The 111,191-nt window shown below is 57.6% G+C and carries 119 protein-coding genes (2 of these 119 only partly in view); 37 read left to right on the top strand and 82 right to left on the bottom strand.

The genetic code is table 11. The features are described from left to right. The 5 genes from miaB to lnt all read left to right on the top strand — a co-directional run. A protein-coding gene (gene miaB, locus N7D90_RS03030; protein WP_261740815.1) for a tRNA (N6-isopentenyl adenosine(37)-C2)-methylthiotransferase MiaB crosses the window boundary here: on the top strand, positions 1 to 939 show its 3' portion. The gene continues 390 nt to the left of window position 1, outside the view; the window shows 939 of its 1,329 coding nt (coding positions 391-1,329); the start codon falls outside the window, past its left edge; its stop codon occupies positions 937 to 939. Between the two features lie 190 nt (positions 940 to 1,129). After that, positions 1,130 to 2,149 (top strand): PhoH family protein, encoded by a 1,020-nt coding sequence (locus tag N7D90_RS03025; protein ID WP_261740814.1) that lies wholly within the window; start codon positions 1,130 to 1,132, stop codon positions 2,147 to 2,149. Beyond that, on the top strand, positions 2,142 to 2,600 hold the full coding sequence (gene ybeY / locus N7D90_RS03020; protein WP_261740813.1) for an rRNA maturation RNase YbeY: 459 nt from the start codon (positions 2,142 to 2,144) through the stop codon (positions 2,598 to 2,600). The genes N7D90_RS03025 and ybeY overlap by 8 nt, the downstream gene beginning before the upstream one ends. A 40-nt stretch (positions 2,601 to 2,640) precedes the next feature. Further along, entirely contained in the window at positions 2,641 to 3,480 is an 840-nt protein-coding gene (locus N7D90_RS03015; protein ID WP_169873169.1) for an HlyC/CorC family transporter, read from the top strand. Between the two features lie 21 nt (positions 3,481 to 3,501). Continuing rightward, the gene (lnt, locus tag N7D90_RS03010; protein ID WP_261740812.1) at positions 3,502 to 5,025 is read left to right on the top strand and encodes an apolipoprotein N-acyltransferase; all 1,524 of its coding nucleotides are present in this window, start codon (positions 3,502 to 3,504) and stop codon (positions 5,023 to 5,025) included. A gap of 126 nt (positions 5,026 to 5,151) precedes the next feature. On the opposite strand, the gene N7D90_RS03005 is transcribed toward lnt, so the two are convergent. After that, positions 5,152 to 5,913: a YdcF family protein gene (locus N7D90_RS03005; RefSeq protein ID WP_261740811.1), complete on the bottom strand. Its 762-nt coding sequence runs from the start codon at positions 5,911 to 5,913 to the stop codon at positions 5,152 to 5,154. A 146-nt stretch (positions 5,914 to 6,059) separates the two neighbouring features. Then, entirely contained in the window at positions 6,060 to 6,359 is a 300-nt protein-coding gene (locus tag N7D90_RS03000; RefSeq protein ID WP_261740810.1) for a hypothetical protein, read from the bottom strand. A 233-nt stretch (positions 6,360 to 6,592) separates the two neighbouring features. Between N7D90_RS03000 and leuS the strand changes: the two genes are divergently transcribed. The 5 genes from leuS (at position 6,593) to N7D90_RS02975 (ending at position 12,666) form a co-directional block, all read left to right on the top strand. After that, positions 6,593 to 9,199: a leucine--tRNA ligase gene (gene leuS / locus N7D90_RS02995; protein WP_261740809.1), complete on the top strand. Its 2,607-nt coding sequence runs from the start codon at positions 6,593 to 6,595 to the stop codon at positions 9,197 to 9,199. 89 nt (positions 9,200 to 9,288) lie between these two features. After that, positions 9,289 to 9,894: an LPS assembly lipoprotein LptE gene (lptE, locus tag N7D90_RS02990; protein ID WP_261740808.1), complete on the top strand. Its 606-nt coding sequence runs from the start codon at positions 9,289 to 9,291 to the stop codon at positions 9,892 to 9,894. A 42-nt stretch (positions 9,895 to 9,936) separates the two neighbouring features. Beyond that, positions 9,937 to 10,974, top strand: a complete 1,038-nt coding sequence (holA, locus tag N7D90_RS02985; RefSeq protein WP_261740807.1) for a DNA polymerase III subunit delta — start codon at positions 9,937 to 9,939, stop codon at positions 10,972 to 10,974. A gap of 187 nt (positions 10,975 to 11,161) precedes the next feature. Then, entirely contained in the window at positions 11,162 to 11,311 is a 150-nt protein-coding gene (gene arfA, locus N7D90_RS02980; RefSeq protein ID WP_003444166.1) for an alternative ribosome rescue factor ArfA, read from the top strand. Between the two features lie 50 nt (positions 11,312 to 11,361). Then, on the top strand, positions 11,362 to 12,666 hold the full coding sequence (locus N7D90_RS02975) for a lytic murein transglycosylase (protein ID WP_261740806.1): 1,305 nt from the start codon (positions 11,362 to 11,364) through the stop codon (positions 12,664 to 12,666). Between the two features lie 75 nt (positions 12,667 to 12,741). Here the strand turns inward: N7D90_RS02975 and N7D90_RS02970 are convergent, their stop codons facing one another. From N7D90_RS02970 to N7D90_RS02910, 13 genes are all read right to left on the bottom strand, one after another. Beyond that, complete coding sequence (locus N7D90_RS02970) at positions 12,742 to 13,695, bottom strand: LD-carboxypeptidase (RefSeq protein WP_261740805.1); 954 nt, start codon at positions 13,693 to 13,695, stop codon at positions 12,742 to 12,744. A 4-nt stretch (positions 13,696 to 13,699) separates the two neighbouring features. Beyond that, the gene (gene lipA, locus N7D90_RS02965; protein WP_261740804.1) at positions 13,700 to 14,740 is read right to left on the bottom strand and encodes a lipoyl synthase; all 1,041 of its coding nucleotides are present in this window, start codon (positions 14,738 to 14,740) and stop codon (positions 13,700 to 13,702) included. A gap of 1 nt (position 14,741) precedes the next feature. After that, positions 14,742 to 15,395, bottom strand: a complete 654-nt coding sequence (gene lipB, locus N7D90_RS02960) for a lipoyl(octanoyl) transferase LipB (protein ID WP_261740803.1) — start codon at positions 15,393 to 15,395, stop codon at positions 14,742 to 14,744. Then, positions 15,395 to 15,670 (bottom strand): DUF493 domain-containing protein, encoded by a 276-nt coding sequence (locus tag N7D90_RS02955; protein ID WP_261740802.1) that lies wholly within the window; start codon positions 15,668 to 15,670, stop codon positions 15,395 to 15,397. Before N7D90_RS02955 ends, lipB begins: the two co-directional genes overlap by 1 nt. A 78-nt stretch (positions 15,671 to 15,748) precedes the next feature. Further along, positions 15,749 to 16,906: a D-alanyl-D-alanine carboxypeptidase family protein gene (locus tag N7D90_RS02950; RefSeq protein WP_261740801.1), complete on the bottom strand. Its 1,158-nt coding sequence runs from the start codon at positions 16,904 to 16,906 to the stop codon at positions 15,749 to 15,751. Positions 16,907 to 17,082: 176 nt separating this feature from the next. Then, positions 17,083 to 18,072 carry a septal ring lytic transglycosylase RlpA family protein gene (locus N7D90_RS02945; RefSeq protein WP_261740800.1) on the bottom strand — a complete coding sequence of 330 codons (990 nt, stop codon included), beginning with the start codon at positions 18,070 to 18,072 and terminating at the stop codon, positions 17,083 to 17,085. Beyond that, positions 18,072 to 19,082 (bottom strand): lytic murein transglycosylase B, encoded by a 1,011-nt coding sequence (gene mltB / locus N7D90_RS02940; protein WP_261740799.1) that lies wholly within the window; start codon positions 19,080 to 19,082, stop codon positions 18,072 to 18,074. Before mltB ends, N7D90_RS02945 begins: the two co-directional genes overlap by 1 nt. Before the next feature lie 17 nt (positions 19,083 to 19,099). Next, a complete protein-coding gene (gene rodA / locus N7D90_RS02935; protein ID WP_261742363.1) occupies positions 19,100 to 20,203 on the bottom strand; it encodes a rod shape-determining protein RodA in 1,104 nt (367 codons plus the stop codon). A 31-nt stretch (positions 20,204 to 20,234) separates the two neighbouring features. Then, positions 20,235 to 22,130, bottom strand: a complete 1,896-nt coding sequence (gene mrdA / locus N7D90_RS02930) for a penicillin-binding protein 2 (protein WP_261740798.1) — start codon at positions 22,128 to 22,130, stop codon at positions 20,235 to 20,237. 12 nt (positions 22,131 to 22,142) lie between these two features. Beyond that, positions 22,143 to 22,610, bottom strand: coding sequence for a 23S rRNA (pseudouridine(1915)-N(3))-methyltransferase RlmH (gene rlmH, locus N7D90_RS02925; RefSeq protein WP_003444191.1), 468 nt, complete (start codon positions 22,608 to 22,610; stop codon positions 22,143 to 22,145). 9 nt (positions 22,611 to 22,619) lie between these two features. Continuing rightward, positions 22,620 to 23,114: a ribosome silencing factor gene (gene rsfS / locus N7D90_RS02920; RefSeq protein WP_261740797.1), complete on the bottom strand. Its 495-nt coding sequence runs from the start codon at positions 23,112 to 23,114 to the stop codon at positions 22,620 to 22,622. Positions 23,115 to 23,185: 71 nt separating this feature from the next. Further along, positions 23,186 to 23,908, bottom strand: a complete 723-nt coding sequence (gene nadD / locus N7D90_RS02915; protein ID WP_261740796.1) for a nicotinate-nucleotide adenylyltransferase — start codon at positions 23,906 to 23,908, stop codon at positions 23,186 to 23,188. Then, complete coding sequence (locus tag N7D90_RS02910) at positions 23,877 to 25,148, bottom strand: glutamate-5-semialdehyde dehydrogenase (protein ID WP_261740795.1); 1,272 nt, start codon at positions 25,146 to 25,148, stop codon at positions 23,877 to 23,879. The genes nadD and N7D90_RS02910 overlap by 32 nt, the downstream gene beginning before the upstream one ends. A gap of 176 nt (positions 25,149 to 25,324) precedes the next feature. Here N7D90_RS02910 and N7D90_RS02905 point away from each other — a divergent pair, with 176 nt between their 5' ends. Together N7D90_RS02905 and N7D90_RS02900 are read left to right on the top strand one after the other, a co-directional pair. Next, on the top strand, positions 25,325 to 25,993 hold the full coding sequence (locus N7D90_RS02905; protein ID WP_261742362.1) for a DNA-3-methyladenine glycosylase: 669 nt from the start codon (positions 25,325 to 25,327) through the stop codon (positions 25,991 to 25,993). A 162-nt stretch (positions 25,994 to 26,155) separates the two neighbouring features. Further along, positions 26,156 to 27,472, top strand: a complete 1,317-nt coding sequence (locus tag N7D90_RS02900) for a bifunctional DedA family/phosphatase PAP2 family protein (protein ID WP_261740794.1) — start codon at positions 26,156 to 26,158, stop codon at positions 27,470 to 27,472. Between the two features lie 12 nt (positions 27,473 to 27,484). Here the strand turns inward: N7D90_RS02900 and N7D90_RS02895 are convergent, their stop codons facing one another. Genes N7D90_RS02895 through N7D90_RS02885 form a run of 3 tightly spaced genes read right to left on the bottom strand, consistent with a single transcriptional unit; the run spans position 27,485 to position 29,161 of the window. Then, positions 27,485 to 28,075: an LON peptidase substrate-binding domain-containing protein gene (locus N7D90_RS02895; protein ID WP_261740793.1), complete on the bottom strand. Its 591-nt coding sequence runs from the start codon at positions 28,073 to 28,075 to the stop codon at positions 27,485 to 27,487. Positions 28,076 to 28,085: 10 nt separating this feature from the next. Continuing rightward, positions 28,086 to 28,802, bottom strand: a complete 717-nt coding sequence (locus N7D90_RS02890) for an LrgB family protein (RefSeq protein ID WP_261740792.1) — start codon at positions 28,800 to 28,802, stop codon at positions 28,086 to 28,088. Further along, positions 28,799 to 29,161 (bottom strand): CidA/LrgA family protein, encoded by a 363-nt coding sequence (locus N7D90_RS02885; RefSeq protein ID WP_261740791.1) that lies wholly within the window; start codon positions 29,159 to 29,161, stop codon positions 28,799 to 28,801. Before N7D90_RS02885 ends, N7D90_RS02890 begins: the two co-directional genes overlap by 4 nt. Positions 29,162 to 29,347: 186 nt before the next feature. Between N7D90_RS02885 and N7D90_RS02880 the strand changes: the two genes are divergently transcribed. After that, a complete protein-coding gene (locus N7D90_RS02880) occupies positions 29,348 to 31,030 on the top strand; it encodes a C13 family peptidase (RefSeq protein ID WP_261740790.1) in 1,683 nt (560 codons plus the stop codon). A 50-nt stretch (positions 31,031 to 31,080) separates the two neighbouring features. Then, positions 31,081 to 31,722: an oxidoreductase gene (locus tag N7D90_RS02875; protein WP_261740789.1), complete on the top strand. Its 642-nt coding sequence runs from the start codon at positions 31,081 to 31,083 to the stop codon at positions 31,720 to 31,722. Positions 31,723 to 31,736: 14 nt separating this feature from the next. Here the strand turns inward: N7D90_RS02875 and N7D90_RS02870 are convergent, their stop codons facing one another. The 4 genes from N7D90_RS02870 to N7D90_RS02855 all read right to left on the bottom strand — a co-directional run bounded on the left by N7D90_RS02870 (position 31,737) and on the right by N7D90_RS02855 (position 36,070). Further along, positions 31,737 to 32,024 carry a YceK/YidQ family lipoprotein gene (locus tag N7D90_RS02870; protein ID WP_261740788.1) on the bottom strand — a complete coding sequence of 96 codons (288 nt, stop codon included), beginning with the start codon at positions 32,022 to 32,024 and terminating at the stop codon, positions 31,737 to 31,739. Next, the gene (gene ubiX / locus N7D90_RS02865) at positions 32,017 to 32,646 is read right to left on the bottom strand and encodes a flavin prenyltransferase UbiX (protein ID WP_019824244.1); all 630 of its coding nucleotides are present in this window, start codon (positions 32,644 to 32,646) and stop codon (positions 32,017 to 32,019) included. The genes N7D90_RS02870 and ubiX overlap by 8 nt, the downstream gene beginning before the upstream one ends. Continuing rightward, positions 32,643 to 33,992: a UDP-N-acetylmuramate:L-alanyl-gamma-D-glutamyl-meso-diaminopimelate ligase gene (gene mpl / locus N7D90_RS02860; protein WP_261740787.1), complete on the bottom strand. Its 1,350-nt coding sequence runs from the start codon at positions 33,990 to 33,992 to the stop codon at positions 32,643 to 32,645. Before mpl ends, ubiX begins: the two co-directional genes overlap by 4 nt. A 155-nt stretch (positions 33,993 to 34,147) precedes the next feature. Then, positions 34,148 to 36,070 (bottom strand): sigma-54-dependent Fis family transcriptional regulator, encoded by a 1,923-nt coding sequence (locus tag N7D90_RS02855; RefSeq protein WP_261740786.1) that lies wholly within the window; start codon positions 36,068 to 36,070, stop codon positions 34,148 to 34,150. 345 nt (positions 36,071 to 36,415) lie between these two features. On the opposite strand from N7D90_RS02855, the gene N7D90_RS02850 reads away from it, so the two are divergent. The 8 genes from N7D90_RS02850 (at position 36,416) to N7D90_RS02815 (ending at position 45,155) form a co-directional block, all read left to right on the top strand. Continuing rightward, on the top strand, positions 36,416 to 37,936 hold the full coding sequence (locus N7D90_RS02850; protein ID WP_019824248.1) for an aldehyde dehydrogenase family protein: 1,521 nt from the start codon (positions 36,416 to 36,418) through the stop codon (positions 37,934 to 37,936). 201 nt (positions 37,937 to 38,137) lie between these two features. After that, positions 38,138 to 39,583, top strand: a complete 1,446-nt coding sequence (gene eat, locus N7D90_RS02845) for an ethanolamine permease (protein WP_261740785.1) — start codon at positions 38,138 to 38,140, stop codon at positions 39,581 to 39,583. Between the two features lie 52 nt (positions 39,584 to 39,635). Next, positions 39,636 to 41,036, top strand: coding sequence for an ethanolamine ammonia-lyase subunit EutB (locus N7D90_RS02840; RefSeq protein ID WP_261740784.1), 1,401 nt, complete (start codon positions 39,636 to 39,638; stop codon positions 41,034 to 41,036). Between the two features lie 2 nt (positions 41,037 to 41,038). Then, on the top strand, positions 41,039 to 41,848 hold the full coding sequence (gene eutC, locus N7D90_RS02835; RefSeq protein WP_261740783.1) for an ethanolamine ammonia-lyase subunit EutC: 810 nt from the start codon (positions 41,039 to 41,041) through the stop codon (positions 41,846 to 41,848). A gap of 281 nt (positions 41,849 to 42,129) precedes the next feature. Then, positions 42,130 to 42,783: a DedA family protein gene (locus N7D90_RS02830; protein ID WP_261740782.1), complete on the top strand. Its 654-nt coding sequence runs from the start codon at positions 42,130 to 42,132 to the stop codon at positions 42,781 to 42,783. A gap of 17 nt (positions 42,784 to 42,800) precedes the next feature. Continuing rightward, positions 42,801 to 43,613, top strand: a complete 813-nt coding sequence (locus N7D90_RS02825) for a zinc-dependent peptidase (RefSeq protein ID WP_261740781.1) — start codon at positions 42,801 to 42,803, stop codon at positions 43,611 to 43,613. Positions 43,614 to 43,714: 101 nt separating this feature from the next. After that, positions 43,715 to 44,242 (top strand): inorganic diphosphatase, encoded by a 528-nt coding sequence (ppa, locus tag N7D90_RS02820; RefSeq protein WP_261740780.1) that lies wholly within the window; start codon positions 43,715 to 43,717, stop codon positions 44,240 to 44,242. A 193-nt stretch (positions 44,243 to 44,435) separates the two neighbouring features. Continuing rightward, the gene (locus N7D90_RS02815; RefSeq protein ID WP_261740779.1) at positions 44,436 to 45,155 is read left to right on the top strand and encodes a helix-turn-helix transcriptional regulator; all 720 of its coding nucleotides are present in this window, start codon (positions 44,436 to 44,438) and stop codon (positions 45,153 to 45,155) included. Positions 45,156 to 45,448: 293 nt separating this feature from the next. On the opposite strand, the gene N7D90_RS02810 is transcribed toward N7D90_RS02815, so the two are convergent. The 4 genes from N7D90_RS02810 to N7D90_RS02795 all read right to left on the bottom strand — a co-directional run bounded on the left by N7D90_RS02810 (position 45,449) and on the right by N7D90_RS02795 (position 48,543). After that, a complete protein-coding gene (locus tag N7D90_RS02810; protein ID WP_261740778.1) occupies positions 45,449 to 46,114 on the bottom strand; it encodes a DUF799 domain-containing protein in 666 nt (221 codons plus the stop codon). Then, positions 46,111 to 46,470 (bottom strand): DUF4810 domain-containing protein, encoded by a 360-nt coding sequence (locus tag N7D90_RS02805; RefSeq protein ID WP_261740777.1) that lies wholly within the window; start codon positions 46,468 to 46,470, stop codon positions 46,111 to 46,113. Before N7D90_RS02805 ends, N7D90_RS02810 begins: the two co-directional genes overlap by 4 nt. Before the next feature lie 29 nt (positions 46,471 to 46,499). Continuing rightward, on the bottom strand, positions 46,500 to 47,180 hold the full coding sequence (locus N7D90_RS02800) for a CsgG/HfaB family protein (RefSeq protein ID WP_261740776.1): 681 nt from the start codon (positions 47,178 to 47,180) through the stop codon (positions 46,500 to 46,502). A 280-nt stretch (positions 47,181 to 47,460) separates the two neighbouring features. Then, positions 47,461 to 48,543 carry a YhcG family protein gene (locus tag N7D90_RS02795; protein ID WP_261740775.1) on the bottom strand — a complete coding sequence of 361 codons (1,083 nt, stop codon included), beginning with the start codon at positions 48,541 to 48,543 and terminating at the stop codon, positions 47,461 to 47,463. A 412-nt stretch (positions 48,544 to 48,955) separates the two neighbouring features. Here N7D90_RS02795 and N7D90_RS02790 point away from each other — a divergent pair, with 412 nt between their 5' ends. Continuing rightward, a complete protein-coding gene (locus tag N7D90_RS02790) occupies positions 48,956 to 49,306 on the top strand; it encodes a DUF6124 family protein (RefSeq protein ID WP_261740774.1) in 351 nt (116 codons plus the stop codon). 51 nt (positions 49,307 to 49,357) lie between these two features. Here N7D90_RS02790 and N7D90_RS02785 read toward each other — a convergent pair whose 3' ends face one another. The 5 genes from N7D90_RS02785 to N7D90_RS02765 form a co-directional block, all read right to left on the bottom strand. Continuing rightward, positions 49,358 to 50,137, bottom strand: a complete 780-nt coding sequence (locus N7D90_RS02785) for an acetoin reductase (protein ID WP_261740773.1) — start codon at positions 50,135 to 50,137, stop codon at positions 49,358 to 49,360. Positions 50,138 to 50,206: 69 nt separating this feature from the next. Next, positions 50,207 to 51,604: a dihydrolipoyl dehydrogenase gene (lpdA, locus tag N7D90_RS02780; protein ID WP_261740772.1), complete on the bottom strand. Its 1,398-nt coding sequence runs from the start codon at positions 51,602 to 51,604 to the stop codon at positions 50,207 to 50,209. 8 nt (positions 51,605 to 51,612) lie between these two features. Further along, the gene (locus tag N7D90_RS02775) at positions 51,613 to 53,097 is read right to left on the bottom strand and encodes a 2-oxo acid dehydrogenase subunit E2 (RefSeq protein ID WP_261740771.1); all 1,485 of its coding nucleotides are present in this window, start codon (positions 53,095 to 53,097) and stop codon (positions 51,613 to 51,615) included. A 2-nt stretch (positions 53,098 to 53,099) separates the two neighbouring features. Further along, positions 53,100 to 54,119 carry an alpha-ketoacid dehydrogenase subunit beta gene (locus tag N7D90_RS02770; protein WP_261740770.1) on the bottom strand — a complete coding sequence of 340 codons (1,020 nt, stop codon included), beginning with the start codon at positions 54,117 to 54,119 and terminating at the stop codon, positions 53,100 to 53,102. Positions 54,120 to 54,130: 11 nt separating this feature from the next. Beyond that, entirely contained in the window at positions 54,131 to 55,093 is a 963-nt protein-coding gene (locus tag N7D90_RS02765) for a thiamine pyrophosphate-dependent dehydrogenase E1 component subunit alpha (protein WP_261740769.1), read from the bottom strand. 200 nt (positions 55,094 to 55,293) lie between these two features. Here N7D90_RS02765 and N7D90_RS02760 point away from each other — a divergent pair, with 200 nt between their 5' ends. The 5 genes from N7D90_RS02760 (at position 55,294) to N7D90_RS02740 (ending at position 63,281) form a co-directional block, all read left to right on the top strand. Further along, a complete protein-coding gene (locus tag N7D90_RS02760) occupies positions 55,294 to 58,002 on the top strand; it encodes a LuxR C-terminal-related transcriptional regulator (protein WP_261740768.1) in 2,709 nt (902 codons plus the stop codon). Positions 58,003 to 58,136: 134 nt separating this feature from the next. Continuing rightward, positions 58,137 to 58,379 carry an exodeoxyribonuclease VII small subunit gene (locus tag N7D90_RS02755; protein ID WP_016779237.1) on the top strand — a complete coding sequence of 81 codons (243 nt, stop codon included), beginning with the start codon at positions 58,137 to 58,139 and terminating at the stop codon, positions 58,377 to 58,379. Further along, positions 58,376 to 59,263, top strand: a complete 888-nt coding sequence (gene ispA, locus N7D90_RS02750; RefSeq protein WP_261740767.1) for a (2E,6E)-farnesyl diphosphate synthase — start codon at positions 58,376 to 58,378, stop codon at positions 59,261 to 59,263. Before N7D90_RS02755 ends, ispA begins: the two co-directional genes overlap by 4 nt. 131 nt (positions 59,264 to 59,394) lie before the next feature. Beyond that, on the top strand, positions 59,395 to 61,293 hold the full coding sequence (gene dxs / locus N7D90_RS02745) for a 1-deoxy-D-xylulose-5-phosphate synthase (protein WP_261740766.1): 1,899 nt from the start codon (positions 59,395 to 59,397) through the stop codon (positions 61,291 to 61,293). Between the two features lie 116 nt (positions 61,294 to 61,409). Beyond that, complete coding sequence (locus N7D90_RS02740; RefSeq protein WP_261740765.1) at positions 61,410 to 63,281, top strand: TonB-dependent receptor domain-containing protein; 1,872 nt, start codon at positions 61,410 to 61,412, stop codon at positions 63,279 to 63,281. Between the two features lie 52 nt (positions 63,282 to 63,333). On the opposite strand, the gene N7D90_RS02735 is transcribed toward N7D90_RS02740, so the two are convergent. From N7D90_RS02735 to nrdR, 10 genes are all read right to left on the bottom strand, one after another. Next, positions 63,334 to 64,128, bottom strand: a complete 795-nt coding sequence (locus N7D90_RS02735; RefSeq protein WP_261740764.1) for a cobalamin-binding protein — start codon at positions 64,126 to 64,128, stop codon at positions 63,334 to 63,336. Further along, positions 64,128 to 64,547, bottom strand: coding sequence for an MFS transporter (locus N7D90_RS02730; RefSeq protein ID WP_261740763.1), 420 nt, complete (start codon positions 64,545 to 64,547; stop codon positions 64,128 to 64,130). Before N7D90_RS02730 ends, N7D90_RS02735 begins: the two co-directional genes overlap by 1 nt. Beyond that, positions 64,544 to 65,161, bottom strand: a complete 618-nt coding sequence (gene ribA / locus N7D90_RS02725) for a GTP cyclohydrolase II (protein WP_261740762.1) — start codon at positions 65,159 to 65,161, stop codon at positions 64,544 to 64,546. Before ribA ends, N7D90_RS02730 begins: the two co-directional genes overlap by 4 nt. Before the next feature lie 280 nt (positions 65,162 to 65,441). Beyond that, a complete protein-coding gene (gene thiL, locus N7D90_RS02720) occupies positions 65,442 to 66,401 on the bottom strand; it encodes a thiamine-phosphate kinase (RefSeq protein WP_261740761.1) in 960 nt (319 codons plus the stop codon). 15 nt (positions 66,402 to 66,416) lie between these two features. Further along, positions 66,417 to 66,917: a transcription antitermination factor NusB gene (nusB, locus tag N7D90_RS02715; protein WP_133077063.1), complete on the bottom strand. Its 501-nt coding sequence runs from the start codon at positions 66,915 to 66,917 to the stop codon at positions 66,417 to 66,419. Further along, positions 66,914 to 67,390 (bottom strand): 6,7-dimethyl-8-ribityllumazine synthase, encoded by a 477-nt coding sequence (gene ribE, locus N7D90_RS02710; RefSeq protein ID WP_003444275.1) that lies wholly within the window; start codon positions 67,388 to 67,390, stop codon positions 66,914 to 66,916. The genes nusB and ribE overlap by 4 nt, the downstream gene beginning before the upstream one ends. Positions 67,391 to 67,481: 91 nt before the next feature. Then, a complete protein-coding gene (gene ribBA, locus N7D90_RS02705) occupies positions 67,482 to 68,573 on the bottom strand; it encodes a bifunctional 3,4-dihydroxy-2-butanone-4-phosphate synthase/GTP cyclohydrolase II (RefSeq protein WP_261740760.1) in 1,092 nt (363 codons plus the stop codon). 16 nt (positions 68,574 to 68,589) lie between these two features. Then, entirely contained in the window at positions 68,590 to 69,252 is a 663-nt protein-coding gene (locus tag N7D90_RS02700; RefSeq protein ID WP_261740759.1) for a riboflavin synthase, read from the bottom strand. 46 nt (positions 69,253 to 69,298) lie between these two features. Then, complete coding sequence (ribD, locus tag N7D90_RS02695) at positions 69,299 to 70,432, bottom strand: bifunctional diaminohydroxyphosphoribosylaminopyrimidine deaminase/5-amino-6-(5-phosphoribosylamino)uracil reductase RibD (protein ID WP_261740758.1); 1,134 nt, start codon at positions 70,430 to 70,432, stop codon at positions 69,299 to 69,301. Then, entirely contained in the window at positions 70,429 to 70,893 is a 465-nt protein-coding gene (gene nrdR, locus N7D90_RS02690; protein WP_029611200.1) for a transcriptional regulator NrdR, read from the bottom strand. The genes ribD and nrdR overlap by 4 nt, the downstream gene beginning before the upstream one ends. Before the next feature lie 139 nt (positions 70,894 to 71,032). On the opposite strand from nrdR, the gene N7D90_RS02685 reads away from it, so the two are divergent. Genes N7D90_RS02685 through trxA form a run of 3 tightly spaced genes read left to right on the top strand, consistent with a single transcriptional unit; the run spans position 71,033 to position 73,075 of the window. Next, positions 71,033 to 71,482, top strand: a complete 450-nt coding sequence (locus tag N7D90_RS02685) for a hypothetical protein (protein ID WP_261740757.1) — start codon at positions 71,033 to 71,035, stop codon at positions 71,480 to 71,482. Then, positions 71,479 to 72,168, top strand: coding sequence for a class I SAM-dependent methyltransferase (locus N7D90_RS02680; RefSeq protein ID WP_261740756.1), 690 nt, complete (start codon positions 71,479 to 71,481; stop codon positions 72,166 to 72,168). Before N7D90_RS02685 ends, N7D90_RS02680 begins: the two co-directional genes overlap by 4 nt. 31 nt (positions 72,169 to 72,199) lie before the next feature. Continuing rightward, the gene (gene trxA / locus N7D90_RS02675) at positions 72,200 to 73,075 is read left to right on the top strand and encodes a thioredoxin (RefSeq protein WP_261740755.1); all 876 of its coding nucleotides are present in this window, start codon (positions 72,200 to 72,202) and stop codon (positions 73,073 to 73,075) included. Between the two features lie 173 nt (positions 73,076 to 73,248). Here the strand turns inward: trxA and N7D90_RS02670 are convergent, their stop codons facing one another. Beyond that, a complete protein-coding gene (locus tag N7D90_RS02670; RefSeq protein ID WP_261740754.1) occupies positions 73,249 to 73,596 on the bottom strand; it encodes a hypothetical protein in 348 nt (115 codons plus the stop codon). 135 nt (positions 73,597 to 73,731) lie between these two features. Between N7D90_RS02670 and N7D90_RS02665 the strand changes: the two genes are divergently transcribed. The 5 genes from N7D90_RS02665 (at position 73,732) to N7D90_RS02645 (ending at position 77,934) form a co-directional block, all read left to right on the top strand. Then, entirely contained in the window at positions 73,732 to 74,289 is a 558-nt protein-coding gene (locus tag N7D90_RS02665; protein ID WP_261740753.1) for a DUF2796 domain-containing protein, read from the top strand. A 114-nt stretch (positions 74,290 to 74,403) separates the two neighbouring features. Next, on the top strand, positions 74,404 to 75,114 hold the full coding sequence (locus N7D90_RS02660) for an ABC transporter ATP-binding protein (protein WP_261740752.1): 711 nt from the start codon (positions 74,404 to 74,406) through the stop codon (positions 75,112 to 75,114). A gap of 1 nt (position 75,115) precedes the next feature. Continuing rightward, the gene (locus N7D90_RS02655) at positions 75,116 to 76,381 is read left to right on the top strand and encodes an ABC transporter permease (RefSeq protein ID WP_261740751.1); all 1,266 of its coding nucleotides are present in this window, start codon (positions 75,116 to 75,118) and stop codon (positions 76,379 to 76,381) included. 25 nt (positions 76,382 to 76,406) lie between these two features. Next, the gene (locus tag N7D90_RS02650) at positions 76,407 to 76,916 is read left to right on the top strand and encodes a DUF3299 domain-containing protein (protein WP_395247180.1); all 510 of its coding nucleotides are present in this window, start codon (positions 76,407 to 76,409) and stop codon (positions 76,914 to 76,916) included. A 319-nt stretch (positions 76,917 to 77,235) separates the two neighbouring features. Further along, on the top strand, positions 77,236 to 77,934 hold the full coding sequence (locus N7D90_RS02645; RefSeq protein WP_261740749.1) for an OmpW/AlkL family protein: 699 nt from the start codon (positions 77,236 to 77,238) through the stop codon (positions 77,932 to 77,934). 57 nt (positions 77,935 to 77,991) lie between these two features. Here the strand turns inward: N7D90_RS02645 and N7D90_RS02640 are convergent, their stop codons facing one another. The 5 genes from N7D90_RS02640 to N7D90_RS02620 all read right to left on the bottom strand — a co-directional run bounded on the left by N7D90_RS02640 (position 77,992) and on the right by N7D90_RS02620 (position 84,192). Further along, on the bottom strand, positions 77,992 to 78,921 hold the full coding sequence (locus N7D90_RS02640) for an NAD-dependent epimerase/dehydratase family protein (protein ID WP_261740748.1): 930 nt from the start codon (positions 78,919 to 78,921) through the stop codon (positions 77,992 to 77,994). Continuing rightward, positions 78,914 to 79,798, bottom strand: coding sequence for an NAD(P)-dependent oxidoreductase (locus N7D90_RS02635; protein ID WP_261740747.1), 885 nt, complete (start codon positions 79,796 to 79,798; stop codon positions 78,914 to 78,916). Before N7D90_RS02635 ends, N7D90_RS02640 begins: the two co-directional genes overlap by 8 nt. 143 nt (positions 79,799 to 79,941) lie before the next feature. Then, positions 79,942 to 82,056: a mechanosensitive ion channel family protein gene (locus N7D90_RS02630; RefSeq protein WP_261740746.1), complete on the bottom strand. Its 2,115-nt coding sequence runs from the start codon at positions 82,054 to 82,056 to the stop codon at positions 79,942 to 79,944. A gap of 207 nt (positions 82,057 to 82,263) precedes the next feature. Next, the gene (locus N7D90_RS02625) at positions 82,264 to 82,791 is read right to left on the bottom strand and encodes a single-stranded DNA-binding protein (protein ID WP_261740745.1); all 528 of its coding nucleotides are present in this window, start codon (positions 82,789 to 82,791) and stop codon (positions 82,264 to 82,266) included. Between the two features lie 9 nt (positions 82,792 to 82,800). Next, a complete protein-coding gene (locus N7D90_RS02620; RefSeq protein WP_261740744.1) occupies positions 82,801 to 84,192 on the bottom strand; it encodes an MFS transporter in 1,392 nt (463 codons plus the stop codon). Positions 84,193 to 84,389: 197 nt separating this feature from the next. Here N7D90_RS02620 and uvrA point away from each other — a divergent pair, with 197 nt between their 5' ends. Continuing rightward, positions 84,390 to 87,224: an excinuclease ABC subunit UvrA gene (gene uvrA / locus N7D90_RS02615; protein WP_261740743.1), complete on the top strand. Its 2,835-nt coding sequence runs from the start codon at positions 84,390 to 84,392 to the stop codon at positions 87,222 to 87,224. A gap of 181 nt (positions 87,225 to 87,405) precedes the next feature. On the opposite strand, the gene bfr is transcribed toward uvrA, so the two are convergent. The 35 genes from bfr to rpoC form a co-directional block, all read right to left on the bottom strand. Then, a complete protein-coding gene (bfr, locus tag N7D90_RS02610) occupies positions 87,406 to 87,870 on the bottom strand; it encodes a bacterioferritin (protein WP_261740742.1) in 465 nt (154 codons plus the stop codon). A gap of 155 nt (positions 87,871 to 88,025) precedes the next feature. Then, complete coding sequence (locus N7D90_RS02605) at positions 88,026 to 89,474, bottom strand: catalase (RefSeq protein WP_261740741.1); 1,449 nt, start codon at positions 89,472 to 89,474, stop codon at positions 88,026 to 88,028. Positions 89,475 to 89,647: 173 nt separating this feature from the next. Beyond that, positions 89,648 to 90,034, bottom strand: a complete 387-nt coding sequence (rplQ, locus tag N7D90_RS02600; protein ID WP_003444357.1) for a 50S ribosomal protein L17 — start codon at positions 90,032 to 90,034, stop codon at positions 89,648 to 89,650. A gap of 42 nt (positions 90,035 to 90,076) precedes the next feature. Beyond that, positions 90,077 to 91,078, bottom strand: a complete 1,002-nt coding sequence (locus N7D90_RS02595; RefSeq protein ID WP_003176403.1) for a DNA-directed RNA polymerase subunit alpha — start codon at positions 91,076 to 91,078, stop codon at positions 90,077 to 90,079. A 22-nt stretch (positions 91,079 to 91,100) separates the two neighbouring features. Next, a complete protein-coding gene (gene rpsD, locus N7D90_RS02590) occupies positions 91,101 to 91,721 on the bottom strand; it encodes a 30S ribosomal protein S4 (protein ID WP_003444359.1) in 621 nt (206 codons plus the stop codon). A gap of 18 nt (positions 91,722 to 91,739) precedes the next feature. Beyond that, positions 91,740 to 92,129: a 30S ribosomal protein S11 gene (gene rpsK / locus N7D90_RS02585; RefSeq protein ID WP_002555466.1), complete on the bottom strand. Its 390-nt coding sequence runs from the start codon at positions 92,127 to 92,129 to the stop codon at positions 91,740 to 91,742. A gap of 30 nt (positions 92,130 to 92,159) precedes the next feature. Further along, positions 92,160 to 92,516, bottom strand: a complete 357-nt coding sequence (rpsM, locus tag N7D90_RS02580) for a 30S ribosomal protein S13 (protein WP_016779184.1) — start codon at positions 92,514 to 92,516, stop codon at positions 92,160 to 92,162. A 129-nt stretch (positions 92,517 to 92,645) separates the two neighbouring features. Further along, on the bottom strand, positions 92,646 to 92,762 hold the full coding sequence (gene rpmJ / locus N7D90_RS02575) for a 50S ribosomal protein L36 (RefSeq protein WP_002555468.1): 117 nt from the start codon (positions 92,760 to 92,762) through the stop codon (positions 92,646 to 92,648). Between the two features lie 32 nt (positions 92,763 to 92,794). Continuing rightward, positions 92,795 to 94,123 carry a preprotein translocase subunit SecY gene (gene secY, locus N7D90_RS02570; protein WP_003444361.1) on the bottom strand — a complete coding sequence of 443 codons (1,329 nt, stop codon included), beginning with the start codon at positions 94,121 to 94,123 and terminating at the stop codon, positions 92,795 to 92,797. Continuing rightward, positions 94,124 to 94,561 (bottom strand): 50S ribosomal protein L15, encoded by a 438-nt coding sequence (rplO, locus tag N7D90_RS02565; RefSeq protein WP_003444362.1) that lies wholly within the window; start codon positions 94,559 to 94,561, stop codon positions 94,124 to 94,126. A gap of 3 nt (positions 94,562 to 94,564) precedes the next feature. Beyond that, complete coding sequence (gene rpmD, locus N7D90_RS02560; protein ID WP_003444363.1) at positions 94,565 to 94,741, bottom strand: 50S ribosomal protein L30; 177 nt, start codon at positions 94,739 to 94,741, stop codon at positions 94,565 to 94,567. 2 nt (positions 94,742 to 94,743) lie between these two features. Continuing rightward, a complete protein-coding gene (gene rpsE, locus N7D90_RS02555; protein WP_003186035.1) occupies positions 94,744 to 95,244 on the bottom strand; it encodes a 30S ribosomal protein S5 in 501 nt (166 codons plus the stop codon). A 3-nt stretch (positions 95,245 to 95,247) separates the two neighbouring features. Continuing rightward, positions 95,248 to 95,598 (bottom strand): 50S ribosomal protein L18, encoded by a 351-nt coding sequence (gene rplR / locus N7D90_RS02550; RefSeq protein ID WP_016779181.1) that lies wholly within the window; start codon positions 95,596 to 95,598, stop codon positions 95,248 to 95,250. Between the two features lie 10 nt (positions 95,599 to 95,608). Beyond that, the gene (gene rplF, locus N7D90_RS02545; RefSeq protein WP_261740740.1) at positions 95,609 to 96,142 is read right to left on the bottom strand and encodes a 50S ribosomal protein L6; all 534 of its coding nucleotides are present in this window, start codon (positions 96,140 to 96,142) and stop codon (positions 95,609 to 95,611) included. A 12-nt stretch (positions 96,143 to 96,154) separates the two neighbouring features. Continuing rightward, positions 96,155 to 96,547 (bottom strand): 30S ribosomal protein S8, encoded by a 393-nt coding sequence (gene rpsH, locus N7D90_RS02540; protein WP_003444366.1) that lies wholly within the window; start codon positions 96,545 to 96,547, stop codon positions 96,155 to 96,157. Between the two features lie 212 nt (positions 96,548 to 96,759). After that, complete coding sequence (gene rpsN, locus N7D90_RS02535) at positions 96,760 to 97,065, bottom strand: 30S ribosomal protein S14 (RefSeq protein ID WP_019409906.1); 306 nt, start codon at positions 97,063 to 97,065, stop codon at positions 96,760 to 96,762. Positions 97,066 to 97,078: 13 nt separating this feature from the next. Continuing rightward, the gene (rplE, locus tag N7D90_RS02530; RefSeq protein ID WP_003444368.1) at positions 97,079 to 97,618 is read right to left on the bottom strand and encodes a 50S ribosomal protein L5; all 540 of its coding nucleotides are present in this window, start codon (positions 97,616 to 97,618) and stop codon (positions 97,079 to 97,081) included. Positions 97,619 to 97,640: 22 nt separating this feature from the next. Continuing rightward, a complete protein-coding gene (gene rplX, locus N7D90_RS02525) occupies positions 97,641 to 97,955 on the bottom strand; it encodes a 50S ribosomal protein L24 (RefSeq protein ID WP_003444369.1) in 315 nt (104 codons plus the stop codon). Between the two features lie 11 nt (positions 97,956 to 97,966). Next, a complete protein-coding gene (rplN, locus tag N7D90_RS02520) occupies positions 97,967 to 98,335 on the bottom strand; it encodes a 50S ribosomal protein L14 (protein WP_002555479.1) in 369 nt (122 codons plus the stop codon). A gap of 23 nt (positions 98,336 to 98,358) precedes the next feature. Beyond that, entirely contained in the window at positions 98,359 to 98,625 is a 267-nt protein-coding gene (gene rpsQ, locus N7D90_RS02515) for a 30S ribosomal protein S17 (RefSeq protein ID WP_003194644.1), read from the bottom strand. A gap of 2 nt (positions 98,626 to 98,627) precedes the next feature. After that, positions 98,628 to 98,819 carry a 50S ribosomal protein L29 gene (rpmC, locus tag N7D90_RS02510; protein WP_003444371.1) on the bottom strand — a complete coding sequence of 64 codons (192 nt, stop codon included), beginning with the start codon at positions 98,817 to 98,819 and terminating at the stop codon, positions 98,628 to 98,630. Continuing rightward, positions 98,819 to 99,232 (bottom strand): 50S ribosomal protein L16, encoded by a 414-nt coding sequence (gene rplP, locus N7D90_RS02505; protein WP_261740739.1) that lies wholly within the window; start codon positions 99,230 to 99,232, stop codon positions 98,819 to 98,821. Before rplP ends, rpmC begins: the two co-directional genes overlap by 1 nt. Positions 99,233 to 99,244: 12 nt before the next feature. Next, positions 99,245 to 99,931, bottom strand: a complete 687-nt coding sequence (rpsC, locus tag N7D90_RS02500) for a 30S ribosomal protein S3 (RefSeq protein ID WP_003176422.1) — start codon at positions 99,929 to 99,931, stop codon at positions 99,245 to 99,247. A 13-nt stretch (positions 99,932 to 99,944) separates the two neighbouring features. Continuing rightward, positions 99,945 to 100,277: a 50S ribosomal protein L22 gene (gene rplV / locus N7D90_RS02495; protein ID WP_261742361.1), complete on the bottom strand. Its 333-nt coding sequence runs from the start codon at positions 100,275 to 100,277 to the stop codon at positions 99,945 to 99,947. A gap of 13 nt (positions 100,278 to 100,290) precedes the next feature. Then, positions 100,291 to 100,566, bottom strand: coding sequence for a 30S ribosomal protein S19 (rpsS, locus tag N7D90_RS02490; protein WP_003232420.1), 276 nt, complete (start codon positions 100,564 to 100,566; stop codon positions 100,291 to 100,293). A 16-nt stretch (positions 100,567 to 100,582) separates the two neighbouring features. Next, positions 100,583 to 101,407: a 50S ribosomal protein L2 gene (rplB, locus tag N7D90_RS02485; RefSeq protein ID WP_019824364.1), complete on the bottom strand. Its 825-nt coding sequence runs from the start codon at positions 101,405 to 101,407 to the stop codon at positions 100,583 to 100,585. 14 nt (positions 101,408 to 101,421) lie between these two features. Next, entirely contained in the window at positions 101,422 to 101,721 is a 300-nt protein-coding gene (gene rplW / locus N7D90_RS02480) for a 50S ribosomal protein L23 (protein ID WP_003444375.1), read from the bottom strand. Beyond that, positions 101,718 to 102,320, bottom strand: coding sequence for a 50S ribosomal protein L4 (gene rplD, locus N7D90_RS02475; RefSeq protein ID WP_003444376.1), 603 nt, complete (start codon positions 102,318 to 102,320; stop codon positions 101,718 to 101,720). The genes rplW and rplD overlap by 4 nt, the downstream gene beginning before the upstream one ends. A 12-nt stretch (positions 102,321 to 102,332) precedes the next feature. Further along, entirely contained in the window at positions 102,333 to 102,968 is a 636-nt protein-coding gene (gene rplC, locus N7D90_RS02470; RefSeq protein ID WP_003444377.1) for a 50S ribosomal protein L3, read from the bottom strand. Between the two features lie 81 nt (positions 102,969 to 103,049). Beyond that, positions 103,050 to 103,361 carry a 30S ribosomal protein S10 gene (gene rpsJ / locus N7D90_RS02465; RefSeq protein ID WP_003186070.1) on the bottom strand — a complete coding sequence of 104 codons (312 nt, stop codon included), beginning with the start codon at positions 103,359 to 103,361 and terminating at the stop codon, positions 103,050 to 103,052. 142 nt (positions 103,362 to 103,503) lie between these two features. After that, positions 103,504 to 104,697, bottom strand: a complete 1,194-nt coding sequence (tuf, locus tag N7D90_RS02460) for an elongation factor Tu (protein WP_003444379.1) — start codon at positions 104,695 to 104,697, stop codon at positions 103,504 to 103,506. 35 nt (positions 104,698 to 104,732) lie between these two features. After that, positions 104,733 to 106,838, bottom strand: coding sequence for an elongation factor G (gene fusA, locus N7D90_RS02455; protein ID WP_261740738.1), 2,106 nt, complete (start codon positions 106,836 to 106,838; stop codon positions 104,733 to 104,735). A gap of 30 nt (positions 106,839 to 106,868) precedes the next feature. Continuing rightward, positions 106,869 to 107,339 (bottom strand): 30S ribosomal protein S7, encoded by a 471-nt coding sequence (gene rpsG, locus N7D90_RS02450; RefSeq protein ID WP_019824369.1) that lies wholly within the window; start codon positions 107,337 to 107,339, stop codon positions 106,869 to 106,871. Positions 107,340 to 107,462: 123 nt separating this feature from the next. After that, positions 107,463 to 107,834, bottom strand: coding sequence for a 30S ribosomal protein S12 (gene rpsL, locus N7D90_RS02445; RefSeq protein WP_002555494.1), 372 nt, complete (start codon positions 107,832 to 107,834; stop codon positions 107,463 to 107,465). Positions 107,835 to 108,050: 216 nt separating this feature from the next. Continuing rightward, positions 108,051 to 111,191 carry the 3' portion of a DNA-directed RNA polymerase subunit beta' gene (gene rpoC / locus N7D90_RS02440; protein ID WP_261740737.1) on the bottom strand. Its footprint extends 1,059 nt past the window's final position, so 3,141 of the gene's 4,200 nt are visible here — the last part of the coding sequence; the start codon falls outside the window, past its right edge; the stop codon is at positions 108,051 to 108,053.

Genomic DNA, 111,191 nt, shown 5'->3' with positions numbered 1-111,191 from the left:
CCTGAAATCGAAAAGTTCGACCATCTGCCAGAACCGCGTATCGATGGCCCAAGTGCCTATGTCTCGGTGATGGAAGGTTGCAGCAAGTACTGCACGTTCTGCGTGGTGCCTTACACCCGCGGCGAAGAAGTCAGCCGCCCGTTTGATGACGTATTGGCCGAGGTGATTCACCTGGCTGAAAACGGCGTGCGCGAAGTCACCCTGCTGGGCCAGAACGTAAACGGCTATCGCGGTCTGACCGAAGGCGGCCGTCTGGCGGATCTGGCCGAGCTGATTCGGGTAGTGGCCGCAATCGACGGCATCGAGCGCATCCGTTACACCACCTCTCACCCGCTGGAGTTCTCCGACAGCCTGATCCAGGCTCACGCTGAGGTTCCGGAGCTGGTCAAGCACCTGCACTTGCCGGTGCAATCGGGCTCGGACCGCATCCTGTCGGCGATGAAGCGCAACCACACGGCTCTGGAATACAAATCCAAGCTACGTAAACTGCGCGCGGCCGTACCGGGCATCTGCATCAGTTCCGACTTCATTGTCGGTTTCCCTGGCGAGACCGAAAAAGACTTCGAACAGACCATGAAGCTGATCGAAGACGTGGGCTTCGACTTTTCCTACTCGTTTGTCTACAGCCAGCGCCCGGGCACCCCAGCAGCAGATTTGGCTGACGACACGCCAGAAGAGCGCAAAAAAGAGCGTTTGAACGCGCTGCAACATCGCCTCAACCAGCAGGGTTTTGAGATCAGTCGCCAAATGGTCGGCTCCATCCAGCGGATTCTGGTGACGGACTACTCGAAGAAAGACCCTGGCGAACTGCAGGGCCGCACCGAGAACAACCGCATCGTTAACTTCCGCTGCGACAACCCGCAGCTGATCGGGCAATTCGCCGACGTACACATTGATGCAGCCCAACCGCACTCGTTACGTGGATCGTTGCTGAACTGACAGACAACCTGTAGCCGCTGCCGAAGGCTGCGATGGGATAGCCTTCAAGGCCTTGGCCCACTTCGTGGGCTATCGCAACCTACGGCAGCGGCTACAGGTTTTATGTCGCATCAGTAAGTCCTTTCACCCATGACCTGCTAGCGTTATCCTTGATTTCATCTCAATTGCCTAAGGGCGGCTAAATACGACCTTGAACGCACCCATCGAACCACATCGTTTTCTTCTCGAGCCATTTGAGGCTCGCCGTTTCGCCAATCTGTGCGGACAATTCGACGAGCATTTGCGCTTGATCGAACAACGCCTGACGATCGAAATCCGCAATCGCGGTAACCAGTTCGAACTGATCGGCGACCCAAAAACCACCTCTTCAGCAGAACACCTGCTGCGCCGCCTGTACCGCGAAGCCAAGGCTTCCGAGCTTTCGCCGGACATGGTGCATCTATTCCTGCAGGAATCTGCCGTAGAAGATCTCGCCAGTAACCCGGTGGCTGAAGCCAGCGTTTCGCTGCGTACCAAAAAGGGCATGATTCGCCCTCGCGGTATCAACCAGCAACGCTACGTCAAAGAGATTTTGGGCAACGACATCAATTTCGGGATTGGCCCAGCGGGTACGGGTAAAACCTATCTGGCCGTGGCCTGCGCCGTTGATGCACTGGAACGCGAGCAAATCCGCCGCATCCTGCTGGTACGCCCGGCGGTAGAAGCTGGCGAAAAGCTCGGTTTCCTGCCCGGCGATCTGTCGCAAAAAATCGACCCATACCTGCGCCCGCTCTACGACGCGCTGTATGAAATGCTGGGCTTCGAGTACGTGGCCAAGCTGATCGAGCGCCAAGTGATCGAAGTTGCGCCGCTGGCTTATATGCGCGGTCGCACGCTGAACAACAGCTTTATTATTCTCGACGAAAGCCAGAACACCACCGTCGAGCAAATGAAGATGTTCCTGACCCGTATCGGCTTTGGCTCCACCGCCGTGATCACCGGTGACATCACCCAGATTGACCTGCCAAAAGGCACCAAGTCCGGCCTGAACCATGTCATCGAAGTGCTCAAGGATGTACCGGGCATCAGCTTTACCCACTTCCAGTCCAAAGACGTCGTGCGCCACCCGCTGGTGCAGCGCATCGTAGAAGCCTATGGCCGCTACGAACAGGAAGCCGCAGACAAGCTGGCCGCACTGCCCGCTGCAAAGGATTACCGTCACGATGCTTGAGCTTGACCTGCAACTGGCCACCGAGGCCAAAGCCCCCAGCGAAGACCAGTTCCGCCAATGGTGCGAACTGGCTCTGCGCCAGCGCACCGCCGATTCGGAAATGACCATTCGTCTGGTAGACGAGGCCGAAGGTCGTGAGTTGAATCACACCTGGCGCCAGAAAGACTACGCCACCAACGTGCTGTCCTTCCCGGCTGATGTGCCCGACGAATTTCTGGATATCCCGTTGCTGGGCGATCTGGTTATTTGCGTAGCAGTGGTTGAACGCGAAGCCGCTGAACAAGGCAAAAGCCTTGAGGCCCACTGGGCCCATCTGGTGATTCACGGCTGCTTGCATCTTCTGGGTTACGACCATATAGAAGATGAAGAAGCCGAAGAAATGGAAGCACTGGAACGAACGTTGCTTGCAGAACTGGGTCATCCTGATCCGTATGCAGACGACGAAACTTGATACACCCACTGAAACTACCAAGGGATACGAGTAAATCGCTATGAGCGAAGACCGATCGAGCAACGGGCAAAAGTCATGGTTAGGTAAGCTGACCCAGGCCTTTGCCCATGAGCCGAAAAACCGCCAGGAGCTACTTGAGCTGCTGCGCGAAGCACACCAGAACAAACTATTGGACAGTGAAGCGCTGGCCATCGTCGAAGGCGCCATTCAAGTGGCTGACCTGCAAGTACGGGACATCATGGTTCCGCGCTCGCAGATGATCAGCATCAAGGCGACCCAGACCCCCCGTGAATTTCTCCCGGCGATCATTGATGCCGCGCACTCGCGCTACCCGGTGATCGGCGAAAGCCACGACGACGTCCTGGGCGTCCTGCTGGCCAAAGACCTGCTGCCGCTGATCCTTCAAGAGAACGGCGACAAGTACAACATCAAGGATTTGCTGCGTCCGGCGACTTTTGTCCCTGAGTCCAAGCGCCTTAACGTGTTGTTGCGTGAGTTCCGCGCCAACCACAACCACATGGCCATCGTGATTGACGAATACGGCGGCGTGGCAGGTCTGGTGACGATTGAAGACGTTCTGGAACAGATCGTCGGCGATATCGAAGACGAGCACGATGTCGAAGAAGACAGCTACATCAAGCCGCTGCCCAGCGGTGATTTCCTGATCAAGGCTCTGACCCCGATCGAAAATTTCAACGAGTTCTTCGATACTGAATTCTCCGACGATGAATTCGACACCGTTGGCGGCTTGGTCATGAGCGCGTTCGGGCACTTGCCAAAACGCAACGAAATCACTGAAATCGGCCCATACCGCTTCCGCATTCTGAATGCTGACAGTCGCCGGATTCACTTGATCCGCCTGACGCCTATTGCCCGCTAAACCTCAACACCAAGGATTGAAATGCGCTGGATAACCTCCCCCGGCTGGCCCGGTAACTTGCTGGCTGTGGTGGCCGGCGCACTGACAACCCTGGCGTTGGCACCTTTCGACATCTGGCCAATAGCACTCGTTGCCTTGGCCGTGTTCTACCTCGGCTTGCGCGACCTGACTCCCAAACAGGCATTGGGTCGTGGCTGGTGTTTCGGCTTCGGCCTGTTTGGCGCTGGCACCAGCTGGATCTACTACAGCATTCACCATTTCGGCGGCGCGTCCGTGATGCTGGCCGGACTGCTGATGCTCGTGTTCACGGCAGCGATTGCCTGGTTCTTTGCCCTGCCCGCCTGGTTGTGGGCGCGCTGGATCCGCCGTAACGAAGCCCCGCTGGCCGACGCACTGGCGTTTGCTGCCCTATGGGTCGCCCAGGAAGCCTTCCGCGGCTGGTTCCTCACCGGTTTCCCGTGGCTGTACTCCGGCTACAGCCAGCTCGACGGCCCACTGGCCGGGCTCGCACCATTGGGTGGCATGTGGCTGATCTCGTTTACTCTGGCCCTGACCGTAGCCCTTCTGTGCAACCTGCCACGCTTGATCAAGACCCGACGTAAAGCCTTTGTCGTGGCTGGCGTAGTGTTGCTGCTCGGTCCTTGGTGCATTGGCTTGGCGCTCAAGCACCATGCCTGGACCAGCCCTTCGGGTGACCCACTAAGCGTGGCTGCGATCCAAGGCAATATCGAACAAAGCATGAAATGGGATCCGGCGCAGCTCAATGCGCAGTTGGCCCTGTACCGCGACATGACCTTCAGTTCCAAACGTGCCGATCTGATCGTTTGGCCCGAAACGGCTATCCCGGTGCTCAAAGAAAATGCCGAAGGGTTTTTGACCATGATGGGCCGGTTTGCCGCTGATCGAAATTCAGCGTTGATTACCGGTGTACCGATCCGCCAGGAAGTGCGTCACGAGTCGCGATTCTTCAACGGTATTACAGCCGTCGGTGAAGGCGATGGCATTTACCTGAAGCAGAAACTGGTGCCATTTGGCGAATACGTACCGCTTCAGGATGTTCTGCGCGGCGTGATCGCATTCTTTGATCTGCCGATGTCCGACTTTGCCCGCGGCCCGGCCGAGCAAGCCATGCTGCAAGCCAAGGGTTATCAGATCGCACCACTTATTTGCTATGAAGTGGTGTACCCGGACTTTGTGGCCAGCCTTGCTGCCCAGAGCGACATTTTGCTGACCATTAGCAACGACACCTGGTTCGGCACCTCGATTGGCCCGTTGCAGCACTTGCAGATGGCGCAAATGCGCGCCCTGGAAGCCGGGCGCTGGATGATCCGGGCGACCAACAACGGCGTGACTGCACTGATCAACCCGTTCGGGCAAATCACCACGCAAATCCCGCAGTTCGAGCAAGGCATCATGTATGGCGAAGTAGTGCCCATGCACAACCTCACGCCTTACCTGCAATGGCGCTCGTGGCCGCTGATCATCCTGTGCAGCCTGCTCATTGGCTGGGCACTGATCACCAGCCGGATTGCCAAGACGGTTTAGTGCTCACATAACCCGCTGCTCACAAGCCATTGTGGGGGGGCGGGCCTGCTCGCGAACGCATCACTGACCGCAGCGTTTGCATCGCGAGCAGGCCCACTCCCACAGCAGGCAGGTTACTCCCCTCAATTACCGATAAAACAACGGGTAGGAAATCTGCCCCACTGCCTCGTTGATCAGTAACCCGGACTGCCAGAACGACTTGTATTCGGGCATCCAGCCCCCCAGCGGGCGCGCATTGTCGGCACTCAAGAACCCGACAGGTGCGGGCACCACCTCAAAACCGGCCTTTTCGAAGCACCAAACTGAACGCGACATATGCCAGCCGTGAGTTACCACGACCACGCGCTTGATACCCAACGGCAACAGAATGTCGGCTGTCATTTTGGCGTTTTCCCACGTGGTCCTGCTTTTCTCTTCTTTCCAGCGCACTTGCACATCAAAGTCATCACGCAGCGAATCCGCCATCAACTGCGCTTCGCTAGGTGGCGTACCGTAATGCAACCCACCTGTGGTCAATACCGGCAGGCCTGATGCCTTGGCCAGGCGGGCTGCATAGCGCTGGCGCTCCAGGCCGATGCCTGTCGGCTGATCACTGCCCCAAGCCGGATCACCCCGCTCACGCCCTGAGCCCAGCACCACGATCGCGTCAGCGCGCCCGGCCAGCGTCGACCACTCGCTCTGAGCCAGCGCGGGCTCTCGCTCGAGCAAGCGGGCGCTCCACTCCACCATGATCGGCAAACTCATCAACCAAAGCCCGCCCACCCCTAGGGCAAACAGTACGCCCGCCAAACGCGGGCGTGAACGCCGCAGCCACCAGGCGAGTACCAGGAGCAGCAAAAGAATTCCGGGAGGTAAAAGAAGTTGTTTCAAAAAATATCGAATAGGCATCGGGCATCTCCAAAGATGCCCGAAGCCTAAGTGGGTTGAGTGACCGCATCAACAGCGCTGGTTAGAAACTCAAACACAATCGCCTTATGCATCAACCCGGGGTGTACCTCTGATTAATACGATTTTCACTGAAGGGCCGGTTTGAATCACCGGGTGACCCTTCCCCCCTGCACCCTGTCCTTGAGCCAGATGACCTTGGCTTTATAAGGGGCATCCTGTTGGTTCATGCTGCCTTGCGAGCGTTCTACAGCCTCACGCCCGATCCGGTTCAAATAGATGTTGATCAACTCCAGTTCGGCACGACTCAAGCCTCGCAACTCCAACTCGACAGGACGTTCATCACGTAATTGGACAGCCGTCTTTGCTGAATCAAGAGCCACACTCAAACGATCGATCAGCCGCTCATACACTTGCGATGTTGCTACGCTGCGTTGCAACTCTGCCATCCGTTCACCTCATTTAAGGAAATCAATCTCCCCCAGACAGAGCTTAGCCGCGCTTGTAAAACCAGAGTGCTGCCGCGACCAACGGAGTGATGTGGCAATCAGGGTTTCCCTCGATAGAGCGGGGTCATGTATGCTACGGGACTTCCTGTAACCCCTGCTCCAACCTGATCGGCAACACTGTCGCCGGTCTATGTTGAAGAGGATTAGGCCACCCTTTATTAGTACAAGTAGCCATGCACGAACAATATCAGCCCCGTGAAATAGAAGCCGCCGCCCAATCATTCTGGGACAACCAAAAGTCCTTCGAAGTCAGCGAAGATCTAGGCAAAGAGACGTTCTACTGCCTATCGATGTTCCCGTACCCAAGCGGCAAGCTACACATGGGGCACGTGCGCAACTACACCATCGGTGACGTGATCTCCCGCTACCAGCGCATGCTTGGCAAGAATGTCCTGCAACCTATGGGCTGGGACGCCTTCGGCATGCCGGCTGAAAACGCCGCGATGAAAAACAAGGTCGCGCCGGCCAAGTGGACCTACGAAAACATCGCCTACATGAAAACCCAGCTGCGTAGCCTGGGTCTGGCTGTTGACTGGTCCCGCGAAATCACTACCTGCCAGCCGGATTACTACCGCTGGGAACAATGGCTGTTCACTCGCCTGTTCGAAAAAGGTGTGATCTACCGTAAAAACGGCACCGTGAACTGGGACCCGGTGGACCAGACCGTTCTGGCCAACGAACAAGTGATCGACGGCCGCGGCTGGCGTTCGGGCGCGGTGATCGAAAAACGCGAAATCCCGATGTATTACTTCAAGATCACCGCCTACGCGGATGAACTGCTCGAAGGCCTCGACGATATGCCAGGCTGGCCTGAGCAGGTCAAAACCATGCAGCGCAACTGGATTGGCAAATCCCGCGGCATGGAAGTGCAGTTCCCTTACAACGTCGAGTCCATCGGCGAAGCGGGCGCACTCAAAGTCTTCACCACCCGTCCGGATACCCTGATGGGCGCAACCTACGTGGCCGTAGCTGCCGAGCACCCGCTCGCCACCCTGGCTGCGCAAAACAGCCCTGAGCTGCAAGCGTTTATCGCTGAATGCAAAGGCGGCAGCGTTGCCGAAGCCGACATGGCGACCCAAGAGAAAAAGGGCCTGCCAACGTCGTTGTTCGTCGAACACCCGCTGACCGGCGAAAAGCTCCCGGTATGGGTCGCCAACTATGTATTGATGCATTACGGCGACGGCGCAGTCATGGCCGTGCCTGCACACGACGAGCGTGATTTCGAATTCGCCACCAAGTACCACCTGCCGATCACCGCGGTAGTGCGCACCAGTGCTGGCGACGAATCCCCTGCTCCATGGCAGGACGCCTATAACGAGCACGGCATTCTGATCAACTCAGGCGAGTTTGACGGCCTGAACTTTGATGAGGCATTCGCAGCCATCGAAGCCGCCTTGACCGCCAAAGGCCTGGGCCAGTCACGCACCCAGTTCCGCCTGCGTGACTGGGGCATCAGCCGTCAGCGCTACTGGGGCTGCCCGATCCCGATCGTGCATTGCGACACCTGTGGCGACGTTCCGGTACCTGAAGACCAGTTGCCTGTGATCCTGCCAGAAGACGTCGTACCCGATGGCGCAGGTTCGCCACTGGCGCGTATGCCCGAATTCTATGAGTGCAGCTGCCCTAAATGCGGCGCACCGGCCAAGCGCGAAACCGACACGATGGACACTTTCGTCGAGTCGTCGTGGTACTACGCCCGCTACGCCTCGCCGCACTATGAAGGCGGTCTGGTCGAGAAGTCGGCAGCAGACCACTGGTTGCCGGTTGATCAGTATATCGGCGGCATCGAACACGCAATCTTGCACCTGCTGTATGCGCGCTTCTTCCACAAGCTGATGCGTGACGAAGGCCTGGTCAGCTCCAACGAGCCGTTCAAGAACCTGCTGACTCAGGGCATGGTGATCGCCGAGACTTACTTCCGTACGCTGGACAACGGCGGCAAGGACTACTTCAACCCGGACGACGTGGAAATCGAACGTGATGCCAAGGCCAAGATCATCGGCGCCAAGCTGAAGACTGATGGCCTGCCAGTAGAAATCGGCGGCACGCAGAAAATGTCCAAGTCGCTGAACAACGGCGTCGATCCGCAATACATGATCGAGCAATACGGCGCAGACACCTGCCGCCTGTTCATGATGTTTGCTTCGCCGCCTGACGCAAGTCTGGAATGGTCCGACTCGGGTGTTGAAGGCTCGCACCGCTTCCTCAAGCGTGTATGGCGCCTGGCCCATGCCCACGTAGGCCAAGGCCTGCCGGGCGCGTTGGATATCGCCAGCCTGAACGATGAGCAAAAAGTCGTTCGCCGCGCCATCCACCATGCTATCAAGCAAGCAAGCCAGGACGTTGGCCAGCATCATAAATTCAACACTGCCGTCGCCCAGGTGATGACCGTGATGAACGTGCTCGAAAAAGCACCGCAAGTGACCGAGCAAGACCGCTCCCTGTTGCAGGAAGGTCTTGAGACTGTTGCACTGGTACTGGCACCCATCACTCCGCACATCAGCCATGAGTTGTGGAACCAGCTAGGCCACGCCGGCGCCATCATCGACGCAGCATGGCCCACCCTGGACGAAAGCGCGCTGGTACAAGACACCCTGCAACTGGTTATCCAGGTCAACGGCAAGCTGCGCGGGCATATCGAAATGCCAGCCAGCGCCAGCCGTGAAGATGTTGAAGCCGCTGCCCGTACCAACGAAAACGTACTGCGGTTTACCGAAGGCCTGACGATTCGTAAAGTCATCGTGGTGCCCGGCAAACTGGTCAATATCGTCGCCAGCTAACTGGAACAGGCGCCCATGCCATGCACGGGCGCCCAACAAGACCTTCAGGGCCGCTTAGTCGGCCTATCTGGTTTCAAGGGGAGCAACACATGATCAAACGCAACTTGCTGGTGATGGGTCTCGCAATTTTGTTGAGCGCCTGCGGCTTCCAGCTGCGCGGCACCGGCACCAACCAGCTGACGATCACCGAACTCAACGTCAGCGCTCGCAACGCCTATGGCGATACCGTGCGCCAGCTGCGTCAGGTACTGGAAAACAGCGGTGTAAAACTCACCGCCAATGCGCCATACAAACTGATCTTGACCAACGAGAAAGAAACTCAGCGCGCTGCCACCTACTCCGGCAACGGTGGCACCGTCGAGTATCAACTGACCAACGTAGTGAGCTATGAAGTACGTGGCCAGAACAACTTGCCGCTACTGAACGACCGAGTTGAGGCGCAAAAAGTTGTCATGGAGGACGGCAGCAACATTGCTGGCGCCAACCAGGAAAGCCTGCTGATCCGCAAAGAGATGCGTCGCGACCTCATTCAGCAACTGGTCATGCGCCTGGAGCAACTGACCCCGGCCAAGCTGGAAAAACTGCAAGAGCTCGCAGATGCGAAGGCCAAGGCTGAAGCCGATGCCATTGAAGCTGCACGCAAGGCTCAAGAGGAAACTCCTCAACAGTCGCCACTTGAACTGCAAAACCAGTAAGGCATACGGGGCGCTCAAGCGCCCCGCTATCGTTATAGCCCTATGAAACTCGCCCCCGCTCAACTCGCCAAGCATCTGCAAGGCAATCTTTCGCCTGTCTACATCATCAGCGGCGATGACCCGTTGCTGTGCCAGGAAGCTGCCGACGCCATTCGCAGTACTGCACGCCAGCAAGGTTTCGACGAACGCCAGGTCTTCAGCGCCGATGCCAGTTTTGACTGGGGCACGTTGCTGCAAGCGGGCGCCAGCATGTCGCTGTTTGCCGAAAAGCGCCTGCTGGAACTGCGCTTGCCATCGGGCAAGCCCGGCGACAAGGGCGCGGCAGCACTGATCGAATACTGCTCACGCCCGGCCGAAGACACCTTGCTGCTGATCAGCCTGCCCAAGCTTGATGGCAGCGCGCAGAAGACCAAATGGGGCAAGGCGCTTATCGAAGGGCCACAGACCCAGTTCGTGCAGATCTGGCCAGTGGACGCCAACCAGTTGCCACAATGGATTCGCCAGCGCTTGTCTCAAGCTGGCTTGTCAGCCAGCCAAGACGCCGTTGAACTGATTGCCGCAAGGGTCGAAGGCAACCTGCTGGCCGCTGCGCAAGAAATCGAAAAGCTCAAGTTAATGGCCGAAGAGGGCCAAATCACGGTTGAAACAGTGCAAGCGGCGGTAGCCGATAGTGCGCGTTTTGACGTGTTTGGCCTGGTGGATGCCGTGCTCAACGGCGAAGCTGCCCACGCCTTGCGCATACTTGAAGGCCTGCGCGGCGAAGGCGTTGAGCCTCCGGTAATCTTGTGGGCACTGGCACGCGAGCTGCGGGTGCTGGCCAATATTGCATTGCAATACAGCCAAGGCATTCCGCTGGACAAGGCTTTCAGCCAGGCACGCCCACCGGTGTGGGACAAGCGCAAGCCACTGATGAGCAAAGCCTTGCAGCGTTACTCGGCACAACGCTGGGCACAATTGCTTCTGGATGCGCAACATGTCGATGCGCAAATCAAGGGTCAGGCAGCGGGTTCGGCCTGGAGCAGCCTGGGCCGTCTCGCCCTGTTGATGTGTGGGCAACGGCTGAATTTGCCTGCGCAATAAAGGCAAAACCTTGTAGATACTCTGTTCCAGGTCAAGCCCCAGTGGGAGCGAGCCTGCTTATTGATGGGCCAGCGGCCCATATCGCAGCCTTCGGCAGCGGCAACAGAGGGTTATGCCGTCGGGCTGGACAATGCAAAAAATCTGGCCGATGATTTGTGCTTGTTTAAACCCAGTGAGAGCAAATGCCATGAGCAAGCGCCCCAACAAGGCCAAATCCATTGTTGCCCAACCCCTGTTCCGCAGCCGCCAGGAACGCCCCGCCAAAGGCAAAGGCAGCTACCGCCGCGAAGCCTTCCAGTCGAGAGACCGGGAGGCTTTTTACTTTCTGGCTGCCTGACAGCGGGGATGATAAGGTCTGCATCTGATTTGCATTACCTGGACCTGCGCATGCCCTTAAGTCATAAACGTGGTTGGCCGATGCGCCAACTGATCGCTGCTTCCAGCGTCATCCTTCTAGTCGCCTGCGCAGAGAAACCTACCGCAGCCGATGCTCAGCCCCTGCCTGTGACGCCTCCCGCCCCTGCGGTGACCACTATCGCGCCAGGTACCGATATCCCCTTTGTTCAGCCCGCACAGAGTTTCAGCGAGTGGCAGGCCAACTTCCGCGCGCAGGCACTTGCCGCCGGAATCAGCCCGCTGGTATTCGATAACGCCTTTGCTGACATCACGCCCGATATGAGTGTGATCAAGGCAGATCGCAGCCAACCTGAATTCAGCCGCCCTGTCTGGGAGTATCTCGACGGCGCGCTGTCGCCTTTGCGTGTGCGTAACGGTCAGCGTTTGCTGGAGCAAAATGCCGAGCTGCTAAGCCGCATCGAGCAGCGTTACGGCGTCGATCGCCAGGCCCTGGTTTCGGTATGGGGCATGGAGAGCAACTTCGGTACGTTCCAGGGCAACAAGTCCGTCATTCGTTCGCTGGCCACCCTGGCCTACGAAGGGCGGCGCCCTGAGTTTGCCCAGAGCCAATTGATCGCAGCGCTGAAGATCATTCAGCAAGGCGATATAAGCCCCGAGAAAATGCTCGGTTCCTGGGCGGGCGCAATGGGCCAGACCCAGTTCATCCCCACCACCTATGAAACCCACGCCGTGGATTTCGATGGCGATGGTCGTCGGGATATCTGGAACAGCTCGGCCGACGCCTTGGCCTCGACTGCGCATTACTTGCAAAGCTCGGGCTGGAAACAAGGTCAGCCGTGGGGCTTCGAAGTCACACTGCCTGCCGGTTTTGACTACGCGCTGGCCGATGGTGCGGTGAAAAAAAGCGTAAGTGAATGGCAAAAACTGGGGGTCACCCTACCTGCCAGCTCAGCCGGCTCGGATCAATTGAGCGCTACCCTGCTCCTGCCTGCGGGTTATCGTGGCCCGGCGTTCCTGGTACTGGATAACTTCCGCGCCATCCTTCGCTACAACAACTCATCGTCCTACGCTCTGGCCGTAGGTTTGCTGTCGCAACGCTTCAACGGTGGCGGAACCATTCTGGCCGACTGGCCAAAAGATGACCGACCATTGAGCCGCTCCGAACGCGTTGAACTGCAAACACTGCTCAGCCAACGCAATTACGATGCGGGCAATGCTGACGGCATCATCGGCGCCAACACCCGCAAAGCGATCCGCAGCGCGCAGCAAGCCATGGGTTGGCCTGCAGATGGCTACCCGAGTCATAAGTTGCTGGAAAGTTTGCGTAGCAACTAGCTAGCAGATGTGGGAGCGAGCCTGCTCGCGAACGGATTACGACGGCTGTTCGCGAGCAGGCTCGCTCCCACAGGATTAGCCCACAGCTGTTAATACCGCCTGCTCAAGCACCAACTGCTGCTTGTCCGCATCGAGGCGCACCTGAGCGCCCATCGGCAATGTCAGGTTCGGGTCGCAATGCCCGCTGCGCCATCCCGCCAACACAGGAATGCCAAGCGTGCCCAGCTCCCGTGCAAGCAACCGCTCAAGCGCCTGAACATCAACGCCTGCCACATCCCCCACCAAAACCCCGCGCAACCTGTTGAGCTTGCCTGCCAACCGCAAATGCGTGAGCAGGCGGTCAACCCGGTACAGCGGCTCGTTGACGTCTTCGATAAAGAGAACGATGTCCTCGCCATCCAGCTCGAACGCGGTCCCCATAGCGGCGCAGATCATCGACAGGTTACCGCCCAGCAAACGCCCGCTGGCGCAGCCCGGGGCAATGGTCGTTAACGGGTAGGCAGCTGGATGCTCCAGGACGGGCGATTGCTGCCCACTGAGCATACGTAGCAGTGAAGACTCGGTCGGCGGCTGTTTATTGCCCAACAGATCAGCGTTAAGCATCGGCCCGTGAAAGGTCACAAAGCCCGCGTAACGGGTGATCGCCAGATGCAACGCGGTGATATCGCTGTAACCCACAAATGGCTTGGGATGACGGCGCAGAAGCTCAAAATCGATACCATCCAGCAGACGCGGGGAGCCATAGCCGCCGCGCAAACAGAAAATCGCATCAATATTGTCATCAGCAAAGGCAGCGTGCAGGTCGCGTAAACGCACCGCATCGGAGCCTGCGAGATAGCCATCTTTTTCCCACACGCCTGGAAAAACCCGTAGCTGATAGCCACGAGCCTGCACCCATTGGGTAGCGAGGTTCAGATCAAGTTCGGCGGGACCTGCCGGGGCGATCAGTGCGATCACCCCGCCAGCGGGCAACGCGGGCACCGCGCTGTGAGCCTTGAAAGACACGTGCGCGGTGAGCCGGCTGTTCATGGAATCAAGCACTCACCAGCATGGATTTGACCAGCTTGGCTTGCTCATCGGCGTGGTACGAAGAACGTACCAGCGGGCCCGATGCCACGTTTTTGAAGCCCATTTTGTAGCCTTCCTCGGCGAACCAGGCAAACACGTCCGGGTGTACGAAACGCTGTACCGGCAAGTGGCTACGCGACGGCTGCAAGTACTGGCCCAGGGTCAGCATATCGATGTCGTGCTCACGCATGCGCTTCATTACTTCGATCACTTCTTCGTCCGTCTCGCCCAGACCCAGCATCAGGCCGGATTTGGTCGGGATGTGCGGCATCATCTGCTTGAAGCGCTGCAGCAAGGTCAGCGACCACTGATAGTCGGAACCAGGACGCGCAGCCTTGTACAGGCGCGGCACGGTTTCGAGGTTATGGTTGAACACGTCCGGTGGCTCGGCTGCGGTGATTTCCAGCGCAACGTCCATGCGACCACGGTAGTCCGGAACCAGGGTTTCGAGGAGCACGCCCGGCGACAGCTTGCGGATCTCGCGGATGCAGTCGGCAAAGTGCTGAGCGCCGCCATCACGCAGGTCGTCGCGGTCAACCGAGGTGATCACTACGTACTTCAAGCGCAGGTCAGCAATGGCAACTGCCAGGCTTTGTGGCTCGTTGACGTCCAGAGGCTTCGGTCGGCCGTGACCCACGTCGCAGAACGGGCAGCGACGGGTGCAGATATCGCCCATGATCATGAACGTCGCAGTGCCGCCCGAGAAGCACTCGCCCAGGTTCGGGCAGGAAGCTTCTTCGCACACGCTGTGCAGCTTGTGCTTGCGCAGCAATGACTTGATGCGGTCGACCTCAGGCGAAACCGGGATGCGCACACGAATCCAGTCAGGCTTCTTCGGCAGCTCGGTGGTCGGAATGATCTTGACCGGGATACGCGCAACCTTTTCGGCACCGCGCAATTTGACGCCGGTCTCAACTTTGGAACGGGCCTCGCTTGCGCGGGCTGCACGTTCTGAGATGTCCAGCGTCGGGATCAGGGTTTGAACAGCGTCTTGCGCAGTAGTCATATCAGTCGATTCCGCCCGTCAGGGTCGTCTGCTCAGCATAGTCGAGGTGTTTGACGAGCTGCGCACGCAGCCGGGCACCTACCTCGGCAAATTCAATCGGCCCTGCATGGTCACGCAGCTGGGTCATCGCCAGCCCCGCGTAACCACAGGGGTTAATCCGTCGAAACGGTTCCAGGTCCATGTCCACATTCAGGGCCAGACCGTGGAAGGAGCAGCCATTACGTATCCGCAGCCCCAGAGAGGCTATTTTCGCGCCATCAACATACACCCCAGGCGCATCGGCCTTGGCTGCAGCGCTCACGCCATAACTGGCGAGCAGGTCGATCAGGCACTGTTCCATCCGCGTTACCAGCTCACGTACACCATAGCCCAGCCGGCGTACGTCGAGCATCAGGTAAGCGACCAACTGGCCAGGACCGTGATAGGTCACCTGACCACCGCGATCCGACTTGATTACCGGGATATCACCCGGTAGCAACAGATGCTCGGCCTTGCCTGCCTGGCCTTGGGTAAACACCGGTGGGTGCTGCACCAGCCAGACTTCGTCTGGCGTGTCCGGGTCAAGTTTGCGCTCATCGGTAAACCGCTGCATCGCCAGCCAGCTGCGCTCGTAGTCAAGCAAACCCAGCTCGCGAATACCCAAGGCCTGCAACATCACAACACCATATGCACGAAGCCGGTGGCTCGCAGATCGCTGTTGATGTTGTAAAGCTGGTCCTGATCAGTTGCCACGATGTGCAACTGGATCGTCGTGTATTTGCCGTTACTGCTTTGGCGCTCGTCAACACGGTCATGATTGATCGTCGCGTGTTTCTTGACGATGTCGATGATCTTGTCCTTGTTACCCACGCCTGTATCGCTGATCACCTTAACCGGGTAGTCAACGTTAGGAAATTCGATCTTTGGCGCCTTTACTTCGGTATCGGTCATGGCGTAACGGCCTCGTAAGCCCTGAGCTACAAACGTGCCCCGCGCAGGGTGGGCGCGGGGTCACACTGGTGGATGAAATCAGTTGAACAGCCCGTAAAAGAATAGACGGATGCTGTCCCAAACGCGTCGGAAAATACCACCTTCCTCAACGGGTTCAAGTGCGATCAGGTCAGCGCTGTGCACAACCTTGTCATCGAGCTTGACCTCAACCTTGCCAATCACATCGCCTTTGGCGATAGGGGCCATCAGTTGCGGGTTCATGGTCATGCTTGCAGCCAGCTTTTTCAATTGGCCTTTAGGCAGGGTCATGGTCAAGTCTTCGGCCAGACCGGCTTTAACCTGGTTGGTCGTGCCTTTCCAGACTGGCGCCTGAGCCAGTTCTACGCCCTTCTGGTAGAAGGTCTGGGTTTCGAAGAAGCGGAAACCGTAGGTCAGCAGCTTCTGGGTCTCGGCAGCACGGGCCACTTCGCTGTTGGTGCCGAACACCACGGCGATCAGGCGCATGCCATCACGTACAGCCGAAGACACCATGCAGTAACCAGCTTCGTCGGTGTGACCGGTTTTCAGACCGTCAACGGTCTTGTCACGCCACAGCAACAGGTTGCGGTTAGGCTGCTTGATGCCGTTCCAGAAGAACTCTTTCTGCGAGTAGATCGCGTAGTGAGTCGGGTCTTCATGAATGATGGCGCGAGCCAGCAACGACATGTCGTGAGCCGACGAGTAGTGATCCGGGTTCGGCAGACCAGTCGGGTTCATGAAGTGGCTGTTGGACATGCCCAACTCGCCCGCCGTTTTGTTCATGATGTCGGCAAATGCGTCTTCGCTGCCGGCAATGTGCTCGGACAAGGCAACGCTGGCGTCGTTACCCGACTGAATGATGATCCCGTGCAGCAGGTCGCTGACCGACACTTGAGTGCCGACCTTGATGAACATCCGCGAACCACCGGTACGCCATGCGTTTTCGCTGACAGTTACCGGATCGTTTTCGCCGATCTGTCCACGACGGATTTCCAGGGTCGCGATGTAAGCAGTCATCAGCTTGGTCAGGCTGGCTGGCGGCAGACGCTGGTCACCGTTGTTCTCAACCAGCACGTTACCGCTGCTGGCATCCATCAGAACATAGGACTTGGCTGCAAGTTGTGGTGGCGACGGCATCATTTCGACTGCCCAGGCGGCAGGCGTTACGATCAGCGGTACAAGCAGGCACAGGCGTTTGGCAAAGGTGGTGATGTTCATCCGTCTCTCGAAGTTGTTAATGGAAACTTACCCTCACGGGCAAAACTGTACAGGCAGTCCTTTGACTGGCTGCCGCGTATTCAGTTGCAAGCCTGGCCCCTCGAAGGGCTTTTATTCTTGACCTCTACAACTGCGTTTGGGCCTGGAACACTCCTGGCCCAACGCTTTGATCGGTGTTACTGATCCGACGTCACAACGCTTGGCTGGCCCAAATTGGCCAGACGCACGCTGTTTTGCATTTGTGTCACCTCGCCTGCCGAGGCGATAGGCCCCAGACGCACGCGGTGCAAGGTCTGCTGATTGCGCACAATCGAGCTGATAAATACAGGAGCGCTGACCATGCCACTGAGCTTGGAACGAAGCAACTCGGCAGCGTCAGGATTGGCAAAGGCGCCTACCTGCAAATACGTACCCTGGCCCTTGACCATCGGGGTAACAGGCACGACATCGGCGGCATGCTGCTGGGCTGGCGGCGTCCATTGTTCCACCTTGCCGGTCGACACGGTCGGAGCGGTGTTCTGGGCCATTTTCGGCTCATTGAGCATCAAGGGTGCCGGGCGACCACGCTGGGCCCACCAGGCTTGAGGATCAATGCCTTCAACCTTGACCCGCGCCGTGCCAGTTTCGGCATAACCGAGTTTTTTGGCGGCAGCGTAGGACAGATCGATAATACGGTCCGAATAAAACGGGCCACGATCGTTAACCCGCAAAACCACAGCCTTGCCGTTGTCGAGATTGGTCACCTTGACGTAGCTGGGCAGCGGCAGGGTCTTGTGTGCCGCGCTCATGCCATACAGGTCATAGACCTCGCCATTGGCGGTGTTCTGCCCGTGGAACTTGGTGCCGTACCAGGACGCAGTGCCAGAGGCGACATAGGTCTTGGACTCTTGCATCGGGAAGTAGGTCTTGCCCAGCACCGAGTACGGCGCAGCCTTGTAGGGACCGCTGTGCAGGGTCGGCGTGGCATCGGGGATACGCGATACGTCGACATCCCACCACGGCGCGCCGTCCTTGTGCGCGCGGTTGATGTCCAGGCCCGGCTTGGAACTGACGCCACTTGATGTCTGCGGGTTGCTCGAGCGACTGCTGGAGCAGCTCACCACCAGCAGCGCGATAGCGGCGCAGGCAGCGAGTTTCAAAGGTGTGCGAATCGCTAAAAACGGCATTACTTGTTGCCCCGTGCTTGAACCAGCAGGTCGGACAGTTGATGCACTGCCATGGCGTACATCACGCTTCTGTTATAGCGCGTGATCGCATAAAAGTTCTTCAGGCCCATCCAGTATTCAGGGCCATTGGCGCCTTCAAGACGGAATGCCGTAACCGGCATGTCGTCGCGCAGCGCATCATGACTCGACCAGCCCAGCGCTCGCAACTCCCCGACTGTTTTGACCGGCTCGATGCCCTGGGTCAAGCCTTCATCGGCCCGATCGCCCGTCACATCAGCCCGTATTACTACCGGCTCACCGGCTACCCAGCCATGACGCTTGAAGTAGCTGGCAACGCTGCCAATGGCATCGTCTGGGTTGCTCCAGATATTGATGTGGCCGTCACCGTCGAAATCCACGGCATAGGCACGGAAGCTGCTCGGCATGAACTGCGGCAAACCCATCGCACCGGCATAGGAGCCTTTGAGCGTCAGCGGGTCAACCTGCTCTTCGCGGGTCAGCAGCAGAAACTCTCGCAACTCCTTGCGGAAAAACTCGGCACGCGGCGGGTAATCAAAACCCAGGGTCGACAGTGCATCGATCACCCGGTAGTTACCGGTATTGCGCCCATAAAAGGTTTCGACGCCGATGATCGACACAATCACCTGGGCCGGGACTCCGTATTCCTGCTCGGCACGAGCCAGCACGGCTTCGTGTTCACGCCAAAAGTCGACACCGCGGGCAACCCGGGCGTCGGTGAGGAACATCGGACCGTACTCTTTCCACTGTTTGACACGCTCAGCCGGGCGCGAGATCGCATCGAGGATGCTCTGCTTGCGTTCCGCCTCACGGAAAACGCCCATCAACTGCTCACCGGCAAACCCATAATCGCGGGTCATTTCACCTACGAACTCAGCCACCTGGGGCGAGCCTTCGTAGTCGCCGGCCACCGCACTCTGCGCTGCCCCGAACAGACCCAGCAGGCCCACCCATGACGCGTATCGAGCGGCCCAGCCACGCATTGCTTGCATTGAATTGTTCACCTTAATCAAACTTGTGCGATCCACTTGCGATGTGTGTGAATCGACATCAAAACCCCAAACGCTGACAACAGCGTCACGAGCGAAGTGCCGCCGTAACTGATAAATGGCAATGGCACGCCCACCACCGGTAACAAGCCACTGACCATACCGATGTTGACGAAAACATAAACAAAAAACGTCATGGTCAGGCTGCCAGCCAGCAATTTTCCGAACAGGGTCTGCGCCTGGGCGGTAATCACCAGGCCACGACCAATCAACAGCAGGTAAATCAGCAGCAGTGCGCAAATACCTACCAACCCGAACTCTTCGCCCATTACCGCAATAATGAAGTCGGTGTGGCTTTCAGGCAGAAAGTCCAGGTGCGACTGGGTGCCCAGCAACCAGCCTTTACCAAATACCCCGCCCGAGCCGATGGCGGCCTTGGACTGGATGATGTTCCAACCGGTGCCCAGCGGATCGCTTTCAGGGTCGAGGAAGGTCAGTACGCGCTGCTTCTGGTAGTCGTGCATCACGAACATCCACATGGCAATCGCCACCGGCACTGTCGCTGCCAGCACGCTGAGGATCCAGCGCCAGCGCAACCCGCCCATAAACAGTACAAACGCGCCACCCGCCAGTACCAGCAAGGCCGTACCCAGGTCGGGCTGGCGCACGATCAGGGCAAAGGGTACCCCGATCAGCATCAGGCTAACCGCCACATGCTTGAGTTGCGGCGGCAAGGTGCGCTTGGACAGATACCAGGCAATCGTCGCCGGCATGAGGATTTTCATGAATTCCGAGGGTTGGAAGCGAATAACCCCCGGAATGTTGATCCAGCGCGTTGCCCCCATGGCGTTGTGGCCCATGACGTCCACCACCACCAGCAACATGACCCCGATCAAGTAGCCAATCGGCACCCAGCGTGCCATAAAGCGCGGCTCCAGCTGGGCGATGATAAACATCGACACCAGCCCGATGCCGAATGAAGTCGCCTGTTTGCTCAGCAAATCCCAGCTTTTGCCGCTGGCCGAATACAGCACAAACAAACTGCCAGCCGCCAGGGTCAGGAGCAAAATCAGCAGCGGGCCATCGATATGCAAGCGCTGAAGTAGCGTGGCACGGCGACGCATCACGTCCTCACTGGAGAGGATGCGGTCAAAATTACTGATCATTGGCCGTAACCTCTGCCTTTACGGGACCGCCGTACTCGGGTTTGAGTTTGCCGTCTGCACCCAGCAACCAGGCGTCCATGACCGAACGCACCACCGGCGACGCCACTCGACTGCCGGCTTCGCCGTTTTCAATCATGACCGAGACAGCAATTTGCGGGTTATTGGCCGGAGCAAAGCCAACGAACAGGGCATGGTCACGATGACGTTCCTGAACCTTGGAACGGTCGTATTTTTCGCCCTGTTTGATCGCCACCACCTGCGCCGTACCACTCTTGCCAGCAATCAGGTATTGCGCGCCAACGCCCGCAACCCGCGCCGTACCGCGTGCGCCATGCACCACTTGCTGCATGCCGTGAGTGACCTTGGCCCAATTGGACGGGTCACGCAGGACGATATCGGGCATCGGGTTCGGATCGACCGGCGGCACGCCCTCGATGGTCTTGGCCAGATGCGGACGGATCCACTTGCCCTTGCTGGCAATCAGCGCCGTGGCTTGGGCCAGCTGCAAAGGCGTGGACTGCATATAGCCCTGACCGATCCCCAGAATCAGCGTCTCACCCGGGAACCAGGCCTGGCGCCGGGTTGCACGCTTCCACTCACGGGACGGCATAAGCCCGGCAGACTCTTCGAACATGTCGAGGGAGACTTTCTGGCCAATTCCAAACTGGTTCATGTAGGAAGACAGGCGATCAATACCCAGCTTGTGGGCCAGATCGTAAAAATAAGTGTCGTTGGAGCGCATGATTGCGGTATCCAGATCGACGTAGCCATCACCCGTGCGGTTCCAGTTACGGTATTTGTGATCGTAATTGGGCAACTGGTAATAGCCGGGGTCATAAACCCGCGTTGCGCCGCTGATCACGCCGCTGTCCAGGCCTGCAATCGCCACTGCGGGCTTGATGGTCGAGCCCGGAGGATACAGACCGCGCAAGATGCGGTTGAACAACGGTCGATCAATCGAATCGCGCAGCTCTGCATAAGCCTTGAAGCTGATACCGGTCACAAACAGGTTAGGGTCGAAGCTCGGCTGGCTGACCATGGCCAGCACTTCGCCCGTCAGCGGGTTGAGTGCGACCACCGCGCCACGACGCCCGGCAAGGGCTTCTTCGGCAGCCTCCTGCAGCTTGATATCGAGGCTGAGCACGATGTCTTTGCCGGGGATCGGGTCTGTGCGCTTAAGTACTCGCAACACGCGACCGCGGGCATTGGTTTCGACTTCTTCGTAACCCACCTGACCGTGCAGCTCGGCTTCGTAGAAACGCTCGATGCCGGTTTTGCCAATATGGTGGGTGCCGCTGTAACTGACCGGATCGAGGGTTTTAAGCTCTTTCTCGTTGATCCGCCCCATATAGCCCACCGAGTGCGCAAAATGCGCGCCCTGCGGGTAATGACGCACTAACTGCGCGTCCACCTCAACCCCGGGCAGGCGGAACTGGTTCACGGCAATCCGGGCGATCTGTTCTTCGTTGAGCTCAAACAGGATGGGCACGGCCTCAAATGGCCGCCGCCCCTGCTTCATGCGCTTTTCAAACAGGGCGCGATCTTCAGGCGTGAGCTCCAGTATCTCGACAACAACGTCGAGTTCCTGCTGCCAGCCCTTTGAACGCTCACGGGTCATGGTCAGGCTAAAGCTGGGCCGGTTGTCCGCGATAACCACACCATTGCGGTCAAAAATCAGGCCGCGGGGAGGAGGAAGCGGCCGCACATGCACCCGGTTGTTTTCTGACAAGGTGGAGTGGTATTCGTACTGCACCACCTGCAGATAGTACAGCCGCACAATCAACGCGCAAATGAGCGCTACAACGACAATTGCGCCGACCACGACTCGGCTACGCACAAGGCGTGCGTCTTTCTCGTGGTCTTTAAGGCGAATCGGCTGAGACATTCAGGACGCTGACTATTTGTGGTAAGGGTGCCCGGACAACACTGTCCAGGCGCGGTACAACTGCTCACCGATCAGAATCCTTACCAACGGGTGCGGCAACGTCAACGGCGACAGCGACCAGCGCTGATCAGCGCGGGCGCAGACTTCCGGCGCCAGCCCTTCCGGGCCGCCGACCATAAAGTTCACCGTTCGCGAATCCAGGCGCCAGCGGTCGAGTTCAACCGCCAGTTGCTCGGTACTCCACGGCTTGCCGTGCACTTCGAGGGTGACGATCCGCTCACCCGGGCCGACCTTGGCCAGCATGGCCTCGCCTTCCTGACGGATGAAGCGAGCCACGTCGGCATTCTTGCCACGGGTATTGAGCGGTATTTCCACCAGTTCGAGAGCCAGTTCGGATGGCAGACGCTTGGCATACTCATGCCAGCCTTCTTCCACCCATTTAGGCATGCGCGAACCGACAGCGATCAAACGCAGGCGCACAGCGAACCCTTACTCTTGGTCTTTGTTGAGCTTCAGAAAATGCTCATGGGTGTTTTCCGGGCTGTGGTGAGCAGCGCTGCCTGCACGGCTTTGCTCAGCACCGGCCCACAGACGCTCCAGGTCGTAGAACTGACGAGCGCTGGCGGTCATCATGTGAACGATCACGTCGTCCATGTCCAACAGAACCCAGTCGCTGTCGCCCTTGCCTTCTTCGCCCAAAGGCTTGACGCCCAGAGCCTTGACCGCTTCGCGGATCTTGTCGAGCATCGCGCCGATCTGACGGTTGGACGTACCGGTAGCGATGATCATGAAGTCAGTGATGCTGTGCTTGTCACGAACGTCGATAACCTGAATGTCCTGGGCCTTGACGTCTTCCAGAGCAGCTACAGCGATCTTGACCAGCTCTTCGCCCTTGAGAGGCTCGCCGTTGAAGGTTTTTTCTGGCAGCGGGGCGCTTTTGAATGTGCCTTTGCGCTTTACTTTGCTTACATCTTTGTCAGTCATATAAAACTCGTTTTGCTCGTATGTTCGGGTGTTTCAATACACGTCAATTCGCGCCTTGAAACACACCCTTTTTAGTTCGACGCACGGTAAAGCCCGTGCGCATCGATGTAGGCCAGGACCGCGTCGGGCACCAGGAAACGTACCGACTTACCGCTGGCCAGCAGTTGACGGATCTGGGTGGCTGATACCGCGAGCGGCGTCTGCCAAACGAATGCAATCTGTCCGCTTGCCCCCTTCAGGGCCAGCGGGTCGCTTACCGAGCGCGCTGCCAGCAGGTTGCGCAAGGCATCCGGCGGTTCGCTGTCGGCATCCGGGCGCTGTAGCACCAGGATATGGCAATGCTGGAGCAACTCTTCCCAGCGATGCCACGTGGGCAGGCCGCAAAAAGCGTCCCAACCCAACAGTAAAAACAACTGGTCATCCGCGGCCATCTCGGCCCGCATCAGTTCCAGCGTATCGATCGTGTAAGACGGCTTGTCCCGTTGCAGCTCCCGGGCGTCCACCACCAGCGTAGCCACTCCTGCGACAGCGCACTCAACCATCGCCAAACGGTCGTGGGCTGACACCTGGGGCGTGTCGCGGTGGGGCGGCCTGGCGTTGGGTGTCAGACGCAGCTCGTCGAGCCCCATCATTTCAGCCACTTCAAGCCCGCCACGCAAATGCCCGATATGCACCGGATCGAAGGTTCCGCCCAGTACGCCAATGCGCCGGGGTAACGCTTCGATTATCGGTGCCAGCACTGACGCTTTAAGGTTGACCAAGTCAAACCGGCTCCTGACCGCGCAACTGGCCATCACCGACCACAATGTACTTCTCGCAGGTCAGACCTTCGAGACCCACCGGGCCGCGGGCGTGCAGCTTATCAGTAGAAATGCCAATCTCCGCACCCAATCCGTATTCAAATCCATCGGCAAAGCAGGTTGGTGTGTTGAGCATCACGGAACTGGAGTCCACTTCGGCCATAAAACGCCGGGCATCCCCCTGATGTTCGGTCACGATCGAGTCAGTATGGTGGGAGCCATAATGATTGATGTGTTCAATCGCCTGGTCCAGCCCATCGACAATGCGAATCGACAAAATAGCGTCCAGGTACTCGGTGTTCCAGTCTTCTTCAGTCGCTGCAACTACGTCAATCAGCGCCTGAGTGCGCTCACAACCGCGCAATTCGACGCCCTTGGCGCGAAATTGTTCAGCCATCGCCGGCAAAAACCGGGCTGCAACTGCCTGATCCACCAGTAGGGTTTCCATCGCCCCGCAGATCCCGTAGCGGTAGGTCTTGGCATTGAACGCAATACGCTGAGCCTTGGCCAGATCGGCCTGGGCACTGACGTACACATGGCAAATACCGTCCAGATGCTTGATCACCGGCACCTTGGCGTCACGGCTGACGCGCTCGATCAGGCCTTTGCCGCCCCGAGGCACGATCACATCAACGTACTCGGGCATGGTGATCAGCGCGCCAACAGCGGCGCGATCGGTCACTTCAACCACTTGCACCACGGCTGGTGGCAGCCCGGCCTCGGCCAGGCCGCGTTGAATGCAGACCGCAATGGCTCGGTTGGAGTGAATCGCCTCGGAGCCACCACGCAGGATGGTCGCATTACCTGACTTCAAGCACAGACTGGCCGCATCGATGGTCACGTTCGGACGCGACTCATAAATGATTCCGACTACACCCAACGGCACGCGCATCTTGCCTACCTGAATACCCGAAGGACGGTAGCTCATGTCGCGGATTGCGCCGACGGGGTCTGGCAAGCTTGCCACCTGACGCAAACCGACAATCATACTGTCGATGCGTGCAGGGGTCAGCGCCAGACGCTCCAGCATCGCAGGCTCAAGGCCGCTGGCTCGGCCAGCGGCCAAGTCCAGTTCGTTGGCAGCAACCAACTCCAGACGAGCGGCATCCAATGCCGCAGCAGCACTGTGCAGGGCACGGTTCTTCTGCGCCGTACTAGCACGGCCAATCACGCGGGAGGCTTCGCGAGCAGCGCGACCCAAGCGGGTCATGTAGTCAAGAACGGACTCAGTCATGGTCTCAAAGGTCTTGGCAGGGAGGAAAGCGGCCGATTATAGCGGTCCCGCCGCCTCACGCACAGCGGTGGCAGGCGGATGGTCGAAATGGGCAGTAAATACACTGCGTTCAGCCCCGATTAAGCATGACTTGCTATGATCTGCCACTTTTCAGCTATCCACTGACCGCCCTGAAAATGCCAATGATGCTGCCTGATGCCTTTTTCGACCGCGATGCCCAACTTCTTGCCCGCGATCTGCTGGGCAAGGTCATTCGGCATCGGGTCAACGGTCTGTGGCTCAGCGCACGAATAATCGAAACCGAAGCCTATTACATCGCCGACAAGGGCAGCCATGCCTCGCTGGGCTTCACGCAGAAGCGCAAAGCGCTGTTTCTCGATGGCGGGCACATCTATATGTATTACGCCCGTGGCGGCGACTCGCTGAATTTCAGTGCTCACGGGCCCGGCAATGCTGTACTGATCAAGTCGGCTTACCCGTGGCTCGATGATCTGTCGGGCCCCGACAGCCTGGCGCAGATGCAACGCAACAACCCCGATGCCCAAGGCCAGCCGCGAACCGAGCAAAAGCTCTGTGCTGGGCAAACCTTGCTGTGCAAGGCGCTGGGCCTGAAAGTGCGCGATTGGGATGCCAAATGTTTCGACCCCGAACGTTTATGGGTCGACGACGTCAGAGAACAACCTTCGCGGATCATCCAGACCACTCGTTTGGGCATCCCCCACGGGCGAGATGAACACTTGATGTACCGCTTTGTCGACGCTGACTACGCTGCTTTTTGCACCCGCAACCCGCTGCGTCGTGGGCAGATTGAGGGGCAGGACTATTTGATTCTGGAAACCCCATGATCTCTATTGTGAGAGCGGGCTTGCTCGCGATGCAGGCGACGCGGTCTGCCTGGTAAACCGCAGTGATGCCATCGCGAGCACGCCCGCTCCCACAAAAAAAGCGATCCACTTCAAGACACTAACCCCAACAAAAAACTTAAAAGCGAACAAGGAAATTGAAACATGGGCCCATGGCTCGATAGCTTGACTGGCTGGCTGACAGCCAACCCGCAGTGGCTGGGCCTTGCGGTACTTATTGTGGCGTTTATGGAGTGCCTGGCCATTGTCGGGACTATCGTCCCCGGCACCGTGCTGCTCTTTGCAATTACCGTCATGGCCGGCAGCGGAGCGCTATCACTGGGCGAAACCCTGGTGCTGGGCTTTCTCGGCGGGCTGCTGGGTGATGTGGTGTCTTACTTCCTGGGCAGACGTTTCCACCAGAACATCCGGCGCTTGCCACTTTTGCGCACTCACCCTGAGTGGATGAGCGGGGCCGAGAGCTATTTTCATCGTTACGGCATTGTCAGCTTGCTGATCGGGCGCTTTATCGGCCCGCTGCGCCCTATGCTGCCGATGGTTGCCGGGATGTGCGATATGCCACTCCCGCGTTTTATCGCCGTCAGTCTGCTGGCCGGAGCAGGCTGGTCGGTGGCGTATCTGCTGCCGGGGTGGGCAACCGGAGCGGCAATTCGCCTGCCGCTGCCCGAAGGCTTCTGGCCTCAGGCAGCCATCGTTGCCGCAGGCCTCGCCGCCCTGCTGGGTCTGAGCATCAATGCCAGTATTCGCCGCCAACCCAGGACCACCTTGCTGATCGGCGCATTAAGCCTGACCCTGCTGCTCGCGGTGTTTATCGGCTACCCGCACATGACAGCCTTCGACGAGGGCATCACCGCGCTGGTCCAGGAACATCGCAGTAGCGTCATGGATACCGCCGCTGTAATGGTCACGCAAGTCGGCAACTTCGGTACCCAACTTTTAGCCGCGGCGCTGGTGTGCGTCATTCTGTTCTGTACACGCCAATGGCGGGCGATGTGGTTCTTTGGCGGGGTCACCCTATTTACCGCCGTGGCCAATACGCTGACCAAGCACTTCTTTGCGCGGGTACGCCCCGAAGTGCTGGTCGACCCGCTGACCAGCTACAGCATGCCTAGCGGTCACAGCTCCGGCGCGTTTGCGTTTTTTGTCGCCCTGGCGATTCTGGCCGGGCGCAATCAGCCGCAGCGCATGCGCGTCACTTGGGTGCTACTGGGATGTTTGCTGGCGATCACCGTGGCGATGTCGCGGGTTTACCTGGGTGCTCATTGGCCAACCGATATCACTGCTGGTGCCCTGCTCGCCATCACCGTCAACGCATTCGCCATGGCGCTGAGCCAGCGATTCATGCCACTGGAACCGATACCGCAGAAAATCTGGTGGCTGCTCTTGCCTTCAGTAACCGCCTTATACGGTTTCTTCATGCTGGGGCACTTGCCCAAAGAGCTGCTGCGCTACGCCTATTAACGGATAGCGCAATCAGTTAAGCGCCTCACCCTGGATCTCATCGAGCAATACCTGGATCCCATCCAGACGCTGCTGCGGGTCATCAACCTGCAGCAGCTCGATCTTGTCCGCCTCGGCAAAAGGCAGCAGGTATGCCAGTTGATTGGCCAATGACTGCTGCCCCGCCACCTCGGTACTCATATTCAAGGCCGCAACCATCGGGTGCTCGGCCAGAGCCTTGAGCAAGGCCAACAGGTCCTGGTCTTCTTCCTGCAGCGGCTGCTCGGGAACCTCTTCCAGCCACTCGACCTCGGCCAACAGTAACTGGTCGCGCTGCAACTCGGTGCTCAGCACTTCAAAGCGCCGCCCGCCTTCGACCCTGATCCCCAGCAGGCCATTGTCCTGCTGCTGAAAGTCACGAATCAGCGCTTCGCAGCCGATTCTGGCAATGTCCTGCGGAGCATCCCCGACTTCACGGCCATCCAGGATGCACACCACGCCAAAGCCTGTGCCTTGCTTCATGCAGCGGGCAATCATGTCCAGATAGCGCGCTTCAAATATCTGCAAATCCAGCACACAACCCGGAAACAGCACCGTACTCAAAGGAAACAGCGGCAATCTCATACACTCACCCTTACACCACGAGAGTCACGGCCAGGGGCAAGAACACCGCCGTGGCAACGCCCATTAGACTCATCGCCAACGCCGCAAAGGCGCCGCACTCTTCACTCTCCTGCAGGGCTGCCGATGTGCCGACCGCATGCGCCGTCATGCCCAGCGCCATACCCCGTGCTTCAGGGCTGTGAACCCCCAAGATGCGCAGCAGGCCCGGCCCGAAAATCGCACCGATCACCCCGGTAATCAGCACAAACACCGCTGCCAGAGCAGCCACACCGCCAATTTGCTCCGCCACCAGCATGGCAATCGGCGAAGTCACGGACTTGGGCGCCAGGGTCATCAGCATCATGTGCTCGGCCCCGAACAACCAGGCCAGCCCCACCACCAGCCCGGTGGCAAATACGCCGCCAACCACCAGCGTAGTAAAGATAGGCCAGAACAATTGACGAATTCGGCGCAGGTTCAGATACAGCGGTACCGCCAGCGCCACGGTCGCGGGCCCCAGCAAAATACTTAAAATATCCGTGCTTTTACGGTACTCGGCGTAGCTCAAGCCGCAACTGAGCAACACGCCGATCACCAGCAGCATCGAGGCCAACACCGGTTGCAGGAAGATCCAGCGGGTTTTTTCGTAGGCTGCGAGCACCAGTTGATAAGCCCCGAGGGTGATCCCGATACCAAACAGCGGATGGTGGATGACTGACTCCCAGGCCCCTTGCCACTCAAGACTCATGGCCGCTCCTCGGGATGGCTGTGCCCCTTGAGCAAGCGCTGCATCAGCACCCCGATGAATGCCATGGAGATCAATAGCGACAGCACCAGCGCCCCGGCAATGGCCCAAAAGTCAGCTGCAATGTCGGCGGCATACACCATCACGCCCACCGCGGGGGGCACCAGCAGCAAAGGCAAGTAACGCAACAACCCGCTGGCAGCCTGGCTCAACGGCTCACTGACCTGACCGCGCACCATCAAAAAACCCAACAGCAGCAACAACCCGATAATGGGTCCGGGCAGTACGGGGACGAACAAGTGATTGAGGGCCGTGCCGAGCAATTGAAACAGCACCAGCCAAGTCAAGCCGCGTAACAACATCTCACCTCTCCAGCGAATATTCTTGTGCCGCATTATAAGCACGTCCCACCGGCCATCGGCATTGCTGCACCTTGCAGGCTTGGGTACATGCCCCCGGCATTGAATATCTCTCGATGTTTCATCTGGGCCTATAGACAGCTTCTACTGCTGCGGCATACTCGCAGGCTTAATTATCCGGATCCCGCTATGCGCCCATTTGCCCCCCTTGCTTTGACCCTGCTGCTGACGGCCTGCGGTGACGGTGAATCACTGTTACCGCCAGACGCACGCCTGCCCGATGGCGGGCGTTATCGGGGCGAAGTGGTCAATGGGTTGCTGCAAGGCCAGGGCCGTATCGACTACCCGAACGGCAGTTGGTACACAGGCGACTTCAAAAATGGTCTGTGGCACGGTCAGGGTGAATGGCATGCCAGCAATGGCGATGTTTATCGCGGCGGGTTCGAGCAGGGGCAGTACAGCGGCCAAGGCAGTCTGACCACCCACGACAGCACTTATGTCGGCGGTTTCAAGCAAGGCCGGCGCGAGGGTGAAGGCACGCTAAAAGAAGGCGCCATGAGCTATCGCGGCCAATTCAAGGATGACCAGTTCTCGGGCGACGGTCATCTTGAGCTGGAAGACGGCAGCCAGTATCAAGGCCAATTTGCCCACGGCAAACCCCACGGCGAAGGCAAGCGCAGCGATGGCAGCGGCAACGAATTCAGCGGCCAGTTCGTCAATGGCGAGTTGGAAGGCAACGGTGTCTTTAACAGCGCTGACGGCGACCAGTACGAGGGAGCGTTCAAGAACAACCAGCTGAATGGCAAAGGGCGCTATGAAAATGCCGACGGTGATGTCTGGATCGGCAACTTCAAAGACGGCGCATTGACGGGTAAAGGCGAGCTGATCGGTATCGACGGTAGCCACTATCGCGGCATGTTCAACGAATGGCGCTTCAACGGCACCGGCCACTTGAACATGGCCGACGCAAGCAGCTATGTCGGTGAGTTCGCGGCAGACACCTATCAAGGCCACGGCAGCCTGACCCTGAGCGACGGCACCGTGCAAAGCGGTTTTTGGCTTAACGGGCAACGGGTCCGCGATGCCAATGGCGCTTTATTGCCTGATCCGCTGGAGCTGGGGCTGCTCAACCAGGGCACCTTGCTCAACGAGGCACTGGCGGGCGTTGCGCCATCGACTCCGGCTATTGAACTGTACAGCCTGGTGTTGGCAGGCGACGGCAAACAAAGCGTCTTCAAGCGCGAAGCCGATTATGTCAACGACATGCTCGCCAGCCGTTTTGGCAGCCGCGGCCAGATCACGCTGGTGAACCATCGCGACAATCTGCTGGATCGGCCCATGGCAACTCGCGAGAACCTGCACCGTGCAGCCAAAACCCTGGCCGAACGCACCGGCCCCGAAGACCTTGTGTTCATTTACCTGACCAGCCACGGTACACAGGAGCACGAACTGGTACTCGACCAGCCCCGCCTTGAACTGGCGGACCTGCCTGCCGATGAACTGGCAGCGGCGCTGGCTCCGCTGAAAAACCGCGACAAAATCATCGTGATTTCGTCCTGTTACTCAGGCGGCTTCATCCCGGCACTCAAGGATGAAAAGACCTTGATCATGACCGCATCGCGCGCAGACAAGGTATCGTTTGGCTGCTCGGAAGAAGCCGACTTCACCTACTTCGGCAATGCCTTGTTCGCTCAAGCCCTGAACCAGACCGACGACCTGCAAAAAGCCTTCAAGCTGGCCAAACAGTACGTCGCCGAGCGCGAACAGGCTGACGGCTACGAACCTTCCGAACCGCAAATCTGGGCGCCAAAAGGCGTTCTGAATCACTGGCAACGCTTACGTCAGCACCAAGCAAAACAGGCTTTGCAGTAAGCAAATAAACCTGGAATGACTACGCTGAATGTATCAAGGGGGGAAACACTATGCACTTGACGCCTTCACACATCCTGCTCGCTGGAGCCACTGGCCTTACAGGTGAGCTGCTGCTCGACCGTTTGCTCAATGAGCCCACCATCGCCCGTGTCCTTGCACCCTCTCGCAAGCCTTTGGCGGCGCATCCACACCTGGAAAACCCGGTAGGCGATCCGGTTGTGTTCTTGCCCCTGCTCAGTGGCAGGGTTGATGTTGCCTTCTGCTGCTTGGGTACCACAATCAAGCAGGCAGGCTCTGAAGCGGCCTTCCGTGCGGTTGACCATGACATGGTGGTGGCTTTCGCCAAGCGTGCCCGGGACATGGGCGCCCGGCATCTGATTGTTCTCAGTGCGATTGGTGCCGACCCTAAATCCTCGGTGTTCTACAACCGGGTCAAAGGTGAAATGGAGCACTCGGTGCGCGCCCAGGACTGGCCGCAACTGACTATCGCACGCCCTTCGCTACTGCTCGGCGATCGCGTTGAACCGCGACTGGCCGAACAAATAGCGGGGCCACTGTCAAAACTGCTTCCAGGCAAATACCACGGCATCGAAGCCTGCCAACTGGCCCGCGCCCTGTGGCGCTTGGCGCTGGAAGAACAGGACGGAGTGCGGGTGGTTGAGTCCGATGAGTTGCGCAAACTAGGCAAGTAAGCCCAACAGGCCAGCTACAACCCGCCGCTGGCCTGAAACCCGACACCCAGCACCGTTAGCACTGACAACGGCAACAGCACCGTGTCGAGCAGCGCGCTGGCAGGCAGATCAAGACCTGGATAGCGCGGTGCGTCCGCGCCAAAGCGATCTTTGGCGCAACACCCGCCCCCCAGCGCATACAAATCCAGTCTCGTCCCTGAATAGACAATCGGCGCACCCGGCATGGCGGCGTCCAGCGTGCGTACACTTGCGCACCCACAGACCAGAGCAGCCACCAACAAAGCCAGCAGCGCTTTACTCATCGCCGCCTACGTGGTGTTCACCCCAACGCGGGAGCATGTCCTGGGGGATGTTGAGCAGGTTGAGAATGCGTGCCACCACAAAGTCCACCAGGTCATCAATGGTCTGCGGCTGATGATAGAAGCCAGGCGAAGCCGGCATGATCACCGCGCCCATATTGGACAGCTTGAGCATGTTTTCAAGATGAATACTGGAGTACGGCGCCTCACGGGGTACCAGAATCAACTGGCGACGCTCCTTCAGAGTGACATCGGCCGCCCGCTCCACCAGGTTGTTGCAAGCGCCCGTGGCAATCGCCGACAACGTACCGGTCGAGCAAGGCACAACGACCATCGCTGCCGGAGCACCAGACCCCGAAGCCACGGGGGACATCCAGTCTTCCTTGCCGTACACCCGAATCTGCCCGGCAGCAGCCCCGGTGTATTCAGTCAGGAACGTCTGCATTGCCTGCGGCTTGGCCGGTAGGCTGACGTCGGTTTCGGTAGCCATCACCAGTTGCGCCGCCTTGGAGATCAGGAAGTGCACCTCACGATCTTCGCGCACCAGACAGTCGAGCAAGCGCAATGCGTACTGCATGCCTGATGCACCGGTGACGGCCAGGGTTATACGTTCAGGGCCACTCATTGCAGCGAGTCCGCCAACTTGCCATGCAACCCGCCGAAACCACCGTTACTCATGATGACTACATGAGCGCCCGGCTTAACCTGAGCCTTGACCTCGGCGATGATGGCTTCCAGCGAATCGCACACCTTGGTCGGCACCGGGCTCGAAGCTACGGTAGCGGCCAAATCCCAGCCCAGATTGGCCGGCGCATACCAGACCACGTAGTCTGCCTGGACCACGCTTTGCGGCAAACCATCACGGTGGGCACCGAGCTTCATGGAGTTGGAGCGCGGCTCAATCACCGCAATCAGCGGTGCGTCACCAATGCGCTTGCGCAGACCATCGAGCGTGGTCGCAATAGCGGTCGGGTGGTGGGCAAAGTCATCGTAAATAGTAATACCGTGAACTTCGGCGACTTTTTCCATGCGGCGTTTAACGCTTTTAAAGGCGCTCAAACCATCAATTGCCATGCTCGGCACCACGCCCACATGACGTGCAGCGGCCAAGGTCGCCAGGGCATTGGCCACGTTGTGCTGGCCGGTCATATCCCAATCGACGGTGCCTTGCATCACACCCTCAAACAGCACTTCAAAGCGTGAGCCATCCTCGCTGAGCAGCCTGGCTTGCCATTGGCCATCAACGCCGGTGGTTTGTACCGGAGTCCAGCAGCCCATCTCGATCACGCGCTGCAACGCAGGTTCGGTGGTCGGGTGAATGACCAGCCCTTCACTCGGGATAGTACGTACCAAGTGGTGGAACTGGCGCTCGATTGCTGGCAAATCCGGGAAGATATCGGCGTGATCGAACTCAAGATTGTTGAGGATCGCCGTGCGCGGGCGGTAGTGAACGAACTTCGAGCGTTTGTCGAAGAAGGCACTGTCATATTCATCGGCTTCAACCACAAAGAACGGCGTGTCACCCAAGCGGGCCGACACGGCAAAGTTCTGCGGTACACCACCGATCAGGAACCCCGGAGCCATGCCCGCGTGCTCCAGCACCCAGGCCAGCATGCTGCTGGTAGTGGTTTTGCCATGCGTACCGGCCACGGCCAGCACCCAACGGCCTTGCAGCACATGGTCCGCCAGCCACTGCGGGCCGGAGACGTAAGGCAGGCCTTTGTTCAAAACGTATTCCACCGCCGGGTTGCCCCGCGACAGTGCGTTGCCGATCACCACCACATCCGGCGCAGGATCGAGCTGAGACGGGTCGTAGCCCTGAGTCAATTCAATACCTTGAGCCTGCAGCTGGGTGCTCATTGGCGGATAAACGTTGGCGTCAGAGCCAGTAACGTGATGGCCCAGTTCTTTGGCCAGAACCGCCAGCGAACCCATGAAAGTGCCGCAAATACCAAGAATATGAATGTGCATAGTCGACCTCGTAAATCATCGGCGAAGGGTAGCCCAGAGGGCTTTTTTTCGCACCTGATGATTCACTGCTCTGGCCACACTGCTTTGCAGTGGGAGCGAGCCTGCTCGCGAAGAATTCAAAAGCACTGCGATTCACCCGCAAGCACGCGCTATCGTTAACGACCTTCGCGAGCAGGCTCGCTCCCACCGTGGCTTTTCTCTATCCCATGCTTGCGCAGCTTTCTATAAAGGGTATTGCGGCTGACCCCAAGTTGCAGCGCGGTATGGGTCATGTGCCAGCGATGCAGTTCCAGCGCCAGGAGCAGCGCCTGCTTTTCTGCGTCTTCGAGTGGATGCTCACAGGGTTCAGGGACTTTGGACGGCGCCAGGCGAATATTGGCTGGCAGGTCGTCGAACTGGATCACCTCGTCTTCACAGAGGGCGGCCAAGGTGCGCAGCACGTTGCGCAGTTGGCGTACGTTGCCCGGCCACGGAAAACCCAGCAGCGCTTCGCGCGCCGCATGGCTAATTACCAGCCGTTGCTCACAAGCTTCTTCGGCCAGCAAGAAGTCCAGTAACTGCGACTTGTCAGTGCGATCACGCAATGCTGGCAATCCAACCTCAAGCCCGTTGAGACGGTAATACAAGTCTTCGCGAAAACTGCCAGCGGCCACGCGTTCCTGCAGGTTGCGGTGGGTGGCGCTGATGATGCGCACGTTAACCGCCAACGGTTCACCGCCAATCGGCACTACCAGACGGTCTTCCAGAACTCTTAACAAACGGGTTTGCAGCGCCAGCGGCATGTCACCGATCTCGTCCAGAAACAAGGTGCCGCCATCGGCCTGCTGCAGCTTGCCCTGCATGCCTTCCTTACGCGCCCCGGTAAAACTGCCCCCGCGATAACCGAACAGCTCGCTTTCGATCAGGCTTTCCGGGATCGACGCGCAATTGAGCGCCACAAAAGGTTTGCTGCTGCGCACGCTGGCCTGATGTACCGCTTTGGCAAAGGCTTCTTTGCCAGAGCCGGTTTCACCATTGATCAACAGCGGTACATCACGTTCAAACACCCGTAGCGCACGGCGAAAATCGACCTGCAGGGCTTCATCCCCCAGACAAATCCCGCTCAGGCGCGGACGCTGCGGTTCAACGTGCACGGCGACCGGCACTGGCGCATGCCGCGGTTGACCGCGCAGCGCTGCAAACAGTCGGCGGCCATCGCGGGTACGCAGCGGCCAACTGGTACTGGCCTGTGAGGTGGCCCGAGCGAACAGATCATCCCGCGAGCAATCGAAAACACTCTCGACCAACTGCCCAATCAACCCGCCGCGCACGTGGCCCAGCAGGTTCAGGGCACTCTGGTTAACCGCGCAAATAACCCCGTCACCATCAAACGCCAGCATGCCCTCACTGAACAGCCCGACCGATTCTGCCTGGAGATGAAAACGCAGCAGCCACTGGTTATCGAAATGACCCAAAAAGTAGCTGTTTTCGATGATTTTTGCCGAGAGATTGACCAACGCCATGGTGTGAAACTGGCTCTGACGCGAAACGTCATGGCGTGCCGACGACACGTCGAGCACCGCCAGCAACTCACCCTGTGGATCAAATACCGGGCTGGCCGAGCAGGTCAGCCCGGTGTGGCGACCACGAAAGTGCTCGTCCTGATGGATAGTCAGCGCCTGACGCTCTACCAGGCAAGTGCCAATGCCGTTGGTGCCCTCACACGCCTCGCTCCAGTCGGCGCCCAGCCACAGCCCGGCCTGCTCAAACACCTTGCGTTCGGAGGGAGCAGTGACACAGTTGAGAATGACCCCGCGAGCATCGGTCAGCAGCACCGCATGCCCGGCACCGGAGAGTTGCTGATGCAGGCTGTTCATTTCGTGACCGGCGATTTTCAGCACCTGCTGCAAACGCTCACGGCCTTCGAGAATGCGGCCCTGCTCAAGCACGGTCGGGGCGATGGTTTGCGCAGGATCGAGATGGTAATCCTCCAGGCAGCGCTGCCAGGAGCGGACGATAGACGGGTCACACCCTTGAGGACGGCCCTGGGTTACATCAATGACTTGCCGTGCGTGACGGCTCAAATCGGTGCTGTGCATTTCTTATTGTTCTCCGCTCTGCTTCGGTGGTCTCAGGCTCAACAGAGGCAACCCACCCTCAGCGGCAACAGAGATCCAGTCCAAACCGAACGCCCAGCATCCTCTCGCGTGCGAGCCATTGCAATCACGAACTGACTCACCGGTCGTCGACTGTGTCACCGATGGGACAATTTGTCACAGCTACTGTGTCACACCTGTTACAGCCACCCTGTCACATCCCCCAGCTGAAACCCGCAAAGCCACGGTTTACAAGGCTTTCATAAATATGGCCCAGCCCTTGCTCCTGCTTATGTCAGCGCCACAGCGCGTCCTCCCATAAGCACAATAAAGCCAGGAGACACCCCCATGCGTTACGCACAACCCGGTACTGAAGGCTCGATCGTCTCGTTCAAGAGCCGCTACGGTAACTACATCGGCGGCGAATTCGTGGCGCCCGTCAAAGGCCAGTACTTCACCAATACCTCGCCTGTGAACGGCAAAGCCATCGCCGAATTCCCGCGTTCAACCGCAGAAGATATCGATAAAGCCCTCGACGCTGCCCACGCCGCTGCCGATGCCTGGGGTGCAACTTCAGTGCAAGCGCGCTCGCTGGTACTGTTGAAAATCGCTGATCGCATCGAACAAAACCTCGAACTGCTGGCTGTGACCGAAACCTGGGACAACGGCAAGGCCGTGCGCGAAACCCTGAACGCCGACGTACCGCTGGCCGCCGATCACTTCCGGTACTACGCCGGTTGCATCCGCGCACAAGAAGGCAGCGCGGCCGAGATTGATGGCAATACTGTGGCCTATCACATCCATGAGCCGCTGGGCGTGGTCGGGCAGATCATCCCGTGGAACTTCCCGCTGCTGATGGCGGCCTGGAAACTCGCGCCAGCACTGGCTGCCGGTAACTGCGTGGTGCTCAAACCTGCTGAGCAAACCCCATTGAGCATCACAGTGCTGATGGAGCTGATCGGCGACCTGCTGCCACCGGGCGTGCTCAACGTGGTGCAGGGTTTCGGCAAGGAAGCGGGCGAAGCCCTGGCGACCAGCAAACGCATCGCCAAGATTGCCTTCACTGGTTCTACGCCAGTGGGCTCGCACATCATGAAATGTGCTGCCGAAAACATCATCCCGTCGACGGTTGAGCTGGGCGGCAAGTCGCCGAACATCTTCTTCGAAGACATCATGCAGGCCGAGCCGACCTTTATTGAAAAAGCGGCAGAGGGCCTGGTGCTGGCATTCTTCAACCAAGGCGAAGTCTGCACCTGCCCATCGCGGGCACTGATTCAGGAATCGATCTACGACGACTTCATGAAAGTGGTGATGAAGAAGGTTGAATCGATCAAGCGTGGTGACCCGCTGGATACCGACACCATGGTCGGCGCCCAGGCCTCCGAGCAGCAATTCGACAAGATCCTGTCCTACCTCGAAATCGCCAAGGCTGAAGGCGCCGAACTGCTGACCGGCGGCCAGGTGGCCAAGCTCGAAGGCGACCTGGCAACCGGCTATTACATCCAGCCGACCCTGCTCAAGGGCACCAACAAAATGCGCGTGTTCCAGGAAGAAATCTTTGGCCCGGTGGTCAGCATCACCACCTTCAAGGACGAAGCCGAAGCGCTGGCAATCGCCAACGACACCGAGTTCGGTCTGGGCGCAGGCCTATGGACTCGCGACATCAACCGCGCCTACCGCATGGGCCGGGCGATCAAGGCCGGACGCGTATGGACCAACTGCTATCACCTGTACCCGGCCCACGCCGCGTTCGGTGGCTACAAAAAATCCGGCGTTGGCCGTGAAACTCACAAGATGATGCTCGATCACTATCAGCAGACCAAAAACCTGCTGGTGAGCTACGACATCAACCCACTGGGTTTCTTCTAACCACCCCAACCCTACCCCTGTGTGGGAGCGGGCTTGCTCGCGATTGGATCGCTGCGGTGTTACTGAACCACCGCAGCGCCTGCATCACGAGCAAGCCCGCTCCCACAAGGGCACCTGGCGCTCTAACCCGTGCCTTTGGCCCAGCTCTTGCTTTGCTCCCTGTCATATCTTCTCAAACTATAAAAGAACAGGTGAATTCACATGCCTAGCGAACCTACTGCCGCTTCGGCGGCGTCTTCGGTCGACTTTGAAAAAGTCGGCTCCGAATATTTCCAGCAAAGAGAACTGAAAAAAGGCGCTGCCGGCTGGGTCCTGCTGGTGGGCCTAGGCGTTGCCTACGTGATATCCGGCGACTACGCCGGCTGGAACTTTGGCCTGGCCCAGGGCGGCTGGGGCGGGATGTTTATCGCCACATTGCTGATGGCCACCATGTACTTGTGCATGTGTTTCTCGTTAGCCGAACTGTCCTCGATGATCCCCACCGCGGGCGGCGGCTACGGCTTTGCGCGCAGCGCATTCGGGCCTTGGGGCGGGTTTCTGACCGGCACCGCGATCCTCATCGAGTACGCCATCGCTCCCGCTGCCATTGCGGTTTTTATCGGCGCTTATTGCGAGTCGTTATTCGGAATTGGCGGCTGGATGATCTATCTGGCGTTCTACATCATCTTTATCGGCATCCATATTTTCGGCGTCGGTGAAGCGCTCAAACTGATGTTTATCATCACCGCAGTAGCCGCCATTGCCTTGGGCGTGTTTCTGGTGGCGATGGTGCCGCACTTCAGCGTCGCCAACCTGTTGGACATCCCAGTCACCCAGGCCAAAGGGGCCAGCGCCTTCCTGCCCTTCGGCTATGTCGGCGTCTGGGCTGCGATTCCTTACGCGATCTGGTTTTTCCTCGCGGTCGAAGGCGTGCCGCTGGCCGCCGAAGAAACCAAAAACCCCAAGCGCGACCTGCCTCGCGGCCTGATCGGCGCCATGCTGGTGCTGGTCACCTTCGCCCTGCTGATTCTGGTAATCGGCCCGGGCGGCGCAGGCGCACACAACTTGATGGCATCGGGTAACCCGCTGGTTGAAGCGCTGAGCAAGGCCTATGGCGGCTCGACCTGGATGGGCGGCTTTGTGAACCTGGTCGGCCTGGCCGGTTTGATTGCCAGCTTCTTCTCGATCATTTACGCCTACTCGCGTCAGATCTTTGCCCTGTCCCGCGCAGGTTACTTGCCGCGCAAACTGTCCGAAACCAACAAGAGCAAGGCACCCGTACTGGCCTTGATCATTCCCGGCATCATCGGTTTTGGCCTGTCGCTGACCGGTCAGGGCGACTTGCTGATTCTGGTGGCGGTGTTTGGCGCGACAATTTCCTACGTGCTGATGATGGCCGCGCATATCACCCTGCGTATTCGTCGCCCCAAAATGGAGCGTCCGTATCGCACGCCGGGCGGTATTTTCACTTCAGGCATCGCTTTGGTGCTTGCTTGCGTGGCCGTAGTCGCCGGTTTCCTGGTGGACCCGCGCGTGGTGATTGGCGCCGCGGTGATCTATGGAGTATTAATTGCCTACTTCGCTTTTTACAGTCGGCACCACTTGGTAGCCGGTACGCCGGAAGAGGAATTCGCGGCTATCCAACAGGCCGAAAAAGCCTTGCACTAACCGCTGAGAATCCCGCCAGACGCGCTGCGTCTGGCGTTATGGAGAACCCTGAATGGCAACTTTCTCTCATGCGGTTGGTGCCCAGACCTACCGTTTCGACAGCCTCAAAGACGTAATGGCCAAGGCCAGCCCGGCGCGTTCCGGGGACTTTTTGGCAGGCGTGGCCGCGCTGAACGACGGTGAACGGGTCGCCGCGCAAATGGCGCTGGCTGACATCCCGCTCGCGTATTTCCTGCAAGAAGTGCTGATCCCTTACGAGTCCGATGAAGTCACTCGGCTGATAATCGACAGCCATGACCCGCTGGCCTTCACTGCGGTCAGCCACCTCACTGTCGGTGGCTTTCGCGACTGGCTGCTCAGCGACGCAGCCGATGAACACAGCCTGCGTGCACTCGCACCGGGACTGACCCCCGAGATGGCCGCTGCCGTATCGAAGATCATGCGCGTACAAGACCTGATCCTGGTGGCGCAAAAAATCCGCGTGGTCACCCAATTTCGCGGCACCATGGGCCTGCGTGGCAGGCTTTCAACCCGCCTGCAACCCAATCACCCCACCGACGACCCCGCCGGGATCGCGGCGAGCATTCTCGACGGGCTGCTGTATGGCAACGGCGACGCCATGATCGGCATCAACCCGGCCACCGACAGCATCGCCTCAATCTGCGACTTGCTGAATATGCTCGACGCCATCATCCAGCGCTATGAAATCCCCACCCAGTCCTGCGTGCTGACCCACGTCACCACCTCAATCGAAGCGATCAATCGCGGAGTTCCGCTGGATCTGGTGTTTCAGTCCATTGCCGGTACCGAAGCGGCCAACGCCAGTTTCGGCATCAATCTGAATGTGCTGCAGGAGGGTTATGACGCGGGCTTGAGCCTTAATCGCGGCACGCTGGGCAATAACCTGATGTATTTCGAAACTGGCCAGGGCAGCGCGTTGTCAGCCAATGCACATTTCGGGGTCGATCAACAAACCTGCGAGACTCGGGCCTACGCCGTGGCGCGGCATTTCAAACCGTTTCTGGTCAACACCGTGGTCGGTTTTATCGGCCCCGAGTACCTGTACAACGGCAAGCAGATCATCCGCGCCGGCCTTGAAGATCACTTCTGCGGCAAGCTGCTGGGCGTGCCGATGGGTTGCGACATCTGCTACACCAACCATGCCGAAGCGGATCAGGACGACATGGACAACCTGCTGACGTTGCTGGGCGTAGCCGGGATCAACTTCATCATGGGTATTCCGGGCTCGGACGACATCATGCTCAACTACCAGACCACCTCGTTCCATGACGCGCTGTATGCACGCAAAACCCTGGGCCTCAAACCGGCGCCCGAGTTTGAGCAATGGCTGAGCAAGGTCGGGATTTTCACCCAGACCGATGGCCGGATTGAGTTCGGTCATCAGTTGCCGCCAGCGTTTCGCCAGGCGCTGGCTCACTTGGGAGGACGCTAAGCATGGCCAATACCCCCACCGACAGCCTCAACCCGTGGCTGGAACTGCGCCGCCTGACCCCAGCGCGTATTGCGTTGGGCCGCACTGGCACCAGCATGCCGACCCAGGCCCAGCTTGATTTTCAGTTTGCCCACGCGCAAGCCCGTGATGCGGTGCATCTACCGTTTGACCACCCGGGTTTGAGCGCACAACTGACCGAGCGTGGCCGTGAGAGCCTGTTACTGCACAGTGCAGCGCCAGACCGTCACAGCTACCTGCAACGCCCGGACCTTGGGCGCAAGCTCAACGACGACTCCGCTCAGCAATTGCGCGACTATGCCCTGGCCAACCCCGGCGGCATTGATGTAGCGGTGGTGGTCGCCGATGGCTTGTCGGCGCTGGCCGTTCATCGCCACACCCTGCCCTTTTTGGCGCGTATGGAGGAGCACACGGCAACAGAAGGCTGGTCGCTGTCGCCGGTCATTCTGGTGGAGCAAGGACGAGTCGCCGTGGCCGACGAGATCGGTGAATTGCTTGGCGCACGGATGGTGGTGATGCTGATTGGCGAACGCCCCGGTCTCAGTTCCCCCGACAGCCTGGGGCTGTACTTCACCTTCGCGCCCAAGGTCGGTTTGACCGATGCGTACCGCAACTGCATCTCCAATGTGCGGCTCGAGGGGCTGAGCTACGGCATGGCCGCTCACCGGCTGGCGTACCTGATGCGCGAAGCCTGCCGTCGGCAATTATCGGGGGTTAACCTGAAAGACGAAGCGCAAGTGCAAACCCTGGACGTGGACGCCCCGAGCGAGAACTTCTTGCTCAAGAACGATTGAAACCCGCGCCGCCCGGCTGCGTAGCCGCTGCCGAGGAACGATGGCTGCGAGCTGTTGAGGGCACAGGCACTCAAGCTCGCAGCCATCGTTCCTCGGCAGCGGCTACAGCTTTTTGACGCTGAATACACGCTTCGCTACAAACTCAATAAGCAGAACTTGCATCAATACGTATAATCCGATTTCTTTAACGAAAGTACGAAAAATCTACATTCTTTGTAGTTAACTACTTCCCCCTCCCCGCACAGACCTGCAGAGCCGGGTCATCAACACAGGTGCTTTACATGGATTTCAACCCGATCGACATTATCCTGCACCTCGATGTGTACCTCGACATGCTGGTGAACAATTACGGGCCATGGATCTACGCCATCCTGTTTCTGGTGATCTTTTGCGAGACCGGCCTGGTGGTCATGCCATTTTTGCCGGGTGATTCGTTGCTATTTATCGCAGGCGCTGTAGCCGCAGGCGGCGGCATGGACCCGGTACTGCTCGCAGGCTTGCTGATGCTGGCGGCGATCATGGGTGACAGCACCAACTACGTCATTGGACGAACGGTCGGCGAGCGTTTGTTCAGCAACCCCAACTCGAAGATTTTCCGCCGCGATTACCTGGAAAAAACCCACGACTTCTATGAACGTCATGGCGGTAAAACCGTGACCATGGCGCGCTTCCTGCCGATTTTCCGTACCTTCGCGCCGTTTGTAGCCGGTGTGGCACGCATGTTTTACCCGCGCTTTTTCATGTTCAGCGTGTTTGGCACGATTCTATGGGTCGGCGGCCTGGTGACCCTGGGTTACTTCTTCGGCAACGTACCTTTCATCAAGTCCAACCTGTCCTTGCTGGTAGTGGGCATCATCTTGCTGTCGCTGGTACCGATGATCATTGGCGTGATTCGCAGCCGTATGGGCCGCAGCCCTTCTAAAGCCAAAGCCTGATCGGGACCTCGCCCACTATGTGGTCTCTAAGTGAATGGCGGCGCCAGCGGATTCTGGCGCAACACCCGGTGGCGCCCGACCTGTGGCATGACGTGCGCCAGCGGTTGAGTATTCTCGACGGGCTGGATGACGAGCAGGACAAGTGGCTGCGCGACAGCAGCGTGTTGTTCCTGCAAGACAAGCACCTGACGCCCATGCCCGGGGTTGAGCTAACCGAAGAGGGCCGGCTGTTGCTGGCCGCTCAGGCACAACTGCCGTTGCTCAATCTGGGCGACCTGGACTGGTATCAGGGTTTTCACGAAATCGTGCTCTACCCCGACGACTTCATCAGCCCTCAGCGCCATCGCGACTCAAGCGGTGTCGAACATGAATGGGAAGGCCATCACAGCGGCGAAGCATGGCAGCATGGCCCCGTGGTGCTGGCCTGGCCGGGGGTGCTAAGCAGCGGCGGCTGGGAAGGCTATAACTTGGTGATTCACGAACTGGCGCATAAGCTGGACATGCTCAACGGTGCCGCCAATGGCATGCCGCCACTACACAGCAGCATGCAGGTGAGTGACTGGACCCAGGCCATGCAACAGGCCTACGACCATCTCAATCACTACCTTGACCATCACAACCCCGATCACGCACCAATCGATCCGTATGCGGCCGAAAACCCGGCGGAGTTCTTTGCGGTCACCAGCGAGTACTTTTTCAGCGCGCCAGACCTGTTGAGCCATGCTTACCCGCTGGTCTATCAACAACTGAGCCTGTTTTATCGTCAGGACCCGCTCGCACGCCTGAAACGACTGCAAAGCGAGCACCCCGAATACCGCGCACAGCACTGAGCGGCCAAGGGTGACGTGGTAACAGGAATACGCCTATAATCGCCGCCACTTTTTGGCCAAATCGGCCAAGTAAACTGGCCTACACACGGGGGCACCGCCCAATGAGCTACAGCAAGATTCCGGCTGGCAAAGACCTGCCGAATGACATCTACGTCGCTATCGAGATTCCGGCTAACCACGCGCCGATCAAATATGAAATCGACAAAGACAGCGATTGCCTGTTCGTTGACCGCTTCATGGCTACCCCGATGTTCTACCCGGCCAACTACGGCTTTATCCCTAACACCCTGGCTGACGACGGTGATCCGCTGGACGTGCTGGTTGTTACCCCTTACCCGGTAGCGCCAGGTTCGGTTATCCGCGCTCGCCCGGTTGGCATCCTGCACATGACTGACGACGGCGGCGGCGATGCCAAAGTAGTTGCAGTGCCTCACGACAAGCTGTCCCAGCTGTACGTTGACGTGAAAGAGTACACCGACCTGCCTCCTCTGCTGATTCAGCAAATCCAGCACTTCTTCGAGAACTACAAAGATCTCGAAAAAGGCAAATGGGTGAAGATCGAAGGTTGGGGCGATGCTCAAGCTGCCCGCGACGAAATCACCAAATCGGTAGCTGCCTACAAAGGCTAAGTAACCGGTTAAAAAACCTCGGCTCGCCGAGGTTTTTTTATGCCTGCATAAACGCAATAAAACAGCCTGTTCAATCCGGCTAACAGTCGTAGGAAGCAGCCCTGAAAGCCATAGGAATACCCGCACTTAGCCATGTTTTTTTGAACGCTTGGTTTATTTAAACGGGCTTGCCTTGCCCGTAGACTCTGTATTCATGAATACATCCGGTGATCGCCTCAAAACCCTCCTGAGGGAGTGTCATTTAACTGCTTCTGACTTCGCAGCCAATCGCCGCGTTACGCCGCAGCACGTCAACAACTGGTTCAAACGAGGCATCCCCATGGCTCGGCTGGACGAAATCGCCGAGCTGCTGTGCGTCAACAGCCGCTGGCTGCGCACTGGCGAAGGTCTCAAACACCCGGGCCTTGCACCTGCACAAATGGCAGAGCGCCTAAAACCTGCGGTCTGTGCTGCGGACATTGTTGCGCCCTTCTACAACGAAGCCCTGCACCCCGATGGCTCAGGTAGAACCCGGGTCGTGCAAATTCCTGACTGCACGGTGCGGCTGGCTGGCTCAATTCTGCAGGCCATGGACGTCAGCCCCGACCAAGTGATGTGCGTGCCCATGATCGGCAACAACATGGCACACAAAATCCCGGACGGTTCCACCGTCGCCATCGACCGCAGCCTGACTCAAATCGTCGACGGCGAAATCTACGCCCTCGAACAAGACGGCATGCTGCGCATCAAATACCTCTACCGCCTGCCGGGCAATGGCCTGCGTTTGCGCAGCGAAAACCGGTTGGAATACCCCGACGAACTACTCGACGACGCGCAAGTACAAGCGCAGCAGATACGCGTACTGGGTTGGATATTTTGGTGGTCCACGCTTAACCATCGGCGCCCACCTGTGCCGTACAAACTGGACGAATAGTGTTGGAGGCAGGCTTTTTCTGGGAAAAACGCTCTAACCCCAGTATGATTCGCCGCACTTGCGCATCCCCCTCGCGGCAAGCGAGCCGGAATGCAGGGCCAGGCAGCAAAAAGCCGCCACGCCCCACACCCAGCCACCACGCGCTGGATGTCCCGATTGAAGGCGAGTAAGGCTTATCAAAAATAAGCCAAACCCGCCCCCGAGAAGCCGGCCACAAGCCGGCTTTTTAATGCCTGAAATAAAGCTGACCTGCCGTCCTTAAGCTGGGCTTAATGCAGACTCTGCGTCACATACTAGTCCGACCCATACTTGGGTGAACGTGGGCCGTAGAGGATCCCCACGGGCCGAGCTGGTGACAGCATGCGCGCACTCGCGATACCGGCCATTGGGTGTGCTGCATCGGTCGAGGAGTTGAACACTTGCTTGACCGCTGCGCTGATCAACATGCCGATAAGCCCCCCACCGCTATTGCTTTTGCCTTCTTCGCTGGAGGCCCGCGCCGCGCCTGCCCACAAGGTAGTGCCCGTTTTCAGGTCTACCAGTTTGGCCGTCGCTGTCACTGACGTGTCACTGGAAAGCACCCTGTAACGAGTACCGTACTCGGTAACGGTGATATACAGCGCCGCGTCCGCGCCAAAAATCTCATGCAGTTTGTCCGTATCAACGGCCTGGATGTCGTGCGCAGTCGTCAAACCGTTCTGTCGGAAGGTCTCGTCTACCAGTGCAATGGGCAGAACGTAGTAGCCCGCTTCAGCCAGCGGAATAGTAACTTGCGATAACAGGCTATAGGGGGCCTGAACTTCGGGTGACTCGTTGATCGGCGCTAGCACCAGAATACTTTTAGGACGGCTTTGTTTAAACGCCGAGTAATCATAAGCAATGGTCTTGGGCCCGGCACAGCCTGCGAGCAATACCGCGACCACCAACACAGCCGAATACTTTAGAAAACGCGGCATCATTTAGCGCCTCCGGTCTTGGCGTTCTTGAGTAAAAAGTCCATGTAGGGAGCCGACTCGGGAAACAGCGCCTTCTCGGTACTGAACTGCTGCACCATCTGATCATCCTTGCCTGAAGCGAGATACAACATGCCCAAATGCGCGTGATAACCCGGTGGCACCATACGACCACTGGCGCTGATCTTTTGCAGATCCCGCTCCAACGCCTCGATTTGAGCTTCCTTGGGCTCACCTTTTAAATATTCATACACTTGCGGCTGGTAACTTTCCCACTGATAGAGCGTTTTAGGTGCACTTTGGCACCCGACAACACTCATTATCGCGGTTAGCATTAGCGCCAACTTCACCGAATGATTCATTAGTGCTCTACTCCTTGAGTTGCAGTTGATCAGTTACCCGGTTTCCATGCGCCAGCATTGATGCCATCAACCAGTCGATTGATTGCTTCACGCATAGCCAAATCCAGCACTTTTCCATTCAGTGTCGAGTCGTAGCTGGCGGTGCCACCAAAACCAATGATTTCTCGATTGGAAAGTGCGTACTCCCCCGCCCCCTGGGTTGAATACACAACTTCCGAGGTATTGATATTGACGATGTTTAAATTGACTTTGGCGTAGGCCACCTGAGTTTTGCCGCGACCCAAAATGCCGAATAACTGACGATCACCGGTTTCTTTGCGCCCAAACTCGGTCACATCGTCGGTTACCACAAAATCTGCACCTTTCAATTTTTGCGCTTGCCCCTTGATCGCTGCTTCCTGGGCGATTTCACCCATATTGTCTCGATCCAGAACAGTGAAACGGTTGGTCTGCTGCAAGTGGGTGATCAAAATGGTCTTGGCTTGTCCGCCCAGGCGATCTACACCACTTGAGAATATTCCGCGCATATAACTGGAGCGGTTATCGAACTTGCCCACGGCAATGGGTACGCGTACGCCGTTATAGATAACTGCAACACTGGCGACTTTTTCCACTGGCAGGGCTCGCGAGTTCTCTGTGGCGCAACCCACAAGTGCCAGTAACACTGCAGCAGCGGTGCCAGACAGCAAAACTTTAAACAGTTTTTTCACGTAATAGCCCTTTTGATATAACGGACAGTCTTAAACTACAGGCCCGCCAATAGAGTAAATAAAAATAAAAAACTTATTTGTAACAAACAAACCGAATAAGCAGCACTTATTTTTAAATCAAGACACGCTCACAGGCACGAACGAAGCGCGTTATTACAGGGTTTGTTGATTATTTTTTCGCGCCCTCTGACAGGGTGTCAAAGGGCGTAATTATTAGTTATTTATGAAAATAATCATCTAGGACTTTTCCGAAGCTTAACTACGAATCATCTTGTTAGTCTTAAGAAGCGTCTGCTGCGCCCTCTAACAAATCGTCTTGCGCAGACACTTCTTCGCCTGCCAACTCACGCTCAATCTGTTCAATACTGGGCAGGCTGGTTTGCAACTCTTCCGGCAGGGACTCTACCAGCTGGTATTCGGCCACCCCGATGGGGCGGGTGTTATCACGCAAGGCGTACTCGGCCACTACCTTGTTCTTGCTGGTGCACAGCAGCAAGCCGATGGTGGGGCTGTCTTGTGGATGCTTGACCTGCCCATCCACGGCGGCCAGGTAAAACCCCAGTTGCCCTAGGTGCTCCGGTTTAAATTTACCGCCCTTGAGTTCGACCACTACATAGCAGCGCAGCTTGAGGTGATAGAACAGCAGATCAATGAAAAACTCGTCCCCCCCCACATTCAGCAGCACTTGTTTGCCGACGAAGGCAAAGCCTGCGCCCAGTTCCAGCAGAAACTCGGTGACATGCTTGACCAAGGCTCTTTCGATCTCGCGCTCATGCGCATCAGCGCTCAGGCCAAGGAAGTCGAAACGGTAGGGATCTTTCAACGATTCACGCGCCAGATCAGACTGCGGCTTGGGCAAGAAGCTTTCAAAATTGCTCACCGCCTTGCCACTGCGCTCCAGCAAACGCCCCTTGATCTGCAGAGCCAGAACATTCCGCGACCAGTTGTGCTCGATTGCCTTGGCGGCATACCAGCGGCGGGTTTCGGGGCCGGGGAGTTTGTCCAGCAGCACTAGGTTGTGCCCCCAAGGCAATTGTGCAACAGCCTGCTGCACAATTGCCGTGTCCGGCCAAGCCTCGGCAAAGGCACGCATGTATTTGAGGTTGCGTGGAGAAAAGCCTCTCATGCTGGGGAAGGCTGCACGCAAATCCTGCGCCAGACGCTCAATCACTTTCGTACCCCAGCCCTGCTGAGATTGACGGGTCAAAATATCGTGGCCGATCTGCCAATACAGCAGCACCAGCTCACGATTGACTGCCAGCGTGGCTCGCTGCTGGGCACCGTGAATACGGCCTTTAAGGTCAGTCAACCAGTCACCGTAGCCCTCGGGCGGTGTGCTCAAACGGGCGGGAGTTTCACTCATGTATTGTTCTCGCGTGGCCAATTCCGGAGGAGGGATTTACCTGCTCGACAGCGGGCAGGCCACACAACATAAGCCTTTAAATTCAGCCGTTTCGTACGACGATTCGCTTTCATTCCAGTGAAACTTCCGAGAAAATCTCGTTCGCTTGCGCCTGCCAAAATCGGGGAATAGTCTCGGCCCATCGCTGCAAAATCAGCGGTCGGGTTTAGTAGCCCGATCTGTAATCCGGCGCAAGGCGCCACCTCCGCGAGGCGCTTTTTTACGGCCTGCGTTTTATGGTGGCCGTGCGCAGGGCGCCCTTGTGGCGCGCCGGGTTCCGGATGCACCGGTCTACTAACCTGCGTACGGCTGCCACCCAATTCGTTTAGTAGCGACAAGTGGTAGCTCCTTTGAATGCATCTGGAGTTACGTCATGAAAAAGATCACCCCCGATCCCCCCTCTTTTACCCTGCAAGATGCTGCTCAGTGCGATTCACAGTCGCTGGACCGTGCCGCCGCTGATCGTGCGCTCGATTTCTACCTGCAAGACCATAAGCCAGCTCGCCCCATGAGCATGGCCATGTTTGCCATCCCCAGCAGTGTCAATTCAGAAGCAGCTTTGGCCCAGGCGTCAGACTTGTTGCGCTGCGCGGGCGCCTCGGCGAGTGAGGCGGGGAATGGTTTGAGCGGGGTGCAGCGTGATCTGGTGTTGTCGGTAGCGCATTTGGTGGAGCTGGCCAAAGCGTATGTCGACAAGTCGCTGGATGGTCTGGCGATGCACTAAGCAGCACGCGCCTGGGGACAGCAGGCGCGTCTTTTCTGTTAACGGTCTGGCTTAACGGAACACCAACCCCCCATCAATCAGCGGCGCCTGACCGGTCATGTAGTCCGCATCCGGGCTGGCCAAATAGGCCACAAATGCCGCGACGTCATCCGGTGTTTCAGCCCGGCCCAAGGCAATACCGCTGACAAACTTTTCATAGGTTGCACCTATCGGCGCGCCGGTGAGTTCTGCCATGCGTTTGTCGATGTCGACCCACATATCAGTGCCCACTACGCCTGGGCAGTAAGCGTTGACGGTGATGCCGTGTACGGCCAGTTCCTTGGCCGCCGCTTGGGTCAGGGCGCGAACGGCAAATTTGGTGGAGGAGTAAACCCCCAGTAACGCATAGCCTTCATGTCCGGCAATGGAGCTGGCGTTGATGATTTTTCCCTTGCGCTTGAGCGCCTGGAATTTCTCGGCAGCGGCCTGAATGCCCCACAGGGTGCCTTGAACGTTGATGCGGTAAATGCGCTCGACTTCTTCCTGGGTGACATCAGCCAGTGGTTTAACCTGAGAAATGCCCGCGTTGTTGACCATGATGTCCAGCCCGCCAAGCTGGTTATGGGCGTAGTCAACCGCCGAGAACACTTGCTCGCGGTCGCCCACGTCAGCCACAAAAGTGACGGCCTTGCGCCCCAGGGCCTGAACTTCCCTGGCCACGTGTTCCAGCTTTTCCAGGTTCAGGTCAATCAGTGCGATATCAGCGCCATCCTTGGCCAGCCGCAGTGCAATACCGCGACCAATACCCTGCGCCGCCCCCGTTACCAATGCGATTTTGCCTGTGAGTCTCATTCGTTGGTTTCCTTTCAACAGTGGGTCCACATCCAGCCAGCCTTCACCATAAGCCAACCAATACGCGGCTTATTGATGCAGGGCACGGTCCCGTGCCGCCAGCACCGCTTCGTGCATGGCTTCGCTGAGCGTGGGGTGGGCAAAGATGACCTGGCTCAATTCCACGTCGGTGGCTTCGAGGGTTTGCGCAATGCCGAAGCCCTGGATCTGTTCGGTCACGTGCGGGCCGACCATATGGGCGCCGAGCAATTCGCCGCTGTGCGCGTCAAAGATGGTTTTCACAAAACCTATGCCTTCGCCCATGGCCAGCGCCTTGCCGTTGGCCTGATAGTCGAAGCGCCCGACTGCGATGTCATGGCCGTTGGCCCTGGCTGCCGCTTCGGTCAGCCCGAGGCTGGCAACCTCTGGCCGGGCATAGGTGCAGCCGGGGATACGGCTTTTATCCAGTGGATGTACGCCTTCTACTCCCGCCAGTTTTTCTACGCAGAGCACGCCTTCATGGCTGGCCTTGTGCGCCAGGCACGGTGCCCCGGCCACGTCGCCGATGGCATACAGCCCGGCAACACTGGTGCGGCACCACGGGTCGGTCTTGATAAAGCCTTTTTCAAACTCCACGCCCAGTGCTTCGAGGCCCATGTCCTGGGTATTGGGCTCGATCCCGGCCGCGAGTAATACCTGCGCTACGTGCAAGGTCTGCTCACGGCCATCACTGAGCACTACCTGACATTGCAGTGCACCGACGTCCCCATGCACGCTGTTGACTCGCGCTTGAGTCAGCACACGAATCCCCCGTTGTTCGAACTCACGCTGTACCAGGCTGGCCACGTCCTGATCCTCGACCGGCATGATTTGTTTGGCCACTTCGACCAGCGTGACCTGGCTGCCCAGATCGCTGTACAGGCTGGCGAACTCTACGCCAATGGCCCCGGAGCCGATCACCAGCAGTGACGGCGGTACGCTTTTGGGCACCAGCGCCTCAAAGTAGCTCCAGATTTTGTGCCCATCGGCGGCCAGACCGGGCAACGGTCTGGGGCGGGCACCAGTGGCCAGGATGATATGCCGCGCCTGCAGCACCTGATCGCCCTGCTCGGCGCTCACCGTCACCACGCCTTTGGCGGTGACGCGACCACGACCATCGATCACAGTGACGGCGTTTTTTTTCAACAGGTAAGCAATCCCCGTCGTGAGGCGTTGCGACACCCCACGGCTGTGGGCCACCAGTTGGGCGATATCGAACTGGACGTTTTCTGCGCTAAAACCAAAGGTGCCCAGGTGCTTCAAGGTATGCCCGACTTCGGCCCCCTTGAGCATTGCCTTGGTGGGAATGCAGCCCCAGTTCAGGCAGATGCCGCCCAGGTGCTGCTGCTCGACCAGCGCGGTGCTGAGCCCCAGCTGTGCGGCGCGAATAGCCGCGACATAGCCTCCGGGGCCGCCGCCGATGACGACCACATCAAATTTATCGGTCATGGTCGCTCCTAGAGCATCATCAGGCTTGGGGTTTGCACCAGACGCTTGAGTTCCTTAAGGAACGCAGCACCTAGCGCGCCATCAATCACCCGGTGATCGCAGGACAGGGTCACGGTCATTTGCGTGCGCACCGCGACTTGCCCGTTGTGGGCCACGACTCGCTGCTCGCCCGCACCAATGGCCAGAATCGCCCCCTGGGGCGGGTTGATGATTGCGTCGAACTGGCTGACACCCAACATGCCCAGATTGGAAATACTGAAGCTGCCGCCCTGAAACTCTTCCGGCTTGAGGGTGCCCGCTTTGGCCCTGGTCACCAGGCTGAGCATTTCACCAGAGATTTGCGCCAGGCTTTTACGGTTGGCCTGACGCACGATAGGGGTGATCAAGCCACCGGGCAGGGCCACGGCCACAGAGATGTCGGCATCGCTAAAACGCAGCACCGCCTGGCGCGCTTCATCAAATTGCACATTCACGTCGGGTACTTTGATCAGCGCCAGCGCGCACGCCTTGATCAGCAAGTCATTGACCGACAGTTTAATCGCCGGGGCCGAAGCATTGAGTTCGCTGCGCAGGGTCAGCAGCGCTTCCAGATCCAGGTCCGCGTGCAGGCGGAAATGCGGCGCGGTGCGCTTGGACTCCTGCAAGCGCGCGGCAATTGCCTTGCGCATGCCTGTCATCGGCAGCACTTCGGCTTGTGCCTGCTCGGGGGCCACTTGAGTCGGCGCAGCCAGCACCGGGTTCTGCACCGCGCTGACTTGCAACACGTCCGCCTTGCTGACTCGCCCACGACTGCCGGTTACGCGGCAATCATTCAGATTGATGCCCAGCTCGGCGGCCAAACGACGCGCCAGCGGTGTCGCCAGCACTTGGCTGTCATCGCCACGGGAGCGTGCAGGCCCGGACGCTTTGAGCGCGGGCTCGAGCACTGCGACCTTACCGCCGCTATCGCGCACCGCCTGTTCAATGTCCGCCACACTGATCCGACCTTCGGGGCCCGATCCGCTGATACGGCTCAGGTCGATACCAAGTTCCTTGGCCAGACGCGTGGCATGCGGCGTAGCAAATACCGGGGCAACACTTGCGCCCAGCAACGCTTGAGGCACCTGCCAACCACCCGCTGATTTCATGCTCGGCACCGGTGCGGGCTCAGCTGCCTTCACGGTCACAGCAACTGCTGGCTCTGGGCTTGCGGCACCGGCGGGCGCGGCGCGTTGCGCCAAAAACGCATCAATATCGGCATCACTGACCGACGCATCCGCAACCACGCCCAGCACACCGCCCACCGGCAGGGTTTGCCCGGCAGTAGCAACCTTGCGCCGCAGCACACCATCGAATGGGGCCTCGAGCACGTTGGCAATTTTGCTGGTCTCGATTTCGCACACTTCCTGGTGCTGCTTGAAGCTGTCGCCCTCTTCGATCAACCAGCTGTTGAGCGTGCCTTCTTCCATCGACAGGCCCCATTTGGGCACTTCGATAATCTTGATCGCGCTCATGCTCAGGCCTCCATCACTTTGCGCACGGCCGCTTCAATGCGGTCAACGCTGGGTATCCAGGCCTGCTCCAGCACCGGCGAGAACGGCACCGGGGTATGCGGCGGCGTGACCATGATGATCGGCGCTTTGAGTTGGTAGAACGCTTTGGTGGCAATCAGCGCCGCCAGATCATGCGCAAAGCCAAGGCGCGCGGCGGACTCGTCAACAATCACTACGCGGCCGGTGGAGGTCACCGATTCCAGAATGCCGTCTTCATCCAATGGCGATACAGTGCGCGGGTCGACCACTTCGACAGAGATACCCTCGCCAGCCAGTTTGTCTGCCACCTGATTGGCTTTGTGCACCATCGCCGCCAGCGCGATGATGGTCACATCGGTGCCTTCGCGGGTGTAATTGGCCACGCCGAACGGGATGGTGTAAGGCTCTTCGGGCACTTCGCCCTTGATGTCGTAAAGCGCCTTGTGTTCACAGAACACCACCGGGTCGTCGTCACGAATTGCCTGAATCAACAGGCCCTTGACGTCGTATGGGCACGATGGCACCACGACTTTGAGGCCGGGTGTCGTCGCAAAAATATGGTAGGGCGACTGCGAGTGTTGCGCCGCTGCCGAAAAGCCGGCGCCGATCATGCCTCGCACCACCATCGGGGCCTTGGCCTTGCCTCCGAACATGTAGCGAAACTTGGCCGCCTGGTTGTAGAGCATGTCGTGGCAGACGCCGAAAAAATCCATAAACATCAGTTCGGCAACCGGGCGCAGGCCGGTCATGGCCGCGCCTGCCGCCATGCCGATAATCGCCGACTCGGTGATGGGCGTATCGATCACCCGCGCCGAACCGAACTCGGTCCACAGGCCCTTGGTCACGCCCAGTACGCCACCGAACGCTTCGCCCTTGCTGCCGACTTCGGCAGTGCCTGCCTGGCCGCCGCATACGTCTTCACCTATCAGCACCACTCGGTCGTCGAGGGCCATTTCCTGAGCCAGGGCTTCTTTGACCGCTTCACGATAAGTACGAATTGCCATGGTTCAAATCCTCAGTAAGACACGTAGACGTCGGTCAGCAAGCTCTCTAGCGCGGGGAAGTCTGCCGCCCGGGCCTTGGCCACGGCGTCATCGACCAAGGCATTGACCTCGGCGTCGATGGTTTGCAGTTCCTCGGGGGAGATTTGACCGGCAACGTGTTGACTGAAAATTTGCAGCGGATCGCTGTCCTTGCGCAGGCGCTCGACTTCGCCATCAGCGCGATAGAGCATCGGGTCGCCTTCAAAGTGGCCGTACCAACGATGGGCAACCGCCTCAATAGCGGTCGGGCCTTCACCGGCTCGGGCCCGTTCTACGGCAACCGCGACGGCCTCATATACGGAGAAAAAATCCGTACCGTCGACCTTGACCGCTGGCATCCCGAAGCCCGCGGCACGCTGCGCGATATTGCGCCCGCCGACGGCATAGTCATGCCCGGTAGCCTCGCCAAAACCATTGTTCTCAAACATGAAAATGACCGGTAATTGCAGCACCACGGCCATGTTCATAGCCTCGAATACCAGCCCTTGGTTCGAGCCGCCGTCACCGGTAAACGACACCGCCACACCACGATTGCCCAGGGTTTTGGCGGTCAGTGCCGCACCAATCGCCAGCGGTGGCGCCCCCCCGACAATGGCGTTGGCGCCGAGCATCCCCTTGCTCAAGTCAGCGATATGCATCGAGCCGCCCTTGCCGCGGCACAGCCCGGAATCCTTGCCAAAAATTTCCGCCATCATCCCGTGGATATCGCAGCCCTTGGCGATGCAGTGCCCATGCCCTCGATGAGTCGAGCCGATATAGTCGGTGTCTTCAAGGTTTTCGCAGACCCCCACGGCGATGGCCTCTTCACCGCAGTAAAGGTGAATGAACCCGGGGATGTCCCCGGTGGTGTTTTCCTGGTGCAGGCGTTCTTCGAACACGCGGATTTCGCGCATTTTGCGATAGGCCCTGAGCAGTTCTGACTTGCCAAGCGACATGGTTTCGCCCTCTTGTCCTGGTTTTTTTATTGGTTGTATCGAACACCCGAAGGCGAACGACGATGGCGTTCGCTTACGGTAAGAGCCTAAAGTCACAGCCATAACTACCCGGATGGGTGGGCGCTTAAATGCGATGGGGGGGCTACCCTTCAATCCTCAGGAACGGCGCCAGACAAACGCTAGAGGGATACATAACAACAATGACCCAGGCCAAGTTTCCCCAGCTGATCGATCACCAGGACCGCATTGACCTCAACCACGGTTTGCCGCTCATAGCCACCAAACTGGTACCTCCCCGCTCCACTGGCACGGTGTTGGTACGCGCGCGGCTGTTGGACAAACTGCGCCTGCTTGAGGAACGGCGCCTGGCGCTGGTGTGCGGCCCCGCCGGGTTTGGCAAAACCACGTTGCTGGGGCAGTGGCGCCAGCGCTTGCTTGAGCAAGGCCATAGCGTGGCCTGGCTCAGCCTCGACGAGCAGGACGATACGCCCCTGACCTTTCGCCGTTATCTGCTGAGCGCGCTGAACCAGGCCAGCGGGCAACCTCTGGAAAACACCCAGCCTCTGTTTGAGTGCATCGCGTTGACCGGTTGTCGCTTTACTCGCGAGTTGATCAACCTGATGCAAGGGCGCAAACATTCCCTGTACCTGGTGCTCGATGACCTGCACCTGATCCAGCACCCGAGCATCGCGGGTGACATCGAGCAGTTGCTGCAACATGCACCGGACTGTTTTCACCTGCTGGTGGGCAGCCGCAGCGTTCCGGGTTTGCCCTTGAGCCGGTTGCAGGCGCGCAAGCAACTGCTGGAAGTCGACACCAACGATCTGCGTTTCAATCTCGAAGAAACCCAAGACTATCTGAGCCACGCAACCGCCCAGCGTTTTGTGCCCGCCGAGCTGCAACAAGTGCTGAACCTGACCGAAGGCTGGATCACCGGCATCCAGATGGCGGCACTGGCACCCAGTGATCCACTGCGCACCCTGGATCGCTTGCAACTGGGCAACCGTCAGGCAGGCCGCTATCTCTACGACGTGGTATTGGCGCCGCTGTCGTTGCCGTTACAGACGTTTTTACTGAAGACCTCAATTCTGGGGCGCCTGACGCCTTCACTGTGCAATGCCGTCACCGGGCGCGACGACGCGCAGCAGATGCTGGCCGAGATCGAACGGCACAATCTGTTTATCTTCTCGCTGGATGCGCAAGGTCAGTGGTTTCGCTATCACACGCTGTTTGTCGAAACTCTCAATGAGCGTCTGTTGCGCACCGACATTGATGTCGCGGATCTGCATGAGCGCGCCAGCAACTGGCTGGCCAACCATCAATACTGGGCCGAAGCGATTCGTCATGCACTGGCGGCGGGCCAACACGGAGGGCGCCACGACTGCGCCAATCAGGGCGCACAGTCGCTGGCCGAAGAAGGCGATGTCGACACGCTGGTGCGCTGGCTGCAAAAAATGCCCGAAGCCAGCGCAGAATCACTGGATGAGCAGCGCATCGATTTGCAGCTCAACCTGGCCTGGGCTTTGGGCCATCACTTCCATTTCAGCGCCTCAAGGGGGTTGCTGGAGAGCCTGTATCCGGTGTTCCAGACGCAGCATCCCAGCGCCCGGCTGAGCATCAAATATCAGGTGATCGGCGCTATCACGGAGGCGTTCGCAGAAAATATCAGCCACAGCATCGAGCGTGTCGAGCCCTTGCTGGCGCGGGTTCCGTGCGGCGACACATGGGTCGACGGGCTGATCTGCAACATTCTCAGCTATGGCTACATGACTCAAGGGCATTACCAGCAGGCGCAGGCAATTCAACGCCATATGCCCTGCCCCACAACCCCGTCGCACAACTTGTTTGTGAGTGTTTACCGAGCTTTTGTGCTGGGGTTGAGTCATTTGCGCCAGGCTGATTTGTACAGCGCCGAGCAGTATTACCTACAAGCCTTGGGCCCGGCCGAACACCTCACAGGCCCCCAATCAAGCGGCAGTGCGACGCTGGCTGCACTGTTGGGCGAGTTGCTTTATGAGCGTGGCGAATGGCAACAGCTGCAGGCGCTGTTGACGCCGCGCCTGAGCCAGATCGACACCGTCGCGCCGCCGGATGCCCTGTTGTGCGCCTACGCCAGCCTGTCGCGCAGGGCACTGCTGATGGGCGAGCCGAGCCAGGCGCGCTATCTGCTGGAACATGCCCAGCAACTGGCGACAGTGCGACGCTGGCCACGCTTGCAAGCGTGGTTGCTGGTCGAGGAAATACGTATTCACCTGGCCAGTGAACAACTGCCGCAGGCGCTCGGGTTACAACGACAGTTGCAGGCGCTTGACCCCGCCCACGAGCACCCGGAAATCAGGCGCGCTCAGATCCAGGCGCACTGCCATATCGCGGCGGCGCAAAAACAATGGCGCCTGGCTGCAACGCTGTTGCACGGTTTGCTGCAAGAGGACGAACGCCAAGGCCAGTTGCTCCGTGCTGCGGGTAGCCGCGCCGCACTGGCCTGTGCCTTGTGGCCGGACGACCAGGCCGGGGCGCTGAAAACCCTGCAGCCGCTGCTTAATCTGGCTTGCCGGCAGAACTTGCGGCGTACCTTGCTGGATGCGGGCGCAGCCATGCCGGCCCTGCTTCAGGCCACACTGAAAAATGCCCGGCCGCAGATCGCCGACTACCTGCGCAGCCTGCTCGACAGCCTGGACCCGCGCACGGCCAACGAGGACCCGAGTGCAGACGAACCGAACCTGAGTGAGCGCGAACAGCAGATCCTGCTGCTGATTGCCCAAGGGCAAGCCAACAAGGAAATCGCCCGCAGCCTGGATATTTCGGCCGAAACCGTGAAGTGGCACCTCAAGAATCTGTTCTGCAAACTGCACGTCACCAGCCGCACCCAGGCAATCACCCGGGCGCAAAAATTCAATCTACTGGGATGAGGCATGCTTGCAGCAACGCGTGCCTGGCCCATCAAACCGGCCAGAGTGAACACGGGGCATGCCACCCCCGATTTGCCCCAAAACCCGCTGTCTGCTAGTGTCAGCCGGTTTTAACGCCTACCGAGAATGCCGCCATGGCCCGCAAAAAAGCTTCCCTGGATTTCGAACAGTCACTCGCAGACCTGCAAACACTGGTCGAACGCCTGGAAAATGGCGAGCTGTCGCTGGAAGACTCCCTGACTGCCTTCGAACAAGGCATCCGTCTGACCCGTGACTGCCAGGGCGCACTGGCCCAGGCAGAACAGAAAGTTCAAATCCTGCTGGAGCGCGATGGTGAGCTGGCACAAGAACCCTTTGATGCGGAACAGTCCGAATGATTGATGCGTACCAGATCAGCAGCCAGGCCCGGGTCAATGCGGCGCTTGAACGCTTGTTTGTCGCTCCGGCCCCGGAGCTGGAACGCCTGTTTGAGGCCATGCGCTACAGCGTCATGAATGGTGGCAAACGGGTTCGTCCGCTGCTGGCCTATGCCGCTTGCCAAGCGCTGGGCGGCGCGCCCGAGCAAGCCAATGGCGCGGCCTGTGCAGTTGAGCTGATCCACGCCTATTCGCTGGTGCATGATGATTTGCCCGCAATGGATGATGACGATCTGCGCCGCGGCCAGCCGACCACCCATAAAGCTTTTGACGAAGCCTGCGCCATTCTGGCCGGTGACGGCCTGCAAAGCCTGGCGTTCAGCGCCCTGCTCGACCCGCAACTGAACACCCTGGACGCTGACACGCGCTTGCGCATGGTCACCGCCCTCGCCCAGGCCGCAGGCCCGGCGGGCATGGTCGGCGGCCAAGCCATTGACCTCGGTTCGGTCGGCATCAAGCTCAATCAGGCGGCGCTGGAAAACATGCACCGCCACAAGACCGGAGCCCTGATCGAGGCCAGCGTAGAACTAGGTGCCCTGGCCAGCGGCAACGCGACGGCCGAAAGCCTGCACGCCTTGAACACCTACTCACGTGCCATTGGCCTGGCATTTCAAGTTCAGGACGACATTCTGGATGTTGAAAGCGATACCGCCACGCTGGGCAAACGCCAGGGCGCCGATATCGCACGGGACAAACCAACCTATCCGGCGCTAATGGGCCTGGAACAGGCCAAAGGCTATGCACTGGAACTGCGCGATCAGGCACTCAATGCCCTGCGGCATTTTGATGCAGGCGCTGAGCCGCTGCGTGAACTGGCGCGATATATCGTGGAACGCCGCCACTGAAAACGCTTTTCAGTAACGATTTCTGACAGCTCTAATGCCAAGGTCTTACTAACGAGTACCAGACTGCGTGGGCAGCTTACGTTCCATAAGGTAAACTGCCGCCTCTTCTTATACCTATAACGATTCGCCTGATGCCAACGACGTTTCAAGAGATTCCCCGCAACCGTCCGACTACGCCCCTGCTTGACCGGGCAGGCACGCCTGCGGGCCTTCGCCGCCTGGCCGAAGCCGAGCTGGAAACCCTGGCTGATGAGTTGCGCCTGGAATTGCTCTATACCGTCGGCCAGACGGGTGGGCATTTTGGCGCCGGCTTGGGTGTCATTGAGCTGACCATTGCGTTGCACTACGTATTCGACACCCCGGACGACCGGCTGGTGTGGGATGTCGGCCATCAGGCGTATCCGCACAAAATCCTCACGGGCCGTCGCGAGCAAATGGCGACCTTGCGCCAGAAGGACGGCGTTGCCGCTTTCCCGCGTCGCTCCGAGAGCGAGTACGACACCTTTGGCGTCGGCCACTCCAGCACCTCGATCAGTGCAGCGCTGGGCATGGCCATTGCCGCCCGCCTGCAAAACAGCGACCGCAAGGCCATCGCCGTGATCGGTGACGGCGCGCTGACCGCGGGCATGGCCTTCGAAGCGCTGAACCACGCGCCTGAAGTGAATGCCAACATGTTGGTGATCCTCAACGACAACGACATGTCGATCTCGCGCAATGTCGGCGGTTTGTCCAACTACCTGGCCAAAATCCTCTCCAGCCGTACCTACGCCAGCATGCGCGAAGGCAGCAAAAAAGTGCTGTCACGTTTGCCAGGCGCCTGGGAAATTGCCCGCCGTACCGAAGAGTATGCCAAGGGCATGCTGGTCCCCGGCACGCTGTTTGAAGAGCTGGGCTGGAACTACATCGGTCCTATCGATGGTCACGACCTGCCGACCCTGATTGCGACGCTGCGCAACATGCGCGATCTCAAAGGCCCGCAGTTCCTGCATATCGTCACTAAAAAGGGCAAGGGCTTTGCCCCGGCCGAAGCCGACCCGATCGGCTATCACGCCATCACCAAGCTTGAACCGCTGGACGCACCGAAAGCCGCGCCCAAAGTGGCGAGCGGGCCAAAGTACTCGGCAGTGTTTGGCGAGTGGCTGTGCGACATGGCGGCTGCCGATGAGCGCCTGATGGGCATCACCCCGGCCATGAAAGAAGGCTCGGACCTGATCGCCTTCAGCGAGCGCTTCCCCAAGCGTTATTTCGACGTGGCGATTGCCGAGCAGCACGCGGTGACCTTTGCGGCCGGTATGGCCTGCGAAGGCGCCAAGCCGGTGGTGGCTATTTACTCTACGTTCCTGCAACGCGGTTACGACCAGCTGGTGCATGACGTTGCGGTACAAAACCTGGACGTGCTGTTCGCCATCGACCGTGCCGGTCTGGTAGGCGAAGACGGTCCGACCCACGCCGGTAGTTTCGACCTGTCGTTCCTGCGCTGCATTCCGGGCATGGTCATCATGACCCCGAGCGATGAGAACGAACTGCGCAAAATGCTTACCACTGGCCACCTGTACAACGGCCCAGCGGCAGTGCGCTACCCACGTGGCACCGGTCCGAACGCGCCGATCGAAAAAACCCTTGAGCCGCTGGAAATCGGCAAAGGCGTGATTCGTCGCCAGGGTTCAAAAGTCGCCATGCTGGTGTTTGGTGTGCAATTGACCGAAGCCCTGCTCGTCGCAGAAAAAATCGACGCCACGGTGGTCGACATGCGTTTCGTCAAACCGATGGATGAAGCACTGGTTCGCGAAATGGCTGATAGCCATGAGCTGCTGGTGACCCTTGAAGAGAACGCCATCATGGGCGGTGCCGGAGCTGGCGTCAGCGAGTTCCTGGCCCGTGAAAACGTGCTCAAGTCGGTGCTGCACCTGGGCTTGCCGGATGTGTACGTCGAACACGCCAAACCGAGCCAGATGTTGGCCGAGTGCGGCCTGGATACGGCAGGCATCGAAGCTTCGGTGCGCCAGCGCATGCAGCTGCTGGGGCTCTGACCCACCCCGTACGCTGCCGCTGGCTGCGATCGCGCCCGAAGCACTTTGCATGAGCAAGGTCCTGCGGACCTTATCGCAGCCTGCGGCAGCGGCTACAGGTTTAATACCGAGAAACCATGAAACGCCTTCGCTTGGCTTTAATCCTCGCCAGCCCCCTGCTGGCCAATGCTGCTGAGCGTGAAGACGCGCTCAAACTCCCGCAAACCCTGATCACCGGCAACCGACAGGTTGAGGCGCGCTCGGACAGCAGCAGCGCCAACAGCGTGTTCACCCGTGAAGACATCGACCGCCTGCAACCCACCAGCCTGACCGACCTCCTGGGCCGGGTCCCGGGCGTGCAAGTGGCCCGCAGCGGCGGGCGCGGTGGCTTGCCGGGGATTTACATTCGCGGCACCAAGTCGGCGCAAAGCCTGGTACTGGTCGACGGCCAGCGCATGGCCAATGCCACCTCGGCCGACAGCAACCTGCAGTACCTCAATATTGATCAGATCGAGCGCGTTGAAGTCTTGCGTGGCTCGCGCTCGGTGATCTACGGCAGCGATGCGATTGGCGGGGTGATTCAGATTTTCACCCGCCGTGGCGCCGACCATGCCCCGCAACTTCGGGTTCACAGTGCCGTGGGCAGTTATGGCAGCTCAGAGAACAGCGTCGGCGTCTCCGGTGGCGATGCGCAGACCCGCTACAACTTGAGTGGCAGCCTGGAGGAGACGGCGGGCATCAACCGCACCCACGAGTCCTTCCCCAGCGACAACGATCACGATGCCTATCGCAACAAGTCGCTGAGCCTGAACCTGAGCCACTACCTGAACGAAGACCTTGAAGTCGGGCTGACAGCGATGAAAAACGTTGGCAAAACCGAACTCGATAACCCGTTCGGGCGCTGGGACCCGAGCACCATGACAGTCAGTGGCCAGCAGCTTTACAGCGATTTTGATATCAGCAGCGTCGGCAGCTTTATCGATGCGCAATTGAGTGAGCGCTGGAATTCGCGCCTGGAACTGGGCCACAGTGAAAACCGCGAAAAAACCCGGGACCAGCTCAGCGCTGATATCTACAGTTTCAATACCTACCGCGACTCGCTGAACTGGCAAAACAACCTGACGCTGGACGACAAAAACAGCCTGATCCTCGGCGCCGACACCTATCAAGACCGCGTGCGCAGCAGCACGGCTTTTGACCAAGACAGCCGCTGGAACCGCGCAGCGTTTGTTCAGCACCGGTTTCATGGCGATTATTTTTCAACCGAATTGGGTGTGCGTCATGACCAGAACCAGCAGTTCGGTAGCCACAACACCTGGAGCGCCAGCCTGAGCGTGCCGTTGAATGCCAACAACGATGTGCTCTTGTCTTACAGCGAAGGCTTCCGCGCGCCCACCTTCAATGACTTGTACTACCCGCAGTTCGGCAACCCGAACCTCAAACCCGAGTATTCGAAAAGCTACGAAGTCCAATGGCGCAGCCAGTTGAGCGAGACCAGCAGGCTGGAAACATCGCTGTACCGCACCGATATTCGTGACGCGATTGTGGCCGATGCTGACTTTATCCAGCAGAACATCGGCGCGGCGCAAATCACCGGTTTCGAAAGCGCCCTGCAACAAGAATGGTTCGGCTGGCAGAGCAGCCTGGGCATCGCAATTATCGACCCGCGTGATCGCGATACCGGCCATACCCTGGGCCGCCGGGCACGCAGAACGTTGAGCCTGGATCTGGATCGGCAATTTGACCGGCTAGGCGTCGGCGCCAGTTGGCAAGCGGTGAGCAGCAGCTTCAATGATGAAGACAACAAGCAGCCCATTGGCGGCTACGGACTGTTGGGATTGCGTGGCAACTGGCAGGCCAGCTCGCAAGTCCGGTTCGACTTGAAAGTCGATAACCTGCTGGACAAGAGCTTCACCCGCGCGCTCTACAGCTATGAGGGCAACTACTATGGCTACCGCGAAGAGCGCCGCAGCTTGCAGTTGGCCGTGACCTGGACCCCAACTCTCTAGAAGGCGCAGCCCCCCTTGTGGGAGCGAGCCTGCTCGCGAAGGCTCAAGAGGGTTAGTGTGCCGCTAGCTGTTCACACAACTTGGCCGTGGCTTCAAGCATCTGCCCGCTCGGGCGCTCCAGGCCTTTGTCGGTCAGTAACAACAAGCGCCCGTGTTTGACGGCATCAATCTGCGGCCAAATTTTCCAAGCATCAAGTTGCGCCTGGGTACTGGCAATGATCACCTCGGGATTGCGCTGCAACACGGACTCAATACTGACCTGCGGAGCAGGCAACTTGAGGTCGTCAAACACATTGCTCGCCCCGCACACGGCCAACGCATCACTGATGATTTGCCCGCCACCGATGGTGTACAGCGGCTGGTCCCACACTTGGTAAAACACCCGCAACGGTGTGTCGCGCCAATACTGGGCTCGCAGCCCGGCCAAACGCTGACGCAGTTCACCCGCCAGCTCATGCCCACGCTGCGGGCGATCCAGAGCAACAGCCAGCCCTTCGACCTGATCAGCCAGCTGATCAAGGCTGCGCGGCTCACCAATGTAGGTCGGGATCTTCAGGCGATTCAGCTGTTCGCGCTGTGCAACGCCCACACTGCCCGGCCAGAGCAAAAGCAGATCGGGTTGCAGGCTGAGCAAGCGCTCCATGTCCAACTGCCCGTAGCGGCCCACTGAGGGCACGCTGACAAGCTCCGGCAACGGCTCACCCGCATCCAGACGCCCCACCAGCAAATCGGCGGCGCCCAGTTCGACAACCATTTCGGATAAGGATGGAGACAGGCTGACCACACGCGTGGCGGCCAGCGAAGGAATGCTCGAGGTCAGCAGCAGAGCCGCCAGCCAAGCGCGCATCAGCCGACCTGGCGAGGAATGCGGTAGAGGTAAAACAGCACCAGCGTCGACAGGGTCAGCAGCAATAAAGGTACGCCTTCGAGCCCGACGAACACCGCCAGGGTAGCAACCCAGGTAGGCAATCCCGCCGCCAGCAAGGCACGGTGCCGCACATGCGCCAGCGCATCCCAGGCCGCAGGTTCCTGCGGGGTGTCGAGGGCTTTTTGCAGGTTGATCAGGCCATGTTTGTATGGCCCGAACGTGCGCAGGGTGACAAACATCGAAGCCACGCCCGCGATGAAGAACGGCATCGCCAGTTCAGGCAGCAGCGGTTCGGCGTTGCCGAAAAACCAGTTAACCAACACCAGCGGCAGCAGAGTCAGTACCAACTGTTGCCACCAGCTGAAGCTCAGGCGCCGACGACGCTGGCCACGGGTCACGCCGGGTCGGCCTCGTTTTGATGCTGGTTGCCCATCATGTGACCGAGCTTGTTGGCTTTGGTCGCCAGGTACAATTTGTTGTGCGGGTTGTGCCCGGTGTGCAAAGGCACACGCTCGGCCACGGTGATGCCCATTTCGGTCAAGGCTTTGACCTTGCGCGGATTGTTGGTCATCAGGCGCAGCGACTGCACACCCACGTGCTCCAGCATCGGCAGGCAGATGGCGTAATCACGCTGATCGGCAGCAAAGCCCAGACGCTCGTTGGCTTCAACGGTATCGGCGCCGCCATCTTGCAGTTCGTAAGCGCGAATTTTGTTCAGCAAACCGATGCCACGACCTTCCTGGCGCAGATACAGCAGAACGCCACGGCCTTCGCGGGCGATGGCCTGCAAGGCGGCTTCGAGCTGCGAACCACAATCGCATCGCTGGCTGAACAAGGCATCGCCAGTCAGGCATTCGGAATGCACCCGACCCAGAACCGGAGCACCATCAGTCACGTCGCCCAGACTGAGCACAACGTGTTCACGGCCCGAGGTTTTCTCAAGGAAGCCATGCATGGTGAATTCGGCAAAAGGAGTAGGTAATTTGCAAGCGGCAACGAAAACGACGGGCACCGTGTGCTCCTGATCAGTTTGAGGACTGGAGATTCGCAAAGGCGACATTGTAACAGGAGGTTCCTACAGACGCTTAGGCTGAATTACCGTGGATAAAGATCTAAAAGTTTGATAACTCGACCCGTCCCAATCCCGTAGCAGTTGCCGAAGGCTACGTTCGATTGCGAAGCGATCGTAAAATAAGAGTACGCGGTTTAACTAAAAAACCGCGCGTGATAATTTTGCGACGGCTGCGCCGCCGGACGCAGCCTCGTTCCTACGGCAGCTGCTACGAACAGTTTTATAGGCGAAAATGTTGATAGCCACGGATTGCCGGGGTGATGTCCTGGCCGTGCTCATCGAACAAGCCAACACCCTGCCCTTCAACCACACGACCCACCACATGGATCGGCCAACCATCAGCCAACAGCGTCGGCAGTTCAAACGCAGGCAAGGTAAACGCCAACACGTAATCATCACCGCCGCTCAATGCTGCCTGCTGTGCATCGCCGGCGCCCAAAAACTCTTCCAGCGCCAGCGAGATGGGTACCCGGTCCAGCTCAATCTCCAGCCCCACCTTGGACGCCAGCGCAATATGGCCACAGTCGGCAAGCAGGCCATCAGAGATATCCAGCGCCGAGGTGGCTTTGCCGCGCAGGGCCTGGCCCAGCGCCAACTGCGGTTGCGGTGACCAGTAATGCGCCAGCAACGGCTCGCTGATAACCGGTGGCGCGCTGCGCTGCCCCAGTACCAGCGGCAACGCTCCCGCCGCGTTGCCCAGTTCGCCGCCCACACATAACAGGTCACCAGGGCGGGCGCCGCTACGAGTCAGGGCCTTGCCCTTGGGGATACGACCAAACACCGTGAGCGTCAGGCACAACGGCCCGCGAGTGGTGTCACCGCCGATCAGGCGCAGGTCGCAGGTTTGAGCCATCAGGTTCAAACCACGGGCGAACGCTTGCAACCAATCGGCTTCCACCGTCGGCAAGGTCAAGGCAAGGGTAAAGGCGAGAGGTGTTGCGCCCATGGCCGCCAAATCACTGGCCGCCACCGCCAGCGAACGCTGACCGAGCAAGAAAGGGTCGCAAGGATCTGCGAAGTGCACCCCGGCTACCAGGGTGTCAGTGGAAATTGCCAGCTGTTCCCCGAAGGGAACATCCAGCAGGGCGCAGTCGTCGCCAATGCCCAGAGCAACACCTTCGCCGCCTTGCGCACAGGGCGCGGCAGCGAAGAAGTTGCGGATCAGCTCAAACTCGCCCATGGTCGACAGCGCCGTTTAGCGCTTGTAAGCCTTTACTTCAGCTTCACGCAGGCGTGGCGCCAGTTTGTCGAGCACACCGTTGACGAACTTGTGGCCGTCGGTGGAGCCGAACACTTTGGCCAGCTCGATACCTTCGTTGATCACAACGCGGTAAGGCACGTCGACACGTTTGATCAGCTCCCAGGTAGACAGGCGCAGAACAGACAGCTCAACCGGGTCGAGTTCTTCGATGGTGATATCCAGGCACGGGATCAAGGCAGCATCGATCTCGCCTTTGTGTGCAGGTACGCCGTGCAGGATTTCACGGAAGTACGCAGCATCAACGTCGGTGAAGTCGTTATCAACGCGGAACTGCGCTTCAATTTCGTTCAACGATTGCTTGGCCATATGCCACTGGTACAGGGCCTGAGTCGCGAGTTGACGCGCTTCACGGCGCTTGGCGCTCTTGGAAGGTTTGCCAGCGTCCGCAGGTTTTGGATCGCGCGGGTTGAAACGATCGCTTTCGTCGGAAATCACTTGGCCTCCAACTGTGCCAACAGGCTGACCATTTCAAGGGCGGACAAGGCAGCTTCAGCGCCTTTGTTACCGGCTTTGGTGCCGGAACGCTCGATGGCTTGCTCGATCGAATCAACAGTCAGCACGCCGAATGCAACCGGTACGCCGAACTGCATGGACACTTGGGACAAGCCCTTGGTGCATTCGCCAGCAACGTATTCGAAGTGCGGAGTACCGCCACGAATCACGGCGCCCAAGGCGATGATGGCGGCGAATTCGTTGCGCTGGGCAACCTTCTGCGCAACCAGCGGGATTTCGAACGCACCCGGCGCTCGAATGATGGTGATGTCGCTTTCGTTCACACCGTGGCGAACCAGGGCATCAACGGCACCACTCACCAGGCTTTCGACAACAAAGCTGTTGAAACGGCCAACTACCAGAGCGTAGCGCCCCTTGGGGGCGATGAAGGTACCTTCGATGGTCTTCAGGGTCATTCGGTATGTCTCGTATTAAAGAGCCAGAACGCACTCGCGTGCGTTCTTTAAGGATATTGGGCCACGAATTCGGACAGGACACGACCGGTCTTTATTCGGAGGGCACGTATTCTACAACTTCCAGATCGAAACCGGATATGGCATTGAACTTCATTGGTGAACTCATCAAGCGCATTTTACGCACGCCAAGGTCACGAAGGATCTGCGAACCGGCACCGACGATGCTGTAGGTGGTCGGTTTTTTTACCGGAATCTGGTCTGCGGTTTCGCGGATATGCGCCAGCAATACATCACCATCCAGCGGATGCCCCAGCAGCAGCACAACACCGCTGCCCGCCTCTGCCACCGCAGTCATGGCGGCGCGTAGGCTCCAGCGGCCCGGTTGCTTGACCATCAGCAGGTCGCGCAACGGGTCGGCATTGTGCACTCGCACCAGCGTCGGCTCTTCGGCGCAGATCTTGCCCAGGGTCAGTGCCATGTGCACATCGCCTTCGACTGAATCACGATAGGTCACCAAATTGAATTGGCCCAGTTCGCTGTCCAGTGGCTGCTCGGCAATCCGCTGAACGGTACGTTCGTGGATCATGCGGTAGTGAATCAGGTCGGCGATGGTGCCGATCTTGATCCCGTGTTCGGCCGCAAACGTTTCCAGCTCAGGGCGGCGAGCCATGGTGCCGTCGTCGTTCATCACTTCACAGATCACGCCGCTTGGCTCGAAACCGGCCATGCGGGCCAGGTCGCAGGCCGCTTCGGTGTGACCAGCGCGGGCCAGGGTGCCGCCCGCTTGCGCCATCAGCGGGAAGATGTGACCAGGGCTGACAATGTCTTCGGCCTTGGCGTCCCTGGCGGCCGCTGCTTGCACAGTGCGTGCACGGTCAGCGGCGGAAATTCCGGTGGTCACGCCGGTCGCAGCTTCAATCGACACGGTGAACTTGGTGCCAAAGCCGGAACCGTTGCGCGGTGCCATCAATGGCAGTTTGAGCAGTTCGCAGCGCTCGCGGCTCATCGGCATGCAGATCAGGCCACGGGCAAAACGCGCCATGAAGTTGATGTGCTCGGCCTTGCAGCACTCGGCGGCCATGATCAGGTCACCTTCGTTCTCACGGTCTTCGTCATCCATAAGAATGACCATCTTGCCTTGGCGGATGTCTTCAACCAGTTCTTCGATGCTGTTGAGCGCCACGCGGCACCCCCTTAAGTCAGGATTTGAGGTAGCCGTTGGCGGCCAGAAAACTTTCGCTGATGCCACCCGAGGTCGGCTCGGCGGCTTTATCGCCCAGCAGCAGACGCTCAAGGTAACGCGCCAGCAAGTCGACTTCGAGGTTGACCCGGCGACCCGGACGGTAATCGCCCATGATGGTTTCGCTCAGGGTGTGCGGAATGATCGTCAGCGAAAACTCGGCGCCATTGACCGAGTTCACGGTCAGGCTGGTGCCATCGACGGTGATCGAGCCTTTGTGCGCGATGTACTTGGCCAGTTCTTTGGGGGCGCGGATCACGAATTCGATAGCGCGAGCGTTCTCGTCACGCGAGATCACTTCACCCACACCATCGACGTGACCGCTCACCAGGTGCCCACCCAGACGCGTGGTCGGGGTCAGGGCTTTTTCCAGGTTGACCCGGCTGCCGCTTTTCAAGTCGTTGAATGCGGTGCAATCGAGGGTCTCGCGACTTACGTCAGCCGCAAAGCCGTTGCCCGGCAGTTCAACCGCGGTCAGGCACACGCCATTGATCGCGATGCTGTCGCCAAGTTTGACGTCGCTCAGGTCGAGCTTGCCGGTGTCGATTGAAACTCGTATATCACCGCCTTTAGGGGTCAGTGCACGGATGCTGCCGATGGATTCAATGATGCCTGTAAACATGGCGTTCCCCTTGAGAACAAAGCCTGCGTAAAGCGAAGGCCGAGAATTATACGCTCGCTGGCGGCACGGGTATGGCGGTGACTCGCCAGTCATCGCCCACCGCGCGCATTTCAATGATTTTGAGCAAAGGCGCTTCGCGCATGTGGGTCAACGGCAGTTCCAGCAATGGCCGGGCGGTAGACCCCAAAAACTTGGCGGCGATGAAAATCTGGTATTCATCGACCAGACCTTGCTCGGCAAAGGCTCCGGCCAGATTCGGCCCCGCTTCGACCAGCACCTCGTTGACGCCGCGTGCAGCCAGCGCAACCAACAGTTTGCGCAGATCCACATGGCCGTTGGCACCGTGGATCACCAGGCACTCAGGCCCTGTGCGGTACTGCTCGGCTGGCGGCACGCAGGTCGCGACCAGCGCTGGCCCCGCCTTGAAAAATGGCGCATCCAGCGGCACCCGCAAACGCCCGTCGACCAGCACCCGCAGCGGCGGACGGCTCAGCGCCAGCGCGGTCAACTCAGGGCTCAGCCCCAACTCAGGACCGCGAACGGTCAACCGTGCGCCATCAGCCAACACCGTGTCGGCGCCGGTCAATACCACGCTGGCCTGCGCCCGCAGGCGCTGCACTGCAGAACGTGCGTCAGGGCCGGTGATCCACTGGCTTTCGCCGTTGGCCATCGCGGTGCGGCCATCAAGGCTCATCGCCAGCTTGACCCGCACAAACGGCAGGCCGTGTTCCATGCGCTTGAGGAAGCCAGGGTTCAATGCCCGGGCCTGAGCTTCAAGTACGCCGCTGACGACCTCTATTCCGGCATCGGCCAGACGTTTGAGGCCACGCCCGGCAACTTCCGGGTTAGGGTCCTGCATGGCCGCAACCACCCGCGCTACCCTGGCGTTGATCAGCCCTTCGGCACACGGCGGGGTATGCCCATGATGGCTGCACGGCTCCAGGGTGACATAGGCCGTGGCCCCACGGGCCAGCTCGCCCGCCGCCCGCAAGGCGTGGACTTCGGCATGCGGTTCGCCGGTGCGCACGTGCCAGCCTTCGCCGACAACCTGCCCGTCACGCACGATCACGCAACCGACACGCGGGTTGGGATGGGTGGTGTACAGACCGTTGCGCGCAAGCTCGATGGCTCGGGCCATGTAATGGGTGTCTAAAACAGCTTGTTCTGTGGACTGAGTCATTCTTTTGAGGGCTCACGGGCAAGTCGGTCGATCTCTTCCCGGAACTCGTTCAAGTCCTGGAAGCGTCGATAAACCGATGCAAAGCGGATATAGGCCACTTCGTCGAGCTTTTGCAGCTCGCCCATGACCAGTTCACCCACCACCAGCGATTTGACTTCACGTTCGCCGGTGGCGCGCAATTTGTGCTTGATTCGGGCCAGCGCAGCTTCAAGACGCTCGACACTTACCGGGCGTTTTTCCAGCGCACGCTGCATTCCGGCGCGCAATTTTTCTTCGTCAAAGGGCTGACGACTACCGTCTTGTTTGATTAGACGGGGTAAGACCAACTCGGCTGTTTCAAAGGTGGTGAAACGCTCACCACAGGCCAGGCATTCACGCCGGCGACGCACCTGGTCGCCCTCGGCAACCAGACGCGAGTCGATGACTTTAGTGTCGTTGGCACCGCAGAAGGGACAGTGCATGGTGGCAGCCAACAAAAATGGGGAGCGCCATGTTAGCGCATCCCACTGGCAAGACAAGCCATAGGCTTTACGGTATACAGACGGGCTACTATGTTTTACACAATCTGATACACCGACTGACCTGCCGCTGGAGCCGTGTATGCCGCTACGAACGCTTGTTTTGCTGTGCCTCGCCAGTTTGCTGGTCGCTTGTAGCAGTGAGCCGCCAAAATCGGCACAGACTCAAGTGCTGACGCAGCCAAAAACCGACGCCCCCGCTGACCTGGGCCCACTACCGGCTTATCAGCGTGAGCTGAGCGGCGTACTGACGGGCGTTCCGGCAGGCGCCGAAGTCGAGCTGGCGATGTTGATCATCGACGAGCGCGGACGTCCTCAGGGGCTGATGGCCAGCAGCAAGATTGCCGGTAATGATCAGGCGCTGCCGTTCAAGCTGCGCTTCAATCCCGAGGCATTCCCACAGGGTATGCGGGTCGAACTGCGCGGCCGAGCCAGTCAGTCCGGGCAATTGATCCTGCACCTGCCTTCGCGAATTATCAGCCAGCCCACTACGCAGGCGATGGGTACTCTGGCTTTCGTCAAAGCGCCATGAATACACCGCTAGACCTGCAGCAGTCGTTAAGCGAGTTGTTGGGCGATGCGCAACTGGTCGTCACCGACCTGCCTGATACAACGCTCAAGCTTTGGTTGATCGATGCGCACAATATGGATCGCGCCTTCACCCCCGACGAAACCCGCCGCATTCTCTACGAGCCCCCCTACTGGGCTTTTTGCTGGGCCAGCGGTCTGGCGTTGGCGCGGTTTCTGGCCGAGCAGCCACACTGGGTCAAAGGTAAGCGCGTGCTGGACTTCGGTGCCGGCTCCGGTGTGGCGGCGATTGCCGCTGCCAAGGCCGGGGCACTGGAAGTACTGGCCTGCGATCTTGATCCGCTGGCGTTGGCGGCGTGCCGGGCGAATGCGCAACTCAATGATGTGCAGCTCGGCTATTCCAGCGACTTCTTTGCCGAGGCAGACCGCTTCGATCTGATCCTGGTGGCAGACGTACTTTACGACCGCGAAAACTTGCCGCTGCTGGATCAATTTCTCAGCCGTGGCCAACAGGCGCTAGTCGCAGACTCCCGTGTGCGCGACTTCAAACATCCGCTGTATCAGCAACTGGCAATGCTCAAGGCCCTGACTTTGCCCGACCTGGCCGAACCCCACGAGTTTCGCAACGTCAGCCTGTATCACGCACAGCGCGAGCCAAGCGCTTTCAGCCGCCAGGCCCAGCCTTTATAGTTGCCCTCATTTACCTGCTTCGAGACACATAATGAATCAGCCTACGCCTTCTTACAGCTTCGACGTGACCTCCGCTGACTTCGACAGACTGGTGGTCCAGGCCTCTTTCGATCAGCCCGTGCTGGTGGATTTCTGGGCCGAGTGGTGCGCACCGTGCAAGGTGATGCTGCCGATCCTGGAACAACTCGCCGAGGACTATCAGGGCGAGTTGCTGCTGGCCAAAGTCAATTGCGATGTCGAGCAGGACATTGTTGGCCGCATCGGGATTCAAACCTTGCCCACCGTAGTGCTGTTCAAGGACGGCAAGGTTGTTGACGGCTTCCAGGAAGCACAGCCTGAATCGGCGATTCGCGCCATGCTCGCGCCCCATGTCGTCATGCCCGAGGCCGTGGTTGAAGACCCGCTGGTGCAAGCGCAGGCACTATTTGCCGAAAGCCGGTTTGCCGATGCCGAAGCGCTGCTCAAAAGCATCCTGACCGAAGACAACAGCAACGCCAAGGCACTGATTCTGTATGGGCGCTGCTTGGCCGAGCGCGGTGAGTTGACCGAAGCACAAGCGGTGCTGGATGCGGTCAAAAGCGACGAGTACAAAGCCGAGCTGGCTGGCGCCAAGGCGCAACTGACATTTTTACGTCAGGCGGCGGACTTGCCGGATGTAGCCGATTTGAAAACCCGCGTGGCGCAAAACCCGCAGGACGACGAAGCGGCCTATCAACTGGCCATTCAGCAGTTGGCGCGCCAGCAATATGAAGGGGCTCTGGATGGGTTGCTGAAGCTGTTTACCCGCAACCGCAGCTATAACGAAGGCATCACCCACAAAACATTGCTGCAAGTGTTCGACCTGTTGGGCAACGACCACCCGCTGGTCACGACCTACCGCCGCAAGCTGTTTGCGGCGCTGTACTAAACCCGGATACATATCCGTAGCAGCTGCCGAAGGAACGAGGCTGCGTCCGGCGGCGAAGCCGTCGCAAACCCGGCAAACGCGATGTACATGAAACACCTGGGCTGAATGGCTTTACGACTGCTGCGCAGCCGGACGTAGCTTCGCGTTGCTCGTCAACTGCTACAGGAAAGTTGCTACGACCCTTCAACCCAGCTGTAAACCGGTGAGTCGGCCCCGCTGACCACCTTGACCTCAGCACAATGACGCAGGCGCACCAACAGGCGCTTGCCTGCGCCCGTGCTGCCGGTCAACGCTTCAAGCTGCCCCAACAGTTCAGGCCCGGTCATCTGCCCGGCCTTGCGCAGCATGTTTTTGGTCGTTTCCCACACGGCATCGTCCTGACTCACCGATTTAACAGGCGGCTGGCTGATTGGCGCGGCGCCGACAGGCAACTGCGCGCCCAGCTTCGCCCAATCACTCTCATCCAGTTCTACCGTCAAATCCACCGGCCAGTCGCCGATCATTCCGCGAATACGCACCATCACCCTGCTCCTCACTTTTTCTTCGCCGCATGCTCCCACGCGTCTTGCGTAACGCCAAGCACACGCGCAAACTCTCCCACCACTTGTTATAAGATTACATAACAAAACATTCATATCTTTTGCTGGAGTCATGCCATGCGCCGTTTGCTTCTTGCTCTGCCGTTTGCCTTGTTGCCGCTGGCGATGGCCCATGCCGCCGACGATCACGACCATGAACACGACAGCCTGCCACCCCATGAGCATGGCGTGGGCAGCTTGAATGTCGCGCTGGACGGCCAGACGCTGGAGCTGGACCTCGACGGTCCGTCGATGAACCTGGTGGGTTTCGAACACCTGGCCACTACTGACGCCGACAAGGCCAAGGTCGACTCGGCGCGCAAGCAACTGGAAGACCCGCTGGTGCTGTTCAGCATTCCCAAGGCAGCCGGTTGCACCGCCGATGAACAAGAGCTCAAGAGCCCACTGTTCGAACCTGCACCGGAAGAAAGCGCGGCCAAAGGCGAACATCACCATAGTGATATCGAAGCCCATTACGCGTTTACCTGCAGCACACCACACGCGTTGAAAACGCTGGATCTGACTCAGTTCTTCAAAACTTTCCCGGGCACTCATAAATTCAAGGTACAACTGATTGGCCCAAGTGGTCAGCAAGCCGTGGAAGTGACAGCGAAAGCACCCACGCTGAAGTTTTAACCGAAAATATCCATTTGTTGCCGCTGCCGTAGCCCTTCACTTAGGGGCTGCGATGCAGACCATCGCAGCCTGCGGCAGCGGCTACATAAGCAATAACCTCATTTCAGGCGACCCATGACCCAAGCACTTATTGAACTGAGCGACCTGAGCTTCAGCTGGCCGGGCCATCCCGTACTGCTGGATATTCCGGCGTTTCGCCTGGAGCCCGGTGAAACCCTGTTCCTGAAAGGCCCCAGTGGCAGTGGCAAAACTACCTTGCTGGGCCTGTTGGGCGGGGTGCAAAAAGCCAACCGGGGCACCATCCGCCTGCTGGGCCAGGAACTGGGCGAGCTCGGCTCCGGTGCCCGCGACCGCTTTCGGGTGGATCACACGGGGTATATCTTCCAGCAATTTAATTTGCTGCCGTTTTTATCGGTGCGCGAGAACGTGGAGCTGCCTTGTCACTTCTCCAAACTGCGCGCCAGCCGCGCCGTGCAACGGCACGGCAGTGTGGATAACGCAGCCCAGACCCTGCTGGCGCATTTGGGCCTCAAAGACCCTGCACTACTGGAGCGTCGCGCTGACTCGTTATCCATCGGCCAACAGCAGCGTGTGGCCGCAGCTCGCGCTCTGATTGGCCAGCCGGAATTGGTGATTGCCGACGAGCCGACCTCCGCCCTGGATGCCGACGCCCGCGAAGCCTTTATTCAATTACTGTTCGCCGAGTGCCGTGAGGCAGGCGCCAGCTTGCTGTTTGTCAGCCACGATCAAAGCCTGGCCCCCCTGTTCGACCGCAACCTGTCGTTGTCTGAACTCAATCGCGCCGCCGCATCGGCAGAGGTCTGAGATGTATCTGTTTCGTCTAGCTCTGGCCAGTCTGGCCAACCGGCGCTTTACCGCACTGCTGACCGCCTTCGCCATCGCCCTGTCCGTGTGCCTGCTGCTGGCGGTCGAACGGGTGCGCACCGAGGCCCGCGCCAGCTTTGCCAGCACCATCAGCGGCACCGACTTGATCGTCGGCGCACGTTCGGGCTCGGTCAACCTGCTGCTGTATTCGGTGTTTCGCATCGGTAATGCCACCAACAATATTCGCTGGGACAGCTTTGAGCACTTCGCCAACAATCCAAAGGTGAAGTGGGCAATCCCCATGTCCCTGGGCGACTCACACCGTGGTTATCGGGTAATGGGCACCAGCGAGGCGTACTTTGAGCACTATCAGTACGGCCACAAGCAAAACCTGCAACTGGCCAGCGGCCGTCCGTTTGCAACCGACCCATTTGAAGTTGTGCTCGGGGCCGAAGTGGCTCAAGCACTGCATTACAAACTGGGCGACAAGCTGGTGCTGGCCCACGGCGTGGCAGCAATCAGCCTGGTCAAACATGACGACAAGCCGTTTACCGTAGTCGGCATTCTCAAGCGTACCGGCACCCCGGTGGACCGCACGCTGCATATCAGCCTGGGCGGCATGGAAGCCATTCACATCGACTGGCATAACGGCGTGCCCGCCCATGGCGCCGGGCGTATCAGCGCTGATCAGGCGCGCAATATGGACCTCACGCCACAAGCCATCACTGCGTTCATGCTGGGCCTGAACAGCAAGATTTCGACCTTTGCCATGCAACGAGAGATCAATGAATTTCGCGGTGAGCCGATGATGGCGATTTTGCCGGGTGTGGCCCTGCAAGAACTTTGGAGCTTGATGAGCACCGCTGAAAAAGCGCTGTTTGTCGTTTCTCTATTTGTTGTGCTGACCGGTTTGATCGGCATGCTCACTGCGATTTTGACCAGTTTGAATGAACGTCGACGTGAGATGGCGATCCTGCGTTCAGTGGGTGCCCGGCCCTGGCATATCGCGACCCTGTTGATTTTCGAAGCACTGGCGCTGGCATTGGCCGGGGTGATCGCGGGGGTTGGCTTGCTCTATGTGTGTATCGCCGTGGCCCAAGGTTATGTGCAATCCAACTACGGGCTGTATTTACCGCTGGCATGGCCAAGTGAATATGAATGGACGCTGCTCGGCGGTATTCTGGCAGCCGCCCTGTTGATGGGCTGCGTGCCCGCATGGCGCGCCTACCGACAATCGCTGGCCGATGGTCTGTCCATTCGTCTATGAGCTTATGTTTATGAAAAGGTCTGCAATGTCCCGCGTGCTGCTGGCACTGTTACTGCTGGTTGCTACACCGTTGTGGGCGGCCGAGCCGAAAGAGCTGACCTGGTCGGAAATGATCCCGCCGGATGCACCGCCCGAAGCCCCGGACATGACGCCGCTGCACGACCTGTCCCAGATGGGCAGCATGGAGGCCGCCCCGGCGGCGAAACAGGACTTGCCCAATGCACCGGTGGTCCCGGCACTCGACGGCCAACTGATTCGCCTGCCTGGGTATATCGTGCCCCTTGAAGTCAGCGAAGACGGCCGCACCACGGACTTTTTGCTGGTGCCGTACTTCGGCGCGTGCATCCACGTGCCACCACCCCCTTCAAACCAGATCGTGCATGTGACCAGCAAGGAAGGGGTCAAACTCGACGAGCTGTACCAGCCGTACTGGATCGTTGGCGCGCTGCAGGTCAAAGCCAGCACCAGCGAGCTGGCGGATGCGGGTTATCAGATGGATGCACAAAAGATCGTGGTGTACGAATTGCCGGAGTAAAACGCCAATTTTCTGTAGCCGCTGTCGAGGCACGAGGCTGCGCAGCAGTCGAATATTCATTCAACCCGGTGGCTCAGTCAGATCGCAATTGCCGGGTTTGCGAGCGCTTCGCACTCGAACGCAGCCTCGTGCCTCGGCAGCGGCTACAAGGGTTGCCCCCCGCTAGACCCGCAACACATAGCTCCAGGATTCATTTAATCCTCATGCAATTAACGAATTTTTCACAACTTCACGCTTTCATTGAGCTGGGTCAACTGAACAGGCATACGCGCTCATTACCATTGGTTATATAAATTTTAAATATCCCAATGGAGCTCCCATGCACAAGTCTTTGCTCAGCGCAGCCGCCCTTGCGCTCGCCGTCGTCGCCCCCCTTGCCCAGGCACACACTGAAGGCGACATCATCCTGCGTGCCGGTGCCATCACGGTAAACCCGAAAGCCGACAGCTCCAGTGTCAAGGTTGATCAGGGCCCATTGGCGGGCACTGATTTGGGTGGCAAGGCGACCATGAGCAGCGACACGCAACTGGGTCTCAACTTTGCTTACATGATCACCGACCATGTGGGTATTGAACTGTTGGCCGCCACACCGTTTGAGCATGACGTCAAACTCAAGGGCACTGGGCTGGCTGCGGCCAACGGCAAACTGGGTAGCCTCAAGCACTTGCCGCCAACCCTGAGCGTTGTTTACTACCCGCTGGATTCCAAGTCAGTGTTCCAGCCTTACGTCGGTGCCGGTATCAACTACACCTGGATCTATGACGAGCACGTTGGCAGCAGCGCCAGCGCTGAAGGCTTCGACAACTTCAAGGCGAAAAACTCGTGGGGCATGGCGTGGCAACTGGGTGCTGACTACATGTTGACCGACAACATCATGATCAACGCCCAAGCGCGCTATATCGACATCGATACCCGCGCCACAGTGGAAAACAACGCCGTAGCTCCTGGCACTCGCGCCAAGGTCAACGTTGACGTGGACCCATGGGTTTACATGGTTGGCTTGGGCTATAAGTTTTAAGTAGCGGTAAGTAAAAAGGCGCCTTTGAAAGGCGCCTTTTTTGTGGGCGAGTGCTGCCTAACGGCCGAGCAAACGCGCCAGCCCGACGCTCATTGATGTGGTTTCACCCAATGTGAAACGTTGCAACAGACGGCTATTGTCGGCACGCGAGTGACGGATATCACCCGAACGCGCCGGGGCATAGCTGATCGGCGGCAGATCACCGACAACTTCACTCAGGGCTTCAAGCATTTGCTTGAGGGTGGTGGCCTTGTTCAAGCCCACGTTGACCGCGCCCTCTTCAACCTGCTGGGCCTCAATGGCCTGCACCAGAATCTTGACCACATCGCCCACATAGACGAAATCACGGGTTTGTTCGCCATCGCCGAATATGGTGATGGGCAGACCTTGCTCTACGCGCTCACTGAAAATACTGATTACGCCCGAGTAAGGCGAGGACGGGTCCTGGCGTGGGCCGAAGATATTGAAAAAGCGGAAGATCACCGGTTCCAGACCGTGCTGACGGCGATAGAAATCCAGGTAGTACTCGCTGGACAACTTGTCGACCGCATAAGGCGTCAACGGCGCTTTGGGCGTGTCTTCGACAATCGACTCACCTTCACCATTGTTGCCGTAGACCGCAGCACTGGACGCGAAGACAACCCGCTTGATACCCGTTTCACGCATGGCTTCACACACGTTCAGGGTGCCGACAAAGTTGCTCTGATGAGTTCGCACCGGGTCGTCCACCGAGGCTTGTACCGAAGCGACCGCAGCCAGATGAACCACCGCGCTGCAACCGGCCATTAGCCTGGAAACCAGCGCAGCATCCGCTACATCACCTTCGATCAACTCGACCTTGGGATTGTCCAATGGCAGATTACTGCGCTTGCCAGCCGACAAATCATCGAGGATTCGTACGGCATATCCTTTGGCCAGCAGGGCCTCTACCAGATTGGAACCAATGAAACCGGCGCCACCGGTGATAAAAACGGGCGCATTAACCATGACGATAAAACCTGTCCAGTAAAGCCGGGAGTGCCGCACGCCAAGCGCGGGGCTTAATCCCGAAAGTGTGAAGAATTTTTTTGCACGCCAGTACCGCATGCTGGGGCTCTTCTGCCGCATCCGGCCGCGCTGCGTGCGCTTGTGGCGTAGGGGCTTCGATTGCCAGCGTGTGCAGGTTGCGCGCTTCGGCCAGAATCGCCTGCCCCAGCGCCAGCGGCGTTGTCGCTTCATGCCCGGCGTAGTGGTAAGTGCCCCAGAGCGGCGCGGCACAATCAAGCTGCTTGAGCACCGAAATAATGACCCGTGCGGCGTCGTCTACCGGTGTCGGGTTACCCCGTCGGTCATCGGCCATCAACAACTCGCCGGGCTTTTCGGCCTCGGCCAAAAATCGCCCAAGGGTGCCATCGGGGCTGTCATCGAGCAACCAGCCAAAACGCAGCAGCACGTGCTGAGGGCAGATGGCCCGCACACTTTGCTCGATACGCCACAGCGCCTGGCCACGCAACCCAAGTGGGACAGGCTCGTCCTTTTCGCTGTAGGCAGTTGCTCGCGAGCCATCGAAAACTCGGTAGCTGGAAGGTTGCAGCAACGTGATGTTGTGATGTTGGCACAACTCGGCCAAACGCTCGACAGCGCGCTCTTGGCCAGCAAGACGGACCTCGCTTACCGACTGCGCCTGAAACCAGTCGAAGTAGTACGCAAGGTTGATGACAGCATCCGGGCGAGTGTCATCGAGCAGTTGCGTGAGGCTCGCGGCGTCCCAACCGTCTTGCGGTGGACGTGGGGCAAGGAAATTAATGTCTTCCTCGGCACCCAGACGAATCAGCGCCTGCCCGAGGGCATTTCCGCCGCCCAATAACATAAGGCGCATTCGCATAAAGTATGCAGGCTCAGTCTATTCAGAACGGTGATGTATACCAGAAAACCAACCGTGAAAGCTGCTGGCCATGATCAAGATACCCGTATTTTGCGGGTTTATGCCCCTCTCGTCACTGACAAACTGCCCATGTTCAAAGGCTTTCACTGCGAAGTCGGCGGGATGTCTGTCAATAACACAGTAGACCGTTGCGCCGAAGAGTCCGCTTGCGACGGCTGTTCGGGCTCGCGCACGGGCATCAGAAACCCCTGTGGATAATGTTGCGCAAAATGGACTTCCGGTGACTTATCCACAAGCTTTTTAAGCCGGTCGTTGAACGCTCGGCTAATGCTATTTTGTGCCCCGGACAGGGTTCGGAACTGCGCAGTGATCGTTACCCCGTCGAGGTTCATGCTGTCGACACCAAAAATTGTCAGCGTGCCCTGCAGGCTAAGGCTCAACATAGGGTCATCACTGATCTGAGCCCCCGCCTCGCGGATCAGATCAGTAGCCTTATCCATGTCAGTGTCGTAGGTGAACTGCACTGAAAAAAACGCGTAGGCAAACTGCCGTGAATGGTTGATCACCGCCTTGATCTGACCAAAAGGCACCGAGTGAACAAAGCCGCGCGAGTCCCGCAAACGCAAAGTGCGGATAGTCAGCCCCTCTACCGTACCCGCATGGGCCGAGTCGATTACCACCCAGTCGCCGACCGAGATCGTGTCTTCAATAATGATAAACAGCCCGGTAATCACGTCTTGTACCAACTGCTGAGAACCAAAGCCGATGGCCAGACCGATAACCCCGGCACCGGCCAGGAAAGGCGCGACGTTGACCCCCAGATTGGCCATGGTGGTAATGGTACAGATCACTACCAGCATCACCTTGATCGCATTGCGCGCCAGCGGCAGGATGGTTTTGATCCGCGTACTGGGTTCGTGAGTGCCACGTCGGTTGACCGTGGGTTCCAACGCTTGTTGAATGGCCGTGTCGAGTACCACCCAAGCCAGCCAGGTCACCAGAAAAATCAGCAGGATATGCCCCAGCGAATCACTGATGACCTTGCCAGTGCTGCTGTCTGAGGCAAAGGCCAACAACGAAAAACCCCAGATATTCGCCAACAGTTCGATAAAGGTCACGGCGAGGGCAATACGCAGCAGTGCGTAAACCACGGTTATAAAACGCTCTTTATAGGCTCCGGTGCTTTGAAATTTCGTAAGAAATGAATGATGCAGAACCGTGCTCAGAAAGACCGTTCCTATCAGCAATCCGGACGTCAGCAACGCATTACGCAATGCGCGCTCACTACCCTCGCCCACGCCCAACAAGTTGAGCGCCGTAGCCAGCAACATCAGCAGCATGGGCCAATACCAAAGCACCGAAAAAATGCGCAACGACTCTTGCAAGGCAGGCTGCCCAAGCCGTTGTGCCAAGGCACGATTGCGGATCAGGTGAGCTACCGGACGGCGTAGCCGGACTGCCAAAAATGCAAAGATCGCACACGCCACCAAGCCTGAAAAAACCGAGAGACAACTGGCGATGTTGCCACCGATTTGCAGAGTGATCTGCGGGCTATTCATGGCATCACTCAAGGCTGCCAAAAAGCCGATCAGGAACAGTGGGCGCCTGGCGTAACCGCGAATAATCTGCACGGCATGCCGTTTGTGGCCCACATCAAACATCGAACTCAGCGACAGCACCAGCGCCGCGCAGAACACCCCGCCGCTGCTGGCATACGACAGGCTCAGCGCCAATGAGCGACCCAGGGTGTCGTGAAGATAACGACTGACATACAGCGTCAATAACAACGTCACTAACGCCGGCAATAGATAAGGCACCCCATAACCGATGAGCGCCTGCACCCGAGGCCGGGTGTTTATCTGACGGCTTTGGCTCAGGTAACGCACCAGCAAGCGGCCTGCCAGCATTAAACCGACGAACGCTCCCAGCCAAACCAGCGACAACAGGAGGAAATCACTCACTCCGGTCCAGGAGGGATGAGTCGAGGCCTGCACGACAAGTTCCCCGACCTCATCGACAGCCCGCTTGGCGCGCAGGCCCCAGGTACCCAACTGCTGCACGCTCGAATCAAGCTGACTCTGTACCTCATCCATACCGGTGCCCAAGGCACCGAGCAAACCGCCATCGACCAAAACCGGCGGCTTACCGTTGGGCTCTTCGGCCTTCATGATGGAGGCCAGCGTGGGGGCGGCCTGGAGGATGCCATTCCCTGATAACAACAGGATGAGAAACAACAGCGGTGTTTTAAATTTGAACAAACCCAAGAATCCTTCTGGACATGTCATGCGAGCTGATCGAAACGAACCGCGCCATTCGATTGGCCACTCAATGCGCATATTCCCGGTAGAGCGTAGTCAATCCACGGATCAACCCTGTCGTGCGTGCAAAAAAAAACAATAAAAAAAAACCCCTGACTTGCTTTACACAAGTCAGGGGTTCTTGGGGTGCTAACCGCTTTTTACGGCTTAGAACGGAATATCGTCATCGAAGCTGTCGAAATCCGGAGCAGGTTGTGGTGCCTGCTGTTGTGGCGCTGGACGCGACTGCTGCTGTTGAGGCTGCTGCGGCGCTGGGCGTTGAGCCTGCTGACGCGGAGCGGACTGCTGTTGCTGGTAGTTGTTACCACCCTGGTTTTGCTGATCGCCCTGAGGACGGCCGCCCAGCAGCTGCATGGTGCCTTGCATGTCGACCACGATTTCGGTGGTGTAACGCTTGATACCGTCTTTTTCCCACTCACGGGTTTGCAGCTTGCCTTCGATGTAAACCTGGGAACCCTTGCGCAGGTATTCGCCAGCGATTTCGGCAACTTTGCCGAACATCGATACACGGTGCCATTCAGTCTTTTCGACTTTTTGGCCGGTTTGCTTGTCAGTCCATTGTTCGCTGGTTGCCAGACTCAGGTTGGTCACGGCATTACCGTTAGGCAAGTAGCGAACTTCGGGATCCTGGCCGCATGTGCCGACCAATATAACTTTGTTAACCCCACGGGCCATAACGTTCTCCTAGGCTTCGCACGTCGGCGCTGGGTTAACCAACTGCTCGAGTGTCGCGCGATCCAATAGTTCGGTGTCCAATTTGATATAAATCGCAGACTCTTCAGCCACGATCACTGCATCTGTAACGCCATTAACTGCCTTTAAACGCTCAGCCAGACCTGCTTCGCGCAGCGCCTCGGGCGATAACGGCAGACGCAGGCTTGTTACATATGGTGGTTCACGCATGGTAACAGCAAAGGCTAGCCAGAGTGCAGCCAGACCTGCGCATCCAAGGAACACAACCGACAGACCGCCATGCTGGAACAACCAGCCGCCCAGTATGCCGCCCAGTGCCGAACCGAGGAATTGGCTGGTGGAGTAAACCCCCATCGCCGTACCTTTGCCGCCTGCGGGTGAGACTTTGCTGATCAACGAAGGTAATGATGCTTCCAACAGGTTGAACGCGGTAAAAAACACTACGGTGCCAATCACCAATGCCCGCAAGCTATCGCCGAACTTCCAGAAGAATAGCTCAGTGAGCATCAACGTAACGACGGCGCCGAGTAAAACTCGTTTCATTTTGCGTTTCTTTTCACCGTAGATAATGAACGGGATCATCGCGAAAAATGAAATCAGCAACGCTGTCAGGTATACCCACCAATGCTGTTCCTTGGGCAGGCCGGCTTTTTCGACCAGCGCCAGCGGCAAGGCGATAAAGCTCGACATCAACATGGCGTGTAACACAAAAATGCCAAGATCCAGACGCAACAGGTCGGGGTGACGCAAGGTTGGTAGCAAGGCCTGCTTCGCCACACCGGACTCACGATGCTGCAAGGTACCGGTAGAACGCGGCACCATGAACATCACGATCACAATCCCGCACAGCGCCATTGCCCCCGTCGCCAGAAACAGCCCGGACAAACCGAAGGCACGGGTCAGCAACGGCCCCACGACCATGGCTACGGCAAATGACAAACCGATGGTCATGCCGATCATGGCCATTGCCTTGGTGCGATGTTGTTCACGGGTCAGGTCTGATAGCAATGCCATAACGGCTGCAGAAATAGCACCTGCGCCTTGCAGGACGCGTCCGGCAATTACGCCCCAGATCGAATCGGAATTGGCTGCCAGCACACTGCCCAGGGCGAAGACGATCAACCCCAGATAAATGACCGGGCGCCGTCCAATACGATCAGAAATCATACCAAACGGGATCTGAAAAATGGCTTGGGTCAGGCCATAAGCGCCAATTGCCAAACCGATCAGGGCAGGCGTCGCACCGGCGAGGTCCATCCCATAGGTTGCCAGGACCGGCAACACCATAAACATGCCCAGCATACGGAAGGCGAACACAAGGGCCAGACCGCTTGCTGCTCGGGTCTCGCCGCTGCTCATGCGTTCGCTGTGGGGATCGTGCATGGAAAAACCTCATGTGAACCGGCGGCGATTCTATCAGTCCCATCGAGTAACAGCACATACACGAGAGTGCCGCGACGCTTTGTCACGCAAAAGTTATAAAGGCTGCTTGAATGACATCGTGCCATCAAGGCCTGCACACCTTTCGCACAGATCCGTATACTCATTCGTTTACGTTATGCCCGCCAAGCGAGGCCGCAGTGGACAAGATCCTGATACGTGGGGCACGAACCCACAACCTGAAGAACATCGACCTGACCCTGCCAAGGGACAAACTGATCGTCATCACCGGACTGTCTGGCTCCGGCAAATCATCCCTGGCGTTTGACACTTTGTATGCCGAAGGCCAGCGGCGCTATGTCGAATCGCTGTCAGCGTATGCCCGGCAGTTTTTGTCGATGATGGAAAAGCCTGACGTCGATACCATCGAAGGTCTGTCGCCAGCGATTTCTATCGAACAGAAATCGACTTCGCACAACCCGCGCTCCACTGTCGGCACCATCACCGAAATTTACGATTACCTGCGCCTGTTGTATGCCCGCGTGGGTATCCCTCGTTGCCCGGATCACGACATCCCTCTGGAAGCCCAGACGGTCAGCCAAATGGTCGATCTGGTGCTGGCGCAGCCTGAGGGCAGCAAGCTGATGTTGCTGGCGCCGGTAATTCGCGAGCGCAAGGGGGAACACCTTTCCGTATTTGAAGAGCTGCGCGCTCAGGGCTTTGTTCGAGCCCGCGTAAACGGCAAGCTCTGTGAACTTGATGAGCTACCTAAACTCGACAAACAAAAGAAGCACACCATTGATGTGGTGGTCGACCGCTTTAAAGTGCGCGCGGACTTGCAGCAGCGTTTGGCTGAGTCGTTCGAGACTGCACTGAAGCTGGCTGACGGCATTGCCCTGGTCGCGCCAATGGACGACGAGCCGGGCGAAGAGCTGATCTTCTCCGCGCGCTTCGCCTGCCCGATCTGCGGCCACGCGATCAGTGAGCTGGAACCCAAGCTGTTTTCCTTCAACAACCCGGCAGGCGCATGTCCGACCTGTGACGGCCTTGGGGTCAAGCAGTTCTTCGATATCAAACGTCTGGTCAATGGCGAACTGACGCTGGCCGAAGGCGCCATACGTGGCTGGGACCGGCGCAACGTCTATTACTTCCAGATGCTCGGAGCGCTGGCCAAGCATTACGACTTCAGCCTTGAAGTCCCGTTCAACGAGCTGGCGGCCGAGAAGCAAAAAGTCATTCTGTATGGCAGCGGCACGCAAAATGTTGATTTCCGTTATCTGAATGATCGCGGCGACATTGTTAAACGCGCGCATCCGTTTGAAGGCATCGTGCCGAACCTTGAGCGCCGCTATCGCGAAACCGAATCGGCTACCGTGCGCGAAGAACTGGCCAAGTTCCTGAGTACTCAGTCTTGCCCCGATTGCCGTGGTACACGCCTGCGCCGTGAGGCACGTCATGTTTGGGTTGGCGAAAAAACCCTGCCGGCCGTAACCAATATGCCTATTGGCGATGCGACTGAGTACTTCAGCACGCTGAGCCTAACCGGGCGTCGTGGTGAAATCGCCGACAAGATCCTCAAGGAAATTCGCGAGCGCCTGCAGTTCCTGGTGAATGTGGGGCTGGACTATCTGTCGCTGGATCGGAGTGCCGATACGCTGTCGGGCGGCGAAGCTCAGCGTATTCGTTTGGCCAGCCAGATCGGCGCGGGCCTGGTCGGGGTGCTATATATCCTCGACGAGCCCTCTATCGGCTTGCATCAACGTGATAACGATCGTTTGCTGGGCACCCTCAAGCATCTGCGCGATATCGGTAACACGGTGATTGTGGTGGAGCATGACGAGGACGCGATTCGGCTGGCCGACTATGTGGTTGATATTGGCCCGGGCGCGGGTGTGCATGGCGGTCATATCGTTGCACAAGGCACCCCGGCTGAAGTCATGGCTCACCCCGACTCATTGACCGGTAAATACCTGTCGGGCCGGGTGAAGATCGCCGTGCCCGCCAAGCGCACGCCCCGCAACAAAAAGCTGACGCTGTCGCTCAAGGGCGCCCGCGGCAACAACTTGCGCAATGTGGACCTGGAAATTCCGATTGGCCTGTTGACCTGCGTGACCGGGGTTTCGGGTTCGGGCAAGTCGACCCTGATCAACAACACCCTCTACCCGCTCAGCGCCACGGCACTCAATGGCGCAACCACACTGGAAGCGGCTGCTCACGACAGCATCAAGGGGCTTGAGCATCTGGACAAGGTCGTCGATATCGACCAAAGCCCGATTGGCCGTACGCCGCGCTCCAACCCTGCAACTTACACCGGGCTGTTTACACCGATCCGCGAGTTGTTCTCGGGCGTACCGGAATCACGCTCGCGGGGCTACGGTCCTGGCCGTTTCTCCTTCAACGTGAAGGGCGGACGCTGCGAGGCCTGTCAGGGCGATGGCTTGATCAAGGTAGAAATGCACTTTCTGCCAGACATCTACGTGCCTTGCGATGTGTGTAAGAGCAAGCGCTATAACCGCGAAACCCTTGAGATCAAATACAAGGGCAAGAACATCCACGAAGTGCTGGAAATGACCATCGAAGAAGCGCGAGTGTTCTTCGATGCCGTCCCTGCACTGGCGCGTAAGCTGCAAACGTTGATGGATGTAGGTCTGTCGTACATCAAGCTGGGTCAGTCCGCCACGACGCTGTCAGGCGGTGAGGCGCAACGGGTGAAATTGTCCCGCGAGCTGTCCAAGCGCGATACCGGCAAGACACTGTATATCCTCGACGAGCCGACAACGGGTTTGCACTTTGCCGATATTCAGCAATTGCTGGATGTGCTGCATCGACTGCGTGATCACGGCAATACCGTCGTAGTGATCGAACACAACCTGGACGTTATCAAGACTGCCGACTGGTTAGTGGATCTCGGTCCGGAAGGCGGCTCCAAGGGTGGGCAGATTATTGCTACCGGCACACCTGAGGATGTAGCCGAAATGAAGCAATCACATACCGGCTTCTATCTGAAACCGCTATTGATTCGCGACAGGGATTAAATCGAGGTATGAAAAAGCCCCTGTCATCGTGAGATGGCAGGGGCTTTTTACTCAGCGCAAATCAAGCTCTTGTGGGAACTGGCTTGCCTGCGATGGCAGCGGCGCGGTAAATCAGATAGACCGCGTTGCCTCTATCGCGGGCAAGCGCGCCCACAAAACACTTGAGCGCACCTGCCTGAAATCAGAACTGCGATTGCAGGTAGTTCTGCAGGCCAATCGATTTGATCAGGCCCAGCTGCTTTTCCAGCCAGTAGGTATGATCTTCTTCGGTATCTGCCAACTGAATACGCAGCATGTCGCGGCTCACGTAGTCCTGGTGCAGCTCGCACAGCGCAATGCCCTTGCACAGTGCGGCACGCACCTTGTACTCAAGGCGCAAGTCCGCAGCGAACATTTCAGGCACTGTTGTGCCTACATCCAGGTCGTCCGGGCGCATGCGCGGCGTGCCTTCGAGCATCAGAATCCGGCGCATCAACGCATCAGCGTGTTGTGCCTCTTCTTCCATTTCGTGATTGATACGCTCGTACAGCTTGGTAAAGCCCCAGTCCTCGTACATACGGGAATGGACAAAGTATTGGTCACGTGCAGCCAGCTCGCCGGTCAGCAACGTATTGAGGTAATCGATTACTTGCGGGTGCCCTAGCATCGGCCCACATCTCCCTGCTTCAAAGAATGTAGTTTGAACCAAGCAGACCGAGAGGTCACGGCCAAATCGCAATAAAAACCCTGTTTGGCAGAGAAAATGGCGTTAAAAAACGCAAAAACCGCCCATTTGAGGGCGGTTCTGCTTCTCACTTAGAGTTAGTTACTCTGTACACCCAACGCTTTTGCAACACCCTCACCATAAGCCTGATCGGCATTATAGAAATGCTGTAGCTGACGCTGCACAACATCGTCCGATACCCCGGCCATGGCACCTGCAATGTTGTTGATCAACAGGGCTTTCTGATCTTCATTCATCAGACGGAACAGCGCACCGGCATGGCTGTAGTAATCGCTGTCTACACGATGATCGTAACGCTCAGCTGCGCCACTCAGGGCCAAAGGCGGCTCAGCGTACTGAGGTGCTTGTTTTGGCGCATCACCATAGCTGTTTGGCTCGTAGTTTGGTGCAGCTCCACCATTGTTGCCAAAGGCCATCGAGCCATCGCGCTGATAGTTGTGCACAGGCACTCGTGGCGCGTTGATCGGCAAGTGCTGGTGGTTGGTGCCTACACGGTAGCGATGGGCATCCGCATACGCGAACACACGGCCTTGCAGCATGCGGTCGGGCGACAGCCCCACACCCGGGATCATGTTGCTGGGGCCAAACGCGGCTTGCTCGACTTCAGCAAAGTAGTTGAGCGGATTGCGGTTCAACTCCAGCTCACCGATTTCAATCAGCGGAAACTCTTTCTGCGACCAGGTTTTGGTGACGTCGAACGGGTTTTCGTAGTGCGCGGCAGCTTGTGCTTCGGTCATGACCTGCATGCAGACGCGCCATTTCGGGAAGTCACCGCGCTCAATGGCACCAAACAAGTCGCGCTGAGCATAGTCCGGGTCAGTGCCTGCTAGTCGTGCAGCCTCTGCAGGCGCCAGGTTCTTGATGCCTTGCTTGGTTTTGTAGTGCCATTTGACCCAATGACGCTCACCCGCAGCATTGATCAGGCTGTAGGTGTGGCTGCCAAAGCCATGCATGTGACGGTAGCCATCTGGAATACCACGATCAGAAAACAGGATGGTGACCTGGTGCAGCGACTCAGGCGAGTGCGACCAGAAGTCCCACATCATCTGCGCACTTTTCAGGTTGCTCTGTGGCAGGCGTTTTTGGGTGTGGATAAAGTCGGGAAACTTCAGAGGGTCCCGTATGAAGAACACGGGCGTATTGTTGCCCACGATGTCCCAGTTACCTTCTTCGGTATAAAACTTGAGGGCAAAGCCACGCGGATCACGCTCGGTATCTGCCGAACCGCGCTCACCGCCTACCGTAGAAAAGCGCAGAAACGTAGGGGTTTGCTTGCCGATGGTGTCGAACAGCTTGGCGCTGCTGTACTGAGCCATGTCGCGGGTAACGGTGAAGGTGCCATGTGCGCCTGAACCCTTGGCGTGTACACGACGTTCCGGAATGTTCTCACGGTTGAAATGCGCGAGCTTTTCGATCAGATGAAAATCGTCAAGCAGCAAAGGGCCACGAGGGCCAGCAGAACGAGAATTCTGGTTATCAGCAACTGGAGCGCCGCTGGCGGTTGTAAGCGTTTTGGTCTGGCTCATGTGTTTGCTTCCTCAGTCAGTCTTTGTACTGCCGGCTAATCGGCTGAGGAGGAGTATTGACCATGATCTACGCACGGGCAAATGCATTAAATGATCACAATCAATAGAAAAGCATAATCAGACAGACACAAAAAACCGGGCACTAGGCCCGGTTCTTTGTAGAGACTGACGTCTTACTCAGCGGATACAGCTTCACCGCCAACTGGACGATCAACCAACTCGACGTACGCCATAGGCGCGTTGTCGCCAGCGCGGAAACCGCACTTGAGGATGCGCAGGTAGCCACCCTCACGAGTTGCATAACGCTTGCCCAGATCGTTGAACAGCTTACCAACGATGGCTTTCGAACGCGTACGGTCGAAGGCCAGACGGCGGTTAGCCAGACAATCATTCTTGGCCAGAGTAATCAGCGGCTCAGCAACGCGACGCAATTCTTTGGCTTTCGGCAGAGTCGTTTTGATCAGCTCGTGCTCAAACAACGACACTGCCATGTTTTGAAACATAGCCTTGCGGTGGGAGCTAGTGCGGCTCAGGTGACGACCACTTTTACGATGACGCATGGTTCATTCCTTACCAAACACAACGTTCGGTGATTACGACGATCAGGCAGTCGCCTTGTCGTCCTTCTTAAGACTTGCAGGCGGCCAGTTGTCGAGGCGCATGCCGAGGGACAGACCACGGGAGGCCAGAACGTCCTTGATTTCAGTCAAGGATTTCTTGCCCAGGTTCGGAGTCTTCAACAGTTCTACTTCGGTGCGCTGAATCAGGTCACCGATGTAGTAAATGTTCTCCGCCTTAAGGCAGTTGGCCGAACGCACGGTCAGTTCCAGATCGTCAACAGGACGAAGCAGGATCGGATCGATCTCGTCTTCCTGCTCGATTACCACTGGCTCGCTGTCACCTTTGAGGTCGACGAATGCAGCCAACTGCTGTTGCAGAATGGTTGCAGCACGACGAATGGCCTCTTCAGGATCCAGTGTACCGTTGGTTTCCAGATCAATAACCAGCTTGTCCAGGTTGGTACGCTGCTCGACACGGGCGTTTTCCACCACGTATGCGATACGGCGAACCGGGCTGAACGAAGAATCAAGCTGCAAGCGACCAATGCTGCGGCTTTCGTCTTCATCGCTCTGACGCGAGTCTGCTGGTTCATAACCACGACCACGAGCTACGGTGAGCTTCATGTTCAAGGCGCCGTTAGACGCCAGGTTGGCGATTACGTGATCGGGATTAACGATCTCGACATCATGATCCAGCTGAATATCGGCAGCGGTAACCACCCCCGAACCCTTCTTCGACAAGGTCAGCGTAACTTCGTCACGGCCGTGCAGCTTGATAGCCAGACCTTTAAGGTTCAACAGGATTTCAATTACGTCTTCCTGTACACCTTCGATGGCGCTGTACTCGTGGAGCACACCGTCAATCTCGGCCTCGACTACTGCACAGCCTGGCATTGAGGACAACAGGATGCGGCGCAGCGCGTTGCCCAGGGTGTGGCCAAAACCACGCTCGAGAGGCTCGAGTGTGATTTTAGCGCGGGTTGGACTGACAACTTGCACATCAATATGGCGAGGTGTCAGGAACTCATTTACCGAAATCTGCATGGATGCACCTATTTTCTAGCCCTTACTTGGAGTAGAGCTCGACAATCAGGCTTTCGTTGATGTCGGCGGACAGATCACTGCGAGCAGGAACGTTCTTGAAAACGCCCGACTTCTTCTCAGTGTCTACTTCTACCCATTCTACGCGGCCACGTTGGGCACACAGATCGAGAGCTTGGACAATGCGAAGCTGGTTCTTTGCTTTCTCGCGGATAGCGACCACGTCACCAGCACGAACCTGGTAGGACGGAACGTTTACGGTCTGACCGTTAACGCTGATCGACTTGTGCGATACCAACTGACGAGATTCGGCACGAGTAGAACCGAAACCCATACGGTATACGACGTTATCCAGGCGGCATTCGAGCAGTTGCAACAGGTTTTCGCCAGTTGCACCTTTCTTGCCAGCAGCTTGTTTGTAGTAGCCGCTGAACTGACGCTCGAGAACGCCGTAGATACGACGGACCTTCTGCTTTTCACGCAGTTGGGTACCGTAGTCGGATTGGCGACCGCGGCGTTGGCCGTGGATGCCTGGAGCAGCTTCAATATTGCACTTCGATTCGATAGCGCGCACACCACTCTTCAGGAAGAGATCGGTGCCTTCACGACGTGCCAGTTTGCATTTTGGACCAATGTAACGAGCCATTCTTTACAGTCTCCTGGATTACACGCGGCGCTTCTTCGGCGGACGGCACCCGTTGTGCGGGATTGGCGTCACGTCGGTGATGCTGGCGATCTTATAGCCACAGCCGTTCAAAGCACGGACAGCGGACTCACGACCTGGACCTGGGCCCTTAACGTTAACGTCAAGGTTTTTCAGGCCATATTCCAGCGCAGCTTGACCAGCACGTTCAGCAGCTACTTGAGCAGCGAACGGGGTGGACTTGCGAGAACCGCGGAAACCCGAACCACCGGAGGTAGCCCAAGAAAGCGCGTTACCCTGACGGTCGGTGATGGTCACGATTGTGTTGTTGAAAGACGCGTGGATGTGGGCGATGCCATCAACCACTGTCTTTTTTACTTTTTTACGAGGACGAGCAGCAGGTTTTGCCATGACTAAATTCCTGTCGATTCGCTGGTGCGATTACTTGCGGATCGGCTTACGCGGACCTTTGCGAGTACGCGCGTTGGTCTTGGTACGCTGACCGCGCACTGGAAGACCACGACGATGGCGCAGACCGCGGTAGCAGCCCAAGTCCATCAAGCGTTTGATTTTCATGTTGACTTCACGACGCAGGTCACCTTCAGTGGTGAACTTTGCCACTTCGCCACGCAGCAACTCAATCTGCTCGTCGCTCAGATCCTTGATCTTAGCGGCTGGGTTTACACCAGCATCCGCACAGATTTTCTGTGAGGTAGTGCGACCAACACCATAGATGTAGGTCAGCGAGATAACAGTGTGCTTGTTATCTGGAATGTTAACGCCTGCAATACGGGCCATTCAGTGGGACTCCAATTGACAGCTACCTACGCCCCGGAAGCCAAGAAATAGGGCGCGAGATAATATCGCTGTAATAACAAATAATCAACCCAGCAGCGCACTAGCTGCTGGGCTTCAAACAGATCACACTCAGCCTTGGCGCTGTTTGTGACGTGGTTCCGCGCTGCAAATTACTCGAACAACACCTTCGCGGCGAATAATCTTGCAGTTACGGCACAGCTTTTTCACCGATGCACGAACTTTCATCACCAACTCCTCTCACCTTACGGGGTAGTACTTCAGCGGAGCATGCCGCTGCCGTAGCCCTTCAGGTTGGCTTTCTTCATCAGGGATTCGTACTGGTGCGAAACGAGGTGCGATTGTACTTGGGACATGAAGTCCATAACAACCACGACCACGATCAGCAACGAGGTCCCGCCAAGGTAGAACGGAACGTTTGCCGCAACCACCAGGAACTGGGGCAACAGGCACACGGCCGTCATATAAAGAGCACCGAACAGAGTCAAACGAGTCAAAACGCCATCAATATAGCGTGCCGACTGCTCACCTGGACGGATACCCGGAATAAAGGCACCGGACTTCTTCAGGTTTTCCGCTACGTCTTTCGGATTGAACATCAACGCCGTATAGAAGAAGCAGAAGAAAATAATCCCTGCACTAAACAGCAGAATATTCAACGGCTGACCAGGAGCGATCGACTGCGAGATGTCCTGCAACCAGCCCATACCTTCAGACTGACCGAACCAGGCACCCAGCGAAGCCGGGAACAGCAAAATGCTGCTCGCAAAAATAGCCGGGATAACGCCGGCCATATTCACTTTCAGCGGTAGGTGGCTAGTCTGCGCAGCAAAGACCTTGCGGCCCTGCTGACGCTTGGCGTAGTGAACAGCAATACGACGCTGGCCACGCTCAATGAACACCACAAAACCGATAATCGCTACTGCCAGCAAACCGATAGCAACCAGAGCGAAGATATTGATATCGCCCTGACGCGCAGACTCGAAAGACTGCCCAATTGCTCTCGGAAGACCGGCGACGATACCCGAAAAAATCAACATCGAGATACCGTTGCCAACACCACGCTCAGTAATCTGCTCACCCAGCCACATCATGAACATTGCACCCGCCACAAAAGTGGTTACTGCAACGAAATGGAAGCCTAGGTCACCAGTGAACGCTACGCCTTGCCCTGCCAGACCAATGGACATGCCAATAGCCTGAACAAGAGCAAGAGCGACAGTGAGGTAGCGGGTGTACTGGCTTATCTTGCGACGTCCAGCTTCACCTTCCTTCTTCAACTGCTCCAGCTGCGGGCTGACAGCGGACATAAGCTGCATGATGATCGATGCCGAAATGTACGGCATGATCCCCAGCGCAAAAATACTCATCCGCTCCAGCGCGCCGCCGGAAAACATGTTGAACAAGCTAAGTATGGTCCCCTCATTCTGTCGAAACAGGTCCGCCAACCGGTCCGGGTTAATACCAGGAACTGGGATGTGTGCGCCTATTCGGTAGACGATAATCGCCAGGAATAGAAAACGCAGTCGAGCCCAGAGCTCGGATAACCCGCCTTTGCTGAGCGCTGAGAGAGCACCTTGCTTAGCCATTTATTCCTCGAACTTGCCGCCAGCTGCTTCGATAGCCGAACGCGCACCTTTGGTGGCGCCGATTCCCTTGCCGATTGTGACAGCGCGAGTAACTTCACCGGACAGCATGATTTTCACACGCAGTACGTTGACGTTGATCACGTTGGCATCTTTCAGGGTCTGCACAGTAACGATGTCGCCTTCCACTTTAGCCAGCTCGGACAAACGCACTTCTGCGCGATCCATGGCTTTCAGGGAAACGAAACCGAACTTAGGCAGACGGCGATGCAGCGGCTGTTGACCGCCTTCAAAGCCTGGAGCAATAGTGCCACCGGAGCGGGAGGACTGACCTTTGTGACCACGGCCACCAGTCTTACCCAAACCACTACCGATACCACGGCCCGGACGATGCTTTTCGCGACGGGAACCCGGCGCTGGACTCAGATCATTGAGTTTCATCGATTAACCCTCTACACGCAGCATGTAGTAAGCCTTGTTGATCATCCCGCGATTCTCGGGAGTATCAAGTACTTCTACAGTGTGACCGATGCGACGCAGACCCAGACCCTTAATGCACAGTTTGTGATTAGGGATGCGGCCGGTCATGCTTTTGATCAGCGTTACTTTAACGGTAGCCATGATCAGAAGATCTCCTTGACGCTTTTGCCACGCTTAGCGGCAATAGATTCAGGAGATTGCATAGCTTTCAAACCTTTAAAAGTGGCGTGAACCACGTTTACCGGGTTAGTCGAGCCGTAGCACTTAGCCAGTACGTTCTGAACGCCAGCAACTTCGAGGACAGCACGCATAGCGCCGCCAGCGATGATACCGGTACCTTCAGAAGCAGGCTGCATGTAAACCTTGGAAGCGCCGTGGGCGGATTTCATGGCGTACTGCAGAGTGGTGCCGTTAAGGTCCACTTGAATCATGTTGCGGCGAGCAGCTTCCATTGCCTTCTGGATCGCAGCAGGCACTTCACGTGACTTGCCACGGCCGAAGCCAACGCGCCCTTTACCATCACCAACCACGGTCAACGCGGTGAAAGTGAAGATACGGCCGCCTTTAACGGTTTTGGCTACGCGGTTAACTTGAACCAGCTTCTCAATGTAGCCTTCGTCGCGCTTTTGGTCGTTATTTGACATAACTTAGAACTCCAGCCCAGCTTCACGAGCAGCCTCAGCCAGCGCTTTCACGCGGCCGTGGTACTTGAAGCCAGAGCGGTCGAAAGCCACCTGCGAGACGCCAGCGGCTTTTGCACGCGTAGCGACCAGCTGGCCAACCTTTGTGGCCGCGTCGATGTTGCCAGTGGCACCATCACGCAGTTCTTTGTCCAAAGTCGAGGCGCTTGCCAAGACTTTGCTGCCGTCGGCCGAGATGACCTGGGCGTATATATGCTGAGCCGAGCGGAACACGCAGAGACGCACGACTTCTAGTTCGTGCATTTTCAGACGTGCTTTGCGAGCGCGACGCAGTCGAGTAACTTTTTTGTCGGTCATTTGCTATGCCCTACTTCTTCTTGGCTTCTTTACGACGGACGACTTCGTCCGCGTAACGTACACCCTTACCTTTATAAGGCTCTGGTGGACGGAAACCGCGGATCTCAGCGGCCACCTGACCTACCAGCTGCTTATCAATACCCTTGATCAGGATATCGGTTTGGCTAGGAGTCTCAGCGGTGATGCCTTCCGGCAACTCGTAATCCACTGGGTGCGAGAAGCCAAGAGCCAGGTTCAGCACTGTGCCTTTTGCTTGCGCTTTGTAACCAACACCGACCAGCTGGAGCTTGCGCTCGAAGCCTTGGCTTACGCCTTGGACCATGTTGTTTACCAACGCACGAGTGGTACCAGCCATTGCGCGAGTTTGTTGATCGCCATTGCGAGCAGCGAAACGCAGCTCACCAGCTTCTTCAACAATCTCAACGGACGAATGGATGTTCAGTTCTAGAGTACCCTTGGTACCCTTCACCGAAAGCTGTTGGCCGGCGAATTTTACTTCGACACCAGCTGGCAGCTTAACGGGGTTCTTAGCGACGCGTGACATGCTTATCCCCCCTTAGAACACAGTGCAAAGAACTTCGCCGCCGACACCGGCAGCGCGCGCAGCACGATCCGTCATCACACCTTTGCTGGTGGAGACGATAGACACACCTAGACCGCCACGAACTTTCGGCAGATCTTCGGAGGACTTGTACTGACGCAGGCCTGGACGGCTAACGCGCTTAACTTCTTCGATAACCGAACGGCCTTCGAAGTATTTCAGCTCGATAGACAGCAGTGGCTTGATTTCGCTGCTGATCTGATAATCCGCGATGTAACCTTCGTCTTTAAGAACTTTGGCTACAGCTACCTTCAACGTGGAAGATGGCATGCTTACGACGGACTTTTCAGCCATCTGGGCATTACGGATTCGAGTTAGCATGTCCGCTAACGGGTCCTGCATACTCATGGGCTAGACGCTCCTGATACAAAAAGAATTAGCCTTGCGGCTACAACTGTCGCCGAGTGACTCGATGCTTAAAAAGCACGGGCTCAGGCGAGCCGGTCATTCTAGACATACGCCAGAAATGAATCAAGCCCCAATAGGGGCTTGATTCATATTCAAGGTCACCGGCTGTCAGGATCTTGCAACCCTGACAGGGATAACTTTGCCTGTACGCCTTACCAGCTGGCTTTAACCAGACCTGGTACGTCACCGCGCATTGCTGCTTCACGCAATTTGTTACGGCCAAGGCCGAACTTGCGGTAAACACCATGCGGACGACCAGTGAGGCGGCAGCGGTTACGCATGCGCGCAGCGCTTGCGTCACGTGGCTGCTTCTGCAGAGCAACTTGAGCTTCCCAACGTGCTTCTGGACTTGCGTTCAGATCAACGATGATAGCTTTCAGCTCAGCACGCTTCTTGGCGAACTTGGCAACCGTGAGCTGACGTTTCAGCTCGCGGTTTTTCATGCTCATCTTAGCCATGGTCCTACTCCAATCAGTTGCGGAACGGGAATTTGAAAGCACGCAGCAAGGCGCGACCCTCATCATCCGTTCGAGCAGTGGTGGTCAGGGTAATGTCCAGACCGCGGAGGGCATCGATTTTGTCGTAGTCGATTTCCGGGAAAATGATCTGCTCTTTAACGCCCATGCTGTAGTTACCACGACCATCGAAGGACTTGGCATTCAGGCCGCGGAAGTCGCGAACCCGAGGCAGGGAGATCGACAGCAGACGATCCAGGAATTCGTACATACGCTCACGGCGCAGAGTAACCTTAACGCCGATCGGCCAGCCTTCGCGAACTTTAAAGCCTGCGATGGACTTGCGAGCGTAGGTCACTACACATTTTTGACCCGTGATTTTTTCCAAATCAGCTACAGCGTGCTCGATGATTTTCTTATCACCGATCGCTTCGCCCAAACCCATGTTCAGGGTGATTTTGGTAACGCGCGGAACTTCCATCACGTTCGAAAGCTTAAGTTCTTCCTTAAGTTTCGGAGCGATTTCCTTCCGGTAAATCTCTTTTAGTCGTGCCATGGTCTTATCTACCTAGCAGTGTTCAAGCATCAACCGCTTTTTGGGTCGACTTGAAGACACGAATTTTCTTGCCTTCTTCTACTTTGAAACCAACGCGGTCAGCCTTGTTGGTTTCGCCGTTGAAGATGGCGACGTTAGAAGCGTCCAGTGGAGCTTCTTTTTCGACGATACCGCCTTGTACGCCCGACATCGGGTTAGGCTTGGTATGACGCTTAACCAGGTTCAGACCGCCAATAACCAGACGGTTGTTAGCGAGAACCTTAAGCACCTTACCGCGCTTACCTTTGTCTTTGCCGGCGATCACGATGATCTCGTCGTCACGACGAATCTTTTGCATGTCGGATCTCCTTACAGCACTTCTGGGGCGAGCGAGACGATCTTCATGAACTTCTCAGTACGAAGTTCACGGGTCACTGGCCCAAAGATACGGGTGCCGATCGGCTCTTGCTTGTTGTTCAGAAGAACAGCAGCGTTGCCATCAAAGCGGATAATGGAGCCATCAGCACGACGTACGCCGTGACGAGTGCGGACTACAACAGCAGTCATCACTTGGCCTTTTTTCACTTTACCGCGAGGAATTGCTTCCTTGACGGTAACTTTGATGATGTCACCGATACCAGCGTAACGACGATGGGAGCCACCCAGCACCTTGATGCACATAACGCGGCGTGCGCCGCTGTTATCGGCCACATCGAGCATGGATTGAGTCTGAATCATATAATTTCTCCGACCCCTAGTCCTTAGACTTCCACAGCGCGTTCGAGAACATCAACCAGTGCCCAAGACTTGGTCTTGGCCATCGGACGAGTTTCACGAATAGTGACTTTGTCGCCGATGTGGCACTGATTGGTTTCGTCGTGCGCGTGCAGCTTAGTCGAACGCTTAACGTATTTACCGTAGATCGGGTGCTTAACGCGACGCTCGATCAAAACGGTGATGGTTTTGTCCATCTTGTCGCTGACAACACGGCCAGTCAGCGTACGGACAGTCTTTTCGGCTTCAGCCATGATTACTTACCTGCCTGCTGTTTGAGCACAGTCTTCACGCGAGCGATGTCACGCTTAACTTGCGAGAGCAGATGCGACTGCCCCAACTGGCCAGTTGCTTTCTGCATACGCAGATTGAACTGGTCGCGCAGCAAGCCGAGCAGTTGCTCGTTCAGCTGCTGTGCGGATTTTTCACGAAGTTCATTCGCTTTCATCACATCACCGTCCGTTTAACAAAGGCGGTGGCGAGCGGCAGCTTTGCAGCAGCCAGGGCAAAAGCCTCACGCGCCAGCTCTTCAGTTACACCCTCGATTTCATACAGGACTTTGCCTGGCTGAATCTGGGCAACCCAGTATTCCACGTTACCCTTACCTTTACCCATACGAACTTCGAGGGGCTTTTTGGAAATAGGCTTGTCCGGGAATACACGGATCCAGATCTTGCCGCCACGTTTAACGTGACGGGTCAGTGCACGACGCGCTGACTCGATCTGACGAGCGGTGAGACGACCACGAGCTACAGACTTCAGCGCATATTCGCCGAAGCTGACTTTGCTACCGCGCAATGCCAAGCCACGGTTGTGGCCTGTCATCTGCTTGCGGAACTTCGTACGCTTTGGTTGCAACATTTGGCGTACCCCTTACTTAGCAGCTTTTTTACGAGGCGCTGGTGCTTGTGGCTTCAGCTCTTCTTGGCGACCACCAATTACTTCGCCTTTGAAGATCCAAACCTTTACACCGATCACACCGTAAGTGGTGTGAGCTTCGTAGTTGGCATAGTCGATGTCGGCACGCAGGGTGTGCAGTGGCACACGACCTTCGCGATACCATTCAGTACGTGCGATTTCAGCACCGCCGAGACGACCGCTCACTTGGATTTTGATGCCTTTGGCACCAATGCGCATAGCGTTCTGTACAGCGCGTTTCATCGCGCGACGGAACATTACACGACGCTCCAGCTGCTGAGCTACGCTCTGCGCAACCAGCATACCGTCGAGTTCCGGCTTGCGGATCTCTTCGATATTGATGTGCACAGGCACACCCATTTGCTTGGTCAGGTCCTGACGCAGTTTCTCAACATCTTCACCTTTCTTCCCGATAACGATACCTGGACGAGCGGTGTGGATGGTGATACGTGCAGTTTGGGCCGGACGATGGATATCGATACGGCTTACGGACGCGCTTTTTAGTTTGTCTTGGAGGTATTCACGCACCTTCAGATCAGCGAACAAATAGTCCGCATAAGTCCGGCCGTCTGCGTACCAGACGGAGGTGTGCTCCTTGACGATTCCCAGGCGAATGCCAATGGGATGTACTTTCTGACCCATCTCTTCGACTCCGTTACTTGTCAGCAACCTTGACAGTGATATGGCAAGACCGCTTGACGATGCGATCAGCGCGGCCTTTGGCACGCGGCATGATTCGCTTCAGCGAACGCCCTTCGTTGACGAAAACAGTGATGACTTTAAGGTCATCAACGTCTGCGCCTTCGTTATGCTCGGCGTTGGCTACGGCCGACTCCAGCACTTTCTTGATGATCTCGGCGGCTTTCTTGTTGCTGAAAGCCAACAGGTTGAGCGCTTCGCCCACCTTCTTCCCGCGGATCTGGTCGGCGACCAAGCGGGCTTTCTGGGCGGAGATTCGAGCGCCCGACAACTTAGCGGCTACTTCCATCATTCCTTACCCCTTAACGCTTGGCTTTCTTGTCTGCCACGTGCCCACGATAAGTGCGGGTACCGGCAAACTCGCCTAGTTTATGGCCAACCATGTCTTCGTTCACAAGAACTGGGACATGAAGACGACCGTTATGCACAGCGATGGTCAAACCGACCATTTGTGGCAGGATCATCGAACGACGCGACCAGGTTTTCACCGGTTTGCGATCGTTCTTTTCCGCCGCCACTTCGATCTTCTTCAGTAGGTGAAGATCAATAAAAGGACCTTTTTTCAGAGAACGTGGCACTGTCGTATCCCTCTATTTACTTGCGACGACGGACGATCATTTTGTCGGTACGCTTATTACCACGAGTCTTCGCGCCCTTAGTCGGGAAGCCCCATGGCGATACCGGATGACGACCACCAGAGGTACGACCTTCACCACCACCATGTGGGTGGTCAACCGGGTTCATGGCAACACCACGAACGGTTGGGCGAACGCCACGCCAGCGTTTGGCACCAGCTTTACCCAGCGAACGCAGGCTGTGCTCGGAGTTCGAGACTTCGCCCAAGGTCGCACGGCATTCAGCCAGTACTTTACGCATTTCACCAGAGCGCAGACGCAGGGTCACGTAGACACCATCACGAGCGACCAGCTGAGCCGAAGCACCAGCGGAACGTGCGATTTGCGCGCCTTTACCCGGCTTCAATTCGATGCCGTGTACGGTGCTACCAACTGGAATGCTGCGCAGTTGCAACTGGTTGCCTGGCTTGATCGGGGCCAAAGCACCCGAGATCAGCTGGTCGCCAGCGCTCACGCCTTTAGGGGCGATGATGTAACGGCGTTCGCCGTCTGCGTACAGCATAAGAGCAATGTGAGCAGTACGGTTTGGATCGTATTCGATACGCTCAACAGTGGCTGGAATGCCATCTTTGTCGTTGCGACGGAAATCGACCAAACGATAATGCTGCTTATGACCACCACCGATGTGACGAGTGGTAATACGGCCATTGTTGTTACGACCACCAGTCTTCGATTTCTTCTCGAGCAGCGGTGCGTGAGGAGCGCCTTTATGCAGCTCCTGGTTGACCACCTTGACCACATGACGGCGGCCAGGGGAAGTCGGTTTGCATTTAACGATTGCCATGATGCACCCCTTCCTTACTCAGCACTGCTGCTGAAATCGAGATCTTGGCCTGGCTGAAGGGAGATTACCGCCTTCTTCCAGTCATTACGCTTGCCCACGCCGCGAGCGGTGCGCTTGCTCTTACCCAGAACGTTCAGGGTAGTAACACGCTCAACTTTCACGCTGAACAGGCTTTCGACGGCCTTCTTGATTTCCAGCTTGGTTGCATCAGTAGCAACCTTGAAAACGAACTGGCCTTTCTTGTCTGCCAGAACCGTAGCCTTCTCGGAAACGTGCGGGCCAAGCAGAACTTTAAATACGCGTTCCTGGTTCATCCCAGCAGCTCCTCGAATTTCTTCACGGCCGACACGGTGATCAACACCTTGTCGTATGCGATCAGACTAACTGGGTCGGAACCTTGCACGTCACGTACATCAACGTGTGGCAGGTTGCGAGCAGCCAGGTACAGGTTCTGATCAACAACTTCAGACACGATCAGGACGTCTGTCAGACCCATGCCATTCAGTTTGTTCAGCAGATCTTTGGTTTTCGGCGCTTCAACTGCGAAGTCCTGAACCACGATCAGACGATCAGTACGAACCAGTTCAGCAAGGATGGAACGCATTGCTGCGCGATACATCTTCTTGTTGAGCTTCTGAGAGTGATCTTGTGGACGAGCTGCGAAAGTAGTACCACCGCCACGCCAGATTGGGCTACGGATAGTACCAGCACGAGCACGGCCAGTACCTTTCTGACGCCAAGGGCGCTTACCGCCACCACGAACGTCGGAACGGGTCTTTTGCTGCTTGCTACCTTGACGGCCGCCGGCCATGTAGGCCACGACTGCTTGGTGAACCAGCGTCTCGTTGAACTCGCCGCCGAACGTCAGTTCGGAAACTTCGATCGCTTGAGCATCATTTACATTTAATTGCATGTCAGCTTCCCCTTAACCGCGAGCCTTGGCCGCCGGACGTACAACCAGGTTGCCGCCAGTAGCGCCAGGAACAGCACCCTTGACCAACAACAGATTGCGTTCAGCGTCGACGCGCACTACTTCGAGGGACTGCACGGTCACGCGCTCAGCGCCCATATGACCGGACATTTTTTTGCCCTTGAATACACGACCAGGAGTCTGGCACTGGCCAATAGAGCCCGGGACGCGGTGGGAAACGGAGTTACCGTGAGTGTTATCTTGGCCACGGAAATTCCAACGCTTGATCGTACCCTGGAAGCCTTTACCTTTGGACTGACCGGTCACATCGACCATCTGACCTGCGGTGAAGATTTCAGCGTTGATCAGATCGCCTGCCTGGTACTCGCCTTCTTCAAGGCGGAATTCCATTACGGTACGACCAGCTGCAACGTTTGCTTTAGCGAAGTGACCCGCTTGAGCAGCAGTTACACGCGAAGCGCGACGCTCGCCGACAGTGACTTGCACTGCACGATAGCCATCGGTTTCTTCAGTTTTGAACTGGGTGACGCGATTCGGCTCGATCTCAATGACCGTAACCGGAATGGAGACACCTTCTTCGGTGAAAATACGGGTCATACCGCATTTACGACCGACTACACCAATAGTCATGTTGTAAACCTCATGAGTGTACGGGGCTTTCACCCGCTATGGCCGCCCATTTCAGAGCGTTACACGACTAAGACCCAAGTCTTAGCCGAGGCTGATCTGCACTTCCACACCGGCCGCAAGATCAAGCTTCATAAGAGCATCAACGGTTTTATCCGTTGGCTGGACGATGTCCAGTACGCGCTTATGAGTACGGATCTCGTACTGGTCACGCGCGTCTTTGTTGACGTGCGGGGAGACCAGAACGGTGAACCGCTCTTTACGGGTAGGCAGTGGAATTGGACCACGCACTTGAGCACCAGTACGTTTCGCGGTTTCCACGATTTCCTGGGTTGATTGGTCGATCAGGCGATGGTCAAAAGCCTTCAACCTGATACGGATTTGCTGATTTTGCATTGGATTTCAGACTCCGATTGCTATTCCCACCGAGCGCAATACGCCCGTTTAAAGGAGGCGCAATTCTATAGATGGCCCAACTGGGTGTCAACTCAATAAAAAAAGCCCCCGCTGAGCGGGGGCTTTTTCAGGCAATCAAAGCTTAAGCAATGATCTTGGCTACTACGCCAGCGCCGACGGTACGACCGCCTTCACGGATTGCGAAACGCAGACCGTCTTCCATTGCGATGGTTTTGATCAGGGTGACAACCATTTTGATGTTGTCGCCTGGCATTACCATTTCAACGCCTTCCGGCAGTTCGCAGTTACCGGTCACGTCAGTGGTCCGGAAGTAGAACTGTGGACGGTAGCCTTTGAAGAACGGAGTGTGACGACCGCCTTCTTCTTTGCTCAACACGTACACTTCAGCTTCGAAGGTAGTGTGCGGCTTAACCGAACCCGGCTTAACCAGAACCTGGCCACGCTCTACGTCGTCACGCTTGGTGCCGCGCAGCAGCACGCCGCAGTTCTCGCCAGCACGACCTTCGTCGAGCAGTTTGCGGAACATTTCAACGCCGGTGCAGGTGGTAACAGTAGTGTCACGCAGACCAACGATTTCCAGCGGATCTTGAACGCGAACGATACCGCGCTCGATACGACCAGTCACAACAGTACCGCGACCGGAGATCGAGAATACGTCTTCGATTGGCATCAGGAACGGCTTGTCGATAACACGAACTGGATCCGGAATGTAAGTATCCAGAGTTTCAACCAGTTTACGAACGGCAGTGGTGCCCATTTCGTTGTCGTCTTTGCCTTCCAGAGCCATACGAGCAGAACCGATGATGATCGGAGTGTCGTCGCCTGGGAAGTCGTAAGTGCTCAGCAGATCGCGCACTTCCATCTCAACCAGTTCCAGCAGCTCAGCGTCGTCTACCAGGTCAGCCTTGTTCAGGAAAACCACGATGTACGGAACGCCAACCTGACGGGACAGCAGGATGTGCTCACGAGTTTGTGGCATCGGACCATCAGCGGCCGAACAAACCAGGATCGCGCCATCCATCTGGGCAGCACCGGTGATCATGTTCTTCACATAGTCAGCGTGACCTGGGCAGTCAACGTGAGCGTAGTGACGGATCAGCGAGTTGTATTCAACGTGTGCAGTGTTGATGGTGATACCACGAGCTTTTTCTTCTGGCGCGCTGTCGATTTTATCGAAGTCAACGATGGCCGAACCGAAAATCTCGGAGCAAACACGAGTCAGAGCTGCAGTCAGCGTGGTTTTACCATGGTCAACGTGACCGATAGTGCCAACGTTGACGTGCGGTAGGGAACGATCAAATTTTTCTTTAGCCACGACAATTAACTCCTTGCCTAAAGGACTGAACTAAATCAGCCTTGTTTTTTAGTAACAGTTTCGACGATGTGCGCCGGAGCTGTATCGTATTTTTTGAATTCCATAGAGTAGCTTGCGCGACCCTGGGACATGGAACGAACGTCGGTCGCATAACCGAACATTTCACCCAACGGAACTTCAGCACGAATTACTTTGCCGGAGACCGTATCTTCCATACCCTGGATCATGCCGCGACGACGATTCAAGTCGCCCATCACGTCACCCATATAGTCTTCAGGTGTAACAACCTCTACCGCCATGATTGGCTCAAGCAGCTCACCACCACCTTTGGAGGCCAGTTGCTTGGTAGCCATGGAAGCAGCCACCTTAAACGCCATCTCGTTGGAGTCGACGTCGTGGTAAGAACCATCAAACACGGTAGCCTTCAGGCCGATCAGCGGATAGCCGGCAACAACACCGTTCTTCATCTGCTCTTCGATACCCTTCTGGATAGCCGGGATGTATTCCTTAGGAACCACACCACCTACCACTTCGTTCACGAACTGCAGACCTTCCTGACCTTCGTCAGCAGGTGCAAAACGGATCCAGCAGTGACCAAACTGGCCACGACCGCCGGATTGACGAACGAACTTGCCTTCGATTTCACACTTCTTCGTGATGCGCTCACGATACGAAACCTGAGGCTTACCGATGTTGGCTTCGACGTTGAACTCACGGCGCATCCGGTCAACCAGGATGTCCAGGTGCAACTCGCCCATGCCAGAGATGATCGTTTGACCAGTCTCTTCATCAGTTTTAACGCGGAAAGATGGATCTTCCTGAGCAAGTTTGCCCAGTGCAACACCCATTTTTTCCTGGTCATCCTTGGTCTTAGGCTCAACGGCAACCGAAATAACCGGCTCCGGGAAGTCCATACGAACCAGAATGATTGGCTTGTCAGCGTTGCACAAAGTCTCACCAGTGGTGACGTCCTTCATGCCGATCAAGGCCGCGATGTCACCAGCGCGTACTTCCTTGATTTCTTCACGGGCGTTTGCGTGCATTTGCACCATACGACCCACGCGCTCTTTCTTGCCTTTAACCGAGTTGATTACGCCGTCGCCGGAGTTCAACACGCCCGAGTAAACTCGAACGAAGGTCAAGGTACCCACGAATGGGTCGGTAGCGATCTTGAACGCCAGAGCCGAGAACGGCTCGCTGTCGTCAGCATGACGCTCCAGTTCGATGCTCTCGTCATCCGGGTCAGTACCCTTGATGGCAGGAATATCAGTCGGAGCTGGCAGGAAGTCGATAACGGCGTCGAGAACCAGGGGAACACCCTTGTTCTTGAAGGAAGAACCGCAAACAGCCAAGACGATCTCACCAGCGATAGTACGCTGACGCAGAGCGGCCTTGATTTCCGCGATGGTGAATTCTTCACCCTCGAGGTACTTGTTCATCAGCTCTTCATTGGCTTCGGCCGCAGCCTGCACCATGTTGTCGCGCCACTCGTCAGCAAGATCTTTCAGCTCAGCTGGAATTTCTTTGCGAACAGGAACCATACCCTTGTCAGCATCGTTCCAGTACACAGCTTCCATGTTGATCAGATCAATCTGACCCTGGAAGTTGTCTTCAGAACCGATAGCCAGCTGGATTGGAACCGGAGTGTGACCCAGACGCTTCTTGATCTGCTCAATAACGCGCAGGAAGTTCGCACCAGCACGGTCCATCTTGTTGACGTAAACAAGACGTGGAACGCCGTATTTGTTGGCTTGACGCCATACGGTTTCCGACTGAGGCTCAACACCCGAGGTACCACAGAACACAACGACAGCGCCGTCGAGTACACGCAGGGAACGTTCAACTTCAATAGTGAAGTCAACGTGGCCCGGGGTATCGATTACGTTGAAGCGATGCTCATCTTTGTACTGCTTGGCAGAACCTTTCCAGAAGGCGGTAATAGCAGCAGAAGTAATGGTAATACCACGCTCCTGCTCCTGCACCATCCAGTCTGTGGTCGCGGCGCCGTCATGCACCTCGCCCATCTTGTGACTTTTGCCAGTGTAAAAAAGGACGCGCTCGGTGGTGGTGGTTTTACCAGCATCCACGTGAGCGACGATACCGATGTTACGGTAGCGACTAATCGGAGTAGTACGAGCCATAAAGCCCTCGCAAAATTAGTGAAGCTGAAATTAGAAGCGGTAGTGCGAGAAAGCTTTGTTAGCTTCGGCCATACGGTGCACGTCTTCACGCTTCTTAACAGCAGCACCTTTACCTTCGGCAGCGTCCAACAGTTCGCCAGCCAAACGCAGAGCCATAGACTTCTCGCCGCGCTTGCGGGCGAAGTCTACCAACCAGCGCATTGCCAGGGCGTTACGACGGGACGGGCGAACTTCGACCGGAACCTGGTAAGTAGCACCGCCTACACGGCGCGACTTCACTTCGACCAGCGGAGCGATGGCGTCGAGAGCTTTCTCGAAGATTTCCAGGGGATCGCTGTTCTTGCGTTCTTTAACCTTTTCCAGCGCGCCATAAACGATACGCTCGGCAACGGCTTTTTTGCCGCTTTCCATCACGTGGTTCATGAACTTGGCCAGGATTTGGCTTCCGTATTTTGGATCGTCAAGCACATCGCGCTTGGCTGCTACGCGTCTTCTTGGCATGGATAAGCCCTCAAACGGTCTTCAGGTTAGCTCGGAACCATTACACCCAGTGGATGCACGTCCGACCTTACTCTTATCGACTCAGAAAAAAAGAAATCTGCATTGTTTACCAGCAACCGAATACTACTTCGGCTTTTTGGTACCGTACTTCGAACGACCTTGGTTACGACCTTTAACGCCGGAAGTATCCAAAGAGCCGCGAACGGTGTGATAACGAACACCTGGCAAGTCTTTTACACGACCGCCACGAATCAGTACCACGCTGTGTTCTTGCAGGTTGTGACCTTCACCACCGATGTACGAGGAAACCTCGAAACCGTTGGTCAGGCGCACACGACATACTTTACGCAGTGCCGAGTTAGGTTTTTTCGGCGTAGTTGTATACACACGGGTGCATACGCCACGACGTTGCGGGCAGTTTTGCAGCGCAGGTACGTCGGATTTCTCGACGATACGCTTACGCGGCTGACGTACCAGCTGGTTGATAGTTGCCATCTACTAGCTCCACTGTTGTCTTGCGACGCTATTGTCTTGCAAGAAAAGCAAAATGGCAGGAACGAATTCCCGCCAAATTTAGGGGTACAAGAGTCTAAAGAGGATCTTGCCCCCAGTCAAGGCAAGGCCCCGACACTTCCACTCATCAAACCCAGACAAAATGTCTCAATTCGATGAATGGAACTGCCGGGGCCCACCCTTCATTTACCGCAGAACTCAGTTACCGCTCGAGTTCAGCGCTTCGGTCAGTGCAGCTTCCACTTCACTGGCGCTTACGCGCAACGGCTTGTCAGCCTCACGGCGGCGCTTACGCTCGCTGTGGTATGCCAAACCGGTACCTGCCGGGATCAAACGACCCACGACAACGTTTTCTTTCAGGCCGCGCAGGTAATCGCGCTTGCCGGTTACCGCAGCTTCGGTCAGTACGCGGGTGGTCTCTTGGAAAGAGGCCGCGGAGATGAACGATTCAGTCGACAACGACGCCTTGGTGATACCCAGCAGAACGCGAGTGAACTTGGATACGAATTTATCTTCGCCACCCAAACGTTCGTTCTCGGTCAACACATGGGTCAACTCCATCTGGTCGCCCTTGATGAAGGTGGAATCGCCAGACTCGGCAATCTCAACTTTACGCAGCATCTGACGCAGAATGGTCTCGATGTGCTTATCGTTGATTTTTACGCCTTGCAGACGGTAAACATCCTGGATCTCGTTAACGATGTACTTGGCCAGCGCGCTGACACCCAGCAGACGCAGGATATCGTGCGGATCGCTTGGACCGTCGGAGATAACTTCGCCGCGGTTCACTTGCTCGCCTTCGAAGACGTTCAGGTGACGCCACTTTGGAATCAGCTCTTCGTACGGATCAGTACCGTCGTTCGGGGTAATAACCAGACGGCGCTTGCCTTTGGTTTCTTTACCGAACGCGATGGTGCCGCTGACTTCAGCCAAAATCGAGGCTTCTTTCGGACGACGTGCTTCGAACAAGTCAGCAACCCGTGGCAAACCACCGGTGATGTCTCGAGTTTTCGAAGTTTCTTGTGGAATACGAGCGATAACATCACCGATCGCGATTTCCGCACCATCCGCTACACCAACCAAGGCGTTAGCAGGCAGGAAGTACTGAGCTGGTACGTCGGTACCTGGCAGCAGCAGATCCTTGCCATCTACACCCACCATCTTCACGGCTGGACGGATGTCCTTGCCGGCAGCTGGACGGTCTTTGGCATCAAGCACTTCAATGTTGGTCATACCGGTCAATTCGTCAGTCTGACGCTTGATCGTGATGCCTTCTTCCATGCCCACGTAGGTCACGGTACCTTTCATTTCGGTAACGATTGGGTGAGTGTGCGGATCCCACTTGGCTACGATCGAGCCAGCGTCAACCTTGTCACCTTCTTTAACCGAAATCACGGCGCCGTACGGCAGCTTGTAACGCTCACGCTCACGACCGAAGTCATCAGCGATGGCCAGCTCACCGGAACGCGATACAGCTACCAGGCAACCATCCACTCGTTCAACGTGCTTCAGGTTGTGCAGACGGACAGTACCGCCATTCTTCACCTGAACGCTGTCAGCAGCAGAGGTCCGGCTTGCCGCACCACCGATGTGGAACGTACGCATTGTCAGCTGTGTACCCGGCTCACCGATCGACTGAGCAGCGATTACGCCGACAGCTTCACCGATGTTCACCTGGTGACCACGAGCCAAGTCACGACCGTAGCACTTGGCGCAGATACCGAAGCGTGTTTCGCAGCTGATAGGCGAGCGCACGATAACTTCGTCGATGCTGTTCAGCTCGATGAATTCAACCCACTTCTCGTCTACCAGGGTGCCAGCAGGAACGATGATGTCATCGGTACCCGGCTTGAACACATCACGGGCGATTACTCGACCCAGTACGCGCTCACCCAACGGCTCAACAACGTCGCCGCCTTCAATGTGCGGAGTCATCAGCAGACCGTGTTCGGTCCCGCAGTCGACTTCGGTCACAACCAGATCCTGCGCAACGTCTACCAGACGACGCGTCAAGTAACCGGAGTTAGCAGTTTTCAAGGCGGTATCCGCCAGACCCTTACGAGCACCGTGAGTAGAGATGAAGTACTGAAGTACGCTCAAACCTTCACGGAAGTTCGCAGTAATCGGCGTTTCGATGATGGAGCCATCTGGCTTGGCCATCAGACCACGCATACCGGCCAGCTGACGGATCTGCGCAGCAGAACCCCGCGCGCCGGAGTCGGCCATCATGTACATCGAGTTGAACGACTCTTGCTCAACCTCAACGCCGTGACGGTCAATAACCTTCTCTTTCGAGAGGTTCGACATCATTGCCTTGGATACTTCGTCGTTAGCTTTCGACCAAAGGTCGATTACTTTGTTGTACTTCTCGCCCTGGGTTACCAGGCCGGAGGCGTACTGGCTTTCGATCTCTTTCACTTCATCGGTAGCAGCCGCGATGATGCTGGCTTTTTCATCAGGGATAACGAAGTCGTTAACACCGATGGAAACGCCGGAAATGGTCGAATAAGCAAAACCGGTGTACATCAACTGGTCAGCGAAGATCACGGTCTCTTTCAAACCAACCACGCGGTAGCACTGGTTGATCAGCTTGGAGATCGCTTTTTTCTTCATCGGCAGGTTGACGACGTCGTACGACAGACCTTTTGGCACAACCTGGAACAACAGCGCACGACCGACAGTGGTGTCGACGATACGGGTGTTGCTCACGCTGCCGCCATCACGGTCATTGACGGTTTCGCTGATGCGAACTTTAACCTTGGCATGCAGTGCGGCTTCGCCAGCACGGAATACACGGTCAACTTCTTGCAAGTCAGCGAATACACGACCTTCGCCCTTGGCGTTGATCGCTTCACGGGTCATGTAGTACAGACCCAATACAACGTCCTGCGACGGAACGATGATTGGCTCACCGTTGGCTGGCGACAGAATGTTGTTGGTCGACATCATCAACGCACGCGCTTCCAACTGGGCTTCCAGTGTCAACGGTACGTGCACGGCCATTTGGTCGCCGTCGAAGTCGGCGTTGTACGCAGCACAGACCAGAGGGTGCAGCTGGATAGCCTTACCTTCGATCAGTACCGGTTCAAACGCCTGGATACCCAGACGGTGAAGGGTCGGTGCACGGTTGAGGAGGACCGGGTGTTCGCGGATAACTTCAGCGAGAACGTCCCAAACTTCCGGCAGCTCGCGCTCAACCATCTTCTTGGCCGCTTTGATGGTGGTAGCGAGACCACGCATTTCCAGCTTGCCAAAAATGAACGGCTTGAACAGCTCGAGAGCCATTTTCTTCGGCAGACCGCACTGGTGCAGACGCAGGGTCGGACCTACGGTAATTAC

Origin of the sequence: Pseudomonas fragi, from assembly GCF_025426255.1 — a bacterium.
GTDB classification, from domain to species: Bacteria; Pseudomonadota; Gammaproteobacteria; order Pseudomonadales; family Pseudomonadaceae; genus Aquipseudomonas; species Aquipseudomonas kulmbachensis.
Note: the sequence above shows the minus strand (reverse complement) of the source record. Positions and strands in the feature narration are given on the sequence as shown.

What these genes read in the sequence shown, in the direction of transcription:
- ybeY (WP_261740813.1), top strand. Translation starts at nt 2,142, where the DNA reads ATGCTTGAGCTTGACCTGCAACTGGCCACCGAGGCCAAAGCCCCCAGC.
- N7D90_RS03015 (WP_169873169.1), top strand. Translation starts at nt 2,641, where the DNA reads ATGAGCGAAGACCGATCGAGCAACGGGCAAAAGTCATGGTTAGGTAAG.
- lnt (WP_261740812.1), top strand. Translation starts at nt 3,502, where the DNA reads ATGCGCTGGATAACCTCCCCCGGCTGGCCCGGTAACTTGCTGGCTGTG.
- N7D90_RS03005 (WP_261740811.1), bottom strand. Translation starts at nt 5,913, where the DNA reads ATGCCTATTCGATATTTTTTGAAACAACTTCTTTTACCTCCCGGAATT.
- N7D90_RS03000 (WP_261740810.1), bottom strand. Translation starts at nt 6,359, where the DNA reads ATGGCAGAGTTGCAACGCAGCGTAGCAACATCGCAAGTGTATGAGCGG.
- leuS (WP_261740809.1), top strand. Translation starts at nt 6,593, where the DNA reads ATGCACGAACAATATCAGCCCCGTGAAATAGAAGCCGCCGCCCAATCA.
- lptE (WP_261740808.1), top strand. Translation starts at nt 9,289, where the DNA reads ATGATCAAACGCAACTTGCTGGTGATGGGTCTCGCAATTTTGTTGAGC.
- holA (WP_261740807.1), top strand. Translation starts at nt 9,937, where the DNA reads ATGAAACTCGCCCCCGCTCAACTCGCCAAGCATCTGCAAGGCAATCTT.
- arfA (WP_003444166.1), top strand. Translation starts at nt 11,162, where the DNA reads ATGAGCAAGCGCCCCAACAAGGCCAAATCCATTGTTGCCCAACCCCTG.
- N7D90_RS02975 (WP_261740806.1), top strand. Translation starts at nt 11,362, where the DNA reads ATGCCCTTAAGTCATAAACGTGGTTGGCCGATGCGCCAACTGATCGCT.
- N7D90_RS02970 (WP_261740805.1), bottom strand. Translation starts at nt 13,695, where the DNA reads ATGAACAGCCGGCTCACCGCGCACGTGTCTTTCAAGGCTCACAGCGCG.
- lipA (WP_261740804.1), bottom strand. Translation starts at nt 14,740, where the DNA reads ATGACTACTGCGCAAGACGCTGTTCAAACCCTGATCCCGACGCTGGAC.
- lipB (WP_261740803.1), bottom strand. Translation starts at nt 15,395, where the DNA reads ATGTTGCAGGCCTTGGGTATTCGCGAGCTGGGTTTGCTTGACTACGAG.
- N7D90_RS02955 (WP_261740802.1), bottom strand. Translation starts at nt 15,670, where the DNA reads ATGACCGATACCGAAGTAAAGGCGCCAAAGATCGAATTTCCTAACGTT.
- N7D90_RS02950 (WP_261740801.1), bottom strand. Translation starts at nt 16,906, where the DNA reads ATGAACATCACCACCTTTGCCAAACGCCTGTGCCTGCTTGTACCGCTG.
- N7D90_RS02945 (WP_261740800.1), bottom strand. Translation starts at nt 18,072, where the DNA reads ATGCCGTTTTTAGCGATTCGCACACCTTTGAAACTCGCTGCCTGCGCC.
- mltB (WP_261740799.1), bottom strand. Translation starts at nt 19,082, where the DNA reads ATGCAAGCAATGCGTGGCTGGGCCGCTCGATACGCGTCATGGGTGGGC.
- rodA (WP_261742363.1), bottom strand. Translation starts at nt 20,203, where the DNA reads ATGCGTCGCCGTGCCACGCTACTTCAGCGCTTGCATATCGATGGCCCG.
- mrdA (WP_261740798.1), bottom strand. Translation starts at nt 22,130, where the DNA reads ATGTCTCAGCCGATTCGCCTTAAAGACCACGAGAAAGACGCACGCCTT.
- rsfS (WP_261740797.1), bottom strand. Translation starts at nt 23,114, where the DNA reads ATGACTGACAAAGATGTAAGCAAAGTAAAGCGCAAAGGCACATTCAAA.
- nadD (WP_261740796.1), bottom strand. Translation starts at nt 23,908, where the DNA reads ATGGCCAGTTGCGCGGTCAGGAGCCGGTTTGACTTGGTCAACCTTAAA.
- N7D90_RS02910 (WP_261740795.1), bottom strand. Translation starts at nt 25,148, where the DNA reads ATGACTGAGTCCGTTCTTGACTACATGACCCGCTTGGGTCGCGCTGCT.
- N7D90_RS02905 (WP_261742362.1), top strand. Translation starts at nt 25,325, where the DNA reads ATGCCAATGATGCTGCCTGATGCCTTTTTCGACCGCGATGCCCAACTT.
- N7D90_RS02900 (WP_261740794.1), top strand. Translation starts at nt 26,156, where the DNA reads ATGGGCCCATGGCTCGATAGCTTGACTGGCTGGCTGACAGCCAACCCG.
- N7D90_RS02895 (WP_261740793.1), bottom strand. Translation starts at nt 28,075, where the DNA reads ATGAGATTGCCGCTGTTTCCTTTGAGTACGGTGCTGTTTCCGGGTTGT.
- N7D90_RS02890 (WP_261740792.1), bottom strand. Translation starts at nt 28,802, where the DNA reads ATGAGTCTTGAGTGGCAAGGGGCCTGGGAGTCAGTCATCCACCATCCG.
- N7D90_RS02885 (WP_261740791.1), bottom strand. Translation starts at nt 29,161, where the DNA reads ATGTTGTTACGCGGCTTGACTTGGCTGGTGCTGTTTCAATTGCTCGGC.
- N7D90_RS02880 (WP_261740790.1), top strand. Translation starts at nt 29,348, where the DNA reads ATGCGCCCATTTGCCCCCCTTGCTTTGACCCTGCTGCTGACGGCCTGC.
- N7D90_RS02875 (WP_261740789.1), top strand. Translation starts at nt 31,081, where the DNA reads ATGCACTTGACGCCTTCACACATCCTGCTCGCTGGAGCCACTGGCCTT.
- N7D90_RS02870 (WP_261740788.1), bottom strand. Translation starts at nt 32,024, where the DNA reads ATGAGTAAAGCGCTGCTGGCTTTGTTGGTGGCTGCTCTGGTCTGTGGG.
- ubiX (WP_019824244.1), bottom strand. Translation starts at nt 32,646, where the DNA reads ATGAGTGGCCCTGAACGTATAACCCTGGCCGTCACCGGTGCATCAGGC.
- mpl (WP_261740787.1), bottom strand. Translation starts at nt 33,992, where the DNA reads ATGCACATTCATATTCTTGGTATTTGCGGCACTTTCATGGGTTCGCTG.
- N7D90_RS02855 (WP_261740786.1), bottom strand. Translation starts at nt 36,070, where the DNA reads ATGCACAGCACCGATTTGAGCCGTCACGCACGGCAAGTCATTGATGTA.
- N7D90_RS02850 (WP_019824248.1), top strand. Translation starts at nt 36,416, where the DNA reads ATGCGTTACGCACAACCCGGTACTGAAGGCTCGATCGTCTCGTTCAAG.
- eat (WP_261740785.1), top strand. Translation starts at nt 38,138, where the DNA reads ATGCCTAGCGAACCTACTGCCGCTTCGGCGGCGTCTTCGGTCGACTTT.
- N7D90_RS02840 (WP_261740784.1), top strand. Translation starts at nt 39,636, where the DNA reads ATGGCAACTTTCTCTCATGCGGTTGGTGCCCAGACCTACCGTTTCGAC.
- eutC (WP_261740783.1), top strand. Translation starts at nt 41,039, where the DNA reads ATGGCCAATACCCCCACCGACAGCCTCAACCCGTGGCTGGAACTGCGC.
- N7D90_RS02830 (WP_261740782.1), top strand. Translation starts at nt 42,130, where the DNA reads ATGGATTTCAACCCGATCGACATTATCCTGCACCTCGATGTGTACCTC.
- N7D90_RS02825 (WP_261740781.1), top strand. Translation starts at nt 42,801, where the DNA reads ATGTGGTCTCTAAGTGAATGGCGGCGCCAGCGGATTCTGGCGCAACAC.
- ppa (WP_261740780.1), top strand. Translation starts at nt 43,715, where the DNA reads ATGAGCTACAGCAAGATTCCGGCTGGCAAAGACCTGCCGAATGACATC.
- N7D90_RS02815 (WP_261740779.1), top strand. Translation starts at nt 44,436, where the DNA reads ATGAATACATCCGGTGATCGCCTCAAAACCCTCCTGAGGGAGTGTCAT.
- N7D90_RS02810 (WP_261740778.1), bottom strand. Translation starts at nt 46,114, where the DNA reads ATGATGCCGCGTTTTCTAAAGTATTCGGCTGTGTTGGTGGTCGCGGTA.
- N7D90_RS02805 (WP_261740777.1), bottom strand. Translation starts at nt 46,470, where the DNA reads ATGAATCATTCGGTGAAGTTGGCGCTAATGCTAACCGCGATAATGAGT.
- N7D90_RS02795 (WP_261740775.1), bottom strand. Translation starts at nt 48,543, where the DNA reads ATGAGTGAAACTCCCGCCCGTTTGAGCACACCGCCCGAGGGCTACGGT.
- N7D90_RS02790 (WP_261740774.1), top strand. Translation starts at nt 48,956, where the DNA reads ATGAAAAAGATCACCCCCGATCCCCCCTCTTTTACCCTGCAAGATGCT.
- N7D90_RS02785 (WP_261740773.1), bottom strand. Translation starts at nt 50,137, where the DNA reads ATGAGACTCACAGGCAAAATCGCATTGGTAACGGGGGCGGCGCAGGGT.
- lpdA (WP_261740772.1), bottom strand. Translation starts at nt 51,604, where the DNA reads ATGACCGATAAATTTGATGTGGTCGTCATCGGCGGCGGCCCCGGAGGC.
- N7D90_RS02775 (WP_261740771.1), bottom strand. Translation starts at nt 53,097, where the DNA reads ATGAGCGCGATCAAGATTATCGAAGTGCCCAAATGGGGCCTGTCGATG.
- N7D90_RS02770 (WP_261740770.1), bottom strand. Translation starts at nt 54,119, where the DNA reads ATGGCAATTCGTACTTATCGTGAAGCGGTCAAAGAAGCCCTGGCTCAG.
- N7D90_RS02765 (WP_261740769.1), bottom strand. Translation starts at nt 55,093, where the DNA reads ATGTCGCTTGGCAAGTCAGAACTGCTCAGGGCCTATCGCAAAATGCGC.
- N7D90_RS02760 (WP_261740768.1), top strand. Translation starts at nt 55,294, where the DNA reads ATGACCCAGGCCAAGTTTCCCCAGCTGATCGATCACCAGGACCGCATT.
- N7D90_RS02755 (WP_016779237.1), top strand. Translation starts at nt 58,137, where the DNA reads ATGGCCCGCAAAAAAGCTTCCCTGGATTTCGAACAGTCACTCGCAGAC.
- ispA (WP_261740767.1), top strand. Translation starts at nt 58,376, where the DNA reads ATGATTGATGCGTACCAGATCAGCAGCCAGGCCCGGGTCAATGCGGCG.
- dxs (WP_261740766.1), top strand. Translation starts at nt 59,395, where the DNA reads ATGCCAACGACGTTTCAAGAGATTCCCCGCAACCGTCCGACTACGCCC.
- N7D90_RS02740 (WP_261740765.1), top strand. Translation starts at nt 61,410, where the DNA reads ATGAAACGCCTTCGCTTGGCTTTAATCCTCGCCAGCCCCCTGCTGGCC.
- N7D90_RS02735 (WP_261740764.1), bottom strand. Translation starts at nt 64,128, where the DNA reads ATGCGCGCTTGGCTGGCGGCTCTGCTGCTGACCTCGAGCATTCCTTCG.
- thiL (WP_261740761.1), bottom strand. Translation starts at nt 66,401, where the DNA reads ATGGGCGAGTTTGAGCTGATCCGCAACTTCTTCGCTGCCGCGCCCTGT.
- ribE (WP_003444275.1), bottom strand. Translation starts at nt 67,390, where the DNA reads ATGACCCTGAAGACCATCGAAGGTACCTTCATCGCCCCCAAGGGGCGC.
- N7D90_RS02700 (WP_261740759.1), bottom strand. Translation starts at nt 69,252, where the DNA reads ATGTTTACAGGCATCATTGAATCCATCGGCAGCATCCGTGCACTGACC.
- ribD (WP_261740758.1), bottom strand. Translation starts at nt 70,432, where the DNA reads ATGACTCAGTCCACAGAACAAGCTGTTTTAGACACCCATTACATGGCC.
- nrdR (WP_029611200.1), bottom strand. Translation starts at nt 70,893, where the DNA reads ATGCACTGTCCCTTCTGCGGTGCCAACGACACTAAAGTCATCGACTCG.
- N7D90_RS02685 (WP_261740757.1), top strand. Translation starts at nt 71,033, where the DNA reads ATGCCGCTACGAACGCTTGTTTTGCTGTGCCTCGCCAGTTTGCTGGTC.
- N7D90_RS02680 (WP_261740756.1), top strand. Translation starts at nt 71,479, where the DNA reads ATGAATACACCGCTAGACCTGCAGCAGTCGTTAAGCGAGTTGTTGGGC.
- trxA (WP_261740755.1), top strand. Translation starts at nt 72,200, where the DNA reads ATGAATCAGCCTACGCCTTCTTACAGCTTCGACGTGACCTCCGCTGAC.
- N7D90_RS02670 (WP_261740754.1), bottom strand. Translation starts at nt 73,596, where the DNA reads ATGGTGCGTATTCGCGGAATGATCGGCGACTGGCCGGTGGATTTGACG.
- N7D90_RS02665 (WP_261740753.1), top strand. Translation starts at nt 73,732, where the DNA reads ATGCGCCGTTTGCTTCTTGCTCTGCCGTTTGCCTTGTTGCCGCTGGCG.
- N7D90_RS02660 (WP_261740752.1), top strand. Translation starts at nt 74,404, where the DNA reads ATGACCCAAGCACTTATTGAACTGAGCGACCTGAGCTTCAGCTGGCCG.
- N7D90_RS02655 (WP_261740751.1), top strand. Translation starts at nt 75,116, where the DNA reads ATGTATCTGTTTCGTCTAGCTCTGGCCAGTCTGGCCAACCGGCGCTTT.
- N7D90_RS02650 (WP_395247180.1), top strand. Translation starts at nt 76,407, where the DNA reads ATGTCCCGCGTGCTGCTGGCACTGTTACTGCTGGTTGCTACACCGTTG.
- N7D90_RS02645 (WP_261740749.1), top strand. Translation starts at nt 77,236, where the DNA reads ATGCACAAGTCTTTGCTCAGCGCAGCCGCCCTTGCGCTCGCCGTCGTC.
- N7D90_RS02640 (WP_261740748.1), bottom strand. Translation starts at nt 78,921, where the DNA reads ATGGTTAATGCGCCCGTTTTTATCACCGGTGGCGCCGGTTTCATTGGT.
- N7D90_RS02635 (WP_261740747.1), bottom strand. Translation starts at nt 79,798, where the DNA reads ATGCGAATGCGCCTTATGTTATTGGGCGGCGGAAATGCCCTCGGGCAG.
- N7D90_RS02625 (WP_261740745.1), bottom strand. Translation starts at nt 82,791, where the DNA reads ATGGCCCGTGGGGTTAACAAAGTTATATTGGTCGGCACATGCGGCCAG.
- N7D90_RS02620 (WP_261740744.1), bottom strand. Translation starts at nt 84,192, where the DNA reads ATGCACGATCCCCACAGCGAACGCATGAGCAGCGGCGAGACCCGAGCA.
- bfr (WP_261740742.1), bottom strand. Translation starts at nt 87,870, where the DNA reads ATGCTAGGGCACCCGCAAGTAATCGATTACCTCAATACGTTGCTGACC.
- N7D90_RS02605 (WP_261740741.1), bottom strand. Translation starts at nt 89,474, where the DNA reads ATGAGCCAGACCAAAACGCTTACAACCGCCAGCGGCGCTCCAGTTGCT.
- rplQ (WP_003444357.1), bottom strand. Translation starts at nt 90,034, where the DNA reads ATGCGTCATCGTAAAAGTGGTCGTCACCTGAGCCGCACTAGCTCCCAC.
- N7D90_RS02595 (WP_003176403.1), bottom strand. Translation starts at nt 91,078, where the DNA reads ATGCAGATTTCGGTAAATGAGTTCCTGACACCTCGCCATATTGATGTG.
- rpsD (WP_003444359.1), bottom strand. Translation starts at nt 91,721, where the DNA reads ATGGCTCGTTACATTGGTCCAAAATGCAAACTGGCACGTCGTGAAGGC.
- rpsK (WP_002555466.1), bottom strand. Translation starts at nt 92,129, where the DNA reads ATGGCAAAACCTGCTGCTCGTCCTCGTAAAAAAGTAAAAAAGACAGTG.
- rpsM (WP_016779184.1), bottom strand. Translation starts at nt 92,516, where the DNA reads ATGGCCCGTATTGCAGGCGTTAACATTCCAGATAACAAGCACACTGTT.
- rpmJ (WP_002555468.1), bottom strand. Translation starts at nt 92,762, where the DNA reads ATGAAAGTTCGTGCATCGGTGAAAAAGCTGTGCCGTAACTGCAAGATT.
- secY (WP_003444361.1), bottom strand. Translation starts at nt 94,123, where the DNA reads ATGGCTAAGCAAGGTGCTCTCTCAGCGCTCAGCAAAGGCGGGTTATCC.
- rplO (WP_003444362.1), bottom strand. Translation starts at nt 94,561, where the DNA reads ATGAAACTCAATGATCTGAGTCCAGCGCCGGGTTCCCGTCGCGAAAAG.
- rpmD (WP_003444363.1), bottom strand. Translation starts at nt 94,741, where the DNA reads ATGGCTACCGTTAAAGTAACGCTGATCAAAAGCATGACCGGCCGCATC.
- rpsE (WP_003186035.1), bottom strand. Translation starts at nt 95,244, where the DNA reads ATGTCAAATAACGACCAAAAGCGCGACGAAGGCTACATTGAGAAGCTG.
- rplR (WP_016779181.1), bottom strand. Translation starts at nt 95,598, where the DNA reads ATGACCGACAAAAAAGTTACTCGACTGCGTCGCGCTCGCAAAGCACGT.
- rplF (WP_261740740.1), bottom strand. Translation starts at nt 96,142, where the DNA reads ATGTCACGCGTCGCTAAGAACCCCGTTAAGCTGCCAGCTGGTGTCGAA.
- rpsH (WP_003444366.1), bottom strand. Translation starts at nt 96,547, where the DNA reads ATGAGTATGCAGGACCCGTTAGCGGACATGCTAACTCGAATCCGTAAT.
- rpsN (WP_019409906.1), bottom strand. Translation starts at nt 97,065, where the DNA reads ATGGCTAAGATGAGCATGAAAAACCGCGAGCTGAAACGTCAGCTCACG.
- rplE (WP_003444368.1), bottom strand. Translation starts at nt 97,618, where the DNA reads ATGGCACGACTAAAAGAGATTTACCGGAAGGAAATCGCTCCGAAACTT.
- rplX (WP_003444369.1), bottom strand. Translation starts at nt 97,955, where the DNA reads ATGCAAAAGATTCGTCGTGACGACGAGATCATCGTGATCGCCGGCAAA.
- rplN (WP_002555479.1), bottom strand. Translation starts at nt 98,335, where the DNA reads ATGATTCAGACTCAATCCATGCTCGATGTGGCCGATAACAGCGGCGCA.
- rpsQ (WP_003194644.1), bottom strand. Translation starts at nt 98,625, where the DNA reads ATGGCTGAAGCCGAAAAGACTGTCCGTACGCTGACTGGCCGTGTTGTC.
- rpmC (WP_003444371.1), bottom strand. Translation starts at nt 98,819, where the DNA reads ATGAAAGCGAATGAACTTCGTGAAAAATCCGCACAGCAGCTGAACGAG.
- rplP (WP_261740739.1), bottom strand. Translation starts at nt 99,232, where the DNA reads ATGTTGCAACCAAAGCGTACGAAGTTCCGCAAGCAGATGACAGGCCAC.
- rpsC (WP_003176422.1), bottom strand. Translation starts at nt 99,931, where the DNA reads ATGGGTCAGAAAGTACATCCCATTGGCATTCGCCTGGGAATCGTCAAG.
- rplV (WP_261742361.1), bottom strand. Translation starts at nt 100,277, where the DNA reads ATGGAAGTAGCCGCTAAGTTGTCGGGCGCTCGAATCTCCGCCCAGAAA.
- rplB (WP_019824364.1), bottom strand. Translation starts at nt 101,407, where the DNA reads ATGGCAATCGTTAAATGCAAACCGACTTCCCCTGGCCGCCGTCATGTG.
- rplW (WP_003444375.1), bottom strand. Translation starts at nt 101,721, where the DNA reads ATGAACCAGGAACGCGTATTTAAAGTTCTGCTTGGCCCGCACGTTTCC.
- rplD (WP_003444376.1), bottom strand. Translation starts at nt 102,320, where the DNA reads ATGCAATTAAATGTAAATGATGCTCAAGCGATCGAAGTTTCCGAACTG.
- rplC (WP_003444377.1), bottom strand. Translation starts at nt 102,968, where the DNA reads ATGACTATTGGTGTAGTCGGTCGTAAATGCGGTATGACCCGTATTTTC.
- rpsJ (WP_003186070.1), bottom strand. Translation starts at nt 103,361, where the DNA reads ATGCAAAATCAGCAAATCCGTATCAGGTTGAAGGCTTTTGACCATCGC.
- fusA (WP_261740738.1), bottom strand. Translation starts at nt 106,838, where the DNA reads ATGGCTCGTACTACTCCGATTAGTCGCTACCGTAACATCGGTATCGTC.
- rpsG (WP_019824369.1), bottom strand. Translation starts at nt 107,339, where the DNA reads ATGCCAAGAAGACGCGTAGCAGCCAAGCGCGATGTGCTTGACGATCCA.
- rpsL (WP_002555494.1), bottom strand. Translation starts at nt 107,834, where the DNA reads ATGGCAACTATCAACCAGCTGGTACGTCAGCCGCGTAAGCGTATCGTC.